The organism is Mycetocola zhujimingii (assembly GCF_003065425.1).
Lineage (GTDB): Bacteria > Actinomycetota > Actinomycetes > Actinomycetales > Microbacteriaceae > Mycetocola_A > Mycetocola_A zhujimingii.
Genome location: NZ_CP026949.1, coordinates 1656263 through 1769625 on the forward strand (window position 1 = coordinate 1656263; position 113363 = coordinate 1769625).

Annotated in this window: 115 protein-coding genes and 4 tRNA genes (2 of these 119 running past the window's edge); 39 read left to right on the forward strand and 80 right to left on the reverse strand. The window is 64.3% G+C overall.

Annotation, left to right across the window (positions count from 1 at the left end):
• From C3E77_RS07835 to C3E77_RS07845, 3 genes are all read right to left on the reverse strand, one after another.
• On the reverse strand, positions 1-281 hold the 5' portion of the coding sequence (locus C3E77_RS07835) for a hypothetical protein (protein WP_162924945.1). 271 nt of this gene lie to the left of the window's left edge; only the first 281 of its 552 coding nucleotides appear in the window; its start codon is at positions 279-281; the stop codon falls past the left edge of the window.
• A 504-nt stretch (positions 282-785) separates the two neighbouring features.
• Positions 786-858 (reverse strand) — tRNA-Val (locus C3E77_RS07840).
• A 67-nt stretch (positions 859-925) separates the two neighbouring features.
• On the reverse strand, positions 926-1399 hold the full coding sequence (locus C3E77_RS07845) for a peroxiredoxin (RefSeq protein WP_108391121.1): 474 nt from the start codon (positions 1397-1399) through the stop codon (positions 926-928).
• A gap of 279 nt (positions 1400-1678) precedes the next feature.
• Between C3E77_RS07845 and aceE the strand changes: the two genes are divergently transcribed.
• The 6 genes from aceE (at position 1679) to C3E77_RS07875 (ending at position 9354) form a co-directional block, all read left to right on the forward strand.
• Positions 1679-4405, forward strand: coding sequence for a pyruvate dehydrogenase (acetyl-transferring), homodimeric type (aceE, locus tag C3E77_RS07850; RefSeq protein WP_108391122.1), 2727 nt, complete (start codon positions 1679-1681; stop codon positions 4403-4405).
• Between the two features lie 18 nt (positions 4406-4423).
• The gene (locus C3E77_RS07855) at positions 4424-5620 is read left to right on the forward strand and encodes a PucR family transcriptional regulator (RefSeq protein ID WP_108391123.1); all 1197 of its coding nucleotides are present in this window, start codon (positions 4424-4426) and stop codon (positions 5618-5620) included.
• 99 nt (positions 5621-5719) lie between these two features.
• The gene (locus C3E77_RS07860; protein ID WP_108391124.1) at positions 5720-6634 is read left to right on the forward strand and encodes an ACP S-malonyltransferase; all 915 of its coding nucleotides are present in this window, start codon (positions 5720-5722) and stop codon (positions 6632-6634) included.
• A gap of 27 nt (positions 6635-6661) precedes the next feature.
• Positions 6662-7666 (forward strand): beta-ketoacyl-ACP synthase III, encoded by a 1005-nt coding sequence (locus tag C3E77_RS07865; RefSeq protein ID WP_108391125.1) that lies wholly within the window; start codon positions 6662-6664, stop codon positions 7664-7666.
• An 83-nt stretch (positions 7667-7749) separates the two neighbouring features.
• Positions 7750-7998, forward strand: a complete 249-nt coding sequence (locus C3E77_RS07870) for an acyl carrier protein (RefSeq protein WP_108391126.1) — start codon at positions 7750-7752, stop codon at positions 7996-7998.
• Positions 7999-8118: 120 nt separating this feature from the next.
• Positions 8119-9354 (forward strand): beta-ketoacyl-[acyl-carrier-protein] synthase family protein, encoded by a 1236-nt coding sequence (locus C3E77_RS07875; protein ID WP_108391127.1) that lies wholly within the window; start codon positions 8119-8121, stop codon positions 9352-9354.
• A 159-nt stretch (positions 9355-9513) separates the two neighbouring features.
• On the opposite strand, the gene C3E77_RS07880 is transcribed toward C3E77_RS07875, so the two are convergent.
• Complete coding sequence (locus C3E77_RS07880) at positions 9514-10017, reverse strand: DUF3145 domain-containing protein (protein ID WP_108391128.1); 504 nt, start codon at positions 10015-10017, stop codon at positions 9514-9516.
• 224 nt (positions 10018-10241) lie between these two features.
• Between C3E77_RS07880 and C3E77_RS07885 the strand changes: the two genes are divergently transcribed.
• The gene (locus C3E77_RS07885; protein ID WP_158270242.1) at positions 10242-10829 is read left to right on the forward strand and encodes a PadR family transcriptional regulator; all 588 of its coding nucleotides are present in this window, start codon (positions 10242-10244) and stop codon (positions 10827-10829) included.
• 25 nt (positions 10830-10854) lie between these two features.
• Positions 10855-13356 (forward strand): ATP-dependent DNA ligase, encoded by a 2502-nt coding sequence (locus C3E77_RS07890; protein WP_108391130.1) that lies wholly within the window; start codon positions 10855-10857, stop codon positions 13354-13356.
• Here C3E77_RS07890 and C3E77_RS15830 read toward each other — a convergent pair.
• From C3E77_RS15830 to C3E77_RS07920, 6 genes are all read right to left on the reverse strand, one after another.
• A complete protein-coding gene (locus tag C3E77_RS15830; protein ID WP_472427813.1) occupies positions 13259-13786 on the reverse strand; it encodes a four-helix bundle copper-binding protein in 528 nt (175 codons plus the stop codon). The two genes, C3E77_RS07890 and C3E77_RS15830, sit on opposite strands and share 98 nt — an antisense overlap.
• Positions 13787-13923: 137 nt before the next feature.
• Complete coding sequence (locus C3E77_RS07900) at positions 13924-15030, reverse strand: Gfo/Idh/MocA family protein (protein WP_108391131.1); 1107 nt, start codon at positions 15028-15030, stop codon at positions 13924-13926.
• Positions 15015-15713 (reverse strand): ThuA domain-containing protein, encoded by a 699-nt coding sequence (locus C3E77_RS07905; protein ID WP_108391132.1) that lies wholly within the window; start codon positions 15711-15713, stop codon positions 15015-15017. The genes C3E77_RS07900 and C3E77_RS07905 overlap by 16 nt, the downstream gene beginning before the upstream one ends.
• A gap of 33 nt (positions 15714-15746) precedes the next feature.
• Positions 15747-16634, reverse strand: a complete 888-nt coding sequence (locus tag C3E77_RS07910) for a carbohydrate ABC transporter permease (RefSeq protein WP_108391133.1) — start codon at positions 16632-16634, stop codon at positions 15747-15749.
• Between the two features lie 4 nt (positions 16635-16638).
• Positions 16639-17568, reverse strand: coding sequence for a carbohydrate ABC transporter permease (locus C3E77_RS07915; RefSeq protein WP_108391134.1), 930 nt, complete (start codon positions 17566-17568; stop codon positions 16639-16641).
• The gene (locus C3E77_RS07920; RefSeq protein ID WP_108391135.1) at positions 17565-18893 is read right to left on the reverse strand and encodes an extracellular solute-binding protein; all 1329 of its coding nucleotides are present in this window, start codon (positions 18891-18893) and stop codon (positions 17565-17567) included. Before C3E77_RS07920 ends, C3E77_RS07915 begins: the two co-directional genes overlap by 4 nt.
• 210 nt (positions 18894-19103) lie before the next feature.
• Between C3E77_RS07920 and C3E77_RS07925 the strand changes: the two genes are divergently transcribed.
• Complete coding sequence (locus C3E77_RS07925) at positions 19104-20144, forward strand: LacI family DNA-binding transcriptional regulator (protein ID WP_108391136.1); 1041 nt, start codon at positions 19104-19106, stop codon at positions 20142-20144.
• An 18-nt stretch (positions 20145-20162) separates the two neighbouring features.
• On the opposite strand, the gene C3E77_RS07930 is transcribed toward C3E77_RS07925, so the two are convergent.
• From C3E77_RS07930 to C3E77_RS07955, 6 genes are all read right to left on the reverse strand, one after another.
• A complete protein-coding gene (locus C3E77_RS07930) occupies positions 20163-20768 on the reverse strand; it encodes a hypothetical protein (RefSeq protein WP_108391137.1) in 606 nt (201 codons plus the stop codon).
• A gap of 58 nt (positions 20769-20826) precedes the next feature.
• Positions 20827-21540, reverse strand: coding sequence for a VOC family protein (locus C3E77_RS15400; protein WP_162924946.1), 714 nt, complete (start codon positions 21538-21540; stop codon positions 20827-20829).
• A 72-nt stretch (positions 21541-21612) separates the two neighbouring features.
• A complete protein-coding gene (locus tag C3E77_RS07940) occupies positions 21613-22692 on the reverse strand; it encodes a DNA polymerase IV (RefSeq protein WP_198412129.1) in 1080 nt (359 codons plus the stop codon).
• A gap of 33 nt (positions 22693-22725) precedes the next feature.
• A complete protein-coding gene (locus C3E77_RS07945) occupies positions 22726-23505 on the reverse strand; it encodes a PspA/IM30 family protein (protein ID WP_108391139.1) in 780 nt (259 codons plus the stop codon).
• On the reverse strand, positions 23502-24125 hold the full coding sequence (locus C3E77_RS07950; RefSeq protein ID WP_108391140.1) for a hypothetical protein: 624 nt from the start codon (positions 24123-24125) through the stop codon (positions 23502-23504). The genes C3E77_RS07945 and C3E77_RS07950 overlap by 4 nt, the downstream gene beginning before the upstream one ends.
• 241 nt (positions 24126-24366) lie before the next feature.
• Positions 24367-24537 (reverse strand): hypothetical protein, encoded by a 171-nt coding sequence (locus C3E77_RS07955; RefSeq protein ID WP_162924859.1) that lies wholly within the window; start codon positions 24535-24537, stop codon positions 24367-24369.
• A 129-nt stretch (positions 24538-24666) separates the two neighbouring features.
• On the opposite strand from C3E77_RS07955, the gene C3E77_RS07960 reads away from it, so the two are divergent.
• Complete coding sequence (locus C3E77_RS07960; protein ID WP_108391142.1) at positions 24667-25611, forward strand: DMT family transporter; 945 nt, start codon at positions 24667-24669, stop codon at positions 25609-25611.
• Positions 25612-25637: 26 nt separating this feature from the next.
• Positions 25638-25871 (forward strand): hypothetical protein, encoded by a 234-nt coding sequence (locus C3E77_RS07965; protein ID WP_108391143.1) that lies wholly within the window; start codon positions 25638-25640, stop codon positions 25869-25871.
• 31 nt (positions 25872-25902) lie between these two features.
• Here C3E77_RS07965 and C3E77_RS07970 read toward each other — a convergent pair whose 3' ends face one another.
• Positions 25903-26403 (reverse strand): hypothetical protein, encoded by a 501-nt coding sequence (locus tag C3E77_RS07970; protein WP_108391144.1) that lies wholly within the window; start codon positions 26401-26403, stop codon positions 25903-25905.
• Between the two features lie 319 nt (positions 26404-26722).
• Between C3E77_RS07970 and C3E77_RS07975 the strand changes: the two genes are divergently transcribed.
• Together C3E77_RS07975 and C3E77_RS07980 are read left to right on the forward strand one after the other, a co-directional pair.
• A complete protein-coding gene (locus C3E77_RS07975; RefSeq protein ID WP_198412130.1) occupies positions 26723-27775 on the forward strand; it encodes a DUF2776 family protein in 1053 nt (350 codons plus the stop codon).
• 178 nt (positions 27776-27953) lie between these two features.
• A complete protein-coding gene (locus C3E77_RS07980) occupies positions 27954-28247 on the forward strand; it encodes a hypothetical protein (RefSeq protein ID WP_108391146.1) in 294 nt (97 codons plus the stop codon).
• Positions 28248-28356: 109 nt separating this feature from the next.
• Here the strand turns inward: C3E77_RS07980 and C3E77_RS07985 are convergent, their stop codons facing one another.
• Complete coding sequence (locus C3E77_RS07985) at positions 28357-28626, reverse strand: hypothetical protein (protein WP_108391147.1); 270 nt, start codon at positions 28624-28626, stop codon at positions 28357-28359.
• A 110-nt stretch (positions 28627-28736) separates the two neighbouring features.
• Here C3E77_RS07985 and C3E77_RS07990 point away from each other — a divergent pair, with 110 nt between their 5' ends.
• The 4 genes from C3E77_RS07990 to C3E77_RS08005 all read left to right on the forward strand — a co-directional run bounded on the left by C3E77_RS07990 (position 28737) and on the right by C3E77_RS08005 (position 30421).
• Positions 28737-29126, forward strand: a complete 390-nt coding sequence (locus C3E77_RS07990) for a hypothetical protein (protein ID WP_108391148.1) — start codon at positions 28737-28739, stop codon at positions 29124-29126.
• A 141-nt stretch (positions 29127-29267) separates the two neighbouring features.
• Entirely contained in the window at positions 29268-29522 is a 255-nt protein-coding gene (locus C3E77_RS07995) for a hypothetical protein (RefSeq protein WP_108391149.1), read from the forward strand.
• A gap of 132 nt (positions 29523-29654) precedes the next feature.
• On the forward strand, positions 29655-30077 hold the full coding sequence (locus tag C3E77_RS15405; protein WP_162924947.1) for a hypothetical protein: 423 nt from the start codon (positions 29655-29657) through the stop codon (positions 30075-30077).
• Between the two features lie 146 nt (positions 30078-30223).
• Positions 30224-30421 carry a hypothetical protein gene (locus C3E77_RS08005; RefSeq protein WP_108391151.1) on the forward strand — a complete coding sequence of 66 codons (198 nt, stop codon included), beginning with the start codon at positions 30224-30226 and terminating at the stop codon, positions 30419-30421.
• Between the two features lie 159 nt (positions 30422-30580).
• Here C3E77_RS08005 and C3E77_RS08010 read toward each other — a convergent pair whose 3' ends face one another.
• The 9 genes from C3E77_RS08010 to C3E77_RS08055 form a co-directional block, all read right to left on the reverse strand.
• Complete coding sequence (locus C3E77_RS08010; protein ID WP_162924948.1) at positions 30581-30940, reverse strand: DUF6980 family protein; 360 nt, start codon at positions 30938-30940, stop codon at positions 30581-30583.
• 89 nt (positions 30941-31029) lie between these two features.
• A complete protein-coding gene (locus C3E77_RS08015) occupies positions 31030-31221 on the reverse strand; it encodes a hypothetical protein (protein ID WP_108391153.1) in 192 nt (63 codons plus the stop codon).
• 50 nt (positions 31222-31271) lie between these two features.
• Complete coding sequence (locus C3E77_RS08020; RefSeq protein WP_162924949.1) at positions 31272-31538, reverse strand: hypothetical protein; 267 nt, start codon at positions 31536-31538, stop codon at positions 31272-31274.
• A 332-nt stretch (positions 31539-31870) separates the two neighbouring features.
• Positions 31871-32488, reverse strand: a complete 618-nt coding sequence (locus tag C3E77_RS08025) for a tyrosine-type recombinase/integrase (protein ID WP_162924950.1) — start codon at positions 32486-32488, stop codon at positions 31871-31873.
• 4 nt (positions 32489-32492) lie between these two features.
• Positions 32493-33185, reverse strand: a complete 693-nt coding sequence (locus tag C3E77_RS08030; RefSeq protein ID WP_162924951.1) for a competence protein CoiA — start codon at positions 33183-33185, stop codon at positions 32493-32495.
• A gap of 132 nt (positions 33186-33317) precedes the next feature.
• Positions 33318-33884 carry a hypothetical protein gene (locus tag C3E77_RS08035; RefSeq protein ID WP_108391157.1) on the reverse strand — a complete coding sequence of 189 codons (567 nt, stop codon included), beginning with the start codon at positions 33882-33884 and terminating at the stop codon, positions 33318-33320.
• Positions 33885-34267: 383 nt separating this feature from the next.
• Entirely contained in the window at positions 34268-34957 is a 690-nt protein-coding gene (locus tag C3E77_RS08040) for an endonuclease NucS domain-containing protein (RefSeq protein WP_234031163.1), read from the reverse strand.
• 299 nt (positions 34958-35256) lie between these two features.
• Complete coding sequence (locus tag C3E77_RS08045) at positions 35257-35457, reverse strand: hypothetical protein (RefSeq protein WP_108391159.1); 201 nt, start codon at positions 35455-35457, stop codon at positions 35257-35259.
• 1338 nt (positions 35458-36795) lie between these two features.
• Positions 36796-39783: a nidogen-like domain-containing protein gene (locus C3E77_RS08055; protein ID WP_162924952.1), complete on the reverse strand. Its 2988-nt coding sequence runs from the start codon at positions 39781-39783 to the stop codon at positions 36796-36798.
• Positions 39784-40264: 481 nt separating this feature from the next.
• Between C3E77_RS08055 and C3E77_RS08060 the strand changes: the two genes are divergently transcribed.
• From C3E77_RS08060 to C3E77_RS08075, 4 genes are all read left to right on the forward strand, one after another.
• Positions 40265-40645, forward strand: a complete 381-nt coding sequence (locus C3E77_RS08060; protein WP_108391162.1) for a hypothetical protein — start codon at positions 40265-40267, stop codon at positions 40643-40645.
• The gene (locus C3E77_RS08065) at positions 40635-40883 is read left to right on the forward strand and encodes a hypothetical protein (RefSeq protein ID WP_162924953.1); all 249 of its coding nucleotides are present in this window, start codon (positions 40635-40637) and stop codon (positions 40881-40883) included. Before C3E77_RS08060 ends, C3E77_RS08065 begins: the two co-directional genes overlap by 11 nt.
• A gap of 114 nt (positions 40884-40997) precedes the next feature.
• The gene (locus tag C3E77_RS08070; RefSeq protein WP_108391164.1) at positions 40998-41417 is read left to right on the forward strand and encodes a prevent-host-death protein; all 420 of its coding nucleotides are present in this window, start codon (positions 40998-41000) and stop codon (positions 41415-41417) included.
• Between the two features lie 4 nt (positions 41418-41421).
• Positions 41422-41865: a cytotoxic translational repressor of toxin-antitoxin stability system gene (locus C3E77_RS08075; RefSeq protein ID WP_108391165.1), complete on the forward strand. Its 444-nt coding sequence runs from the start codon at positions 41422-41424 to the stop codon at positions 41863-41865.
• 39 nt (positions 41866-41904) lie between these two features.
• On the opposite strand, the gene C3E77_RS08080 is transcribed toward C3E77_RS08075, so the two are convergent.
• The 3 genes from C3E77_RS08080 to C3E77_RS08090 form a co-directional block, all read right to left on the reverse strand.
• Positions 41905-42192, reverse strand: a complete 288-nt coding sequence (locus C3E77_RS08080) for a hypothetical protein (protein ID WP_108391166.1) — start codon at positions 42190-42192, stop codon at positions 41905-41907.
• 104 nt (positions 42193-42296) lie between these two features.
• Positions 42297-42584: a hypothetical protein gene (locus C3E77_RS08085; protein ID WP_108391167.1), complete on the reverse strand. Its 288-nt coding sequence runs from the start codon at positions 42582-42584 to the stop codon at positions 42297-42299.
• 40 nt (positions 42585-42624) lie between these two features.
• Positions 42625-43209, reverse strand: coding sequence for a hypothetical protein (locus C3E77_RS08090; RefSeq protein ID WP_108391168.1), 585 nt, complete (start codon positions 43207-43209; stop codon positions 42625-42627).
• 271 nt (positions 43210-43480) lie between these two features.
• Between C3E77_RS08090 and C3E77_RS08095 the strand changes: the two genes are divergently transcribed.
• A complete protein-coding gene (locus C3E77_RS08095; protein WP_162924954.1) occupies positions 43481-44395 on the forward strand; it encodes a hypothetical protein in 915 nt (304 codons plus the stop codon).
• Between the two features lie 641 nt (positions 44396-45036).
• On the opposite strand, the gene C3E77_RS08100 is transcribed toward C3E77_RS08095, so the two are convergent.
• Positions 45037-45110: transfer RNA gene (locus tag C3E77_RS08100), tRNA-Ile, on the reverse strand.
• Positions 45111-45119: 9 nt separating this feature from the next.
• Positions 45120-46382 (reverse strand): glycosyltransferase, encoded by a 1263-nt coding sequence (locus C3E77_RS08105; RefSeq protein WP_234031164.1) that lies wholly within the window; start codon positions 46380-46382, stop codon positions 45120-45122.
• Positions 46383-46635: 253 nt separating this feature from the next.
• Between C3E77_RS08105 and C3E77_RS08110 the strand changes: the two genes are divergently transcribed.
• A complete protein-coding gene (locus tag C3E77_RS08110) occupies positions 46636-47013 on the forward strand; it encodes a YciI family protein (protein ID WP_108391170.1) in 378 nt (125 codons plus the stop codon).
• Positions 46995-48248 carry an RNA polymerase sigma factor gene (locus C3E77_RS08115; protein ID WP_108391171.1) on the forward strand — a complete coding sequence of 418 codons (1254 nt, stop codon included), beginning with the start codon at positions 46995-46997 and terminating at the stop codon, positions 48246-48248. Before C3E77_RS08110 ends, C3E77_RS08115 begins: the two co-directional genes overlap by 19 nt.
• A gap of 7 nt (positions 48249-48255) precedes the next feature.
• On the opposite strand, the gene C3E77_RS08120 is transcribed toward C3E77_RS08115, so the two are convergent.
• Positions 48256-49179 carry a DMT family transporter gene (locus C3E77_RS08120; RefSeq protein WP_108391172.1) on the reverse strand — a complete coding sequence of 308 codons (924 nt, stop codon included), beginning with the start codon at positions 49177-49179 and terminating at the stop codon, positions 48256-48258.
• 45 nt (positions 49180-49224) lie between these two features.
• On the opposite strand from C3E77_RS08120, the gene def reads away from it, so the two are divergent.
• Complete coding sequence (gene def / locus C3E77_RS08125; RefSeq protein WP_108391173.1) at positions 49225-49791, forward strand: peptide deformylase; 567 nt, start codon at positions 49225-49227, stop codon at positions 49789-49791.
• A 152-nt stretch (positions 49792-49943) separates the two neighbouring features.
• Here def and C3E77_RS08130 read toward each other — a convergent pair.
• From C3E77_RS08130 to dusB, 5 genes are all read right to left on the reverse strand, one after another.
• Positions 49944-50016 (reverse strand) — tRNA-Asn (locus tag C3E77_RS08130).
• A gap of 56 nt (positions 50017-50072) precedes the next feature.
• Positions 50073-50921, reverse strand: coding sequence for an ATP-binding cassette domain-containing protein (locus tag C3E77_RS08135; protein WP_108391174.1), 849 nt, complete (start codon positions 50919-50921; stop codon positions 50073-50075).
• A gap of 39 nt (positions 50922-50960) precedes the next feature.
• Entirely contained in the window at positions 50961-52820 is a 1860-nt protein-coding gene (dnaG, locus tag C3E77_RS08140) for a DNA primase (protein WP_108391175.1), read from the reverse strand.
• Between the two features lie 52 nt (positions 52821-52872).
• Positions 52873-54141, reverse strand: coding sequence for a deoxyguanosinetriphosphate triphosphohydrolase (locus C3E77_RS08145; protein WP_198412131.1), 1269 nt, complete (start codon positions 54139-54141; stop codon positions 52873-52875).
• A complete protein-coding gene (gene dusB / locus C3E77_RS08150; protein ID WP_108391177.1) occupies positions 54131-55291 on the reverse strand; it encodes a tRNA dihydrouridine synthase DusB in 1161 nt (386 codons plus the stop codon). The genes C3E77_RS08145 and dusB overlap by 11 nt, the downstream gene beginning before the upstream one ends.
• Before the next feature lie 33 nt (positions 55292-55324).
• Between dusB and C3E77_RS08155 the strand changes: the two genes are divergently transcribed.
• Complete coding sequence (locus C3E77_RS08155) at positions 55325-55810, forward strand: aminoacyl-tRNA deacylase (RefSeq protein WP_108391178.1); 486 nt, start codon at positions 55325-55327, stop codon at positions 55808-55810.
• 27 nt (positions 55811-55837) lie between these two features.
• Here the strand turns inward: C3E77_RS08155 and C3E77_RS15410 are convergent, their stop codons facing one another.
• From C3E77_RS15410 to hrcA, 17 genes are all read right to left on the reverse strand, one after another.
• The gene (locus C3E77_RS15410; protein WP_162924955.1) at positions 55838-55978 is read right to left on the reverse strand and encodes a hypothetical protein; all 141 of its coding nucleotides are present in this window, start codon (positions 55976-55978) and stop codon (positions 55838-55840) included.
• Positions 55975-56664: a DsbA family oxidoreductase gene (locus C3E77_RS08160; protein WP_108391179.1), complete on the reverse strand. Its 690-nt coding sequence runs from the start codon at positions 56662-56664 to the stop codon at positions 55975-55977. Before C3E77_RS08160 ends, C3E77_RS15410 begins: the two co-directional genes overlap by 4 nt.
• A gap of 820 nt (positions 56665-57484) precedes the next feature.
• Positions 57485-58285: an isoprenyl transferase gene (locus tag C3E77_RS08165; RefSeq protein ID WP_108391180.1), complete on the reverse strand. Its 801-nt coding sequence runs from the start codon at positions 58283-58285 to the stop codon at positions 57485-57487.
• Between the two features lie 2 nt (positions 58286-58287).
• Positions 58288-59022 (reverse strand): DNA repair protein RecO, encoded by a 735-nt coding sequence (gene recO / locus C3E77_RS08170; RefSeq protein WP_108391181.1) that lies wholly within the window; start codon positions 59020-59022, stop codon positions 58288-58290.
• Between the two features lie 211 nt (positions 59023-59233).
• Positions 59234-60994: a 2-isopropylmalate synthase gene (gene leuA / locus C3E77_RS08175; RefSeq protein ID WP_108391182.1), complete on the reverse strand. Its 1761-nt coding sequence runs from the start codon at positions 60992-60994 to the stop codon at positions 59234-59236.
• A gap of 201 nt (positions 60995-61195) precedes the next feature.
• Complete coding sequence (locus C3E77_RS08180; RefSeq protein WP_108391183.1) at positions 61196-62587, reverse strand: ABC transporter permease; 1392 nt, start codon at positions 62585-62587, stop codon at positions 61196-61198.
• Positions 62584-63345 carry an ABC transporter ATP-binding protein gene (locus C3E77_RS08185; RefSeq protein ID WP_108391184.1) on the reverse strand — a complete coding sequence of 254 codons (762 nt, stop codon included), beginning with the start codon at positions 63343-63345 and terminating at the stop codon, positions 62584-62586. The genes C3E77_RS08180 and C3E77_RS08185 overlap by 4 nt, the downstream gene beginning before the upstream one ends.
• 79 nt (positions 63346-63424) lie before the next feature.
• Positions 63425-64114 carry a response regulator gene (locus C3E77_RS08190; protein ID WP_108391185.1) on the reverse strand — a complete coding sequence of 230 codons (690 nt, stop codon included), beginning with the start codon at positions 64112-64114 and terminating at the stop codon, positions 63425-63427.
• Positions 64111-65313, reverse strand: coding sequence for a sensor histidine kinase (locus C3E77_RS08195; protein ID WP_108391186.1), 1203 nt, complete (start codon positions 65311-65313; stop codon positions 64111-64113). Before C3E77_RS08195 ends, C3E77_RS08190 begins: the two co-directional genes overlap by 4 nt.
• Positions 65314-65398: 85 nt before the next feature.
• Positions 65399-66424, reverse strand: a complete 1026-nt coding sequence (gene era, locus C3E77_RS08200; protein WP_108391187.1) for a GTPase Era — start codon at positions 66422-66424, stop codon at positions 65399-65401.
• A gap of 2 nt (positions 66425-66426) precedes the next feature.
• Positions 66427-67725: a hemolysin family protein gene (locus C3E77_RS08205; RefSeq protein WP_108391188.1), complete on the reverse strand. Its 1299-nt coding sequence runs from the start codon at positions 67723-67725 to the stop codon at positions 66427-66429.
• Positions 67726-67728: 3 nt separating this feature from the next.
• The gene (gene ybeY / locus C3E77_RS08210; RefSeq protein WP_108391189.1) at positions 67729-68190 is read right to left on the reverse strand and encodes an rRNA maturation RNase YbeY; all 462 of its coding nucleotides are present in this window, start codon (positions 68188-68190) and stop codon (positions 67729-67731) included.
• Complete coding sequence (locus C3E77_RS08215) at positions 68187-69203, reverse strand: PhoH family protein (RefSeq protein ID WP_232528851.1); 1017 nt, start codon at positions 69201-69203, stop codon at positions 68187-68189. The genes ybeY and C3E77_RS08215 overlap by 4 nt, the downstream gene beginning before the upstream one ends.
• Before the next feature lie 124 nt (positions 69204-69327).
• A complete protein-coding gene (locus tag C3E77_RS08220; RefSeq protein ID WP_108391191.1) occupies positions 69328-69678 on the reverse strand; it encodes a histidine triad nucleotide-binding protein in 351 nt (116 codons plus the stop codon).
• A 47-nt stretch (positions 69679-69725) separates the two neighbouring features.
• The gene (locus C3E77_RS08225) at positions 69726-70466 is read right to left on the reverse strand and encodes a 16S rRNA (uracil(1498)-N(3))-methyltransferase (RefSeq protein ID WP_108391192.1); all 741 of its coding nucleotides are present in this window, start codon (positions 70464-70466) and stop codon (positions 69726-69728) included.
• Positions 70467-70469: 3 nt separating this feature from the next.
• A complete protein-coding gene (gene dnaJ / locus C3E77_RS08230) occupies positions 70470-71567 on the reverse strand; it encodes a molecular chaperone DnaJ (RefSeq protein WP_108391193.1) in 1098 nt (365 codons plus the stop codon).
• An 81-nt stretch (positions 71568-71648) separates the two neighbouring features.
• Positions 71649-72671: a heat-inducible transcriptional repressor HrcA gene (gene hrcA / locus C3E77_RS08235; RefSeq protein ID WP_108391194.1), complete on the reverse strand. Its 1023-nt coding sequence runs from the start codon at positions 72669-72671 to the stop codon at positions 71649-71651.
• A gap of 266 nt (positions 72672-72937) precedes the next feature.
• Between hrcA and C3E77_RS08240 the strand changes: the two genes are divergently transcribed.
• Complete coding sequence (locus tag C3E77_RS08240) at positions 72938-73531, forward strand: DUF4870 domain-containing protein (RefSeq protein WP_108391195.1); 594 nt, start codon at positions 72938-72940, stop codon at positions 73529-73531.
• A 10-nt stretch (positions 73532-73541) separates the two neighbouring features.
• On the opposite strand, the gene hemW is transcribed toward C3E77_RS08240, so the two are convergent.
• From hemW to lepA, 3 genes are read right to left on the reverse strand one after another with little or no spacing between them, the layout of a single operon-like run.
• Complete coding sequence (gene hemW / locus C3E77_RS08245) at positions 73542-74765, reverse strand: radical SAM family heme chaperone HemW (protein WP_108391196.1); 1224 nt, start codon at positions 74763-74765, stop codon at positions 73542-73544.
• Between the two features lie 29 nt (positions 74766-74794).
• Complete coding sequence (locus tag C3E77_RS08250) at positions 74795-75448, reverse strand: DUF1990 domain-containing protein (RefSeq protein ID WP_108391197.1); 654 nt, start codon at positions 75446-75448, stop codon at positions 74795-74797.
• A complete protein-coding gene (lepA, locus tag C3E77_RS08255) occupies positions 75449-77302 on the reverse strand; it encodes a translation elongation factor 4 (RefSeq protein ID WP_108391198.1) in 1854 nt (617 codons plus the stop codon).
• Between the two features lie 146 nt (positions 77303-77448).
• On the opposite strand from lepA, the gene C3E77_RS08260 reads away from it, so the two are divergent.
• Both C3E77_RS08260 and rpsT read left to right on the forward strand, forming a co-directional pair.
• Positions 77449-78189 carry an alpha/beta fold hydrolase gene (locus C3E77_RS08260; protein ID WP_108391199.1) on the forward strand — a complete coding sequence of 247 codons (741 nt, stop codon included), beginning with the start codon at positions 77449-77451 and terminating at the stop codon, positions 78187-78189.
• Positions 78190-78306: 117 nt separating this feature from the next.
• Positions 78307-78567, forward strand: coding sequence for a 30S ribosomal protein S20 (rpsT, locus tag C3E77_RS08265; protein WP_108391200.1), 261 nt, complete (start codon positions 78307-78309; stop codon positions 78565-78567).
• A gap of 115 nt (positions 78568-78682) precedes the next feature.
• Here the strand turns inward: rpsT and holA are convergent, their stop codons facing one another.
• The 8 genes from holA to C3E77_RS08305 all read right to left on the reverse strand — a co-directional run bounded on the left by holA (position 78683) and on the right by C3E77_RS08305 (position 89292).
• Positions 78683-79723, reverse strand: coding sequence for a DNA polymerase III subunit delta (holA, locus tag C3E77_RS08270; protein WP_418288075.1), 1041 nt, complete (start codon positions 79721-79723; stop codon positions 78683-78685).
• 46 nt (positions 79724-79769) lie between these two features.
• Positions 79770-82235 carry a ComEC/Rec2 family competence protein gene (locus C3E77_RS08275; RefSeq protein ID WP_108391202.1) on the reverse strand — a complete coding sequence of 822 codons (2466 nt, stop codon included), beginning with the start codon at positions 82233-82235 and terminating at the stop codon, positions 79770-79772.
• A 242-nt stretch (positions 82236-82477) separates the two neighbouring features.
• Positions 82478-82699, reverse strand: coding sequence for a hypothetical protein (locus tag C3E77_RS08280; protein WP_108391203.1), 222 nt, complete (start codon positions 82697-82699; stop codon positions 82478-82480).
• Positions 82700-82803: 104 nt separating this feature from the next.
• A complete protein-coding gene (locus tag C3E77_RS08285; protein ID WP_162924956.1) occupies positions 82804-83172 on the reverse strand; it encodes a hypothetical protein in 369 nt (122 codons plus the stop codon).
• Between the two features lie 98 nt (positions 83173-83270).
• On the reverse strand, positions 83271-84281 hold the full coding sequence (gene adhP, locus C3E77_RS08290) for an alcohol dehydrogenase AdhP (protein ID WP_108391205.1): 1011 nt from the start codon (positions 84279-84281) through the stop codon (positions 83271-83273).
• Between the two features lie 174 nt (positions 84282-84455).
• Complete coding sequence (locus C3E77_RS08295) at positions 84456-85019, reverse strand: helix-hairpin-helix domain-containing protein (RefSeq protein WP_234031165.1); 564 nt, start codon at positions 85017-85019, stop codon at positions 84456-84458.
• Positions 85020-85239: 220 nt separating this feature from the next.
• On the reverse strand, positions 85240-87792 hold the full coding sequence (gene leuS / locus C3E77_RS08300) for a leucine--tRNA ligase (RefSeq protein ID WP_234031166.1): 2553 nt from the start codon (positions 87790-87792) through the stop codon (positions 85240-85242).
• A gap of 69 nt (positions 87793-87861) precedes the next feature.
• A complete protein-coding gene (locus C3E77_RS08305) occupies positions 87862-89292 on the reverse strand; it encodes an anthranilate synthase component I family protein (protein ID WP_108391207.1) in 1431 nt (476 codons plus the stop codon).
• Between the two features lie 132 nt (positions 89293-89424).
• Between C3E77_RS08305 and C3E77_RS08310 the strand changes: the two genes are divergently transcribed.
• Positions 89425-89874: a nitroreductase/quinone reductase family protein gene (locus C3E77_RS08310; protein ID WP_108391208.1), complete on the forward strand. Its 450-nt coding sequence runs from the start codon at positions 89425-89427 to the stop codon at positions 89872-89874.
• Between the two features lie 10 nt (positions 89875-89884).
• Here C3E77_RS08310 and C3E77_RS08315 read toward each other — a convergent pair whose 3' ends face one another.
• The 5 genes from C3E77_RS08315 to C3E77_RS08335 are packed head-to-tail and all read right to left on the reverse strand — an operon-like array spanning position 89885 to position 96326.
• Complete coding sequence (locus tag C3E77_RS08315; RefSeq protein ID WP_108391209.1) at positions 89885-90502, reverse strand: TetR/AcrR family transcriptional regulator; 618 nt, start codon at positions 90500-90502, stop codon at positions 89885-89887.
• A gap of 12 nt (positions 90503-90514) precedes the next feature.
• The gene (cydC, locus tag C3E77_RS08320) at positions 90515-92227 is read right to left on the reverse strand and encodes a thiol reductant ABC exporter subunit CydC (protein ID WP_108391210.1); all 1713 of its coding nucleotides are present in this window, start codon (positions 92225-92227) and stop codon (positions 90515-90517) included.
• The gene (gene cydD / locus C3E77_RS08325) at positions 92224-93870 is read right to left on the reverse strand and encodes a thiol reductant ABC exporter subunit CydD (protein ID WP_234031167.1); all 1647 of its coding nucleotides are present in this window, start codon (positions 93868-93870) and stop codon (positions 92224-92226) included. The genes cydC and cydD overlap by 4 nt, the downstream gene beginning before the upstream one ends.
• 9 nt (positions 93871-93879) lie before the next feature.
• Positions 93880-94905 carry a cytochrome d ubiquinol oxidase subunit II gene (cydB, locus tag C3E77_RS08330; protein WP_108391211.1) on the reverse strand — a complete coding sequence of 342 codons (1026 nt, stop codon included), beginning with the start codon at positions 94903-94905 and terminating at the stop codon, positions 93880-93882.
• Positions 94906-94913: 8 nt separating this feature from the next.
• Positions 94914-96326, reverse strand: coding sequence for a cytochrome ubiquinol oxidase subunit I (locus C3E77_RS08335; RefSeq protein WP_108391212.1), 1413 nt, complete (start codon positions 96324-96326; stop codon positions 94914-94916).
• 129 nt (positions 96327-96455) lie between these two features.
• On the opposite strand from C3E77_RS08335, the gene C3E77_RS08340 reads away from it, so the two are divergent.
• From C3E77_RS08340 to C3E77_RS08355, 4 genes are all read left to right on the forward strand, one after another.
• A complete protein-coding gene (locus C3E77_RS08340; RefSeq protein WP_108391213.1) occupies positions 96456-96824 on the forward strand; it encodes a BlaI/MecI/CopY family transcriptional regulator in 369 nt (122 codons plus the stop codon).
• A 20-nt stretch (positions 96825-96844) separates the two neighbouring features.
• Positions 96845-97783, forward strand: coding sequence for a M56 family metallopeptidase (locus C3E77_RS08345; RefSeq protein WP_108391214.1), 939 nt, complete (start codon positions 96845-96847; stop codon positions 97781-97783).
• Positions 97784-97802: 19 nt separating this feature from the next.
• On the forward strand, positions 97803-98477 hold the full coding sequence (locus C3E77_RS08350; RefSeq protein ID WP_108391215.1) for a DedA family protein: 675 nt from the start codon (positions 97803-97805) through the stop codon (positions 98475-98477).
• 84 nt (positions 98478-98561) lie between these two features.
• Positions 98562-99569: an App1 family protein phosphatidate phosphatase gene (locus C3E77_RS08355; protein ID WP_108391216.1), complete on the forward strand. Its 1008-nt coding sequence runs from the start codon at positions 98562-98564 to the stop codon at positions 99567-99569.
• Positions 99570-99605: 36 nt separating this feature from the next.
• On the opposite strand, the gene C3E77_RS08360 is transcribed toward C3E77_RS08355, so the two are convergent.
• A complete protein-coding gene (locus tag C3E77_RS08360; RefSeq protein ID WP_108391217.1) occupies positions 99606-100319 on the reverse strand; it encodes an SOS response-associated peptidase in 714 nt (237 codons plus the stop codon).
• A gap of 89 nt (positions 100320-100408) precedes the next feature.
• Between C3E77_RS08360 and C3E77_RS08365 the strand changes: the two genes are divergently transcribed.
• Positions 100409-101536 (forward strand): winged helix DNA-binding domain-containing protein, encoded by a 1128-nt coding sequence (locus C3E77_RS08365; RefSeq protein ID WP_108391218.1) that lies wholly within the window; start codon positions 100409-100411, stop codon positions 101534-101536.
• The gene (locus C3E77_RS08370) at positions 101536-102594 is read left to right on the forward strand and encodes an FUSC family protein (RefSeq protein WP_108391219.1); all 1059 of its coding nucleotides are present in this window, start codon (positions 101536-101538) and stop codon (positions 102592-102594) included. The genes C3E77_RS08365 and C3E77_RS08370 overlap by 1 nt, the downstream gene beginning before the upstream one ends.
• A gap of 13 nt (positions 102595-102607) precedes the next feature.
• On the opposite strand, the gene C3E77_RS08375 is transcribed toward C3E77_RS08370, so the two are convergent.
• On the reverse strand, positions 102608-103663 hold the full coding sequence (locus tag C3E77_RS08375; RefSeq protein WP_108391220.1) for a glycoside hydrolase family 3 N-terminal domain-containing protein: 1056 nt from the start codon (positions 103661-103663) through the stop codon (positions 102608-102610).
• On the reverse strand, positions 103660-104706 hold the full coding sequence (locus C3E77_RS08380) for a zinc-binding dehydrogenase (RefSeq protein ID WP_108391221.1): 1047 nt from the start codon (positions 104704-104706) through the stop codon (positions 103660-103662). Before C3E77_RS08380 ends, C3E77_RS08375 begins: the two co-directional genes overlap by 4 nt.
• Before the next feature lie 85 nt (positions 104707-104791).
• Here C3E77_RS08380 and C3E77_RS08385 point away from each other — a divergent pair, with 85 nt between their 5' ends.
• Positions 104792-105562: a trimeric intracellular cation channel family protein gene (locus C3E77_RS08385; protein WP_108391222.1), complete on the forward strand. Its 771-nt coding sequence runs from the start codon at positions 104792-104794 to the stop codon at positions 105560-105562.
• A gap of 65 nt (positions 105563-105627) precedes the next feature.
• On the forward strand, positions 105628-106218 hold the full coding sequence (locus C3E77_RS08390; RefSeq protein ID WP_108391223.1) for an NADPH-dependent FMN reductase: 591 nt from the start codon (positions 105628-105630) through the stop codon (positions 106216-106218).
• Positions 106219-106225: 7 nt separating this feature from the next.
• Here C3E77_RS08390 and C3E77_RS08395 read toward each other — a convergent pair whose 3' ends face one another.
• From C3E77_RS08395 to C3E77_RS08405, 3 genes are all read right to left on the reverse strand, one after another.
• A complete protein-coding gene (locus C3E77_RS08395) occupies positions 106226-106633 on the reverse strand; it encodes a YchJ family protein (protein WP_108391224.1) in 408 nt (135 codons plus the stop codon).
• A gap of 160 nt (positions 106634-106793) precedes the next feature.
• Positions 106794-107402, reverse strand: a complete 609-nt coding sequence (locus C3E77_RS08400) for a class I SAM-dependent methyltransferase (protein WP_108391225.1) — start codon at positions 107400-107402, stop codon at positions 106794-106796.
• Positions 107403-107800: 398 nt separating this feature from the next.
• Positions 107801-108325 (reverse strand): DUF805 domain-containing protein, encoded by a 525-nt coding sequence (locus tag C3E77_RS08405; RefSeq protein WP_108391226.1) that lies wholly within the window; start codon positions 108323-108325, stop codon positions 107801-107803.
• A 458-nt stretch (positions 108326-108783) separates the two neighbouring features.
• Between C3E77_RS08405 and C3E77_RS08410 the strand changes: the two genes are divergently transcribed.
• Complete coding sequence (locus tag C3E77_RS08410; RefSeq protein ID WP_108391227.1) at positions 108784-111945, forward strand: M14 family metallopeptidase; 3162 nt, start codon at positions 108784-108786, stop codon at positions 111943-111945.
• A 67-nt stretch (positions 111946-112012) separates the two neighbouring features.
• On the opposite strand, the gene C3E77_RS08415 is transcribed toward C3E77_RS08410, so the two are convergent.
• The 3 genes from C3E77_RS08415 to C3E77_RS08425 all read right to left on the reverse strand — a co-directional run.
• Positions 112013-112088: transfer RNA gene (locus C3E77_RS08415), tRNA-Ala, on the reverse strand.
• A gap of 85 nt (positions 112089-112173) precedes the next feature.
• A complete protein-coding gene (rsfS, locus tag C3E77_RS08420; RefSeq protein WP_108391228.1) occupies positions 112174-112551 on the reverse strand; it encodes a ribosome silencing factor in 378 nt (125 codons plus the stop codon).
• 22 nt (positions 112552-112573) lie between these two features.
• A protein-coding gene (locus C3E77_RS08425) for a hypothetical protein (protein WP_108391229.1) crosses the window boundary here: on the reverse strand, positions 112574-113363 show its 3' portion. Its footprint extends 497 nt past the window's final position; the window shows 790 of its 1287 coding nt (coding positions 498-1287); its start codon lies off the right edge, out of view — the gene reads right to left on this strand; it ends in the stop codon at positions 112574-112576.

A 113363-nucleotide genomic window follows, 5' to 3' on the forward strand; every position in this document is an offset into this window, starting at 1 on the left:
TCGGTTGCCAACAGCACACCGCGGCTGTACATCTCGATGGAGGGCGTGGCAGGTGCGGACGAACCGTCGACATACGAAGCGCCGCGCGAGAACGCGACGCCGACCGCCTCGTTTCCTTCGGTGGACACCAGTTCCCGCGCCCAGGCCGCCACGCTGGCATAGCGGTGCCGGGCTGCTAAAGCGACACCGAATGGAACCACTAACCCCCAGAAGGCCCAGAAGGCCTTCTCTCCAGGGGCCATTGGCGAAAGGAGCATCGCGACGACGACCGCGTCGATCATGAGGACGCCAGTAACGAGCATCCATCCATTCCAGCGTGACGCTGGGAGGACAGTAATCTTCCACGGCGACCTTGTCATTTACTCGAAACCCCCGGGTTGGTAAAGGAATCGGCGGCGACCAGATGGGCGTCGAAGATGAAACCTGCAGGGTGCCACCTCCATCGCCGGAGATCATTAGGCATGTTCCACCAACGAGAAGAGAAGCTTTGCACTGGCCGTCGACAGCGTACGCGGCACACTCGGGAATCGTTGCCGACACGCCAGTCCAGACGGCGGCTGCCGCCTCATATTGGGCGCGCGCGCACTATGCCCGCCGCAAGCGGATGCGGCGCCACCGACGCCACGATGAGGAATAAGACGGAAGCCGCTACAAGTCCAACCGGTACTAGTGCGTGCGCCGCGACTCGAAGGGGACGCCTGGGGGACGCGGCGTGCATTTCAAACGGAAAACGTTCAAAACTTTGCGCGCCGCCAGCCCCTGGCTCTACACGGGATTTTCAACTGTGGGCCCTACCGGGATCGAACCGATGACATCCACGGTGTAAACGTGGCGCTCTACCAGCTGAGCTAAAGGCCCCTCACTGCCGATGGCAGCGTGATCATGTTACACACTTTCCGGCCACGACCTGAAACCGGATGCCCGCTCAGGCGGGCTGGCGCTGCAGGTTCTCGACAGCTGTGCGATAGGCGTCGAGCGAGCGGGCTTCGCCAGGAGCGGTGATGAAGCTGGCGCGGATGATTCCATCCACGTCGATCACGAACGTCGCCCGATTGGCGAATCCCTTCGAGTCGAGGAACACACCGTATTCCTTGCTGACCTGCCCGTGGGGCCAGAAGTCAGACAGCAGAGTGAACTCGTAACCCTCCTGCTCGGCCCATGCCCTGAGTGCGGACTTGGAGTCAACGGAGATGCCGATGAGTTCGATCCCGGCATCCTGGAACAGCGAGAGGTTGTCGCGGAGTTCACACAACTCGCTCGTGCACCTGCCAGAGAAAGCAAGCGGGAAAAAGACCAGTGCGACGGCCCGTTTTCCACGGAAGCTGCCCAGTTGCACCGTCTCACCAAACTGGTTGACGAGCGCGAAGTCGGGAGCCCTGGTGTCGTTCTCGAGAGCCATCTGTGTGCGTCCTTTCCGGAATGGTCCTGCCTCGGCTGCGCGAGGATCCCGATCCAAACCAGTGACACACACTAGACCCGCGCTTCCCCAACACCAAACGATCGCCCGGGAGTTAGCGCACACCCGCACGCTCACGTCGGCCTTTGCTGTGGAAGTCGCCAGTAGCCCGCGTAAGTCGCTAGGCTGATCTGAGGTGCCTGCGCGCGTCGTAACCCGACCCTGTCTGACATTTGCACCTCGGAAAACCAGGCACGATCTGCCCATACAGAAAGGTCGACGGTGACTGTAAACGACCAGGACCCATACTCGGTTGACAACTTCGATGCTGACCCCGAAGAAACCGCGGAATGGCAAGAGTCGCTCGATCAGCTCGTCGCTACCCACGGTCACGGCCGTGCTCGCGAAATCATGCTGAGCCTGCTGAAGCGCTCCCGTGAACTTCACCTCGGCGTTCCGATGGTGCCGACGACGGACTACATCAACACGATCGCGCCCGAGAACGAGCCTGAATTCCCCGGAAACGAGGACATCGAGCGTCGTTACCGCGCCTGGATCCGCTGGAATGCCGCGATCACCGTGCACCGCGCCCAGCGCCCCGGGATCGGTGTCGGCGGACACATCTCCACCTACGCATCGTCCGCTGCGTTGTACGAGGTCGGATTCAACCACTTCTTCCGCGGCCAGGATCACCCCGGCGGCGGTGACCAGATTTTCATCCAGGGTCACGCCTCCCCCGGCACCTACGCGCGCGCCTTCCTCGAAGGACGACTGTCCACGGACCAGCTCGACGGATTCCGCCAGGAGAAGTCCCGCGCGCCACACGGCATCTCGTCCTACCCGCACCCGCGACTCATGCCGGAGTTCTGGCAGTTCCCGACGGTATCGATGGGTCTCGGCCCGATCAACGCCATCTATCAGGCGCAGGCCAACAAGTACCTGACCAACCGCGGGATCAAGGATGCGAGCGACCAGCAGGTCTGGGCGTTCCTCGGCGACGGTGAAATGGACGAGGTCGAAAGCCGTGGCCAGCTTCAGGTGGCCGCCAACGAGGGACTCGACAACCTCAACTTCGTCATCAACTGCAACCTGCAGCGCCTCGATGGCCCGGTGCGTGGAAACGGCAAGATCATCCAGGAGCTCGAGAGCTTCTTCCGCGGCGCAGGCTGGAACGTCATCAAGGTCGTCTGGGGCCGCGAGTGGGACGACCTGCTCGCGAAGGACTCGAGCGGTGCTCTCCTCAACCTCATGAACGCCACCCCCGACGGTGACTACCAGACCTACAAGGCCGAAAGCGGAGCCTTCGTCCGTGAAAACTTCTTCGGTCGCGACGAGCGCACGCTCAAGCTGGTCGAGGACTACTCCGACGACCAGATCTGGAACCTCAAGCGCGGTGGCCACGACTACCGCAAGGTATACGCCGCCTTCAAGGCCGCGTCGGAGCACAAGGGCCAGCCGACCGTCATCCTCGCCAAGACCGTCAAGGGTTACGGTCTCGGCCCGTCATTTGAGGGGCGCAACGCGACCCACCAGATGAAGAAGATGACGCTCGACAACCTCAAGATGTTCCGCGACGAGATGCGCGTGCCGATCACGGACGCTCAGCTCGAGGAGAACCCGTACCAGCCGCCGTACTACCACCCCGGTGTCGAGGACGAAGCCATCCAGTACCTGCACGAACGCCGCACGGCGCTCGGCGGTTACGTCCCCGAACGCAGGTCGAAGTACACCGACATCAAGCTGCCGGAAGATTCCACCTACGCGATCTCGAAGAAGGGCTCCGGCACGCAGGAGATCGCCACAACCATGGCGTTCGTCCGACTGCTCAAGGACCTGATCCGTTCGAAGGACTTCGGCAACCGGATCGTCCCGATCATCCCGGACGAGGCGCGGACCTTCGGCATCGACGCGTTTTTCCCGACCGCGAAGATCTACAACCCGAACGGACAGCACTACACCTCCGTCGACCGCGAACTCCTCCTCGCATACAAGGAGAGCCCGCAGGGCCAGATCCTGCACGTCGGCATCAACGAGGCGGGTGGCGCTGCCGCGTTCACCAACATCGGAACCACGTACTCGACCCAGGGCGAGCCGCTGATCCCGATTTACGTCTTCTACTCGATGTTCGGGTACCAGCGCACGGGAGACGCACTGTGGGCCGCCGGCGACCAGATGGCCCGAGGCTTCATCATCGGCGCAACGGCTGGCCGCACGACACTCACGGGAGAGGGTCTCCAGCACGCTGACGGCCACTCCCCCCTCCTCGCGTCGACCAACCCGGCCACGGTCACCTACGACCCGGCATACGGCTACGAAATCGGTCACATCGTGCGCGCCGGTCTCGAGCGGATGTACGGCGGCAAGCACGAAGACCCCAACGTGATGTACTACATCACGGTCTACAACGAGCCGATCGTGCAGCCCGCTGAGCCCGAGAACCTCGACGTCGACGGACTGCTCCGCGGCATCTACAAGGTGAAGGGCTCTGAGACCGAAGGACCGAGGGCTCAGCTCCTCGCTTCGGGCGTTTCGGTGCCGTGGGCGATCGAAGCCCAGCAGCTGCTGGCTGAGGACTGGGGAGTATCTGCCGACGTCTGGTCGGTCACCTCCTGGTCGGAGCTGCGTCGCGACGGCATCCGTGCGGAGGAGTACAACTTCCTCAACCCGGACGCTGAGCCGCAGGTGCCGTACGTGACCGAGCGACTGAAGGATGAGCAGGGACCGTTCATCGCGGTTACCGACTACATGCACGCCGTGCCAGACCAGATCCGTCAGTTCGTGCCGGGAGACTTCGCGACACTCGGTGCAGACAACTTCGGTTTCTCCGACACCCGTGCGGCCGCTCGTCGGTACTTCAAGATCGATGGACCATCGATGGTTGTTCGTGCACTGGAGTTGCTTGCCGCCCGCGGCGAGGTCGACGCTTCGCTGCCCGGCCGCGCCATCGACAAGTACAACCTTCTCGACGTCAACGCTGGAACCACCGGCAATGCCGGTGGTGAAAGCTAGACCATCACAACGCCGGCCGTGCCGCGCTCGAAGGCTGAAACGCTCGCCTGGCTTCGACGACTGTCGGGCGAGCTCGCCACCACAACGCTGAAGCAGCTCGAAGACACGCTGCCCTGGTATGCAGAAATGCCGCCAGGGCGGCGGTCGGCGGTCGGGTTGGTTGCCCAGGCGGGCATCACCTCGTTCATCGCCTGGTTCGACGACCCGAAGTCCACTCCGTGGATCGCGGCGGATGTCTTCGGCGCTGCCCCGAGGGAACTCCTGCGTTCGGTGAGCCTGCAGCAGACGCTTCAGCTCATTCGCGTCACGGTCGAAGTCGTTGAAGAACGAATCAAGGACGGCGGCGAGGACCTCCGCGAGGCGATCCTGCTGTACTCCAGGGAGATCGCGTTCGCCGCGGCCGACGTCTACGCCAGGGCAGCCGAGGCACGTGGGCTCTGGGATGCCAGGCTCGAAGCGCTCGTTGTCGACTCCATCCTCTCCGGTGAAGCAGATGACGAACTGCCGAGCCGGATTGCCGCCCTCGGCTGGCACGGACACGGTGAAGTAGCCGTTCTCGTCGGCACGACACCTCCACAGCTCGACGTCGATCAGTTGCGACGAACAGCACGTCACATGGCAGCGGATGTCCTCATCGGCGTGCAGGGCGGCCGACTCGTCCTCGTCATCGGACGCGCCGAGACAAGCCACGGTGTCGACGACGAAGAGATCGGCACAGCCGCATCCCTGAGCTTCGTTGAGATCGCCACGCACCTCGAGCCGGGGTTCGGCCCCGGTTATCTCGTACTCGGTCACGCGGTGCCGACCCTCGTTGAAGCGTCAAGGAGTGCACGCGCCGCCCTCGCCGGATTCGCCGTCGCGCGGGCCTGGCGCCATGCCCCGAGGCCGGTACAGGCGGACGACCTTCTGCCTGAGCGCGCACTGGCCGGCGATTCCCTCGCTCGTACCACGCTCATCGAACGCATCTACAAGCCCCTTCACGCGCACTCGACCGAGCTGGTCACGACGCTGTGGTGCTATCTCGACAACGGCCGGTCGCTCGAGGCCACCGCACGCGAGCTTTTCGTGCACCCCAATACCGTCCGGTACCGCCTCAAGCGCGTGTCCGACGTGATCGGGTGGGACGCGACCGGCGCCAGGGAGGCGCTCATCCTTCAGGCCGCGCTGATCCTCGGCTCGATCGCAGAGCCCGACGGATTCAAACGCCGGCGGTAGGGAGACCCCCATGGCTATGTGGAACATGCACAAGTGATTCGCGGATTCTTGTGACGTGTTCAACACAGCCGCCGCACAGTCTGTTGGCAGACTAGGACCGTGATCGTTCTCGTTTGCCCCGGACAGGGCTCCCAGACCCCCGGCTTCCTCTCCCCCTGGCTTGAAAACACCGACTACCTGCGACTGGTCGAGCAGTACTCGGAAGCCGCAGGACTTGACCTGGTGAAGCACGGCACCGAATCCGACCAGGAGACGATCCGTGACACCGCCGTCGCGCAGCCCCTGATCGTTGCTGCCGGGCTGCTCACCCTGCACGCACTCGCCGAGGTCGGCCACCCCGCCACGGTCCCCGGCATCGCCGGTCACTCCGTTGGGGAGATCACCGCTGCCGTCGGCGCCGGCGTGCTCACCGAGGATGCCGCCATGCGGTTCGTTGCCGCCCGTGCGACGGCGATGGCGGCTGCGGCGAAAGCGACGCCAACGGGAATGAGCGCCGTGATCGGTGGAGACGTCGACGCGTTGCTCGCGCGGCTGACCGACCTCGGGCTCGAGCCAGCGAACTTCAACGGCGGCGGCCAGATCGTGGTTGCCGGTGCTCTTGACGCGCTCGCACAGCTGGCGGCCGATCCGGTCAAAGGCACGCGCGTGATCCCCCTGCAGGTCGCGGGAGCATTCCACACCAGGTACATGGCACCGGCCCGCGACGCGCTCGCGACCGTCGCCGCCGGCCTGACGGCATCCGACCCCGAACTCCGCCTGTGGACGAACCGCGACGGCAGCGTCGTCGACTCCGGTTCGCAATTCGTCGAACTCCTCGTCGGACAGGTGGCGTCGCCGGTACGCTGGGACCTCTGCATGGACGCGTTCGCGGCCGATGGGGTCACCGGCATCGTCGAGGTCGCGCCGGCGGGCGCCCTCACGGGGCTCGCGAAACGCGGGCTGAAGGGAACGCCGTCGGTGGCGATCAAGACACCCGACGACATTCCTGCAGCGCTCGAACTGCTTCACGCTTAGACAATCTCCGCTATCCGAGAGAGACGAATGACCAGACCTACCCTCAACCAGTCCCAGGGACCGGCGTTCACGCGCATCCTGGGCATGGGTGCCGCTCGCGGTGACCTGTCAGTGCCGAACGACGACCTCGTCGGACCGATCAACTCCTCAGACGAGTGGATCCGCCAGCGCACCGGAATCATCGAACGCAAACGTGCGAGTCAGGATGTGCTCGCCGTGGACCTGGCAACTGACGCCGCTCGTGAGGCGATCGAAGCATCGGGAGTGGACCCCGCCGAGGTCGACGCCGTCATCATTGCGACCATCAGCAACATCCAGCAGACGCCTTCCATGGCGGCGGTCGTGGCCGATCGTGTCGGTGCGAACCCCGCAGCAGCGTACGATGTCAACGCCGCGTGCGCCGGGTACCCGTACGCCATCGCGCAGGCCGATTCACTCATCCGCACCGGTGTCGCCAAGTACGCGCTCGTGATCGGCGCCGAGAAGCTGTCGGATGTTGTCGACCCCGAAGACAGGTCGATCTCCTTCCTGCTCGGTGACGGTGCGGGCGCCGCCCTGATCGGGCCGAGCGACTTCCCCGGCATCTCACCCACCGTCTGGGGCTCCGACGGCTCCAAGGCGGGCGCCGTCGGCATGAACGCGACGCTCCAGGAGTACCGCAGGGGCGAAGCGCCGTGGCCCACCCTCCGCCAGGAAGGGCAGACCGTCTTCCGCTGGGCGGTATGGGACATGGCCAAGGTGGCCAAGGAAGCGCTGGAAAAGGCCGGCGTCACCGCCGACCAGCTGTCGGCCTTCATCCCGCACCAGGCCAACATGCGCATCATCGACGAGTTCGCCAAGCAGCTGCGGCTCCCCGAGAGCGTCGTCATCGCCCGTGACATCGCCACAACCGGCAACACCAGCGCCGCTTCGATCCCTCTTGCGACGCACAGGCTGCTGCAGGAACACCCTGAAGTGTCCGGCGGACTCGCACTGCAGATCGGATTCGGGGCCGGACTCGTCTTTGCCGCCCAGGTCGTCGTACTTCCCTAGCCACACCCCTCGCGTGCCAGTACCGGGCGCAACCACCCCCATAGACTGTTTCACGGTCAATCGATACTCAAGGAGATAACACCATGGCACTGTCCACTGAAGAAGTCCTCGCCGGCCTGGCCGAGCTCGTCAACGACGAGACCGGAATTGCTGCAGACACCGTCGAGCTCGACAAGTCCTTCACCGACGACCTCGACATCGACTCGATCTCGATGATGACCATCGTTGTCAACGCAGAAGAGAAGTTCGACGTCAAGATCCCGGACGAGGAAGTCAAGAACCTCAAGACAGTCGGCGACGCCGTCGACTTCATCGTCAAAGCACAGGGCTAACACCCTGCGTCGATGAGGACCGGGTCGCGGCCCACACCGACACCCGGTCCCTCATCACGCCGCACGAGCCATCCCTGAGATCGCTTGAAATCGTGACCAGCACCAAGAGAGTTTCATCGAATGACCAAAAGAATTGTCGTTACAGGGATTGGTGCGACGTCACCGATCGGTGGCACAGCCCAGGAATCCTGGGATAACCTCCTCGCGGGCGCATCGGGAGTTCGCACTCTCGAGCAGGACTGGGTAGCCAAGTATGAGCTCCCCATCACCATCGCCGGCCAGGCCGCCGTGCCTGCCACCGACGTCCTCCCCCGCATGGAGACCAAGCGTCTCGACCCGTCCAGCCAGTTCGCGCTCATCGCTGCGCGCGAGGCGTGGGCGGATGCCGGAACGCCCGGCGTCGATCCTGAGCGACTCGGTGTCGACTGGGCAACCGGAATCGGCGGAGTCTGGACACTGCTCGACGCGTGGGACACCCTGCGCGAGCGCGGGCCACGCCGCGTATTGCCCATGACCGTGCCGATGCTCATGCCCAACGGTCCCGCTGCGGCCATCGGCATGGACCTCGGCGCGCGCGCCGGGGAACGCACCGTCGTATCGGCCTGCGCATCCAGCACCGAGTCCATCGCCAACGCGTTTGAACACCTGCAGGCGGGGCTGGCGGATGTCATCATCGCCGGTGGCTCCGAGGCAGCCATTCACCCGCTGCCCATCGCATCGTTCGCAGCGATGCAGGCGCTCTCGAAGCGCAGCGACAACCCCGCGACCGCGTCACGCCCCTACGACGTCAGCCGTGATGGATTCGTCCTCGGTGAGGGTGCAGCCGCACTGGTCCTGGAAACCCTCGAGCACGCCGAGGCCCGTGGCGCCCGGATCTACGCCGAGGTTCTCGGCGGCGCAGTCACCAGCGACGCGTACCATATCACCGCTCCGGACCCCGAAGGATCAGCAGCGGCCCGTGCGATGATCGCCGCCATCGAGAACGCCGGCCTCGCGCTCACCGATGTTGTCCACGTGAACGCACACGCGACGAGCACTCCCGTTGGCGACATCGCGGAGTACTACGCGCTCAGGCGTGTCTTCGGCGACCACCTCGAGTCGATTGCCGTCAGCGCGACCAAGGCGTCCACCGGGCACCTGCTCGGCGGCGCCGGCGCGATCGAGGCGCTGTTCACGGTGAAGGCGCTGCACGAGCGCGTCGCTCCCCCAACCATCAACCTCGAGAACCAGGACCCGGCGATCCCGCTCGACGTCGTGACGACGCCCCGCGACCTCGGAACCGGCGACCTCCTCGCGATCAGCAACTCCTTCGGGTTCGGCGGCCACAACGCCGTCGCCGCGTTCCGGAGCTTCTGAGTTCGCTGCAGCACGCGAAAACCCCGCACGCCGAACGGCGTGCGGGGTTTTCTTTCGAAGCAGGGCCTGTCGATTTCACTGTCCGCGCCAGCCGGGAGGAGTCACCGACCTGCGCAGCGTGCCACCGATTGTGGCCCTGGGCTTACACGGGCGACGCGCCTACCCGACCTTGTGCAGCCAGATCACACTCGAGTCATCCGACGCGTACCGGAACGGCTCGAGCTCGTCGTCCCAGGCCTGGCCGAGGGCGATCCGGAGTTCGCGCTGCAGTTCGGCCGGGTTCGAACCCGCGGTCTCCATGGCGTAGCGGATGCGGTCCTCCGGCACGACGACGTTGCCCGCAGAATCGGTCTGCGCGTAGAAGATCCCGAGGTCGGGTGTATGCAGCCAGCGTCCACCATCGGCGCCGGGCGATGCGTCTTCGGTCACCTCGAAACGGAGGTGCTCCCACCCGCGAAGCGAGGAAGCGATGGCCGCCCCCATGCCCTGGTGGCCCTCCCAGTAGTACTCAGCGCGCTGGGCGCCCTTCAGCACCGGCTGCTCGACCCAGGCGAAATTCACAGCACGACCAAGAGCGCGACCTGCAGCCCACTCGACATGCGGGCACAGAGCGCGCGGTGAAGAGTGAACCAAAATCACTCCGCGTGCGACAGATGCCACCATTTTCTCCTCCTTGTTCACCGTGGTACGTCTTCCCCAACGACCCGTGAAAAAAAGTGAGATGCAGCATCCGGTATTCAGTTGTCCGGCAGAGCGCCGTCCTCGTCATTATGCCCCAGATAGCACAGGAATCACAACGATGTGATTATGCTGACCCGGCGTGTCGCCGAATCTCTATACTGGGTAGAGATTCGATATGCCGGATCGTCGTTACCGGAGGGAACCCCATGGCGGTGAAGGATGCGATCCTCGCGATCCTCACTCTCGGTTCCGCATACGGGCTCCAGCTCCGCGACGAACTCGCTGCCCGCGCCCCTCACCGTGCCGGCGTGAACGTCGGCCAGATCTACTCAACGCTCGACCGGCTCGTGCGCGACGGCCTGATCAGGTCAGACACCGCAACCGACGACAACCTGCCGCTCTACACGCTCACGCCGACAGGCCACGCCGCCGCAAGCGACTGGCTCGGCGTACCGACAGCACCCGACGTCCGCAACTGGGCCGACATGGCCGACCAGGTTCTCGTCGCATCGAGCCTGCCCGGCTCCGGGTGGCGGAAGGTCATCGCCATGCAGCTCGATTCATGGACAGCGTCGCTGGCGGATGCGGTGCCGAGCGGCGACGACAGCGGTTCGCCCGCTCTGCGGGTCGAGCTTGCCCGCTCCGCCGATGAGCGCATCGCTCGCGCCGCCATCGACTGGCTCGGCGATGTCGATGCCCGCCTCACCGCGGCGGGAGATCCGAGCGTCCCCCTCCGAAGCACCCGCCCGCTCCGCGGCCGCAGGCCGGGACCGATGTTGAACGATCACGCGTGAGCGTGCCGCTCGGAAGGACCGGGTAATGGCGAAGTCAGGCTCCCGCCAGACCGTCGACGTCGATGGCCGGCGAATTACACTCACCAACCTGGACAAGGTGCTCTACCCCGAGACCGGGACGACCAAGGCAGACGTTCTGCGCTACTACGCCGAGATCGCCGATGTCATGGTGCCGTACACGGCGGGCCGACCCGCAACGCGCAAGCGCTGGGTCCACGGCGTCGGCACCCCCGACAAGCCGGGCGAGGTGTTCTATCAGAAGAACCTCGACGACTCGACGCCGGAGTGGGTTGCGCGCCGCTCGATCGAGCACAGCAGCAGGAACAATGACTATCCGCTCGTCAACGACAGGGCGACGCTGGCCTGGCTCGCGCAAATCGCAGCCCTCGAGATTCACGTACCGCAGTGGCAGTTCGAGCGCACCGGTGGCGCACGCAACCCCGACCGCCTGGTGCTCGACCTGGACCCGGGCGAGGGTCTCACCCTGGCGGACTGTGCGGCTGTCGCCTTCCTCGCGCGGGACATCCTCTCCGATATGGGGTTGAATCCCCTGCCGGTGACCAGCGGCAGCAAGGGAATTCACCTCTACGCGGCGCTCGACGGCTCACTGCCGAGCGACACCGTGTCGAGTGTTGCGCACGAACTGGCGCGGGCGCTCGAAGCGGATCATCCGGATCTCATCGTGAGCGACATGAAGAAGTCGCTTCGCGTCGGTAAAGTGCTCATCGACTGGAGCCAGAACAACAGCGCCAAGACCACGATCGCACCCTATTCGCTCAGGGGGCGGTTCACTCCGACGGTGGCGGCACCACGTTCGTGGGAGGAACTGGAGTCCCCGACGCTCGCGCAACTCGATTTTGAGGAGGTTCTCGAGCGTGTCGCTCGCGACGGTGACCTTCTCGCACCGCTGGCATCCGCCCGCACCGGCGGACTTGAGCCGACACCGGATCACATGGCGCGGTTCGAGAGCACGGCGGAGGCCACGGACCGGCTGGCCAAGTACCGCAGCATGCGCGACGGGACGAAAACCCCCGAACCGGTGCCCGAAGCGGTCGCCGCGCTGACCTCGGGCAACTCGTTCGTCATCCAGGAGCATCACGCCCGCCGCCTGCACTACGACTTTCGGCTCGAGCACGACGGAGTCCTCGTGTCGTGGGCTGTGCCGAAGGGCCCGCCGCTCACGAGCGACGAGAATCACCTGGCGGTTCAGACCGAAGACCACCCGCTCGAGTACGGAACGTTCGAGGGGCGCATCCCCAAGGGGGAGTACGGTGCTGGCGAGGTCACCATCTGGGACTCGGGCACATTCGAACTGGAGAAGTGGCGAGAAGACAAGGAAGTCATCGTGACACTCTCCGGTCAGGACGACGGCGGGCTCGGAGGGGTCCCGCGCAAGTACGCGCTGATTCACACCAAACGCCCGGGTGCCGAGAACAACTGGCTCATCCACCTCATGGACCCGGCGGCAAAGAAAAGCGGGAGTGGGCACGCGCCGACGCGGGAACGGGCTCCCGACCCAGCACCGGCAGCGCCAGAGCGCCGCTCGTCGATCACCGCGCCCGCAACCCCGCTTGGGCGCGAGATCATCCGCCCGATGCTCGCCGCCAACGGGAACGCGTCCGACATCGACGATGAGCACGAATGGGCATTCGAGATGAAGTGGGACGGTTATCGTGCCGTCGTGTACATCGACGGCGGCGCCGTTCGCCTCCTGAGCCGCAACGGCAACGACCTCACCGACACGTTCCCCGAACTTGCCGGCCCGCTCGGCAAAGCCATCGGTGCGACCTCTGCTGTACTCGACGGCGAAATCGTCGCGATGGACAAGACGGGCAGGCCGAACTTCCACCTCCTGCAGTCGCGCGCCGGGCTGAGTGACGACGAGGCCGCGGCTCGAACTGCGAACATCGAGCTCATGCTCTTCGACCTGCTCGAACTCGAGGGCCACGACATCACCGGCGAGGAGTATGACGTGCGACGCGCTGCCCTCGACAGGACGGTGACCCCGACCGGGCCGGTGCAGGTGCCACCGGAGTTCGACGGTGACGTCGAGGCAGCGATCGCGTCGAGCCTCGAACTCGGCCTTGAGGGCATCGTCGCGAAGGAACGCGACAGCCCGTACCTCCCCGGTAAGAGGTCGAGGTCATGGATCAAGGTCAAGCACGCGAAGACGCAGGAAGTAATCGTCGTCGGCTGGCGCCCGGGTGCGGGCAGCGCGGCAAACGCCGTCGGTTCGCTCGTGCTCGGGATTCCCGACGCCGACGGCATCCGCTATGCCGGCCGGGTAGGCACAGGATTCACCGACAAAGACCGGCGATCCTTCCTGAAGAAGTTCGCATCGATGGGCGTCGACTCCCCACCGGTGCACGATGCGCCGAGCGACGAACTGACGCACGCGAAGTGGATCCGGCCCGAACTCGTCGGCGAGGTCACATTCCTCCAGTGGACATCGACGGGAGCACTGCGCCATTCGTCGTGGCGTGGCTGGCGGCCGGACAAGTCGCCGGAAGACGTGGTCGTCGAGTAAGACCCGCGCGCTGGGCGTCGCAGAGTCCCGCGCTACATCTCGCGCGCTCGCAGGCCGCCTCAGTGCGCCGACACGCCTCAGCGCACACCCTGCAGTGCCTGTGCGCCTCGGCGAACCGCTCACACTGTTCGGCGCACAAAGCACTCGCGGCACGGCAGGCCGCGAGGAGCGCACGGCGGAGGTTGGCGTCATACCCCGGATGCCGTGACAGCACCTTCGCCGTGGTGCCGGCGACATCCGAGCAGTCGAGCGATGCCCTGATGCACTCGGCGAGCTCCGGCAGATCTGGCTCAGACAGGCAGGCTTCAGCGCAGGCGGTCGCGATCTGGGCCGACTCCATACACGCCTCGATGCACTCGGTGAGCGCGATCCTGTCGACATGCGGGAGCGGCCCGGGGTAGGCGAGAAGCATTGACTCTGCAAAACCCATGTCGCCTACCCCTTAGCTCGCGGTGCGACCGCCGAACTTGCCGGACATCAGGGGTGTCGCACGTGGCCCCGTGACCACCAGAGTAGGTTCCGGATGCCGTGTGCGCCAGTGGCTCGGAGCATGAAGTGCCCCGAGTGTCAGACCGGAACCGTCAGTTCGGTGAGCGGTACCGCCCGCGGTCGTTCGCAGGTGCTCTCGACCGTAACCGCCTGCCCGGTGTGCGCAGAGCGGAGTACCGACTCCATCACCTCGAGGGCGTGGAACGCGAGAGTCGCGCTTGCTCGCGGAGCGGCATCCGTACCGGACATGGCCAGGTCCTGGAGGCCGATCCCCCGGCTCGCGTCGACATAACCCGCCGACACCGGCAGTGTCTCCCACTCCGTCGAAGCCAGCGTACGCAGTTTCACGTCGCCATCGAACCGGTTCGGGTCAGGGACGATCAGCGACCCCGTCTCGCCGTGGATCTCGATGTTCGCCGCTTGCGTCGCGACAGCGTCGAAACTCATCACAAGCGTTGACAGCGCACCGGATTCGTGGACGAGGACGCCGGTGACATGGGTGTCGGTTGAGACGGGAATCGACTCCCCCTGCCGTGTTCCGGAGCCGATCGTGCGCGAGGCACGAGTGTGGCTTGCCGCACCGATCACCGACGCTACCGGACCGAGAAGGGTGATGAGCGCGGAGATGTAGTACGGCCCCATGTCGAGCAGCGGGCCACCGCCCGGCACGTAGTAGAAGTCAGGGTTGGGGTGCCAGCGCTCGTGGCCAGGCGTCATCATCGTGGCCGTCGCGGAGATCGGGGTTCCGATGAGTCCGTCGTCGATGGCCCGGCGAGCGGTTTGCGTGCCCGTACCGAGCACGGTGTCCGGAGCGCAGGCGATCGTCACACCCGCCTCCTTCGCGGCCTCGAGGACGGCGGATGCCTGCTCCGTATTGGCGGCGAGCGGCTTCTCCCCGTACACCTGCTTGCCAGCGGCGATCGCCTGAAGCGCGACCTGTGCGTGAGCAGCGGGGATCGTCAGGTTGAGCACGAGCTCGACCTCATCGTCGGCCATCAACTCGTCGACGCTGAGCGACCGAACGCCGGGGTGAGCGTCCGCGATGGCATCCGCGCGGGAGCGGTCGAGATCGGCCACAGCGACGAGTCGAACCGCGTCGAGCTTGGGGAACGTCTCGAGGTACGCGGCGATGATGTTGCCCGCGCCGACGATACCGACCTTGAGTGGTTCTAGCGGCTTGCCCACAGCATGCCCCTTTCAATGATTGTCCTGACGTTCTCGTCCTGCAGGACGTCAACCGAGTGGCCCGGCGTGGCGACGAAGATCCTGCCTGCACCCCACTGCCTGGTCCAGACCGCCGGCGAGGTGACCGGGCGGTTCCACGCGTCCCACTCGCGCGCGGCGAGTGTCGTCGTGGCGAGAACGTCGATGTAGTCGTCGTTGAGCACCCAGTACTGTTCTGTGGTCAGGTCGAAGTCCGAGATGCCTTCCGTAATCGGGTGCGCGGCAGCGGCATCCGTCATTTCGATCCGGTAATCGATGAAGTTGTCCGATGCGTCGCCGATGCGCTCATCAGGGTGCTTGCCGGGGTGGCACGCGAACTGCCCGCCGATGAGGTGCAGGTAGTCGGAGTTGTTGCGGTACGAGTCAGCGATTCCGCCGTGCCAGCCTGCCATTCCTGTGCCGGACTCGATCGCTGCCCTCAGGCCGGCGAATTCCTCTTTTTCGATGGTATTCATCGTGTTGCACTGGACAATCAGGTCGACCGTCGCCATGTAGTCGGCGTCGGCGTATACCGCCGGGCTCTCGTCGACCCTCACGGTGAAACCGTTGGCTTCGAGGTGAGGGATGAAGAGATTGGTCGCCTCGACGGGCTGATGACCGTCCCAACCTCCACGGACTACGAGAGCGGTGCGGGCATTCGTCATGTGTTACTTCCTTACTGGGTTGTTACGTGGTTCTTATTTACTGAAGCCTGCGGTCAGCCCGGCGAGGAGCTGGCGTCGGCCGATGATATACAGGACAAGAATAGGGAGCGTCGTCAGCACAACGCAGGCGAGAACCGCCGGAATGTTCACGCTGAATTCGCCCTGGAAGTTCCAGAGCGCGAGGGGCAGCACCCGCAGGTCGGGGCTCTGGGTGAGAACCAGCGGCAGCAGGAAGCCGTTCCACACGCCGAGGCCGTTGTAGATGGCGACCGTAACGATCGCGGGTTTGGTGAGCGGGAGCGCCAGACGCCACAGGGTCTGCCACTCGCTGCAACCGTCGAGCCTCATTGATTCGAAGAGTTCTTTAGGGACATCCCGGATGAAGTTCGACAGGATCAGCACGCTGAGTGGGATGGCAAACGCGATCGACGGCAGGATGATGGCGAGCAGGCTGTCGTAGAGGCTCAGCCTGATGATGATGAGGTAGACCGGGATGATCGTCGCCTGCAGCGGGATGGCGAGCCCCATCAGGAACAGTGCGTTGACGCCCTTGAGGAACTTTCCGTTACCCCGCACTATCGCGAATGCCGCCATGAACGACACAGCGAGTGTCGGAACGACCGCTCCGATGGTGATGATCGCGCTATTCAGGAAATAGCGGGCGAAGTCCGCTTCGAGCACCATGACGTAGTTCTCGAGGGTCGGCGACAGTGGCGGCAGCAGTGGATTCTGCCCGAAGTATCCTGCCTGGGTCTTGAGGCTCGTGATCACCACGTAGTAGATCGGGATGATGATGATCGCGAGCCAGATCCAGCCGGCGAGCCCACCGGGGATATTCAGTCGCCGGAACCGGCGTTGTGAGCGAGCGGATGCCTGCGGTTGCGTGGTGACGGGAGCGTCTGCGTCCACGGTGCTGGTCATGTCATCACATCCCTTCGAGCTGTGACGCCGAGTTGTCCTTGCCGCCGAGGCGCTGAAGGAACAGGGCGAGTGCCAGGCCGATGACCACGAGGATGACCGCGATCACGCTCGCCGGACCCATGAGGTTGGCCCGGAACCCGAGCAGGTACATGTCGAGCGGCAGGATCCGGGTCGCGTTGGCCGGGCCGCCGCCGGTGAGCACGAAGATCAGGTCGAAGTACGTGAGCGCCCCAACAGTCATCAGTGTTGACGACGTGATGATCGTGTACTTCAGTTGGGGAATGGTGATCAGGAAGAACTGCTTGACGCGCCCTGCTCCGTCGATCTCCGCCGCCTCGTAGATGGACCGCGGGATCTGCCGCACTCCGCCCTGGTAGATCAGGGTGTGGAACGGGATGAACTGCCAGGCGATGACGAAGATGACGACGCCGAAGGCCAGTTGGGGGTTGCCGAGCCAGTCCTGGGAGAGGAACGGCAGTCCGAGCCCGGCACCGAGTCCGAAGTTCGGGTCGAGCAGCGCTTTGTACGCGACAGCGATGGCAGCTGACGACAAGAGGAGCGGCAGGAAGTACAGCACGGCGAGAACCGTGCGGTACTTCTGGGTTCCGGCGGTGAAGACACCGAGCAGGAGGCTCATCGGCGTCTGCACGAGCCACGAGAGCACCATGACCAGCAGCGTCAACCCAAGCGCGTGCAGCATGTCCGGATCGACAAGCACCGACGCCCAGTTCGCGAAGCCAGCCGGCGTGATGGCGCCGATACCGTCCCAGTTCGTGAAGCTGAGGAGCAGCACCCCGACAAGCGGAACGACGGCGAAGGCGACAAAGAAGACGAGAGCGGGGAGCGCGAGCCACGCGATCCTGCCGGTACTGCCACCGGCGACGGGCGCCGCGTTCTCACGCAGCGCCCGCCGCGCGGGGATCGTTGCAGTCATTTTCCGAGCGTCTCGTTCATGTTCGTTGCGAACTGCTCCGGGGTGATCGAGAGGACGAACAGCTGGTCGATGTTGTTGAGCAATTCCTCAGCGGCGGTCGGGCTCAACGCCTGGTCCCAGGACTGCTGGAACGCGGGAGCGTTGGCGCCGAGTTCGTAGACGTGGCTCAGGAATTCGCTCTCTTCGGTCTCCTGGATCATGTCTTCGATGCCGTTCACCACGGGAACCGCACCCGTTTCGATGAAGGCGGCAACCTCATCGTCGTTGGAGAGCGACTCGGCGAAGTATTTCTTCGCGGTCTCCTTCTCCTCATCGGATGCTTTCGACGAGATGGAGAGGAAGTTGGAGGGGTTCCCGACAGCATTCTTCGGGTCGCCGAGTCCGCCCTCAACGGCCGGGAAAGGCACCCAGCCGAGCTTGCCGTCCTGAACGAAGCTGCCGCCGTCGTTCTTCATGCCGCCGTAGGTCCAGGAGCCATGCAGCATCATCGCCGCCTTGCCGGTATAGAGGAGGGCCTGGTCGGCGTTGCTGTCGGCGGTGATCGAGTTGAAGCCCTTGATGAATCCGTCGGCCTTCACGAGCTCCTGGATCTTGGTGAGCGCATCGATGGCTGCCGGGTGCGACCAGGCGTCCGGCTTGCCCTCGAAGATGTCGGTGAACACCTGAGGCCCACCCACGCGATCGAACATGTACTGAAGCCACATCATTGACGTCCAGCGTGACTGGCCACCGAGCGAGAATGGAGCGATGCCGCGTTCGTTGAACGTCGTGACGAGGCTCATCACATCCGACCAGGTCTGGGGAGGTTCGGCTCCGGCCTGCTCGAAGAGTTCCTTGTTGTAGAAGAAAATAATGGGCTGGACCGTCTGGATCGGAATGGCGTAAATCTTGCCGTCGATCGTTCCCGCACCGAAAGCGCCGGCAAACAGGCGCTCCTTGACCTCGGGGTTCTCCTCGAACCAGCTGGTCAGGTCGTCCACCTGGCCGCCGTCGACGTATGACTTGAGCGTTCCGCCGCCCCAGCCGTAGATCATCGTCGGTGCCTGCCCGGCGCCGATGGCCGTCTTAATCTTGGTTTTGTACGCGTCGTTCTGGAAGAACGTGAGTCCGAGCGGAGTCTTGGGGTTCGCCTTGTTGAAGGCGTCCACCGAGTTCTTGCGGATGGTTTCGTTCGGATCGCCCGAGAGTGCCCAGAGCGATGCACCTCCCGCGGAGCCGCCGCCGGGGCCGGTGGTACCGCACGAGGTGAGACCCCATGTCAGCAGCGGGGCCGCGATCGCGAGCGAGATGAAGGTGCGGCGTGACGGTGTGGCCTTGGTTTCCATTTCTATCTCCATTGATAAATGAGGCAGTACCTGTCGGCGATGCCACGTTCTTTCGACATCTTTCGAAAGAAATCGTGACTGTGCCCCCAAATGTAGCTACCGGCAACAAATAAAGTCAAGTACTCGCCGGCCTGTATTGCCCGGCGGGGCGGGCGTGGTGCAGACTGAACTTCCCGAAACATTTCGGCCCGCCGACGGCAAGGTACAGACATGACTTCACGATCCACGCCCGTTCTCGCGACGGTCGCTGAGCTGGCCGGAGTATCGGCGCCCACGGTGTCCAAAGTGATCAATGGCAGGGACGACGTCGCCGAGGCCACCCGGGTGCGGGTTCAGGCCGCCCTCGATCAGGTCGGATACCGCTCGCCCTCGCAACGCCGCATCCGTTCGACAGGACCGGCAATGGTCGATCTGGTGATCGGTGTGCACGATGGCGCCTATTCCATGGAAGTACTTCGCGGCATCCTCGATTACGCCGTGACGGTCGACGTTGACGTCGTCGTGAGCAGCCACACCCCGAACAAGCTCTCGCGGGTCGACCACGAGGAGTGGGCGCAGCGGATGAAGGAGTCGGGTCGCACCGGCATCATCTTTGTGACCTCGCAGGTGTCCAGCGATCAGGTCCGCGCCTTCAGTCAGAGGGGCATCGCCGTCGTGGTCATCGATCCGCTCAACCCTCCCCCGCCGGGCGGGTATGCGAGCGTCGGCGCCACGAACTGGGCAGGGGGCAAGGCCGCGACCGAGCACCTGCTCTCACTGGGCCACGAACGTGTCGCGTTCCTGGGCGGGCCGGTGGCTGCCGAGTGCAGCATCGCCCGGCTGCACGGTTATCTCGCAGCGCTGATGAGCCGCGGGATCGCCTCGCGCGCCGACTACGTCTTCGACGGTGGGTTCAACAGGGAGACGGGAGTCGCAGCGACGCGTGCTGTCCTCGACCTCGCCGAGCCACCAACAGCGATCTTTGCCGCGAGCGACACGATCGCGCTCGGAGTGCTCGAGGTGGCGCGGGAACGGGGACTGCGGGTACCGGACGACCTCAGCCTCGTCGGCTTCGACAGCACCCCACTCGCTGAGCAGACGCTCCCCCGGCTGACGTCGGTGGCCCAGCCGCTCCAGGAGATGGGTCGTGCTGCTCTTCGCGGTGTTCTGCGGCTCGCACGCGGCGAGCAGCTCGACTCTGCGCACACCGAACTCGCCACCGAACTCGTCGTTCGGGATTCGACGGCCCGCTTGATCAGCACGCGCTCCTGACCAGCGCGATACCCAGGGCTATCGACCCAGGCGCACGCCTGAACTCTTCAGCTCAAGATGGGCGAGTGCGCGCACAACGCCCTCGTCACCGCGTCTCCACGCGCCCATTGCGTCCGGATGAATTTTCGCAAGACTCGACATATCCTGAGTCGCGAGGGCACGCAGGGCGAGAAGATCAATGCCGGTGCCCGACGTCGACACAGCCCTGGCCTGCCTGGCCCTCCATACGAATCGGGCCCGAGGAATCAGCCACAGCATGACGATCACGATGATCGGCAGAGCGGCGACTCCGACACCGAGGCCCGTGGCAAGTTGGCCGACCGCAACCTGCTGGCTCTGCCCCGCCGCCTCGAGAGCTCCGCCGGCTCCGCTCGCGCCGTCAAAGGGCGCTCTGATCTCGCGGCCGATCAGCGGAACGCCTCCCAGAGTGTCGCCGGCTTCGGTCATGGCTTCTTCGAAGCTTGCGCCCGCGTCCTCCATCTGCTCCCCGAAGGAAGCGAGATTTGCGATGACCGCATAAACGGTAGTTCCGAGCCAGACCGAGACAGTTATCAGGACGAGGGCGAGCACATCGCCGATGATTTGGCGTGCCTTGCGGGCACCGAAGTCGGAATACAGAGTCATAACCTCATGATGGCAGCGGCACGACCTCCGGGCTGACTCCGGGGCGCGCTCGAAAAAGCTAATACGCCGAAGTAGGGCGAACTTCGAATTCGTAGCCGTCCGGATCGCGGAGAACCGTCTCACCCGTCCGGCCAACGCTGTGACCCGATGCGCCGAGGTCCAGCAGCCTCCGTACCTCGTGATCGAGCTCATTACCCGGGACGGTAAGCACGAAGTACTGGCGAGCTCGCGCGGCATCCGGCATCACGCTTTCACCGTTCCACGCGATCTTTGTTCCACCGGCAGGCGACTGGATGGCGGTCTCTCCGCCTTCATCCCACACGAGAGGCCAGGCAAGAACGTTGCTCCAAAACAGTCCAACGGTTCGCGTGCCCTCGCACGTCACCTCCGCCAGCGGACCACACCCGGCCAGGTAAGCATTCCGGTCCTCGATCACACAGAATTCGTCTCCAGCAACATCGGCCATCCCCGCGTAGCTGTTCTCCGGTATCCGTCCGCTGCCGAGAAGCCGCGCCCCGAATCCCAGGCACATCGCAATCGTGCCGCTCTGGTCGAGGGGCCCATCGGCCAGATGGAGGTGAAGGCGATTATTTGTGTTTTCCGCATGAGGAGGGCCGGAGGTGAACCGGATACCGACCTGCCCTGCCTCTCCCCTCAGAAAGCTCTCCCCGCCATCGCTCTCAACCGGACGGTTCAAAACAGCGCCCCAGAAGTCTGCATCCCGGTGGGGATTCTCCGACCGGAACGCAACCGACTGCAACGTAATGGGCACACCAGAAGTCAACACCTGTTCCCCGCCAGAAGCCACTAATCCCGCGACGGCACCCGGAGTTAGTCCCGTCGCTTACCAACCGCTCCGCGTCGGCGTGTGGCGTTGCCTCGACTCGAGAGGCATCGGCATCTCGGCTCGGAATCCGAGAAGCCGAATGGGGCGATCAGCTTCGATCCTGCCCACGAGTTCCATCGTGCGGGCCAGGACCACTTCACGATCCGTCGTCTCAGGGATCTTCTTCGTGAAGATTTTCGTCATGAACGGCGCGTATCGAACCTTCAGGGTGATGCCGACGACCGGCCGGCCCTCGGCGTGAACGTCCCGCAGCACGCGATCGACCATCTCCCGCACCCCCGCTTCTACGTCAGCGCGAGACGTGAGGTCCTGCTGATAGGTCGTCTCCCGACTGTGACCACGCGCCACCCAGGGTGTGTCATCGACCTCGCGGGCACCATCACCACGACCGAGCTGCCGATACCAAGGGCCCATCTTCGGGCCGAACTCAGTGATGAGCTCCGCGGGTTCGGCGGCGGCCAACTCGGCAACGGTGGAGATACCCAGCCCGGCGAGGCGACGGGAGACCTTCGAGCCGACACCCCAGAGGTCGATGGTTGGGCGTGCACCCATGACCTCGAGCCAGTTGTCGGCCGTCAGCCGGAAGACGCCGCGGGGTTTGCCGAAGCCGGTGGCAACCTTCGCCCGAACAAGCGTGTCGCCGACGCCAACGCTGCAGTGCAACTGCGTCCGGTCGAGTACGGCACGCTGGATAGTTCTGGCATAGGACTCGGGGTCATCAGTGGCGATCCCGACGAAAGCCTCATCCCAGCCGAGCACCTGCACCACTGCACCCGGTTGCTCCTTCAGGGTCGCCATCACCTCGTGCGATGCGGCGTTATACGTTTCCGCGTCGACGGGCAGGATGACGGCATCCGGCACCTTCCTGGCCGCGATCCGAAGCGGCATCCCCGAACCGACACCGAACTCGCGTGCCTCGTAGGACGCCGTCGAGACGACGGCGCGCTCGGTCGGATCGCCTCGTCCGCCGACGATCACCGGCTTACCGGCCAGCTCGGGATGACGAAGCACTTCAACGGCCGCGATGAACTGGTCGAGGTCGACATGTAACACCCACGGGGTGTCTGCTGCACTCATCCGACCACCCCTGTGCTCGAGCGCGCGCGAGCCTCAGCGCGCGCCCGGCTCGCCGCCGATGCTCAACCAGGCGTCGGGCCCGTCAGCCTGTGGCGAGCCCGCCAGTTCCGCATCGCCGGAACCAGCGCTCTTCATCGAGCGCAGTTGCTGCTCCACCTCCGCGTCGAGCGCGACCGAGGCCAGGGCGCGTTCGAGGTCAGCGTCGGGCGCCGCGGTGAGATCACCGAGCGCGCCGCTCGACAACAGTTCGTCCGTCGCCGCTGCCCGCGCGCGCATCTGGGCGACGCGGTCGCGTGCCCGATCCAGGCTCTCGCCCACGTCGCTCATTTGCGAGCCGACGCCACCCAACGTCTCGTTCACCCTGACCTGGGCCTCGGAGGCGGTGTAGGTGGCCTTGATCGTTTCCTTCTCGATCCGGAAAGCGGCGACGCGCTCCGCGAGCCGTCGCTCCTTGTCTTGCAAGCCCGCCGTCTGTCGCTGCAGCGCGGTGAACTGCGTGCGGATGGACGCGACCTGGCCCTCGAGGAACACTCGCCGTTCCAACGCAATGCGGGCGAGGTCTTCCCGACCATGACCCATCGCCTCCTGCGCCTGGCGCGTCAACCGACTGTGGCGCGTGCCCATCTCCTGCCCCTGGAGCTCGATCCGCTTCTTCGCGGTCGCTACCTCGGCGAGGCCCTGCCGCACCTGTTGCAGCATCCTGACCAGCTGGTCGTAGCTCTCGTCAAGCACATCACGCGGGTCCTCGAGCTTGTCGAGGCCCTTGGAGGCTTTGCTCCGAAGGATGTTGCGTATCCGCGATGTGTTGCTCATGGCTGGTTTCCTCGCTCACCGTTTGAGGTGCGGTTCGTTTGCTGGTGTTCAAGCGTTTCGTACAGCCTGCCCTGCACATTGAGTTCGTGCAGTTCGTCCAGGCCGGCACGCACGGCCGTGATCTCTCGTTCGACGTCGGAGCGCAGTGCCGTCAGGCTGTCGTCTGAGATGCCGCCAAGACCCGATGCGACAGCGGAGCGAAGCCGGCGAACGAGGCCGGTCACGTCGTCGACCCGTGCCTGCGCGGTTGCCAGGGCTTCGTCCAGCACGACGCGGTCGTTCTCGCTCTCGAGGAGGCGCAACTGCGACTCCAGGCCCGCACTCTCAAGCTCGAGACGCCGAAAGAGCCGAGGAAGTTCGCCGCGTGGGCCATCACTGCGCGTCGCCAAATCCATCGCGGCCCGTCCGCTGTCCAGCGTCTCTTTCAGTTGCACACGGAGTTTCAGGACCTCGCGTTGTCTGCCCCGGCTCAGCCGCGACCGCACCCGCAGCGCGGCACCGTTGAGGGCGAGGTTCCGCCTTACCCGGCGGTAAAACGCCCGGATCGCGACGACGACTGCGACATTGGCGGCGACGATGGCGGATGCGAGGCTGATCAGGATCCAGGCGAGCTCGCTCACGACGGCATCCCGACACTCACGGATCCGCCTGAGCCGCAGCCTCCGCGGGTGCACCCGCGCGGGGTCATCGACCTGTCCAGATTCGCGTGTTGACCTTCACCGGATCGCCTTCACCAAGCATCGTCGTGATGCCGGATCACACCACGTATCACCGGCAAGGCTACCCTCCTCTGCCCGCGGCTTCCAGAGCGTCCGCCAAGTAGCGCTGGTGGTGAGGTCCCCGCGGCCCGCGTCGAAAACGCTAAGCGGGGTGTTCGCTGTGATCCTCGACATCGGGTGTCGCCCGGAGCACGTCAGCGATCTCTTCCTCTGGCCGCGGCGCGATGGTCTCATCAGCCTCGAGTTCCGGAATTGCTGACTCGTCGGGCGCGGGAATGTGCTGGTGAGCGGTGTTGTCACTGGGGTCAGTCACGGCGAATCCTTCGGTCGGCATGGCTCACAGTGTACGACAGAGCGGTGACCGACCCCGGCCAGTCCGAGGCTCTCTTCGACCTCTACCGGCCTGACCTTTCGCCCCCTTTCGGCACCATAAAGTGGAACCATGCTGCTCATTCCACGAAGGCGCCTGCTTTCGAAGCCCGAACTGGCGCTTGTCCTGATCACCGTGGTCTGGGGAGCGACGTTCCTGGTGGTGCACATCGCCGTCCAGTACAGCGGGCCGTGGTTCTTCGTCGGGATGCGGTTCCTCGCCGCTGGCATCATCAGCGCGGTCATCTTCGCGAAAGCCCTCTCGGGCTTGACCTGGAAAGAGATCGGCGCGGGGTCGGCGATCGGCGTCATGATCTACCTCGGCTACGGACTGCAGACTGTCGGCCTGCAGTCCATCAGCAGCAGTACCTCCGCCTTCATCACGGCTCTCTACGTGCCGCTCGTTCCGATCCTTCAGTGGATGGTGTTCCGGAAGGCACCTCAACTGCTCACGTGGATCGGCGTCGCACTTGCGTTCATCGGTCTGATCCTGCTGGCTGATCCGGGGAGCGTCGGATTCACGTTTGGTGCCGGTGAGATCGTGACGCTCGTCAGTACATTGCCGATCGCGCTGGAGATAATCCTGATCAGCGTGTTCGCCGGCAAGGTACATCTCGGCCGGGTAACCGTCGTCCAGTTACTCGTCGCCGGGCTTCTCGCGCTCGCCACGATGCCGGTCGTCGGTGAACAGGTGCCGGAGTTCTCCTGGGTCTGGCTCGGGGCCGCTGTGGCGCTGGGGGCCGCGAGTTGCATCATTCAGCTCACCATGAACTGGGCGCAGCGGTCGGTGTCGCCAACCCGCGCGACGATTATTTACGCGGCCGAGCCGGTGTGGGCAGGAATCATCGGCCGGTTAGCGGGCGACCGGCTTCCCGCCATCGCGATTCTCGGCGCTGTGTTTATCGTTGCCGGTGCGGTGGTGAGCGAACTCAACCCGCGTAAGCGGGCCGCCGTCGGCAACACCGAAACCGCGGTCGCTCCCGACGACGAGCCGGAGCCGGCGCTCGAGGACCGGTAGCGCGCCGGATAGAGAAGGACCGTGACGTGAGGAATGCAACGAACCTTTCGGAGAGAAGGAAGCTCGTCCGCAACGCGCAGCTGAGCACCGGGTGGGCACTTCTTCTACTGGCGTTCGCCATCACCGTCTTCTCCCTCCAGCCGAAGTCATACGTGATGCCGATTCTGATCCTGTTGGCCTGGGTCGCCGTTGGAATTGCCTTGGCGATTCAGCGTCGCCGCCTCATCAAAGAACTGAAGACGGTGGATTCAAAGCGATAGGTCACGGTCGAGGCGAACGCCGAACCCGCGGTTAATCTAGACGGCGACGGAAACGAGTGAGCCACCGCACAAAACCACCGAGCGCGTCGATGAGCTTTATCAACAACGGCTCGGTTCTCTCTGGCACAAACTTCAGCCCGGCGATGGACGCTGTGACCAGGCCGCCGAGCGCCCCGAACCCCCACATGAGAATGGGGCCTTCGGGGGTCTCGGTCCAGTCGTCGGGTGTACCGGCAACGATGATGTGGCTGGGGTTCTCGGGATCCTGTACAACGTCCACCATGAGCCCAGGGTGTGGATCCCGAATCAACACCCCGTAGTCAACTTCTGTCTCCTCGCCACGAAAGTCCACGTAATACCTATCGCTCAGCCGACGGCCGCCCGGCACCAGCTCGACGAACGTTGACGGCTCCCGTGGCTGCGTCTCGACGAGTTCCGCGGCGTGCCGGAACTCCGCCTGCCCGCCGAGACCGATGGCCGCGATGAACCCCACCACCAGGGCCACAGTCGCCACTGTGAGGACATCGCGCACGGGCAGAGGCCACGAGCTGACCCGCTCCCAACGAGCGTCTTTGCGGGATTCGTTCCGTGAACGCGCTCGCGCCGTCCGTCCCAACAGACGTTCCCACCAGCTGCAGGGTTCGTGGCGACCAGAGGCGCTGCCTTTGCGACTCACCTGTCTCCTTTTCGGACGCCGTGCGATGACTCAGATCCTATGGTGAAGGCACAGTACGGGTGCGGCCCTTGCCCACCACTGGGGGCGTTCCGACGGCTTTGAAGTCGCTCACTCAGGACACAGGACCCTTACGCCGCCGAGTAGCGCGGTTTACTCTCCCGGCATGAACCACGCAGTGAGTGTAATCTTTCGGGCGATCCCGCTCGCGATGATGGCAGTGTGCCTCGGTTTTGGCCTGTTCGTGGCAACTGCAGGAGCGGCACCGGCGAATTTTGTTGCCGGCCGGGTGGTCATGTCCCTCGGCGTAATCTGCCTGTGCCTCTTTTGCACCGCCGCAACCATCATCCGCCAGCTGATCAACCGCTACACGACGATCGATCGAATCGCGTACCCAACCATCGGCTATCTTGCCGCGGCGGCAACCGTCGCGTATGGCATATCGCTCTTTGTCGGTGAACCGAGTACCGGCGTGAACGAGCGATTCATCGCCGGTCATGTTGTGTTCGGAGTCGGGCTCATCAGCGGCTGTATCGCAACCGTCGCGACGGCATCCACTAAGTTCTCGCTCATCCCGGTGAACTCACATGCGGCAGAAGACAGCACCGACGTTCCGCCGGCCGCGTTCCCGAAAGCCGCGGTCGTGGCGCTCGGCGCCATTCCGATCGTCCTGGCGATAGTCGCATGGATCTTCTCGATCACGAACCTCGTTCTCCCAACCACTCCCAGTCGGTTCACTGTCGGACACGTCGTTGGCGGGCTCGCTTTGGTTTGCACGTGCCTGATCACTTTGGTCCTCAGCATCCTTCGCCAGGTCGAGAACTCGTATGCCCACCGAGAGCGAATCATTTGGCCCTCGATCGTCATAGCCATGGGCTCCGTCAACCTCATCTGGGGAATTGTGTTGGTCGGGCTCCACAGCGAGCCCTACTTCTGGACGCCCGGCTTCGTACTGATCGGCCTTGGCCTCGTCTGTTTCAGCATCCTCAGCAAGGTAGGGCTGCTTGCGCTCGTGTGGCGGCGGACGTTTGCACTCGCCAACCGGGTGCCCTTGATCCCGGTCGTCACGGCGCTGACGTGTCTCTTCCTGGCGGCGTTCCTGTTCCAGGCCGCCCTCGACAACGCGAACGTGTTCATTGCAGCGCACGTCCTCGTCGGTTTGGGAGCAATCTGCTTCTCGCTCTACTCGATCGTCAGTATTTTGGAGAGCGGCACATCGTCCGCCAAGTGAGCCGCAGGAGTCGGTAAGACAGCAAGGACCTCCAGCACGACTCAACCGATTCGTTCCGAGCAACTGCTCAGACGAGGTAGGTGTCGCGGCTGTCGGTCGACGGGACAAATCGCGGCTAACTTTTCCACCGAGTGCGTCTGGCACTCGTACTCTCTTCTTCATAGGAAACGGGTGAATCATGCAGCAGCGGCAACTGAGTAGTTCAGATCTGGACGCGCTGAGAGGCGTGCTGTCGATCGTGGAGCTCCACCTGATGACCGATTCCCTTCCCGTGGCCTTCGTCGACGATCTGAGAACTCACTTTCGTGAAACCGGCGCCGCGAACCGTGTCCCAGATTCCGGAATCGCCCATCGCGACGTCCGCCAAGCGCTCAGTGATTTGGCCCAACAGATTTACTACGTGCAAGGCGAGTATCAAGAGCCGAACCCCAGCTTTCCGGTGTGGAACGGCGAAGTAGCCGAAGAAGACTAGTCTGCTTTCGTTTGTTCTGCGGTGGGCCTCACTCCGAGCGCTCCCGCCTCGGCGTACCCCTACCCGGCCGCGACAACCCGGGGAGCTACTGGGCGCTTCGGTCGTTGCGTCAGGGTCGATCGCGAGGTGGATAGTCGGTCTTCGGGTCGAGACCATCGTCGTCGTACGTCTTGACGCCGTACAACTCCGACTGAACGCGCCCGGTCCTGACGAAAGGCTCAAATGCGTCCTTGATCCCCCGTGGTTTCCGACGAACGAGCGCGATGGCGACCCGGACCATGAGGGCGACGATCACCACAATCAAGAAAGCAGGGACGAGCCAGCCGGCCGCTTCGAGAAGGACGGTGCCGAAACCTTCGGAAATGCTTGCCAGTCGCATGGATGCCTCTCTGCGGTTACGGCGAAGTGTACCCGTTGAGGCAGGTCCGGATCGTTATTGATGCCGAGCTGAAAGCCCAACAACTCACGGTGGGCCGATAACCTTCGACCATGACGACCGATCAGGAGCCGGAGACGGACAAACGCGACATCGCGGCTTGGACCATCGGGGTGGGATTCTCTGTCTGGGCCCTGGTCACCTTCTTCGTGCTGTTCCGCTGGTGGGGAATGGGGAGGAGCGGTATCTACGAAGCGTGTGGTGACCGCTTCTACGCCAGCCAGCCGGGCGTAGATCTCCGTGACAATCCCGGTGGATACAACGTCGACGGGGAGCTGTCGATCATCCCCATTGGAATCAGGTGCACGTTCGAGACACCGGATCCGTCCAATCCTTACGTGGCGTTCTACGACTATGGAACACTGCCGCTGGCCATCGCGTTCGTGGCGTTTCTAGCAGCGCTCGTTGCGGTCGTCATCGTAAGGAGGAGACAATCCCGCTAGGGCTTTCGTCGATGGGTTCGCTGCACGAGTTCGCAGGCGCTGGGAAGATATCCCGCAAGCTACGAAATCTTCGCTAGTCGTCATGGCGTCTGCCCGCTCGTGTGGAGACGTCGTCGACAGAGGTAACAAACGGAGGCGTGCATGACTAGCACCGGTAAACCCGAGGGAATATCGGGCTGGTGGATCGCCCTCGCGGGAGCCGTGTCCCTGATTTTCGGGCTGGTCCTGTTCTGGCTGGACTCCGCGGGAATCATCGACGCGCACTCTCGCCCGAAGGTCGTCTTCGTCTCAGTGACGCTCGGCGTTGTTTTTCTCATCATGGGCGTGGTGACGGGTATCAAAGGAACTCGTGTCACCGACGACGGACGCAACAGGTACGGCAAACGAAAGCGCTAAAGCATCGCACCTGCTCCGTGCCAGTAAAAGGAACACCTGGCCAGCCGCTCACAAGCCCGAACGTACGGCGCCGCTCTTCACCAAGTGATGGCAGCGCCGGAAATTGACTTTCCTCACGACTAGCCTCAAGCCATGAGCCCTCGAGCGACCGGCATCATCACAATGGTTGCGTCGATCGTTCTGGCTGTAGCTGGCGGCTGGATGTTCTCGAACCCCTGGTCCGCGATCCCCGGAGCTCTCCTGATCGTCGCGGCGTCGATCTCGTTTGCGGTTGGTGCCATATGGACGCTGAAGAAGTCCTGGGATGACAGATCCTGGCCACCCGATGTCGCTATTGATGCCGCTAAAGCGCTCAGGAAGCAGCGAAGGATGGCAATCACTTCCTGCGCAGTCGCGCCGCTCATCATCGGTTGCTCGATAGCGCTGATGGTGTTCGACCAAGCGTTCTGGCCGGGCGCGCTCACACTCATCTTGGGGCTTACCAACCTGGGGTCGGGAGTCGGACTCCTGCGGTCGATCGCCCATCCCCCGAAAAACACCGACTGGAGACCGTGAGAGGTTCAGGATCGCCGGAACGTCATGCTGCTGCTGTGAGCGTGAGAGTACTGGTCGACCTCGGGCGATGCGCGAATCGGACAACGGTCCCTCCGCTGAGACTTCGCGCCTGTACACCACGAATCCGCCCTGCCTATCATGGGTCCATGAGGGCCATGCGAAGGACGCGAACGTGGCTCGGCATTGTGATTGCCCTGTTCTTCGTGATCACGGGGACTTGGTTCCTCATCGCCGACATCGCGGACTATCGAGGCTGGGCGCTTCTCGCGATGGCGCTATTGAACGGGATAGTCCTCTGGGGATTCCTCCGAGACGACGACCCCAACCAAACCTGGCGGCTGTGACATCTTCGTGCTGACGGCTCGTCTGCAGGACGGTGCCGGATCCCACTGAAACGCTCGCCTGTTACTGAGTCTCCCGGCCCCACCTGAGAGCCTCGGGCCGGGCGTCCGCTGCGTTTGCGAGTTGTCTGATCGGAGGTGGAGCGCGGAAGCTCCGCCACGTCAACCAGCGGCTAGCTGATTACCGTCCCAATCAAATCTCCCCTGCCACCATTCATCCGACTCGTAGGCTGCTGGAATAGCGCCCTCTACATCCAGCAGCAAGAGAAAGTCTTCGCCGAGCAATGCCCCGAGGTCCTCATGCCACTGATCTCCCAGCTCCATCGGCAGCTTTGCGCCGCACCATGGGCAGTAGAACAACAGTTGAATGGGGTGGGGTCCTTCGCCGTCAGGAGGTCCGTTGAACACCGTGATGGCGTACTGACGTTCAGGAGCGTAGTAGTGAATGGGCACGCGCTCATCCTCAAGGAAGGCAAGCATCAACGGACAACCATGAGGGGGAACATCTCTTTTCACATTCACAAATTTATCCTTCGGCCGGGCGACGCGGGTTTTACATTTCCCTGTGCGGGATGCATCGACCCGAGGTGACGTTCATGGGATCGCGAACACTAACGCGCACCAACGGAAAGGCCAGGTGGAGCGATGTCGGGTATGAGAATGCCGATCAACCGTTCGAAGTCGTCTTGATCCTCAACATTGGCCGCGATACGCCGGTCATCGGCCCATTCGATCAGATACCCGCCTGCCTCCAGCGTGACCGCGATCTCCTGCGGCGAAATCCGGATCGGTGAGACGAACACGTCCGCGGCATGAAGTTCAAAAGTTGAGGCAGTGAGGCCACACGAGTCTGTCAGAGCGGGTGCCCGATCAGGTTCATTACGATCGTCCCTGCCACGACGACAAGCATGAATCCGAGCATCGCCACGCTGATCCAGAAGCCCCAGTACGCTGGCCGGTTCTCGACTCCCTGCTCCTTCGCCCACCTCATTGCACCCCTGGCGATAAACACCGATACGAACGGAATAAAGAACGCCAGGATGATGGAGATCGTCCCGAGAAGCGCGTCTGACTGAGTCGGCTCCATTGCGAGGCGCGAAGTTCTCTCTGAACTGGCCATGGTGCTCACCTTCCCATCGATACGCGGTCAGCATCCCACATGTGAAGGTGTAGCGCGCGTTCGCGCGGGTGTAAGGCGCGACGAGATCGTCAAACATAGCCGTCGCCCGAATCAGCCCCGTGGCCAGGATCGGCTGACGATGAGTGTAGGGCGGACGGGACTTGAACCCGTGACCGACGGATTATCGGGCGAAAGATCCTAATTTCCACGTCATACCCGCATTTCTTGCTGTTAAACAAGCATTCCCGTGCACTGGTGCGGTCCCTAGTGGCCCGGAGCGATCTGAATCTAGCCCGGAGCTAGAGCGGAGGTTTGAACAGAGTCGCTGCACACTAGATGGCTCGAAGCCGGCGGGCTGCCGCAACCATGCTGGACGTATCCGTGAGGTCGGTGTACGAGCCTCGATTGACGGACCCGTCGTGGCCAAAGAAAGCGGCGCGGACCACCTCGGGAACGTCGTTGAGCAGCATTGAGTTCAGCGTGGTCCTCCACACATGCGTCCGGGCAGTGCGCAACAAATCAATATCTAACGCCTCCGCCAGTTCAGCGTAAAGCTTCGCCACCTCTCCCCCGCAGTTACGGCGATCCCACTCGACCATTGGATCTGCCGGTGAGCCGATCACGTGTGCGGCTTGACTCGGGGCGCCGTTCATTCGAGTAAAAACGCGCTCGGCCACACGATCATCCAGGACAGGAACACGACGCTCACGTTTGGTTTTAGAAATGTCTTTGGTCACAGTCACGTGAATCGCGCCATCGTCGCTGGTCTCGACATGTCGGCTCCAAATGATTGCATTGGCCTCCGATACGCGGAGTCCGGTGGTCATTTGCAGAAGAGTGAGGTCGATAGCATTGCGCCGCTTGCTGATTCTGGTGGCGAGCGACCACCGCCCGCGACGAGGCTCGACCTGCCCATCAGCGGGGTCGAGACTAAGGAGATAGCGCAACACAGATTCATGCTGAGGTCTTGTGAGCGCCCTCCTTGCATGCGGGGATCCTGTACTTCTGTCCGCCGGCATAGACGACCTCTTCGGCCGTGGCAACCTGCCCGGTTATCGGATTCAGCCAGAAAACCATCGCGCCCGACGCAGCAATGTGCTGCTGTAGTTCGTTCAGCTTCAATATGCCATCGGCTGTGGCTTTGAATTGTCTCCCGGTATGACCGAACACCCACACGTCGGCGATCTTGTGATCGAGCGAGTACGAGCGGTGTCGCTCTTTCCAGTGTTTGATCGTCAACGACGCGTACTGCACCTCAAATGCCACCCTGTGGCCAGCGCGGCTCTCGATCATCAGGTCTGCAACCCGCTCCCTTGCTGGCGTCGAGGGCTTTTCGATTGTCGTCGTAGACCGCGGATATTCACTCCGTAGCCAGTTTGCGATCTGACCCTTGGCCTGCACGTGAAAGACGCTCTCCGGCTTGTGGTCTCCTCCTCCAGAGGATTTGTGGCGAAATCCGTCTCGCCTCGTCTCACGATGCACCGCCAAGAGGTCAGGGGTCGAGCACCGCGGCACCGGACACATGAGATCGTCGCGCGTTCGCTGCCGCCAGGCGTCAGCTTCGTTGTCCGGCATTTTCAATAGCTCACTCGTTGCCCGAACCATGGCGAAGACCATCCGTGTCTCGCCGCTCTGAAATTCGGCCAATTCGGCCCTGCTATGCGCCATCAGGCGAGAATACCGAAGAGTCCGCACACAGTTCTGCCCCGATGGATCGGAACCCACCGGGGCAGAACTGTGCTCACTGTCAGGTGATGCTGGTCTAGGCCAGCGAGCCGTCTACGCGCTGAGCTTGCCCGCTTCCTGCATCTCTTCGAGGCGCTCCCACGCCCACTCGTAGCCGGCGTCGCGGAGAGTTCCCGGCTTGAACTCCCAGCCCGAGCCGCCGACGAGCGACTCGAGTCCGGTCAGGGTTCCGGAAAGCGCTTGGAGGCGAGCTTCCCAGACCCGGCCGTTGGCGTCGGTGTGACCGACGCTCGCGACCTTGACCATCGCCTGGTGAAGAGTCTGGAACCGGATGATCGGCGCCCAGCCGGCCAGTGTGAAGTCAGCGCTCTCCGGGTCGTGGATCGGATCCGGCCAGCCGCCTTCAGCGACCTTGGCCAGGTACTCCGACGACCACTTTGGGTAGGAGAGCGCCCGCTTGCCCGCGGTGCCTGTCTCGGCGTCACTCTTGCCGATGTAGATGATTCCGCCGCCAGACTCAACGAGCACGTAGACGAAGGGGCCCGTCATCGAACCGTCGGCGAGGTCGCCGAGGTTCTTGAACTCGAGCTCCGGGACCAGCGGGCGAAACGCTGCGAAGGCCGGGACCTTGACCGCAACCGAGGTCGTGAATTTGTTCATGATGCGTCCTAACTTTCGGGTGTCCGTACTCGCCTGATGCGTAGCCGGTCCACCGGTGTTTGGCGAGGCGGGTCGTCCTGAAAGTTCAGGATCGACCGTGCCTCACGAGAAAGCTAGCAGTGATCTCGAGAACCGTGGCTGGCAAAGTGCTGAATCTGATATTTGTCGATTGCTACAACGGGTCAGCTGTTTTTCTTCTCTCCCAAGAGCCGCGTCCCGTGCTTCGCGCTCCGTTACTAGGTTCAGAGGTGCCTAAATGACAAAGGTTCAGACGAAAGTGCCCGATAGCTCCAAGCGCTCCTGCATGACCAGAACACCGACTCGCATATGGCTCACCAACTTGCCGTCCTGTGGCAAGCCCGCACGGGCACCACTGGCAGCGCTCAGCTCAACTCGATGGTCAGGTGGTATGAGACGTACCTGATCGCGCCCTCCCTGGTGAACTTAAGCGTGTCTCGAAGCCGCTGATCGTCCGCCGTGCCCACAATCAAACCCTCTACGAGATGCCCCGGCTCCATCAATGCGCGCTCCGCCCAACCCATGTATCTCAGGACCTGGCCGACAGCCTGATCTCTGGGTTTCCCCCTCTTCAACTCGATTACAAGCCAACGTTTCTTGTCCTTGCTTCGAGCCAAGATGTCGATTGGGCCGCTATCTGTGCGATATTGCTGACCAACTAAGTCATAATCTGCGAAGAACCCGATACGAGACCAGTTGAAAACCAGGAATTCTTCGAGGCGATCCTCGATCCGGAACACGACACGATCCTTGTCCGACTCTCGCTCAACCAACTCGTCGGTGCGCGCGCTCGTAAGGACTCCTGAGTCGTCCATGCTGACAGGCCTTTCCGGGCCTGAAAGGTTGCCAATCTTGAACTGAGTGCGGACTTTATACCTACCGGGCCCGTCGTACGTAACAGCCCCCTCACCTCCGACCGTGAACCTTCGCTCCACTAGCTGTTCTAGGGGCGTTCTCGTCATGACTTTTGACTGTGCGAGTAATCCAATATCTGCGGTTCCCTCATACCAAAATGGGCTGTTCGCGATAAATAGGATGGTCTCGTTGGAGATCATGAGATTCTGCAGCAGCGACAGGGCCGCGCGGCGGCTGATGGGCCGACGCCCGATCGCATCGAGAAGTTCGGGTCCCGCGTCCCTTTGAGCTAACACCTCCATAACCGTGTCGAAGCTGTGCGGAGGGTGCTGCCGTTGCGCGATCTGAAGCAAGGTTTCGGATCTGGTGGCCTCATTGCGCGCGATCTCGAGACTTGGTACGCATGTCGGGCTAATCGCCAGTTCCGCTAGTAGGTCCGACGAATCTGTGCCCTTCGCCAACTCAGATACGACGCCCGGCAGGTCTCCCATCAGGATTCTCAGGAGCTCTGGATTTGGTACGAACTTGGGTTTCGGGTGAGCGCGTAGCGCACGTGAATATCTTCATCCGAACCGAGCAAAAGAAGCACATCGCCATCGGTCCGCTGATTGCTCGCGACGCTGCCGCGCACCATCGACACCTCATCCGTTGCGAGGATGCGGAGCACACGTGGATTCACGGTGTGATGAGCGGTGTGCATCCGAACTTCCCAACGCGCGTCGGTGGCTAGCATTCGGTGTTCCTCGATTCCACCATGTCTCGCCGCGTCAACTTGTTGCATGATCCGTGCGCGAACCGGTGAGCCAGCGGCCTGCCCGTTTTGGAACTCAGGATCCATGCCGACCCCCTCGTGCCTGCTTCGAGACCGCCATGTTGCCTTCCCTTTCCCACGACCAACCGATTAGAGCGACGTTAGAAGGTGCCACCGACATCGCGATGGCATTGGACGACACGGCGCCGGCGGACATCGCGCTGGCGAAGGTCTATCTGATTCCTGTTGGCGTTCGGGATCAGTCAAGGGTTATTGGGCCCGCGAGAGGCCGAACAGCCGACGACAGGAAGCCGCACGCAATCTCGATAAAATGGGACTTGTCTAGCACGGTGTTAGCAAAGGGAACAACCGTTGGTCAGCATACCTCCGTCAATCTCTGGCGCACGGGGCGTCCGGAAGTGAACGCATCGGGATAGGTTAGCGATGCAGCCGGGATGCGAAACCGATTGACGTCTTGCAAGCTCAGCGCGCCAGATGTATAGAAACTATAGAGATTCCGGAACTATAGGGACTATAGACAACTCCCTCAAACCTCGCCGACGACGTGAACTCCGGCTAGATCAGACGGACGAAACCACCGTCATTGCATACCTAGTACGGAGATGTCGCCATAGATAATTCGCCCCGGCCGCGGTCGCGCTGCGGGGTGAGGCATTTCGGGCAGTTTGGTGTCCTGGCGTAGTTGTAGTCGTCGTCATCGGGTTCCATGAGCTCCGATAAACCGCTCTCACCGCTGTGGTACACCCACCGAGAATCAGGCATCTGGACGGAAGAGCATGTAAGCGACTACCGATCCAACGCGTGCACCCGTCAAGTCACGGCCGTCCACGCCAGATGAATCGGTCGCAGGCGCTCAGGTGCCCTACCGCCCCTGTGACGGATGTCGGCCCTGTCTCGATCTGACGACCCAAATGGCCCATCTCGCGGTCCAAACGCCCCACGATATAACGCAAATGAGAACCGTTGGCACGACTGTCGCGCTCCACCCTGAATTGAACCATAGCAACATCGCTATCGAGTGAATGAGAAGCGCACCTGCAATCCACAGGTTTCGCCCAACGAGCGCGACGATGGCTGCAAGCGCGATAAAGGCGATCGCAACCCACATCATTTGGACTCTTCCCTCGATATTCCGGGGCGTAAGTGGACCTCCCAAATTGAGCTGCTTTAGTTGCGCGTCTAAGGCGAAAACCTCGCCAATCAAGAAAAGGACGAACGTGCCCTGAATTGCAACGTGTTGCCGTATTCGCCAGGGGGCCGTCGGTGTCATCTCCACGATGGCGACCCGAACAGTTTGGTGCCATCCGTAAGCCGCACTTCGTTCCCGCCCCCGGCGTCGATTACGTAGACGTCGCTCTTGGCGTTGCGGCTCGATATATATGCAATGCGCGAACCATCGCCGGACCAGACCGGCATGGTGTCCACGCCGATGTTGGTCGTGACTCGCCTCAGTCCGCCGTCCACCAACTTCAGAATGTAGATATCCGTATTGAGAGGTCCTATCGATGTGAAGGCAATGGATTGGCCGTCGGGAGACCAGGACGGCGTTGCGTCTGCTGACGGACTTGAAGTCAAGCGCAGCAGTCCTGTCCCGTCCCGGTTTATTGAGTAGATATCTGAATTCCCCGAGCGGGTGGAGCTAAACGCGATTTTGTCTTCGAGTGGCGACCACGTGGGTGATGCATCGATCGCTGAACCAGTGGTGAGCCGGAAAAGCCCGGTTCCATCTGCGTTCACTAAGTAAATGTCGGAGGTACCGCTGCGTGTAGAGCTAAAGGCGATTTGAGTGCCGTCGGGCGACCAAGCGGGGGTTCCTTCGAGCGCAGAACCCTTCGTGATACGAGTGACGCCGGTCCCATCTGCGTTCATCGTGTAAATGTCGGCGGCGCCGGTGCGAGTCGAAACAAACGCAAGTTTCGAACGATCCGGAGACCACGAGGGCGCGGTGTCGATCGCTGCGTCTGTTGTCAGCCGGGTAACAGCTGTGCCGTCCGAGCCAGTCGAGAATATGTCGGTGTTCCCTTTGCTTCTGGCCGAGTACGCGATTTGCTCCTCCGAGCGAATTGCACGGTCGGCGCTTGCGAAGCTCTTATTGCCGGAATCATCAGTGACGACCAAAGTGATGAGATACTCCCCAGGAGTCTCGTAAGTGTGCTGCGCATCAACTCCTGACGCGAAGGTTCCGTCGCCAAAGTCCCAGAGATACTCGGAGATAACGCCGTCCGAATCCAGACTCGAAGCCGCGCTGACTTCGACGGAGGAACCTGACTGTGTAGTAGTGACCTGCGCCGTCGGGGCCAGATTGACGGCTGGCTCTTGGTACATATTTAGAATCGTCTCTTCGCCCTCTGCCGCGACCTGCGACCCGAAGAGGTGCACCGTCCATGTACCCGGTTCCGGGTCCGTGACCTCATACAACTCCGATGTTGGACCAACCGTGTGGAAAACGTCGCTTGCTGTAGTTGCACGGTCCAGGGTTCGGCCAGATGGGGAGACCAATGTCATGATCACATCGCTTCCGGGCCAGCTCGTTGAGAAAGCTGCCCGGCCGCCGTCATTTGTAACCTCCGTCGTGAAGGAGTATGTCTGACCGGGATAAACGCGCGTGCTCGGCGCGGTTGACCCAAGTGTCTCGCTTACTGCATCGGCGATGGCCCGATGCCCATACGCTGTCGGGTGATACGACTCTGGTAGGGCTTGGAAAAACTCGCCGGCCCGCCACTGGATTGCGTTAAGGAATTGACTGTCAGAGCCCGAGCAAAGCTCATGATCCTTAGAAGCGTCATACACGTTGACGTACTCGACGCCCCTACGCGCCGCTGCGTTGCGAATCTCTTTGTTGACTAAGCGAATCACCTCGTTGATCCACAGCGTGTCTGAGTAGCGAACGTCGGCGCATTCTCTCGTGGACTCCGGAAGATCTGGGTCGTAGAAGCGCGGATACCCAAGCGCAAGAACCCGGGCGAACGGCGCCCGCTCTTTGATGTCATCAAATAGGTTCGTCCATTTTCCGTCGTCAACGAGCGCCTCGAGTCGGTCTTCGACGAGCTTCTTATTGTCTTTGGCGCAACTACGGTCATCACCAATTAATACGTCGTTCCTAATCTTGGCTTCCACGCATTTAGTGAGGATCGGACCGAAGCCCATGTCGTTGCCCCCAATTCCGACCGTAACCAGCCGGGTTTGTGCGCTGATGCGGTCCAATTGGCTTAGCCCCGGGCCTTCGGAAAGAGGAGCCGTATCGTCGTAGTTGACGCGAAACGGGTCGTCCCACACCGGACCGCTCGTGGAAACGTCCGTTTCCGACAGATGAGAGATTACGGCTCCGCTGCACGCCCAGAATGACAGGCGGTCCGATACTGTTCCATCGCTGACAAGGAGTTCGGGATACGCGGAGTCTGACCGGTGACACATATTGACCCCATCTGTGTCAGTTCCGGCCCAATAATCGTGCAGGCCTTCGCCGGACTGGTAAGAATCACCAAGAGCTACGTACTCAGCGACCGGTGCATTCCCACCGCGCACCTTCCACGTCAAGCGACCAGCTACCGAGCCATCGGCAGTTCGCGTGTTGAGGGCGGTCGGACTGCCGTCCAAGAAAGCGCCCGTTTCACCCGACCCAGGCACTTCGAAGGAAGCGTTCTCATTTCCAGATCCATTAGAAAATCCCGCCCGCGCTGGTGATCCACCTAGGCCGCCAAATCCGCCGCTCGCATCTCCGGCTTCCCACTGGATGCTGTTGTAATTGAAAACAATATCGAAGGCACCCGCGTTCGAGTCTTCACGTTCGACAATGAGGAGTTGGAACGAATTGCGCTTGTCGGAGTGACCATCGAAATAGCCGACTTCCAGCCAGCTTGCACAGAACGCGCGATGGCCTTGAAACACCGTCTCGCCCCAGCCATACGTAACCGCACCGCCGCCTCCTCGAGTGTCGACGTCGGCGAAGAAGGGTGCGATGATCGCCGCTTCTGTGCCGACCAGCCCAAATGGCGTGAACGTGCTTAACGGGCCGTCGAACGTGATGTTTCCGTTGTTGTTTACCCAGGCGGTCTGGTAGGTCTTCCCGTAAAAGTTGATTTCGAACGGGAGTGCCGCTTCCGCGGCCGAGTCGTCGTCATTCTCAGGCAGACTGTTCTGCGAGCACGCGGCCGCGTCGACTATCGCGCCTGGGGCAGCTGCCTGTGCAGGCGGCGCGAGGCCGAATCCGAGCGTGGCCAGCGTGACTACTATCACTATTGCAGAGCGGATCATCGGGTTCCCCCATCGAAGTCTTAGCGCTACACGGCCGAGCTCGCGGACGAGACCGGACATTCGTACGCTCGTCGTCGAGCGCGGTTACAAGTTATTGGGCAGCGTCAACGCGGACCTCCCCCAGTTCGGGAATCACCCTGGTTCCATAATCAACTGCCCGGCATGGTCAGGGCACCGTTCTTTGGTGGACGGCATTCATGCCGACACCTCAGAAGCTGCCGATCGATGCGACAGCCGCCGTCTCCACCGTGGACAAGCGCGCCGTTCCACCGGAATGCGCACCGCGTGAAGAACAACCGCCACCATACGTGCGGTGCCGGGCGGTCTCGTCCGATCCTTTGCACCATCGTCCGGTCGCGCCGATAGTCGGGATAAGTGAGATTATCGGGTGTAGAAAACCATACCCTTGAAGTGAGAACAGGCGTCGTATAAAAAGTGCGCGAAGCGACACTTTATTTGCGCCACTGGATATGGTCAGAGCATGAATGCCGAACAGTCGCTGGACGTGCGGCATCTCTGCATGCTCCTGATCGTCGTGGGAGTCGCTGGGATGATCGGGATCCTCGCGGTCGGAGGTTCCGCTGCTCAATACGGAGGCCTCGAGTACCGGTGCATGATCGAGGGACCCTTCCCGTCCTCGCCACCGTTGGCCCTGGTCACGGAGGTCGCACCGGAACGGGCCTACCTGTCTTTGTGGCCGTTCGGGCGCGCCTGCGACTGGGAACGCGCAGACGGACAAGGTGTAGTCACCGCGTTTTCTGACTGGGGCGCCACGGTTGGTTTTCTGATTTGCGCGGCTATGGCCGTTGTCGGGGGGTTCTTTGTCGGCGGTCGCCGAGAGGGGGCGGCTGGTGAACGGTAAACCCAAGGGAATGTCGGGCTGGTGGCTCGCTGTCGTTGGTGCGGTTTTCCTGATTGTCGGGGTGGTTCTCGTCCTGCTGGATTCCGCGGGAGTCATCGACGCACACTCACGCCCGAAGTTCGTCTTCGTCTCGGTGACGCTCGGCATCGTCCTTGTGATCCTGGGCACCGTGCTGGGCATCAAGGGTGAGCGAGTCACAGGCGACGGACGCAACCGATACGGCAAAGGCGAACGTTGAACGCCAGAGGCAATGCCTGGTGCTGAGAATCGTCCAGCCTGGTACACCGAATCCGAGGTACCATGTACACGACGTACATCGCGTACGTCGTGCACACCCCTGAAGGAAGTCACCATGTCGCTGGTCGCGGACTACGGCACATTTACTGCTGCCCGTACTCACCTCAAAGAAGTCTTCGACGCTAACGCCGAGGGGCGGACAGTCACCGTACGCAGAGACGGACAGGTCTCGGCCGTGGTTCCTGCTGACAAACTTCAGGCGCTCCTCGCCCGAACTGTGTCGCCAAGTGTTCGAGTCGACCGCGAAGACGGCCGCACGATCGCCCTGATGGAGGCCCGGCCGTTCGTCTCTGAGGGCATGAACGTCGCCGAGGCGCTCGAGGACCTGATCCTGTCACTCCGCGAGTACAGCGAGGACTGGGAAGCTCGCCTTCGTCACGCACCAAATCACGCAGACAACTGGGACTTGGTCCAGCTCGTCAAGCTCTCCACCGACGAGCAGCTCCTTGAGTGGTTCGAACGCGGCAGTAACTAAGCGCGTGAGTAAGCACCCGGCGCCGACAAGAGAACATCACGACGACTTCTGCACGACCGAACGCTGGCAGCTCGTTCGAGGGGCTGCCGGGAAGCCGGTCGCCCACCATCGCACGTACGAGCTGACACTCTGGGACGGGCGCATTCTGCGCACCCGGATCTCGAAGCCCGTGGACACGTCCACATACGGGGCGAGCATGTGGTCGCACATCCTGCGTGAACAACTCGAGGTCGACGCGGGAACCTTCTGGGACTGCGTGCAGAACGGCACGCTCCCTGACCGCGGTGCACCGGTGACGAAGGTCCACAAGGACGCAGTGCCGTATTTCCTGGTTCACGCTCTGACAGAGATGGGCGTTGACGAGAACGACGTACTCGCCCTCGCACCCGCCGAGGCGGCAGCGTTGCTGGCCGAGAAAATGAAACAGCAGTTTGGCGAGGACGCTTAGCTTCGCGCTGGCGTCTTGGTCATCGTATGGCAGCAGCTCTCAGCCGAGGTCGCCGTATCCGGGCTCTTCGTAGCCACAAACACGGTCTCGATCGGTGCCGTGGACGAGCCCGCAGCCGAAGTCCAATGACCCCAGAAACTGAGCCACGAGAAACAGAACCACGAGGAAGAGTGTCATGCACATCGCTGTCACGACAGTGAACTGCAGCAGCGGACGCCAGGTCGGCTCAGTCTCCACTTCGACGAACGCTGACTGACCAAGGATGCGCTCCTCGCGCGCTTCAGAGCGTTCCCGGGGATGCGGGCGCTTGCTCGGCGGCTCGGCCATGGCGTCACTCTACTGAGGTCCTTGTGCTGCGCCTACAGTGGATCGCCGCGGCGCGCGTCGCCCGGTCGAGTCAGATCGAGAGGACTCGCTGGCATATAAGTGGCTCAGACCGGTTGAGGCGACACAGCAGCCACTGCAGCAGCGGCGGTTGCTTTGCGCGCCTGGCGCAGCTTCTCGCGATACGCGATGACGACCATGCCGGAGGCGGCAAGCACAGCCATACCGAAACCGAACGCCGACAGGGCGAGCTTCGAGTACCCGGCGATCTGCACGTCGAGCTCGCGCGACACTCCCTCGAAGTCGAGCATGCCGCCGTAAACGCTCAACCAGGTGGCGCTGCGGGCGAGGAGAGCTACTCCGAGTACGAGGAGGGTGACTGCTGTGGTCTTCATTCGCTCCCGCGAGTCGCGAGGGGTGTCAGACGGGGATCATCTAGTCGAAGACTACGACCGCGTAGCGAGACGGCGTCTTAGCTGCGAAGGCTTCGGCCGCAGCTGTGGACGCTTCCTTGGACGAGGTGGGCTCAGCAACGGGGCCTGTGGTCAGCCAGCTAGTCCAGACGGTGCAGCCGCAGATTCCATCGAAGACAGGTGCAACGATAACGATCTTGCGACTCAGTCGCTTGCTCTCGTCGTCAACGAACTTCATGAACGCCAGCTCGTCGTCGTTCGAGCCAGCTGCCATTCCCTCGACCATTCCGTCAGCGCGGGTATTGATGTCTGCGGCGATTTCTGCGGGGATCGCTTCACCCTGCTTCGGAGTAGGCACGACAGTGCCGTCGAGGAGCGTGTAGCTCCGCTTGGCGATGAGTTCCTTCTCCCGTTCGGAGAGCTTCCCGTCACCATCCAGGTCGCCGTCGATCGGTTCCGGGGTCGCTGCAGTAGTGGCAGCTGGCTCAGCTTTTGGCTGGCCCGAGAAGACATCGGTGCCGGATCCGGTGCCAGTGCCGGCGCAGCCACTCAGGAACAGAGCAGAGGCAACTAGCGTAGCGAGCACGCCGGGGGTTCGTTTCATCATGGGGTAGGTCCGATCGGTTGGTCTTCGTTGAATCTAACGGGGATGGCAGGCGCATCTCGAGTGGTTCCCCAGCTCTGGGGTGGTGGTCGTGTCGTGGTGCTTAGGTGGCGGTTTACGCCTGCGAAAGCCGTACAGAGTGCGATCGGAGCCATGGCTACCAACTGGGCAGGCTGGCCACCAGAGGTCCGCTGTCAATTAGAGGTCACGTCTTCGGATCTCTGATGGCACGGTGCGCACTGCGAAACGGCCGCGCCGCGTCTAGGCTCGGGACATGGACGAGACAACCTGGTCACTCGGTGCCGTTCGGCGGGATGATCCGGAGCGTCGTGATTCTCGGCTGGTTGAAGCAAGAGAACTCACAGAGATGGAATTCGAACGCCTCACCAGCGACATGAGCTTCTTGAGAGATCTTGGCGGCCATAACCTGATTGCGGCGCTCGTAGACAAGCTGAATACTGTCGCTCAGATTGAGGGCGAGCTTCTCGACCGCCCACACATATATCGAGACGCGCGGTTCGGGTATCGGCTCACCTCTGCGGTCGATGCGTTTCTTGCCGAAGTGACTGCTTTCCGAAATCGTATCGAAACTCTGACCAGACAGTATCTGCCCTCCTATGAGGTCAGAATTACGAGGCTCTTCAAACAGATCCATGACGAGAACGCCAATTACAGGCTCGCCTGGGAACTGCGAAACCTTTCACAGCATGGTGTCGGGGCATCACATTATTTCCATCTCACCGACACGGACACGGGGAAACTTTGGGCCATCGACCTGCCGGCTCTTTTCGGCGACCATGTCGGCGAAAAGAGGTGGGAAGGAGCTGGCGCTCTGTTCGGCACCGCGGAGGATGCCCGTGTGATTGGAGTCTTCCATGGGGCATACAGCTCGTCATCCAAGGTGCTGGCAATAATGCTCGTGGAAAACGAAATGGAGATCGCTGCGGTCGTAGACCGGGTCACCCAGGCGATGGCTGATGGAGTCGAAAATACACGCGGCTTTCCAGTTGCCTGGTCCCTAGGGAAGACCAGCGACAGCACTATTCACATCAACGAGCTGCCGCTTGAGCCGCTCGTGATTGGATGCGCGATCGGCTCGCTGCACGGTGCACGCTCGATTCTTGGACTGCCGCCTTCGACGCGGTTCCCATCTGCTTCAGCGGGAAACGGGAAGCCAGCGGATAGCTAGCCACGTGAAGCCCTTAGACAAACAGCTGGCCGTCCTCTGACATCTGCCCCGTCGGTAATTCACCGCGGTCGATCGCATAGAAATACAAACGCGCGCAGCTCTCGTTTGTGCGGCCTGGACAGCCCGCGAAATCGACGACGCGGTATCGGCTGCACATGAGGGCGTGTGGGGTCGCTAATTCCAATACTTTCGTGACAACGTAACAAACTAGGCAATTGATGGGCACCACGGAGCACACCACCAGCGCCGTAAGTGTAGCGAGATGCGGAACCTAGAAGTGCATGGCAGTCGCTCGCCTGATGTCAGACAAGTCGCGCGACTCGAGTTCACCAGCACGAGACGTAAGTCCGAGCGGTAGGAGGCACAGTGTCCCAGCCTGACGAGCTATACCGCACTTGTCCAGCGTGCGGATCTGACTGCGTACCAGAGCCGCTCGCGACGGGCTCGGGCATGGCGCTCGCACGCGGGCGGGTAGCTGTACGAATACAACGAACGCGAAAGTCCTCGCGCGATACGGGCCCGCCGCAGTAAGCGACAAACTCGACAGCAGACCGGAGTTTAGAACGGAGGCACTAGCGAAGCTCGATGACGCGGTCAGGGTTCGGCGCGAAAAGAATCCCTGACCACAAGGGCTTTAACAGTAGGGCGGACGGGACTTGAACCCGTGACCGACGGATTATGAGTCCGCTGCTCTAACCAGCTGAGCTACCGCCCCTGATGGTGTCTAGTCGTCTGACACCTGGATGGGAATCGCCTCGGTAACCGGGTCGGTCACCGACTGTCCACGATACATGCTCTCGAACGTCGACAACGTGCGCTGGATGTCGTGCGCCTTGATCATGCGCAACGACTCGCGCTTCATCGACATCATCTTCTCGGGTGACGCCGTGAGGACATCCGTCAACCGCTCAGCGAGCTCCGAAACGTTGCCCGGTTCGAACAGGTAGCCGTTGACATCGTTGTGCACGAGGTGCGGCAGGGCCATCGCATTCGCCGCGACGACCGGAAGAGCGGATGCCATGGCTTCCATGGTCACGATGCTCTGGAGTTCCGCGATCGACGGCATCGCGAGCACTGTTGAGCGGGTGTAGGTTTCGCGCAGTTCCTCGTCGCTCACGTAGCCGGTGAAGATGACCCGGCCGCCGAGTTCAAGAGAGGCAGCGAGGGCTTCGAGGTTGCGCTTCTGGTCTCCCCCGCCAACGATCTCGAGCTTCGCGTCGAGTGCAGGGTCGAGCGTCGCGAATGCCTTGATCAGCACGTCGATTTGCTTCTCGCCCGTCACCCGGCCGACAAACACAATGCGGTTCTCGGTGCGCGGTTCGAAGCTCGGCGTGTACATCTGCGCGTCGATCCCGCAGGAGATCGCGTGCACCCCAGTGAGGCCGGTGTACTTCTCCAGGAAGTCAGCGGCACGACGCGTGGGCGTTGTGACGGCCTCAGCCAGGAGAAGGTTCCCGCGGGCAAGCTTCCAGGCCCAGCGCACGAGCGACTCGCGAAAGCGGTGAGGCAACAGCGTGAACTCGAGTGCGTTCTCAGGCATCAAGTGGTTAGTGGCGATGATCCGGATGCCACGTTTGGTGCCCTGGTTCGACAACCCGCGCCCGACGAGAGCGTAAGACTGCGAGTGAATGACGTCAGGCTTCACAGCATCGATGATGCGGGCTGCGTCTTTGTTCAGGCGCCACGGCAGGGCGAACCGCAGCCAGTCGTGCGGATACCAGCGCCAGCTCTTGACCCGGTGAACGACCATCTGCTGGCCCTCGTGGGTTTCGGTCCACGTGCCGTGCTTCCTGGACGCGGCAGGAGCAACGACATGGACCTCGTGCCCGCGCGCAACCATGCCAGCGGCGAGGCGCTCAGAGAAACGGGCAGCGCCATTAACGTCAGGAGCAAACGTGTCCGCGCCGATGATGATCCGGAGCGGACGGCTATCGCCATGGGGCTGGTCGGTTGACCCGGCGCTTGTCGAGTGAACTGATTCTGGCACTGTGGGGATTCCTCCGTCATCGGCCGGAGAAAAAGACCCCGACCATATCCTCTGGCGGGGGCCGCCTGAGATCAATCGCTTTCATACTATCGGGCACCCTTGCGTGCTGCAGGACGTGGCTGGCGAGCCGTGGCGCCGGGCGGGCACAAGCGCGGATGGCGATCCTGTCGATTGACGACCGGCTGGATCGTCATCTCTATAGCGGCGCGCCAGCTACGGCGTTAGCCTGACCACCCTGCAGAAAGGAATCACCATGCGATACGCACTTCTCCTCAACAACCCCGAGCCAGCCGACGTCGGCATCACCGAGACGGACATGGAACCGGCCATGGCCGCATTCGACGCATACGCAAAGTCCCTCTCGGATGCCGGCGTCCTCATTGGCGTCGATATCCTCCAGCCGGTGGCGGCCTCCACGACCGTCACCCTCCGCAACGGCTCCCTGCAGGTGCAGGACGGGCCGTTTGCGGACACCCGGGAAAAGCTCAACGGCGTCTTCGTGATCGATGTCGCCGACCTGGATGCCGCCATCGCCTGGGCGGAAAAGTGCCCGGCGGCCCAGTACGGCGTGATCGAGGTTCGACCGACCGCCCTGTACTTCGAGGACGGGCAGTGGCAGAACGCGGCTTAACCGCTGCTGAGGTTGCCGAGCAGGTCGCCCGTGACTCCCACGGGCGACTGCTCGCGCTCCTCGCGTCACGAAGCGGAGACATCTTCGCCGCGGAAGACGCCATCGCCGACGCACTCGAGCGGGCCCTGCTCAGCTGGCCGGGTTCAGGGGTGCCGACGAATCCCGAGGGCTGGATCTTCCAGGTGGCGCGCAACAAGCTGCGCGACCACTTCCACTCGGCCGCCCAGCGGACGTCTGTCCCGCTCGAACGTGCGCACGCCGAGGAAGACGCGACGGGCGAGGCAGATGTCGACGCGATCCCGGATAAACGACTGGCGCTCCTCTTCACCTGCGCACATCCAGCCATAGACCCCGCCATCCGCACGCCCCTCATGCTCCAGACGGTGCTCGGCCTCGACGCAGAGCGCGTCGCCGCCGCGTACGCGACCCCGCGCCAGACCATGGCTCAGCGCCTCGTTCGCGCCAAACGTCGCATCCGGGATGCCGGAATCCCGTTTCGGGTGCCGGACCGCTCGGGAATGCCAGGCCGGCTCCCCGCGGTGCTCGAGGCCATCTACGGCGCCTATGCCATCGACTGGCAGGTCGTCTCGGGGACCACCATCAGGAGTTCGCTCTCGACCGAGGCGCTGAATCTCGCGGAGATCGTCGCCGAGCTCCTTCCTGACGAGCCGGAGGTGCTCGGCCTCGCAGCCTTGCTCCGGTTGAGCATCTCGCGTACCGGTGCGAGGACCCTCCCGGACGGGACCCTGGTTCCGCTCGATGAACAGGACACCTCGGTGTGGGATGCCACCGCAATCGCCCGCGGGGAGGCATACCTGGCCCGCGCGCATGGTCTCGGCACGATTGGGCGCTTCCAGATCGAAGCGGCGATCCAGTCGGTGCACTGCGCACGAGCCAGCACCGGCACGACGGACCTACGCGCTCTTCGCACCCTCTCCGAAGCCCTCGCGGCCGTCGCCCCGACGCTCGGAGCCCGGGTCGCACTCGCCGCTGTCATCGGCCAGACCGACGGGCCGACGGCGGGCCTGGACGCCCTCAACGCCATCACCGATGCAGGCGCGCCACGGTTCCAGCCGGCGTGGGCTGTGCGGGCCCACCTTCTCAGCCAGGCCGATCGACGGCGGGAAGCGGTTGACGCCTACGAGAGGGCGATTTCACTCACGACCGACGCGCCCACCCGTGCGTGGCTTCGACGCCGCGCTGACGCGGTCCGCGCCGATGACGGCATCCGCTGAATAAGCGCTACGCCTGCACCTGCGGGTGGTGCCTGGCCAGCTGGAAGACTCCCCAGACGGCGATCGCACCGGCAACGGCAAACCCGATAACGGCCCAGAGCGGCGCGCCGCTTGCCTCGTCGAGAACGACGATGCCAATCGCGACGGCAACCATCGGGTCGACGACGGTGAGCCCGGCGATGACGAGGTCCGGCGGCCCCGAGGAGTATGCGGTCTGCACGAAGTACGCACCGAGGCCCGCTGCAACGAGCAAGCCGACGACACACAGAACGGTCAGCCAGTCGAAGTTCTCGTTGACGATGCGATTGATGACCACTTTCGCGAGCGTCGCGACGAAGCCGTAGATGATTCCCGCGGCGAGAATGTAGAACAGTGCCTTTGCCCGCTTGCGGAAGAACAGGAACCCGAGCGTCAGGAGGATGAGCACCACGCCGAGCATGATCAGGATCGTGATGAGGTCGACGTTGGACACCGGCTTCTCACCACCGACGAGCGCCGCGATCGTCACAAACAGAGCGACGCCAGCCACACAGGCGGAGATCGCAATCACACTCGGGCGGTTGAGGCTCATCTTGTAAATGCGCGCGTTGAGAATCGCGGTGATGACGAGGGCGATGGCGCCGAGCGGCTGAACGAGGATCAGCGGCGAAAAGGCCAGAGCGCTGAGCTGGAACGCAATGGCGAACCCCAGCATCAGTGTGCCGAGAACCCATGACGGCCGGGTGAGCAGAAGCTTCAGCTGGCTGAAGTTGAGTCCGGTGGTTGCATCGACACCGCTCGACGATTCAACCTTGGTCACACCGCGGTGCTGGAACTGCGCGCCGAGCGACATGAACACCGCGCCCACGATGGCGAGCGGGATGCCGATGAGCTGGCTCGGGTTGCGAACAAACTCGCTCGTCAGGTCGCTGAAGTCGTTGTTCGCAAACATCACGTTGCGAGCCTACAACGGGCGGCTCTTGGTTAGGCTCAACGAATGGCCATTCTCCCCATCCGTATCACCGGTGATCCCGTCCTGCACTCCCCCGCCGAACCCGTGAGCGTTTTCGATGACTCACTGCGGCAGCTCGTCAGCGACATGTTCGACACGATGGATGCCGCCCCGGGCGTCGGACTTGCGGCGCCGCAGGTCGGTGTTCCCCTGCGGCTCTTCGTGTACGGCTACGACACCGACGAGGTGGGCCCCTGGCGCGGCGTCGTGATCAATCCCGAGTTGTGGATCACTCCCCCTCCAGCGGGAGAGCCAGACGAAGAGGAAGAGTCAGAGGGATGCCTGTCGTTCCCCGGCGAGAGGTTCCCGCTCAGGCGCGGCGAGGAAGCCATCCTCACCGGAGTCGACCTCGAACAGAACCCGGTTGAGCTCAGGGTCAGCGGCTGGCACGCGAGGATCCTGCAGCACGAATACGACCACCTCGACGGATACCTGTACGTCGACCGCCTCGGCCGTCACGATCGCAAAATCGTCGCGAAGGTCACGAAGAAGATGGGCTGGGGCGTACCCGGCGTGAGCTGGATGCCCGGCGTGGACGACCTCGACGCCTGAATTGCGCACTCACGACAAAGGCGCCGTCGGCAGGAACTCCTGCGGACGGCGCCTTTTTTGTGCCCTGAGGATCGCGACCGATACGACAACCGGTCGACCGGCATCCGGGCAAGAAAAAAGGCCACAGGGGTGGAGCCCTTGTGGCCTTTTCGCTCCTCGACTTGGACTCGAACCAAGAACCTACCGGTTAACAGCCGATTGCTCTGCCAATTGAGCTATCGAGGATCATTGCGTTGCGTAGCTACTTTACCAAAGCTTTGCGAAACACAAAATCGAGAGGGTCACCTCGGGCGAGTCTTGTCGACTTCGCGCTGCCCGGTTGCCTCGGCGAAGCCCGCCAGGAAGGGGTGCGCGCCATCGGCCAACAGCTGATCGATGGGCGCGAACCCGACGACTCGACCCGAGTGCAGCGCAACTACCCGCCGTGTGGTGTGCCTGAGCAGGGGCAGATCGTGGCTGACGAGGATCGCGGAGAAACTCCCCTCGACCCGAAGCCGTTCGATGAGTTCGCTGATCGACCCGCGAACAGTCACGTCGATTCCCGCGGTCGGCTCGTCGGCAATCAACACGCGTGGGGCGAGTACGAGTGACCTCGCGATCGCGACCCGCTGCCGCTGGCCGCTGGAAAGTTCGAACGGGTACTTGTCGAGCACAGCGAGCGGCAACTGCACCTGGTCGAGCATCGTGGCGACCCGGAGGCCAACCGCCTTGGCGTTGTACCGGCGGTCGCGAGCCAGAATCGGCTCGCCGACGAGCTCGGCGACGGTCAGCTCCGGTGCAAGCCGCGCTGCGGCATCCTGGGGCAGGTAGGCGACGTTGAACGTCAGCCGAGTCAGCTCCCTGCGACGGATGCCACGAAGCGCGTGACCGAGGACGTGTGCCTCTCCCCCGGAGATCACCGGGGCTGGATCGGTTCCGCGCGCACTGGTCAGGTCGCCGGCGAGCACCCGGGCGAGTGTCGACTTGCCTGAGCCCGACTCGCCGATGATCCCGATGACCTCGTCGGCCGCGACCGCGAGGCTGACCCCATCGACCGCGCGGTGCGCCACGCTTGCCCGGTGGGCCGGATAGTCGACGGTCAGATCGTCGACGGTGACTGCCGCATCGCCTGTGTGTGCCGGGGAGCTCATGGTTACATCCTGCCTTACGGCGTGTGGATCGCGTACCCGTTAGCCCTCGCGGAGGCTCCGGCGTTCGCCCTCGATGGCCATCAGCTGTGCCTGGAGGGCACGATAGCTCTCGCGCTCCTTCGGGTCGACGCGCTGCAGTCGTCCGAGCAGTTCGTGCGATTGCCTGAGGAGTTCCCGATCGATCAGGGCAACCGTGATTTCACGAACGTACGCGGTCAGGTCGCGTTCCGATCGCTCCGGGATCGGAGCGACGGCGAGCTGCTGCACGATGCCCGTCATCGGAGTCGGCGCCATCTCGGTGACGCGCGTGAACCAGGCATCCGTGCCGAAGGCATCCATACTCGCCGCAATCGCATCCCGGACGATCGCGAGCGTCGGGTTCACGAAAGTTGTGAGCATTGCCCGCTGGACGAGTTCGCGCCCGGCGAGGGCCGGATGCTGCAGGATCGCCATCAGCGCATCCCGCTCCAGTCGCGTCGCCGGGTCACGGGGCAGATCGCGGATCGAGGCCGGGCGCTCGGCAACGACTCCGTCGGCACCGGCCTGGCGCGATCCGTTGTCCTGCGACGTGCCGAGGGCGCCACGCGACGCGCGGGACACCGCAGCCTGCACCTCGGGCAGGTCGACGCCGAGGTGCCGGGCGAGCACCCTGGTGTAGCCGGGGCGAAGCGAGGGGTCACGGATGTCGGCGATGACAGGAGCGGATGCCCGCAGCGCGCCGACCCTGCCCTCGACGGTTTCGAGGTCGAAGCTCGCAAGCGTCTGCCGAATCACGAACTCGAACATGGGCTCTTTGTTGTCGACGAGCCGGCGTACAGCGTCGTCGCCGCGGTTGAGCCGCAGGTCGCAGGGGTCGAGCCCGTCGGGGGCGACGGCGACATAGGTCTGGGCGGAGAACCGGCGTTCCTCGGCAAACGCGCGCATGGCGGCCTTCTGGCCGGCGGCATCCGGGTCGAAGGTGAAGATCACTTCACCGTTCGCTGTGTCGTCGCCCATCACGCGCCGGAGCGTCTTGATGTGGTCGACGCCGAACGAGGTGCCGCAGGTCGCGACGGCGGTAGTGATGCCGGCGAGGTGGCACGCCATGACGTCGGTGTAGCCCTCGACAACCACGACGCGGTGGCTGCGGGACACGTCGCGTTTGGCGAGGTCGAGCCCGTAGAGCACCTGGGCCTTGTGGTAGACGGGCGTCTCGGGGGTGTTGAGGTACTTGGGACCCTTATCGTCGTCGAGCAGCTTGCGCGCTCCAAAGCCGACGGTCTGGCCGGTGACATCGCGAATGGGCCAGATCAGCCGACCGCGGAACCTGTCGTACACGCCGCGGTCGCCCTGCGAGACGAGCCCGGCCGTCGTAATCTCCTCGACGCTGAAGCCCTTGGAGCGAAGGTGTTTCGTCAGCGCGTCCCAGCTCTTGGGCGCGAACCCGACACCGAACCGTGCGGCCGCGATGTGGTCGAAGCCACGCTCGCCGAGGAACTTGCGTCCGGGGTCTGCTCCCGGTGTCGTCAGCTGGTCCTGAAAGAACGCCTCAGCCGCCGCGTTTGCGGCCAGCAGCCTGGCGCGGTTCGTTGAGTCGCTCGGTGCGCCGTCGCCGTCTTCGTAGGTGAGCGTGAAGCCGACCCGCTGGGCCAGCCGCTCGACGGCATCCGCGAAGCTGACGTGGTCCATCTTCTGCAGGAACGAGATGGCGTCGCCGGATTCACCGCAGCCGAAGCAGTGGTAGAAACCGAGCTGTGGGCGCACGTGGAAGCTGGGGCTGCGTTCGTCGTGGAACGGGCAGAGGCCTTTGAGCGAGCCGACTCCGGCTGACTTGAGGCTGACGTGATCGCCGACGATATCGGCGATGTTCGTGCGCGACTTGACCTCTTCGATGTCGCTTGAACGAATACGGCCGGCCATCCGTCTATCCTACCGATCGGGTATGACCGGAACGCTCCTCAACAGGCACGGGTCAGTGCCTGCCAACGGTGAGTCGTTCGTGCCACGCGAGGGCGGACTGGTCGGTGAGGCTCGCCACCTGGTCGACGATGACCCGTTTGCGGGCGGCATCGTCGGATGCCGCAGCCCAGTCATCGGCGAAGCCACGGTCGAGCGATTCGGGGCCAGTTGCATAGAGCTGGTCGGCGAGGTCGGTGAGCAGGCTGCGCTGCTTGCGGTAGATCGGCTGGCGCGAGTCGCTCGACATCACGAACGCCGCAACGACACCCTTGAGCACGGCGATCTCGGCCTGCACGTCGTGGGGAACGACGACGGACGCGCTGAACCGGATGAGGCTCTCCTGCGGGTAGGCCTCGCGGGTGGCCTTTGTTGCCGACTGCGCGAAGTGGCCGATCATCTGGCTCGTGAAGTTCTTGAGCTTGCCGAGGTCGCGCCGCGACCCGTCCCAGCTCGACACCCACAGCGGGTGCGCGGCGAGACGGTCAAAGGCCTCGGCCATGTCATCGAGGGTGAAGTCAGCGCCCGCCCACTCCTGCACCGCGGCGATGAGTGAATCGTGACCCGCCCTCGCGCTGAGGAATGCCGGGTCGATGTACTCGTTGACGATCGCGTCTTCGAAATCGTGCACCGAGTAGGCGATGTCATCGGAGAGGTCCATCACTTCGCTCTCGATGCAGCGCTGGCGCGGCGGCGCACCCTGGCGCAACCAGACGAAGGCTTCGCTGTCGTCGTCGAAGAAGCCGTACTTCGCACGCCCGCCCGGGTCGGTGACCGCCTGGGCCGCAGGCCACGGGTACTTGCAGCTCGCGTCGAGGCTCGCCCGGGTGAGGTTGAGTCCGTAGGAGTGCCCGTCGGCGCCGAACACCTTCGGCTCGAGCTTCGTGAGGATCCGGAGGGTCTGCGCGTTGCCCTCGAACCCACCGATGTCTTCGGCCCAGATGTTGAGCGCACGTTCACCGTTGTGACCGAACGGCGGGTGGCCGAGGTCGTGGGCGAGGCACGCCGTGTCGACGACGTCGGGTTCGAGGCCGAGGCTCGTCGCGAGCTCGCGGCCGACCTGGGCGACCTCGAGCGAGTGGGTGAGCCGGTTGCGGGCGAAATCAAGGCCGGCAGCCGGGCTGAGCACCTGGGTCTTCGCGGCGAGGCGCCGGAGTCCGCTCGAGTGCAGCAGCCGTGCGCGGTCGCGCGCGAAGTCGCTGCGCCGTGAGGAGTGCTCTTCGGGCAGTGCCCGTTCGGTGTCGTGTTCCGAGTACTGACCCGGCGTCGGCGCGCTATCCCCCACTGGTGTCACTCTCGGTCTCGGTCAGGGTGCCGCGTCCGACACTGTCGAGCGTCCTGGAGTTGAGCCAGCCGTCTGGCAGCACCGTGCGCTTCGGGGAACCGGCGCGACCGCGCTGGCCCTCGGCATCCGCGCCCGGGTATGGCAGTGTCCAGTCGAGGGTCGCGAGCAATTCGTCGAGCTGCTCGAGCGACTCGACGGTGGCGAGGCGTGCACGGAGGTCGCCGCCAACCGGGTACCCCTTGAAGTACCAGGCAACGTGCTTACGGATGTCACGGCATCCGCGTTCTTCGCTCTCGAAGAACTCGGCGAGCAACTCGGCGTGACGACGGAAGGTGGAGGCCACCTGACCGAGGCTCGGGGTGAACCGCTGGTCGCTGCCGGTGAACGCTGCGGCGAGGTCGCCGAAGAGCCAGGGCCTGCCGAGGCAGCCGCGACCGACGACGACGCCGTCGCAGCCGGTCTCTGACATCATCCGCAGGGCGTCTTCGCCCGACCAGATGTCGCCGTTGCCGAGGACGGGGACGCTCGTCACCGTCTCCTTGAGCTTGGTGATCGCCGACCAGTCGGCGTGGCCGGAGTAGAACTCGCTCGCCGTGCGGGCGTGAAGAGCGATACTCGCAACACCGGCGCCCTCGGCGGCTTTGCCCGCCTCGAGGTAGGTGAGGTGATCGGCGTCGATGCCCTTGCGCATCTTTACCGTAAGCGGGATGTCGCCGGCCGCCTTCACAGCGCCCTCGACGATGTCGCGGAACAGGTCCTGCTTCCACGGCAGCGCGCTTCCGCCGCCCTTGCGGGTGACCTTGGGCACCGGGCAGCCGAAGTTGAGGTCGATGTGGTCGGCGCGGTCTTCAGCGACGAGGATCGTGACGGCCTCGGACACTGTCTTGGGGTCTACGCCGTAGAGCTGGATGCTGCGGGTCGTCTCCGACTCGTGGTGGTTGATCAGCCGCATGGTCTCCTTGTTGCGCTCGACGAGCGCGCGGGAGGTGATCATCTCACTGACGTACAGGCCAGCACCGAACTCGCGGCACAGCCGGCGGAACGCGGTGTTGGTGATCCCGGCCATGGGCGCGAGAACGACCGGCACGTCGAGCTCGAGGGAGCCGATCGACAGTGCCGGGGCGTGGCTTATCGTTGGGGAAACAGACATCTTCTTCAATTCTCCCAGAAAGCTGGCGAATACATGACCGTCGAGCAGTTGCCGTCAGGATCGGATCGGGTGAGGGCGGATGCCGCCGGTCGCGACCTCGAGGTCGAGATCGTCCCCCGCCCTGACGCATCGAGCCTCGAGGAGGCTGCGGCGCTCCTCGGCATCGAACCTCGCGGCATCGTGAAGACGCTCGTCGTGAAGCGCCACGACGGGGATTTCCTGTTTGCGCTGGTCCCGGGCGGGCGGAAGATCTCGTGGCCCAAGCTGCGGGCGCTCGTTGGCGTGAACAAGCTGTCGCTGCCGTCGGCTGACACGGCATTCGACGCGACGGGATACGCCCGCGGCACCATCACGCCGCTCGGCAGCACGACCGCCTGGCCGGTGTTTCTGGACGAGTCCGTCATGGGCACCCGCGTCGCACTCGGCGCCGGAGCGCCCGGGCTGAGTGCGTTCGTGGACGCGGACGCGCTCGCTCGGGCGTTCGACGCCGTTGTGGCAGACATCACCGATCCGGAATAAGCCGAGGGGCGCAACCGCTCGCGGTGGTTAGAGACCCGAGCGAAACGCCTTCTCCACAGCCGAGGTGACCTCGGCGAGTGACGGAATCACGCAGGCGTCGCCCTCGCAGCTGATGGCATCCGTGTCACCAAGCAGAGTCAGTCGTGGACGTATGCTGTTCTCGCTCATGCTGTCGCTCCTTCATCTTCCATCTGTCGTTCCATCCAGACCTGGTCGAGGATCTGGGCGAAGGCCGCAGCCTCTTGGGCTCCCGAGACGCCGTACTTGCCGTCGATGACGAAGAACGGTACGCCCTGGATGCCGTACTCGTGGCCCTGAGCCTGGTCGGCGCGCACGTCGCCGAGGTACTCGTCGGCGGTGAGCGAGCGAACCACATCGTCGCGGTCGAGTCCGATCTCTGCGGCGAGGTCCGCGAGGTCTTCGATCCGGCCGACGTGCCTGCCCTCGGTGAAGTACGCCTTGAGCAGGCGCTCCTTGGTCTCGAGTTGCTTGCCGTGCGCCTTCGCGTAGTGCAACAGCTGGTGGGCCTTGACCGTGTTGGTGTGCTTGAGGATGTCGTAGTTGTAGTCGAGGCCCGTCGCCTTGGCGATGCTACTGACGTTGTCGAGCAGGCCGCGAACCTGCTCGGCTGGCATGCCCTTGTGGCTCGAGAGGAAGTCGACCTCGTCGCCGTCGAAATCGACGGGGGTATCCGGCGCGAGTTCGAAGCTGTGGTACTCGATGGTCACTTCGGGGGCGTTGGCGCCGGCCTGCTCGGCGAAAGCGGCGGCGCCCGTCTCGAACTTGCGCTTGCCGATGTAGCACCAGGGGCACGCGATGTCTGACCAGATGTCGATCTTGATTGATTCACTCACACTCACGGCAACCGGGGTTCTCGCGGTTGTATTCCCGCCGCCGTATGACTCCGTTCGCGGATGCCGTCGCGGTCATCCGTCACGGTCATCCGTCACGGTCATCCGTCACGGTCATCCGTCACGGTCATCCGTCACGGTCATCCGTCACGGATGCACGTTACCCATCCTCCGCAGCCACTCAACTGTCGCAAAAGCACGTTTCGCTTGTCCATAACGTGCATTTGCGACAACTGAAGCGGCGGACCCCCGCCCTTCTGCCACTCAACTGTCGCGAAAGCACGTTACCCGTGGCATTTAGGTGCATTTGTGACAGTTGAAGCCGCGGGGCGTGCTGCGGAAGACGCGAACGCCCAACGGATGCCGTCGCGGCCGCCCCCACGCCGGCATCCGTAACGACACCACTCAACGGTCGCAAATGCACGTCTCCGCGGTTCATAACGTGCGTTTGCGACAGTTGAAGCGGCGGGTCCCGCACCACTGCCACTCAACCGTCGCGAAAGCACGTTTCCGTTAGCCATAACGTGCGTTTGCGACAGTTGAAGCCGCGGCGCGTGCCGCAGGAGACGCGGGTGTGCAGCGGATGCCGTCGCGGTCATCCGTCGCCGACGTCGCCGTCACGTGTTGTGCCGCTTCTCAACTGTCGCAAAAGCACGTTTCCGTGAGACATAACGTGCTTTTGTGACAACCGAAGCCGCGGGCGGTAGGAGACGCGGGCGTGCTGCGGATCCCGGGCTACGGCGCCACTCAACTGTCACGAATGCACGTTATCCGGGGAGCATCACGTGCGTTTGTGACAACTGAAGCGGCGCGCGCCTGGCCGTCAGACGCCGGGCTTATCCACAGCCCCGCCGAACCGCCGGTCGCGGTCCACGTACAACCCGACCGCTTCCCAGAGGTCTTCGCGGGTGAAGTCAGGCCACAGCCTGTCGAGGAACACCATCTCGGCATACGCCGACTGCCACAGCATGAAGTTGCTGGTGCGCTGCTCCCCCGAACTCCGCACAAACAGGTCGACGTCGGGCAGGTCAGGCACGTACAACTGGCGCTGGATCGACTTCTCGGTGATACCGGACGGCTTGAGGGTACCCGCAGCGACCTGCTCTGCCAGCTGGCGCATGGCATCCGTGATCTCGGTCCGGCCTCCGTAGTTGACGCACATGGTCAGCGTCAGCACGTCGTTGTCCTGGGTGAGATTCTCGGCGTACTGCAGCTCGTTGATCACGGATGCCCACAGCCTCGGCTTGCGTCCCGCCCAGCGCACACGAACCCCCCACTCGTTGAGCTGGTCACGACGGCGGTGCAGCACGTCGCGGTTGAAGCCCATGAGGAACCGCACCTCGTCGGGCGACCTGCGCCAGTTCTCGGTGGAGAAGGCATACACGGAGAGGTGTTTCACGCCCATCTGGATGGCGCCGGCGACGACGTCGAGCAGCGCGGCCTCCCCCGCCCGGTGACCCTCCACTCGCGGCAAGCCCTTGCGGTTGGCCCAGCGGCCATTGCCGTCCATGACGATGGCGACGTGCTTTGGCACTGCCGCAGCCGGAACCTGCGGCGGGTAGATGCCCGTCCAGTCGAGGGGACGGAACGGAACGGCATCCTTGTGCGTGAATGGCTTGGGCAAAGTTACTGTGCTCGCTCTCGTGACACGTGGACAAGGGATTTCAGGCCGCGCTCGAGGTGCCACTGCGTGTATGCGGCGACAACACCGCTCGCGCGTGATCGGAGCTGGTCGTCTGAGGCGTCAGCCGCATCCCAGTCGCCGGTGAGCAGTGCGGCCAGGAGGGTGATGGCGTCTTCGTCGAGCCTCGGGCTGCCCGGCGGGCTGCAGTTGTCGCACACGACGCCGCCGAGTTGCACAACCATGTGCCGATGGGGTCCTGGCGCCTGGCACCTGGCGCAGTCGAAGAAGCTCGGCGCCCAGCCGGCAAGCGACAGCGAACGGAGGAGATAAGAATCGAGGATGAGCGTGGCATCGTGGTCGTGGCGCGAGAGGGCGCGCAGCGCGCCGACGAGCAGGAGGTACTGCTGAAGGGAGCCCTCCGACTCGGTGAGCTTGTCGGCCGTCTCGACCATCACGGTCGCTGCGGTGTAGCTGGAGTAATCGGCGGCGATGAGCGCACCGTAGGAGGCGAGGGTCTCGGCCTGGTTGATGACGTCGAGCGTCCTGCCCTCGTAGAGCTGCAGGTCCGCAACCATGAACGGCTCAAGCCGGGCGCCGAACTTGGAGCCGGTGCGGCGAACACCCTTCGCTACCGCGCGAACCTTGCCGCGACCGCGCGTGAGGAGCGTGACGATCCGGTCGGCTTCGCCCAGCTTGTGGGTGCGAAGCACGACTCCTTCTTCACGGTAAACGGGCACAGTCCAGTATCTCGCGTCCCGCTGGGCGCCCGGTCAGTTCACCGGGCGTGGCATCCGCAATTATCACGCTGCCCGCGAACCGTGGCAGGCGGAGCGGACAGCGAAAGGCCCCGCAGGCGCCTCTCGGCGGTGCGGGGCCTTGCTGACCGTGGCGCGTTAAGCCCGCCGAAGCTGGCCGAACCCAGAGAGTCGGCCTAAAAGGCCGCGCGGGTCAGACCCCGGCGAGCTCGCGGTCAGGAGTCGAGGTACGGATGGCGCGGTTCACCGCTGACACGACGGCCTTGAGCGACGCCGTCGAAATGTCAGCGTCGATACCGACGCCCCAGAGCCTGCGGTCGCCGACCTGCAGGTCGACGTAGGCTGCAGCGAGGGCGTCTCCCGACGCGCTCAGCGCGTGCTCGACGTAGTCGTAGAGGGTCACATCGATTCCACGGTCGCGCATCACGGTGAGGAAAGCGGCGATCGGCCCATTGCCCGTCGCGGTCGCTTCGGAGACCGTGTCGCGGTCGCGCAGGTCGATGGTGAGCTCGACGGATCCCGCCATGCGGCTCGACGTACGGGTCGACTGCAGTTCGAACCGGCCCCACTTCTCGGCCTCGGTGTCGCTCGGCAGGTACTCATCCTGGAAGACTCCCCAGATGGCGTCGCTCGTGAACTCGCCACCCTCTTCGTCGGTCTTCGCCTGGACGACACCGGAGAACTCGATCTGCAGCTTGCGCGGCAGGTCGAGCGCGTGGTCCGTCTTGAGCAGGTAGGCAACTCCGCCCTTGCCGGACTGCGAGTTCACCCGGATGACCGCCTCGTAGTTGCGCCCGAGATCCTTGGGATCGACCGGGAGGTACGGCACGGCCCACTTGAGGTCGTTGACGTCCTTGCCCTGCGCCGCAGCGTCGGCGGCCATCGCCTCGAATCCCTTCTTGATGGCATCCTGATGCGATCCGCTGAAAGCGGTGAAGACGAGGTCTCCCGCCCACGGGCTGCGCTCGTGCACCGGAAGCTGGTTGCAGTACTCGGCGGTGCGCTTGACCTCGTCGATGTCACTGAAGTCGATCTGGGGATCGATGCCCTGCGTGAACAGGTTGATCCCGAGGGCGACAAGGTCGACGTTTCCGGTGCGCTCGCCGTTGCCGAAGAGGCAGCCTTCGATGCGGTCAGCCCCGGCGAGGTATCCGAGTTCGGCGGCAGCAACGGCGGTGCCGCGGTCGTTGTGCGGGTGGAGCGAGATGAGGACGTTCTCGCGGTGGTTGAGGTGGCGGCCCATCCACTCGATCGAGTCGGCGTAGACGTTGGGGCTGGCCATCTCGACCGTCGAGGGCAGGTTGATGATCACCTTGCGGTCGGGCGTCGGTTCGAAGACTTCGAGCACCTGGTTGCAGACATCGACGGCGTACTCGAGCTCGGTTCCGGTGTAGCTTTCGGGCGAGTACTCGTAGTAGACGGTGGTCTCCGGGATCGACTTCTCCATCTCGCGGCACTTACGCGCGCCGGCGAGGGCGATGTCGATGATGCCCTGCTTGTCTGTGCGGAAGACGACCTCGCGCTGCAGCACGCTCGTCGAGTTGTAGAGGTGCACGATCGCTTGCTTCGCACCGGCGATCGACTCGTAGGTGCGCTCGATCAGGTGATCGCGCGCCTGGGTCAGCACCTGGATGGTGACGTCGTCGGGGATGGCATTCTCGTCGATGAGACTGCGGACGAAGTCAAAGTCGGTCTGGCTCGCGCTCGGGAAACCGACCTCGATCTCCTTGTAGCCCATCTTGACCAGCAGGTCGAACATGATGCGCTTGCGCTCGGGACTCATCGGATCGATGAGGGCCTGGTTGCCGTCTCGAAGGTCGACAGCACACCAACGCGGTGCTGCAGTGATCCGCTTGTCGGGCCAGGTGCGGTCAGGAAGGCTGACGTCGAAGGTGTCCTGGTACTGGCTGTACTTGTGGATCGGCATACCCGACGGGGTCTGGTTGTTTTGCATAATCTCTTCTCCTCGCGTGAGATGTTCAGCCAACAATGAACTCCGCGACGAGAGGGCTATGAGCTAAGCCTCGCCGCGGCAGCTAAGAAGGAAGGCACCGAACAACACGGAATCAGGCTAACACCGATCCAGACCCGAACGCACCGCTTCTGTGCACTTTGACACCGAAACCTTCCTTTGGGTGCAGAAGTGCTCGAACCATCACTCGACAGCGAGGGCCTCAACGGGCGAGATGCGTGTTGCCCGGCGGGCGGGGACGAGCGACGCGCCCGCGGCGAGTCCAGCCGCGGCAACCGCTGATGCTGCAAGCACCAGCCACGGAACACCGGGAAGCGCGAACCCCCCGCCGAGAATCGACCCGAGCAGCGCCTGTGAACCGGCCCAGCCGTAAACGATGCCGAGGACCAGACCGAAGCCGACCGCGGCCACCGTCATCTGCACGCTCTCCGCGAGGATCATCGCCCGCACCTGTGCCTTCGTGAACCCGAGCGCCCGCAGGAGCCCCAGCTCCCGCCGACGCTGCATCACGCTGAGCGAAAGGTTGTTCACCATACCCACCGCCGCAATGAGGGCTGAGAACCCAAAGAGCACGGCGAAGACGCCAATCGTCAGCATGAGGATTCTGTCGCTGTCGCCATAGTCGGCCGGGTACTGCTCCCGGCTCCTCTCGATGACGTCGAAGTAATTCTGCGCTGCAACGGCAAACATCGTCACGAGGGTGATGCCGATGACGAGGCCGATGGTCGTGCGGGCCGATCGCGCCGGGTTGCGAACCGCATTCGCCGCGGCAATCCGCGCTGTAGGCCTTCGACCGAGCATCCGCCCGACGAGACCGAGAATCGGTGGCATGAACACCGGTGCGGCGAGCACGATTCCCGTGAACGAAAGGATGCCGCCGAGCATGCCAACGAGGACACCGAGCATGCTGACGAGACCGAGAACGATACCCGCCACGAGCAGCAACACGCCCACTCCGATGAGCGCGAAGGCGACGCCGTTGCGCAGCGGGCGGGCGCGCGTCTCTTCCCTCGACGGCTCGACCGACGCAGCGGCAGCCTGGACCGGGGTGACGTCGAGGACCCGACGCGACCCGACCCATGCCGCGAGCCAGGTGACGAGCGCAACAGCGACAACGGGTGCTCCGAGAGCCGGCGAGATCAGGACGTAGTCGAGATCCGGGATGCCGCCGGTCGCGACTCCGATGGCGACACTCACGGCGGTGACCGCAGCTCCGACTATGAAGCCGACGACGGCGCCGATGAACCCCACCACAAGACCGTCGACCGCGATCTGCACCCGGAGTCGAGCCGCGCTCGACCCGATCAACCGGAAGAGCGCGAGCTCCCTCGTCTGACCGGCGATGACCGTGCTCACCGTGTTCGACGTCACGAGTCCACCGACGAAGATGGCAATACCGAAGAAGACGACGGAGACGAGTGCCAGTGCTACCTGGACGGAATTCCGCTCGCCGATGTCGTCACCGGCGATGAGAGCGGTGAGCACCCCGACTCCCTGTACGAGGATCGTGCCGAAGGCACCCGAGAGAGCGGCGACAAGGAAGGTCGAGCCGTACCGTCGTAATCGCCCTCTCACGCCCGCTCCTCCATGGCGAGCATGAAGCCGGAGATCTTCTCCGCACTCTCACGGCCGAGTTCGTGCACAATACGACCGTCGGCGAGGATGAGGGTTCGATCCGCGTAGCTCGCGGCGATCGGATCGTGCGTCACCATCGCGATCGACTGCCCGAACCTGGCGCAGGCGTCCGCCAGGAGCCCAAGCACCTCGCGGCCGGTGCGGGAATCGAGGTTGCCCGTCGGCTCGTCGGCGAAGACAAGATCCGGCCGGGTCACCAGCGCCCGTGCAATCGCCACCCGTTGTTGCTGGCCCCCGCTGAGTTCATGTGGTCGGTGGGTCAGCCGGTCGGTGAGCCCGAGCGAATCGCACAGCGTTGAGATCCACGCCTGCTCGTCGGCGGTCGGAGTGTGCCCGTCGAGGTCGAACGGCAGGAGGATGTTCGCGCGCGCGTCGAGCGTCGGGACCAGGTTGAACGACTGGAACACGAACCCGATCCGGCGCCTCCGCAGTCGGGTAAGCGCGGTGTCATCGAGGTGGGTGATTTCGGTGTCGCCGAGCCACGCAGATCCCCCGGAGGGTTGGTCGAGTCCGGCCATGATGTGCATGAGCGTCGATTTGCCCGAACCGCTCGGACCCATGATGGCGGTGAACTGTCCGCGGCGGATCCCGATGGACACGTTGTCGAGTGCCACGACGGCGCCGTGCCCGTCGCCGAATCGCTTGCTCACGTTGCTCACGCGTGCCGCGAGGCCCATGTCTGTCGTCGTTATTCTCATAACCACAGGCTAGGAACCGGATGCCGGCGGCCGCGTCGGCCTGCGGGCTGATCGCGGTCATCCTCCCGGATGACCGCGATCAGCCCACCGGCGATTCCGGGGTGATGAGTCCGTGCTCGTAAGCAAAGATGACGAGCTGCACCCGGTCCCGCAACCCGAGCTTGCCGAGCACCCGCGAGATGTGGGTTTTCACTGTCGCTTCGCTGAGGAACTCGCCCGCAGCTATCTCGGAGTTGCTCATCCCTCGCGCGGCGAGAGCGAAGATGCCCTTCTCCCTGGCCGTGAGGCTCTCGAATTGATCGGGGACCCGACGGGTCTGCGAACCCCCACCGAAGTGACTGAACAGCGCCTGCGTCGCGCCGGGCGCGATCACCGCGTTTCCGGCGTGCACGGTGCGGATGGCGGCGAGCAGGAACCCGGGCTGGGTGTCTTTGAGCAGAAATCCGCTGGCTCCGTTGCGCAGGGCGTGCGCGGCGCCCTCGTCGAGATCGAACGTCGTGAGAACGATGATGCGGGGCGGCACCGTGCCGGCGGCATCCGCAGCGTCGAGGATCGCGATGGTGGACTGGATGCCGTCCATCACCGGCATCCTGACGTCCATCAGGATGACATCGGGTTGAGTCTCCCGCGCGAGTGCGAGGGCCGCTCTCCCGTCGCCTGCCTCACCGACGAACTCGAAGTCGGGTTGCGAGCTCACCAGCATGCGGATGCCGGCGCGAAAGAGTTCCTGGTCGTCAACGAGGGCGACACGAATGGTCTCACCGGTCATCGGTTTGCTCCCATCTGAGCGAGTTTGGGCACGGGGATATAGGCCGATACGACGAACCGGGAATCCTCGGTGCGCTCCGTGGTAAACCAGCCGCCGACGAGCGCGGCGCGCTCGTGCATTCCCGGTAGCCCGTGGCCCACACCGTCGGACGGCGACGGAATCGGGGCGACGACATTATCGACCCGCACGGCGACACCCGCGTTCTGCCAGTGCAGGTCGACCCGCACCGGTTCGCTTCGATTGCCGTGCCTCAGCGCGTTCGTGAGCGCCTCCTGAAGGATCCGATAGATCGCGATCTGGTGACCGGTCGGCAGCGGAGGCTGGGTGCCCGAGATGTTCACCCGAACGTCGAGCCCCGCACCCCGCATCTGTTCAAACAGAGCGTCGAGATCGGTGAGCAGCGGCTGGGGTCCGTCGCCCTGCCGGTGCCTCAACTCGGCGAGCAGCAACCTCACGTCACCGAGTGCACCCCGTGCCGTCTCGGCGATCGTCTCCAGCGTCGAGTCCATGGCCTCCGGGTCGCCCTTCTGCGCGTACCGCGCGCCATCCGCCTGCGCGATCACGACGGCGAGGGAATGCGCGACGACATCGTGCATATCGCGGGCGATCCGGTTGCGCTCCTGCTCGACGACGACGGTCTGCTCCGCCAGCCGCTGCTCCTCCTGCGCCTGCCGACGGCGCACACTCTCCGCCTTCGCCGCCTGAGAGGTGCGCACGAGCAGGCCGATCGTCCACGCCAGCGTGAAGACGAAGATGGCGGCGATGGAACCGAAGACCGAGGCGATGACGACGCCGGAGAAATCCGCCATCTGCGTCAGGTCGTATCCCGTGGAGAAGAAGATAAACGAGGTGTACGTCGCCGCAATCACTCCGCCGACGATCGCCGAGGCCAGCCCGGCCCACCGGACCCAGGTACCGCCATAGCAACCTGTCGCGTACAGCACGGCGAGGATCGCGAGGTTTGAGGGAACGGGTTGCATGGCGCCGGTGAGCTGAACGGCAACCGCGAGCCAGGCAACGCCAAGCGCGAGCCCGGGCGACAAGCGGCGCAGCGCGAGCGACGCGGTCATGCCGAGTGCGACGATCACGGGTGCCATGCCGTCGCTGAACGGCAGTTCTATCGATGCAACGACAAGTCCGAACAGCGCCGCGACAACGATGTCGACAGTGATTTGCGGCGGCGAGAGACGACGGAACATATCTCCACGCTAGTTCCCGTCGGAGCCGTGACGTGGCTATCCGGCACATCGGGAGGAGAAGATCATCCTCCCGATGTACGAATCGCTAGAACCCGAGGCGCCCGAGGAGCTTGGGGTCCCGCTGCCAGTCCTTCGCGACCTTGACCCGCAGCGACAGGAACACCTGCTTGCCGACGAGCTTCTCGATCGGGATGCGCGCCTGCTGGCCGACATCGCGCAGCCTGGAGCCGCCCTTGCCGATGATGATCGCCTTCTGGCTGTCGCGCTCGACGAAGATGTTGGCGTAAATGTCGAGGATGTCCTTGTCCTCGCGGTCGATCATGTCGTCGATGGTGACGGCGATCGAGTGTGGCAGCTCATCGTGGACGCCCTCGAGGGAGGCCTCACGGATGTACTCGGCGATGCGGTCTTCGATGCTTTCGTCGGTGACGGCATCCTCGGGGTAGAGAGCCTCCGATGTCGGCATAAGTGCGATCAGCTCTCGGACCAGAATGTCAAGCTGGATGCTGCTCGTTGCCGACACAGGAATGATCAGGTCCCAGTCGCGCAGCTCCTGCACCGCGGCAAGCTGCTCCGCGGTCGTGGGCCGTGGCGCCGCGTCGATCTTGGTGACGATGGCCACCTTTTTTGCCCGGGGGTACTGGTCGAGCTGCTCGTTGATGAACTTGTCGCCAGGGCCGATCTTCTCGTTGGCCGGGACGCAGAGGGCGATCACATCGACGTCGCTGAGCGTCGACTGCACGAGGTCGTTGAGGCGCTGCCCGAGAAGCGTCCGCGGGCGGTGGATGCCGGGGGTATCGACGATGATGAGCTGGCCGGATTCGTCGTGCAGGATGCCGCGGATCGCTTTTCTCGTTGTCTGCGGCTTCGAACTGGTGATCGCGACTTTCTGGCCGACGAGGGCGTTGGTCAGCGTGGATTTGCCGACGTTGGGCCTGCCGACGAACGAGACGAAGCCCGCGCGGTATCCGTTGTCAGGAAGAATCTCCCGTTCCGGCTGGACGTGCTCCGGCTGCTCCTGCTGCTGCTGCTGCTGCTGCTCCTGCTCCTGCTCCTGCTCCTGCTCCTGCTGTGCATCGGGCTGGTCATTCTGCTGATCGTCATGGGTCATGACTACTTCTCCTCTGATTGTTCGAAAGATTCCTGCACGTCCTTGAGAGCTTCTGTTCTCTCCACGAGGATCGTGCTGACGCCCTTGCGGCGTCCTTCTGTGCGCTCGGCGGTGAGCACGAGTCCGTCTGTCTCGACCGCGGAACCAGCGACGGGCAAGCGGCCGAGCAGTTTCGCGAGCAACCCGCCGACGGAGTCCACCTCGTCGTCGTCGAGTTCGAGGTCGAACAGCTCACCAAGTTCGTCGACGGGGAGCCTGGCGTTGACGCGATACCTGCCGTCGCCGAGGTCCTCGACATCGCGGCTGTCCGCGTCGTACTCGTCGGAGATATCGCCGACGAGCTCTTCGAGCAGGTCCTCGAGGGTCACCAGGCCGGCGATCCCGCCGTACTCGTCAACGACCATGGCGAGGTGGTTCGACTCGAGCTGCATCTGCTGGAGCAGCGAGTCGGCCTTCTTCGACTCTGGCACGAAGAGTGCCTCACGGGCCAGGCTCCGCACAGTGACACTGTTGGCCTTGGCATCACCCTCGTGAACCAGCCGGACAACGTCCTTGAGGTACAGGACCCCGACCACGTCGTCGACCTCGCCGTCGGTGACGGGCACCCGGGAGACCCCGGTGCGCAGGAAGAGACTCATCGCCTGCTGCACTGTGACCGACGCGTCGACAGTGACCATATCCGTGCGGGGAATCATCACCTCGCGGACTACCGTCTCGTTGAACTCGAAGATGCTGTGGATGAGTTCGCGGTCGTCCTCCTCCAGCACGTCGAGTTCCGTGGCCTCGTCGACCATGCTGAGCAGCTGCTCTTCGCTCGAGAACGACGCGTTCCGAGCTACGCCGGGGGTGACGCGGTTACCGAGCGCGACCAGGGCGTCGGCGAGCGGGCCGAGAAGCACCCGGATGAAGCGCACGAGCGGGCCGGCGAGCCGCAGGATGGTGTCTGCGTGCGTGCGGCCGTAGCTCCGCGGGCTGGCCCCGACGAGCACGAACGACACTGCCGTCATGATCAGCGCGGACAGGAGCAGCACAAGCCACTGCTCCTCGAGGCTGAACGCGAAGGCCAGCGTGACGAGCACCGCCGCCGTGGTTTCGGCGAGGATACGGATGAAGTTGACGGCGTTGAGGTGTGCGTTCGGGTCATCCGCGATGCCCTGCAGTGCCGCTGAGTGTCGTGAGTGGGAAGCGAGTTCCGCGATGTCAGCTCGTGACTTGACGCCGATCGCAGCGTCGACGGATGCCATGAGACCGCCGAATGCGACGAGGACGATCGCGACGGCAATGAACCAGAAAAGTGTCATGGCCTAGGAACGGCGCTCCTCAATACTGAAGCCAAGCAGGATGTCACGCTGGATTCCGAACATCTCCCGCTCCTCGTCCGGTTCGGCGTGATCGAAACCGAGCAGGTGCAGGATGCCGTGCGTTGTGAGCAGCAGCAACTCCTGCATCGTCGAGTGGCCGGCCGTCTCTGCCTGCCCCTCTGCGACCTGCGGGCACAGCACGATGTCGCCCAGTAGTCCAGGCGGAGTCGGCGCATCCTCTGTCCCAGGGCGCAGTTCGTCCATGGGAAAGCTGAGCACGTCGGTTGGACCCGGTTCGTCCATCCACTGCACGTGCAACTGCTCCATGGCCGCTTCGTCGACGAGCACGATGTTGAGGTCGGCCTCGCTCGAGACATGCATGACACCGAGGGCGTAGTCAGCCAACCGGAGAATCACCGACTCATCGACGGGAATCGCTGATTCGTTGTTGATCTCGATACTCACGAGCTGGTTCCTCTTCTCTTGGCACGATCGCGGGGTGTTGTTCCCCTGCGGTCCGCCCGGTTGGCAAATTCCTGAGCCTGGCCACGCTCGAAACGTTCGGCCTGCTTCACCTGGTCGTACTCGCTGTAGGCGTCGACGATCCGGCCGACGAGTGAGTGTCGCACGACGTCATCACTGGTGAGGCGCGCGAAGTGGATGTCGTCGATTCCGTCGAGCACCCGGGTGACCAGGCGGAGCCCCGAGGCGCCGACCGGGAGGTCGACCTGGGTGATGTCACCGGTCACGATCATCTTCGAGCCGAAGCCCAACCGCGTCAGGAACATCTTCATCTGCTCCGGCGTGGTGTTCTGTGCCTCGTCGAGGACGATGAACGCGTTGTTCAGCGTGCGACCGCGCATGTAGGCCAGCGGCGCCACCTCCACCGTGCCTGCGGCGAGAAGCTTCGGGACCAGTTCCGGGTCCATCATCTCGTTGAGCGCGTCATACAGCGGGCGCAGGTACGGATCAATCTTGTCGGTGAGGGTGCCGGGGAGGAAACCGAGCCGCTCCCCCGCCTCGACGGCCGGACGGGTGAGGATGATGCGTTCGACTTCCTTGCGCTGAAGGGCCTGTACGGCCTTCGCCATGGCGAGGTAGGTCTTTCCGGTTCCGGCCGGTCCGATTCCGAACACAATGGTGTTCTCGTCGACCGCGTCGACGTATTCCTTTTGCCCGAGGGTCTTGGGCCTGATCGTCTTGCCGCGCGAGGTCAGTATCGACTGGCCGAGCACTTCGGAAGGCCGGCCTGAAGCGTCGTCGAGAATGCGGGCGGATGACCGCACCTCGAGCGGGTCGAGGTCCTGGCCCTGCTTCACCAGCTCGATGAGTTCCTGGATCAGTGTGTGTGCAGCCTGCACCTGCTGCGGGTCGCCGGACAGGTTGATCTCGTTGCCGCGAACGTGCAGCGACACACCCGGATACTGGGTCTCGATGGTCGTGAGCAAGCGGTCCTGTGCACCAAGGAGCCTGACCATGGCGACTCCGTCGACGTGCAGGCTCGCTTCGGATGTTTCGGATGCCGACGGTGCTGCGGCGTCACGGTCCTGGGTCGCCCGGTTGGGCGTCACCGGCTCGCTCGAACCGGCCAGGTCATCAGAATCAGGCAAGTGTTCCCTCTCCAAGTGTCCCCGCGAGGACGTGTGCGTGCACATGAAAAACTGTTTGACCAGCCGAAGGGCCGGTGTTGAAGACGAGCCGGAATTCCCCGCCGGCGCGCTCGTCCGCGAGTTGCTGGGCGAGAGCCACCATCTCGGCCATCAGGCCGGGGTCGCCCGCGGCGAGTTCTGCCACGTTCCGGTAGCTCTCCGTCTTCGGAACGACGAGCAGGTGGACAGGCGCCTGCGGCGCGATGTCCTCGATGGCGATCAGGGTATCGGTCTCCGCGACGATCGTTGCCGGGATTTCGCGCGCGATGATGCGGCTGAAAATGCTTCGCTCAGTATCGGACATGGTTCTATCCTACGAACCGGGAGCCGGTTGTGGACCGGCTTGACAGGTCACCAGCGCCCGAGGGCAACGTTGAGGACGGCGAGTGCCGCCGGTCCGGCGGACGACGTTCGCAGAACTGTCTCTCCGAGCCGCACAGCCCGGGCGCCCGCGGCGGTCAGCGTCGCGAGTTCTTCCTTGCTGATTCCGCCCTCAGGACCGACGACGAGAACAATGTCCCCGCGAGGTCCATCAGACGCCGGGTCGAAGTCGGAGAGTTTGTCGGTTGCGCTCGGCTCGAGCAGGAGGACGCGGTGCTCAGCCGCCAGCGCGGCCAGTGCGGCCGTGCTGACGATCTCGTCAACGGGCGGAACGAACGAACGGATGCTCTGCTTCGACGCTTCGCGGACGATGGTTTCCCATCGCGCCCTGCCCTTTTCCTTCTTCTGGCCTTCCCACCGGGAGACACTGCGTGCCGCTGCCCACGGGATGATCCGCGAGACTCCCAGCTCTGTCGCGGCCTGGATCGCCAGTTCGTCGCGGTCGCCCTTGGCGAGTGCCTGCACGAGAACCAGGCCAGGGGTCGATGGCGAATCCTCCCGGACGGACGAGACGCGCACTCCGACCCGGCCTGCCTCGATCGTCTCGATGACGCCCCAGGCACGCAGTCCCCTGCCGTTGCCGACAAGAAGGTCGTCACCGACCTTCGCCCGACTCACCGTCGTCACGTGCTTCGCCTCTGGACCGGAGAGCTCGATGAGCTCCCCGGCCCGCGTCTCAGAGAGCGCTTCGTTCAGGTACAGGTTGGCCACGCGCTAACCCAGGAACTTATCGCGCAGCTTCGAGAACAGGCCCTGCTGGAAGTGACCCAGCTGGGTGGCCTGCTGCTTGCGCCCGGCCGCGAATGCCTTGATGAGTTCCTTCTCGCGGTGGTCGAGCTTGGTCGGTGTGACGACCTGGATGCCGATGCGCAGGTCACCCCTGCCGTTGCCGCGCAGTTTCGTCACCCCGCGACCCTTGATGGTGAGAACTTCTGAGCTCTGGATTCCGGGCTTGAGCTCGAGGTCGACATCACCGTCGAGCGCGTGGATCGTGGTCTCGACGCCGAGGATGGCATCCGTCATCTGCACATCGAGCGTGCAAAGCAGGTCATCGCCGTTCCGGCTGAAGATCTCGTGGTTGCGGACCTTGATCTCGAGGTACAGGTCGCCGTGGGGTCCACCGGCCTGGCCGATTTCTCCGCTGCCCGGCATCTGCAACCGCAGCCCGGTGTCGACTCCGGCTGGGATGTCGACGGGCACCGTGCGGCGGGCGCGAACCCGGCCCTGGCCCTGGCAGGTGACGCACGGCGAAACGATGATCGTTCCGTAGCCACGGCAGCTTCCGCAGGGGCTCGACGTCATGACGTTGCCGAGGAGGGACCGAACGGCGCGCTGGATCTGGCCGGAGCCGTGGCAGATGTCACAGGTGATCGGAGAGGTTCCCGGCTGGCAGCACGAGCCCTGGCAGGTCTCACACAGCACTGCGGTGTCGACCTCGAGGTCGCGGTGCGTGCCGAAGATGACCTCGTCGAGGTCGATCTCCACGCGCAGCAGCGCGTCCTGGCCCCGTTCGCGGCGGGACTTGGGCCCACGCTGCTGGGTTTGCCCGCCGAAGAAGGTGTCGAAGATGTCGCCGAATCCACCGAAGCCACCGGCCGCTCCCTGGCCGGATCCACCCATGTCGTACTGCTGGCGCTGCTTGGCGTCGCTGAGCACGTCGTAGGCGTGCGTGACCTGCTTGAACCGCTCGGAGGCATCCGCCCCGGGGTTAACGTCTGGGTGCAGTTCTCGTGCGAGCCTGCGGTAAGCCTTTTTGATCTCGTCGGTTGTCGCCTCGCGGGACACTCCGAGTACTTCGTAGTGGTCAGCCACTCATGGCCTTTCGTTGTCTGGGAAGCACATTTGCTCGACGAGCTTCCTGGGTATTTCGCGCCGAGCCGCGCGGAAGTATGACTAGTTCTCGCCGATCTGGCGCGAGAGGTAGCGGGCCACAGCGCGAACGGCGGCAAGGTTGTTCGAATAGTCCATTCTCGTTGGTCCGAGGACCCCGAGCCTGGCAAGTTCGCCAGCAGAGGAACGATAGTTGCTCGTGATGATTGATGTTTCACCGAGACCGAACGACGCGTTCTCACGGCCAATGCTCGCGGAGACACCGTTGGCATCCGTGTCCATCTCGCTGAACAGCCGCAGCAGAACCACCTGCTGCTCCAGCGCCTCGAGCACCGGGTAGATACTCCCGGAGAAATCGTCTTCGGTTCTGGCGAGGTTCGCGGCGCCGGCCATGATCAGCTTATCGTGGCGGTATTCGCCGAACTGGTCAGCCAGCGCCGACGTGATCCGCGCCATCAGTTCCTTGTCGACCTGCGGGCTCGAGTCGACGAGCGAGTCGAGCGTTGACGTCGCCTCCTCGACCCCGAGTCCGACGAGTGACGCGTTCACACGGGTCTTGATGGCCTCGAGCAGCTCCTGTTCGACAGGACCACGGACCTCCACGACCCTCTGCTCGACGCGACCGGTGTCTGTGATCAGCACGGTCAGCAGCCTGTGGTCGCTCAGGGCCACGATCTCGACGTGCCTGACCGTTGCGCGGGCGAACGACGGGTACTGGACGATAGCGACCTGGTTGGTGATCTGCGACAGCAGTCTGACCGTGCGGACGAGCACATCGTCGAGGTCGACCGACTGGCCGAGGAACGCCTCGATCGCCTGCTTCTGAGCGGCGGACAGCGGCCGTCGCTCGACGAGCTGGTCGACGAAAAGCCGGTAGCCCTTGTCTGTGGGGATACGCCCGGACGACGTGTGCGGCGCGCTAATGAGGTCTTCCTCTTCGAGCTGCGCCATGTCGTTGCGAATCGTGGCGGCGCTCACACCGAACGAGTGACGATCGACGATCCCCTTCGAACCGACGGGCTCACGGCTTGCGACGTAATCCTCGACGATGACGCGAAGCACTTCGAGGCTTCGTTCGGAGACCATGTCCGTCTTCTCCTTACTGGTTTCGGGCGTTGATTCGGGGCGCTGATTGTGAACACTGACACGCGGATGCCGCGCACGGAGTTGGGGTTGGCACTCCATACTCCTGAGTGCTAATTCTAGCGCGGAGACACGCCGCGTCGTAATTGCACTCAGCGTTGCCTGTATGGGGCCAACGGCAGTACCTTGGGTACCACAAGGCGCACACCCCCGCGGACGTTCGTCGACGCGGCTGATACCCAGCGTCTCCCTCATCGAAAGGCCATTCCATGACCGACCCCAACACGCCCTCCCAGCCCGATCCGTCGCAAGGACCTGGCCAGGATGGCGGACAGGTGCCACCCAGCTATCAGGGCGGGCCGGTTCCACCGCAGCAGCCGTATGGCGCGCCGCAGCAGGCCCCGTATGGTGCGCCCCAGCAGCCGCCGTATGGTGCTCCGCAGCAGCCATACGGCCAGCAGCAGTACGGGCAGCAGCAGTACGGCCCGACTCCGCTGACCCAGTCCGATGACAAGCTGTGGGCGTCACTGGCTCACTTCGGTGGCGCACTCGGAGCCTTCCTCGGTGCGGGAACCGCCGGCTGGATCGCTCCGCTGGTGATCTACCTGGTCTTCAAGGACCGCGGACCGTTCGCCCGCCAGGAGGCCAAGGAAGCGCTGAACTTCCAGCTCACGGTGACCATCTTCGTCATCGGCCTGTACATCCTCGGCACCCTGCTCACCGTCGTGCTGATCGGGCTGCTGCTGTTCCCGCTCGCGTGGATCGTCGGCGTTGTCGGCATCATCTTCGGCATCATCGGCGGCGTGAAGGTCAATAACGGTGAGGCGTACCGTTACTTCTTCGCAATCCGCATGGTGAAGTAGCAACCACTCGTCAGGCGGTCAACCGCCGAACGACAACATCGGCCAGGAGCCGCCCCCGCAGGGTCAATTCGACTGTCCCAGCGAGGGCGGCTTTGGCGTTAACCAGGTCATCGGCGATCAGTCCCGCCACGGCGACGCGAGCCTCGCTCGGGAGGGACTTGACGGCGATGCCCTCACGGATCCTGGCGCCGAGGAGAACGCGCTCCAGCTCGCGGGCCTCTGGGTCGAGTGTTTCCCGGCCAACAGCCGGCGACACGCCCTCGGCGATCCGGGCAGCGTAAGCCGCCGGATGCTTGACGTTCCACCAGCGCACCCCGCCGACATGGCTGTGTGCGCCGGGCCCGATTCCCCACCAGTCCTGGCTCTGCCAGTAGGCCAGGTTGTGCCGTGAGCGCGATGAAGCCGATGTCGACCAGTTGCTCACCTCGTACCAGGAGAAACCTGCGTCGGCCAGCCGGGAGTCGATCAGCTCATACATATCCGCCTGGAGATCCTCATCTGGCAGGGCAAGGAGTCCTGACCTGATCTGCCTGGCGAGCTTGGTTCCCTGCTCGACGATCAGTGAGTACGCCGAGATGTGATCGGGCTGCGTTGCGAGCGCGGCGTCCACTGACTCGCTCCAGTCATCGATGGTCTCGCCGGGAGTGCCGTAGATCAGGTCGACGCTCACCTGGAGGCCAGCCTCTTTGGCCCAGTCGACGACGAGGGGCACCCGCGCCGGGTCGTGGGTCCGTTCCAGGGTCGCAAGCACTCGCGGCACCGCTGACTGCATGCCGAACGACACGCGAGTGAAGCCCGCGTCAGCGAGCTGGCGCAGGTAGTCGGCATCGACAGAATCCGGGTTCGCTTCGGTCGTGATCTCCGCACCAGGCGCAATGCCGTGGTGGGTGCGAACGGCATCGAGCATCCGCACGAGGTCGGCTGCGGGGAGCAGGGTCGGTGTTCCACCGCCGAAGAAGACAGTGCTCACCTCACGTCGGGCGACTCCCGACCGGTCGAGCACGTCCGCGGCGAACGCGACCTCGGCGGCCGCCTCGTCGGCGTAATCGGATTGTTTGGCGCCGCGAAGCTCCGTCGCCGTGTAGGTGTTGAAGTCGCAGTAGCCACATCGCACGCGACAGAACGGCACGTGGAGGTAGAACGCGAGTGACCGCGAACCAGCGCCGTCAGCGGCGGATGCCGGAAGGCATCCGTCGGGCGGAGCCGGGTCACCGAGTGGAAGTGGTCCGGCCATTATCGTGCCCCGGGTGTGTGACGAATCACCTAGCTGGCCGGGCCTGTCCACAACGGCGAGAGTGCACGGAGGTACGCGGTCGCCAGTCGCTTATGGCGCCGGACCATCAGCGGCCGGAGGATCCGATAACGCAGTGCGAGCGGCCGTTTGAACGAGCGGACCTGGAACCAGACCGAGTCGTCCTCGCGGCGTTCGATGCGGAACGCGTCTTCACCGCTCACGCGCTTGCCACCGACGGTTCCATACGCGAACGCGACGACGTTGGTCTCCTCGACGAGGTAGACAACCCTGATCTGCTCATCGACCGTGAGCGAGCCGATCCTGCCGTGCAACCGCGCGGTGGTGCCCGACGTGACGTATGGCGTTCCGTCCGCAGCGAATCGTTGTTCGGTGGAGACATGGATCGCTTCGAGCGGCGATCCGTCTTCGGCGTAGCGGATTCCGCCGTAGCTCTCACCCGAGCTGGCCTGGACGTCGTCGACGCGAAGACCGGCGCCACGCTGCACAGCCCAGGTCAACAGCGAGGTGGACGCCGCCTCAAACCGTTCAGCTCCACTGCCCAGGCGAATGGATGCCTCGTAGGGCACGAATCCCTCCGGCGGATACTGCATGAGGTCGTGCGCCTGCGTAGCGCCGACCGCGGCATAGTCGACGGGCTGGTCTTGAAAGTTACTCCGGCGCACTTACTTCTTTTCTTTCGCGACCTCGGTGTCACCGCTCAGTGCGGCGATGAACGCTTCCTGAGGCACTTCGACACGACCGACCATCTTCATCCGCTTCTTGCCCTCTTTCTGCTTCTCGAGGAGCTTGCGCTTGCGGCTGATGTCGCCGCCGTAGCACTTGGCGAGAACATCCTTGCGCATGGCCCGCACCGACTCCCTCGCAATGATACGAGCGCCGATTGCGGCCTGGATAGGCACCTCGAACTGCTGGCGAGGGATGAGCTTCTTCAGCCGTTCCGTCATCAGCAGGCCATAGGCGTATGCCTTGTCGCGGTGCACGATGGCGCTGAACGCGTCGACCTGCTCGCCCTGCAGCAGGATGTCGACCTTCACGAGGTCGGCGGTCTGAGAACCGGACGGCTCGTAGTCCAGTGAGGCGTACCCCTGCGTGCGGCTCTTGAGGTGGTCGAAGAAGTCGAACACGATCTCACCGAGCGGCATGGTGTAGCGCAGCTCGACGCGGTCTTCTCCGAAGTACTCCATGCCGAGGAGCGAACCCCGTCGGCCCTGGCACAGTTCCATGATCGTGCCGACGTAGTCCTTCGGCGCGAGGATGCCGACCTTCACCATCGGTTCCTCAACCGACACGATCTTTCCGCTGGGGAATTCGCTCGGGTTGGTGACGGTCACGGTCTTCTTGTCATCCGTTGTGACCTCGTAGGTCACGCTCGGTGCTGTCGCGATGAGGTCGAGGTTGAACTCACGCTCGAGGCGTTCGGTGACGATCTCGAGGTGAAGCAGTCCGAGGAACCCGCAGCGGAAGCCGAAGCCGAGGGCAACGGATGTCTCTGGCTCGTAGTTGAGTGAGGCGTCGGAGAGCTTGAGTTTGTCGAGTGCGTCGCGGAGCACCGGGTAGTCGCTGCCGTCAATCGGGTACAGACCCGAGAAGACCATCGGCTTCGGGTCGGTGTAACCGGGGAGTGCCTCGGTGGACGGCTTGAGCGCTGTCGTGACCGTGTCACCGACCTTGGACTGGCGCACGTCCTTCACACCGGTGATGAGGTAGCCGACCTCGCCGACCCCGAGTCCCTGGGTGGGAACGGGCTCCGGTGAGCTGACGCCGATCTCCAGGAGTTCGTGGACCGCCCGGGTCGACATCATCTGGATGCGCTCGCGGGGGCTCAGGTGCCCGTCGATCATCCGCACGTAGGTGATGACGCCGCGGTAGGTGTCGTAGACGGAGTCGAAGATCATGGCGCGCGTGGGAGCGTTCGGGTCACCGACGGGGTGCGGGATCCTCGCGACGACACGGTCGAGCAGTTCTTCAACGCCGACGCCGGTCTTGCCAGACACCTTGAGTACGTCGTCGGGTGAGCCGCCGATGAGGTTCGCGATTTCCTTGGCGTACTTGTCGGGGTCAGCGGCCGGAAGGTCGATCTTGTTGAGGACCGGGATGATCTCGAGGTCGTTCTCCATCGCGAGGTACAGGTTCGCAAGCGTCTGCGCTTCGATGCCCTGTGCGGCGTCGACGAGGAGAATGGCACCCTCGCACGCGGCGAGAGAACGGGACACCTCGTAGGTGAAGTCGACGTGGCCGGGAGTGTCGATCATGTTGAGCGCGTAGGCCTGGCCGTCGACTTCCCACGGCATCCGCACCGCCTGGCTCTTGATCGTGATGCCACGCTCGCGCTCGATGTCCATGCGGTCCAGGTACTGGGCGCGCATGTCGCGGTCGCTGACCGCGCCGGTGACCGACAGCATCCGGTCTGCCAGCGTCGACTTGCCGTGGTCGATGTGCGCGATGATGCAGAAGTTGCGGATGAACGACGGGTCGGTAGCGGCAGGCTCAAGTGCCTTCGCAGCTTTGGGGCTCACGCGTTCCTCAGTGTCTCGGTGTGGAGTGGACTAACTCCCTATTGTCCCATGCCCCGGCCTCCCGTCGAGCCGCGACCGCGACGAAGCTGCCCGGCCGAGGTGCCGGCCTCTGGCATCGCCCTTGTCGGAGGGTGCAGGATGTGGGAATGGCCGCGACCCCTCCGATTGTCCTCGTGCACGGCATCCGCACGTCCGGAACCATGTGGCGCGCACAGGTTGAGCAGTTGCGCGCATCAGGGTTCGAGGTGTCTGCGATCGACCTGCCCGGTCACGGCACGCGCATGGCCGAGCCGTTCAGCATCGAGGCTGCCCACGCCGCCATCGACGACGCCATCGACGCCTTTGGCCGGCCGGCACTGCTCGTCGGGTTGTCGCTCGGCGGCTATATCGCCATCGACTACGCGGGGAGCCACCCCGATCGGGTGGCCGGGCTGGTCGCGGCAAGTTGCCTTACCCTCCCCCGCGGGCCGGGTCTCTGGGGCTACCGGGCACTTGCCCGGCTCATCCACCGACTGCCCGACCGCGGCGCGTGGCTCAACGACGCGATGGCACGGGTGTTCCTGCCGCCGACGGGGTTTCACGACATGGCCGCCGGTGGCGTTGCACTCGACGTCATGGATACCGCCCTCGCTGCTGTCGGACGGCTCGACCCGATCGCCAGCCTCGCCCGCTACCCGGGCCCCGTGTGGTTCGTCACGGGCAGCCTCGACCATTTCCGGCTCAACCAGAGGGCGTTCGCCGCCGCCAAGCCGCAGGCATCCGTCGTCGTCATCCGCGGGGCTACCCACCTCGTGAGCCTCGTCAAACCCGGGGATTTCACGCGGGCGATAACGGATGCCGCTGCGACGCTGGGCGCGCAACCGTCGGAGATTTCCGGTAACAGCTGACGACTGGTAGAGTGACGTGTTGACTTGCGTGTGGATTACTCCGCACGATTTTCGTCGGAATGCGCCCTCTCTCGCTGACCGGCACTTCCATTCAGAACACAACGAAAGCGTATAAACGTGGCAAACATTAAGTCGCAGATCAAGCGAATCGGAACCAACAAGAAGGCAACCGAGCGCAACAAGGCGGTCAAGAGCCAGCTCCGTACCGTCGTTCGCCAGGCCCGCGAAGCCATCGTTGCCGGTGACAAGGTCAAGGCTGAGGCAACAGTGAAGGCCGCCGCCAAGAAGCTTGACAAGGCCGTAAGCAAGGGCGTCATCCACAAGAACCAGGCTGCGAACCGCAAGTCGGCTCTCGCCAAGAAGGTCGCGTCGCTCTAAGCGTCCCTCCGCTTCGGTCCAGGGTTTCGACCCCGGTCCAATAGAAAAGGCCCCGCTTCGGCGGGGCCTTTTCTCTTGTCTTCGGTCTTCGTTTACAGGGTCTGCGCCGGTGAGGTCAGCGCGGCATTCGGCCGCGCCCGGCGACGGTATGCACCATGCGCTCGAGAGCGTAGACCGGGTCACGGCCCTCGCCTTTGACGCCGGCGTCAGTATCTGCCAGCACCTGGAGGCACCTGCCGAGGCCTTCGTCGGTCCAGCCGGAGAGATCGCGGCGGGCGCGGTCGACCTGCCAGGGTGCGAGTCCGAATTGACGGGCCAGGTCAGCAGACGAACCCCGCCCGCCCTGAATCTTCGCCATCGTGCGCAGCTTGCTCGCGAAAGCAGCGACGATCGGCACCGGGTCTGCACCGGAGGCGAGTGCGTGACGCAACCCGACGAGCGCTTCGGCGTAGCGGCCAGCGATTGCCGCGTCTGCCACCGCGAATGCGTTGGTTTCAACCCGACCGCCGTAATACCGGGTCACCGTTGCCTCGGTGACCTCCGATCCGCTGTCGGCAATGAGCTGGGCACACGCGCCGGCCAGTTCGGCCAGGTCATCGGAGAACGCGGCGACGATGGCCCGCAGTGCCGCTGGTCGGATGGACTTGCCAGCTGCCTTGAACTCGGCCGCGGCGAAGTCGAATTTGTCGGTGTCTTTCTTGAGTTCGGCACAGACCACCTCGATGGCATTCGCCTTGTTGGCACGAACGGCGTCGAGTAGCTTCTTTCCGCGCACCCCTCCCCCGTGCCTGAGAACGACGTAGGCACCTTCGGCTGGCGCTTCGAGGTACGAGAGCGCATCGAGAAGAAACGCGTCAGAGCACTTCTCGACGTTCGACACCCGAATGAGCCGTGGCTCGCCGAACAGTGACGGACTGGCGAGGGTGATCAGTTCACCGGGCGCATAGCTGTCTGCCTGGATGTCGTTGATCTCAAGGCTCGGATCTTCGGCCTTGAGGAAGTCCCGGAGAAGCCGCGTCGCACGCTCCGCCAGGAAGCCCTGGGTCCCGGACACGAGAACGACCGGCGCCGGGCGCACCTGGCTCCAGCTCAGCTGGGGAATCGCGACCTTCGTCGCCGTTCGAGCGGATGACCCGCCTCGTGCAGCTGCCACAATTCACCGTCCTCAATCACTCCAAGCTTACCCGCGCGCACCGACAGTCTCAGTGGCAGCCTGGCTCCGCGTGCTCGGTCCAGACGGTGAGGCTGTCGCCCGACGGTGCGACGACAACGAGGCCGCACTCATCGGTGCGCACAGGCGCGGTGCCCGCTGCCCGCAACGTGTCCAGGATCGTCGGGGCCGGATGGCCGTAGTCATTATCGGCACCGACGGAGATCAGCCCAACCCGCGCGGCGATCGCCTGATACAGCCGCGCGCTCTGGTCGGCGGAACCGTGGTGGGCAACCTTGACGAGGTCGACGGTGCCGCGAACAGTCCGCGTCGAGAGCAGCGCCTCCTGTGCACTCTCCGACAGGTCGCCGAGAAACAGCGACCGGATGCCGTCACCCTCGAATTCCAGAACCACGCTCCCGTCGTTTCCCAATGGCGGATGCCTGGTTGCGCCCGGAGGCCAGAGCACCTGCCAGCCGAGAGCGCCGAGAGTGCCCGAGTCGCCGGCAGCCACCTCGACGACTGTCGCCCCTCCCGCTTTCAGGTCGCGAAGCATCCGTTCGTCGGCCGCGTTTTCGGGCGGTGGCGTGAGGACCTGGTCGCTGCGGGACACGACGGCCGCGACCCCTCCAACGTGGTCGAGGTCAAAGTGGCTCAACACGAGCAGGTTGATCTGCCCGATGCCGAGCCGGTCGAGGCAGCGCCCCAGCGACGCGGGATCTGGTCCGGTGTCGACGAGAGCCACGGCTCCCCCGCTGCGAATGACGACAGCGTCGCCCTGACCGATATTGCAGGCTGCGTAACTCCACTCCCGCGGAAGCGCCAGCCGCGGGCCGACCCGATCGGCGAGCAGGGCGCCGGCATATGCGCCGCCGATGACGACCAGCAGTGCAGCCATCACGGTGGCGGCGGCCCGTTTCTTCCGCGCCACGGCGATCATCGCCGCGATCAACACAACGGTGATCGCGGCCAGTGCGAGTGCGCCGCCGACCCCGGCCAGCCACGGCACACGTGACGCGGGAAGCGTCGATACCGTCGTTGCGATCCCGGCGACCCATGACGCGGGCACCCAGCCGAGCCAGAGCGCCAGCCAGGACAGTGGCGGCAGCACACCGGCGCACAGGCACGCGAGCAAGCCGAGCAGTGTCGCCAGGGGCGCAGCCGGAGCAGCAAGAAGGTTGGCCGGGACGCCGTAGAGCGGCAGCGACGCGTCGAGGGTAATGACCACCGGCTGGCAGGCGAGCTGCGCGGCGAGCGGTATGGCAATGCCAGCCGCCATGGGTCGGGGCAGCATCGTCGAGAGGAACGCGGCGATCGGCCGCGTGAGCGTCAGGAGTCCTGCGGTTGCGAGCACAGAGAGTACGAACCCGTAGCTCCGTGCGATCCATGGGTCGCTGATCACGATCACCAGCACGACGAGACTGAGCACGGGCAAGCCCGCAGCCGGTCGACCGCTGCCAAGAGACAACAGCACTGCGACGGCCATGAATGCCGCCCTGACCACGCTCGGCTCCGGTGTCACCAGGATTACGAACAGCCCGAGCCCCGCGAGCCCCCCGCCGATTCTGAGCCACCGTGGAGCGCCGACGCTGGCCAGGGCGAGGACGATCACGGCGACGATCACCGCACAGTTCGCGCCGGATACCGCGGTGAGGTGGCTCAGCGAGCTGGTGATCATGTCACTGTCTAGATCATCCGACACCCCCGTAGTATCCCCGATCGCGAGTCCAGGAAGGAGCTCTCCCCCGCGACCGGGCAACTCGCCGGCTTGCTCGGCAAACACCTCGCGCATGCCCGGCGCCCAGCTCAACCAGGCGGGCGGCGGGGACACCGGCGTGACTGCGCCACGGGCAAGAATCAGCGCCGCCGCCTGTTCTCCCGGCTCCGTCCATCTGGCCTGCCCGATCAGCGACACCCGCTCACCGATCGCGGCGAGTCCGTTCGGCCCCGCCTCGGCGAACACGACCACGGGAAGGGATACCGACGCCGTTCGACCTCCCACCGTCAATTCGGTTACCGTGCCCCGGATCCGTTGTTCCGTTCGGCGCTGTTCACCCGTCTCCGTCGACCGATCCCATGGCGTCGCCGAAGTTCGACTCTGCAGTTCCGTCTTGTCGGTCACGGTGAGAGTGACGCTGACTGCCCGACCGGAGTCGATGGCGTCGCCCAACAGGGGCGGTGAGCGTGATGCGTTGCGGACGGCGATCACGGAGGTCACGAGCGCAACACCGAGGAGAGCCACCGCGAGCAACCCCGCCCAGCCCTCGATCGATGAGAGCGAGAGTCCCGACCACCGACGAATCAACGGCGGGCGACCCACACGGGACGCGTCCCGTTGGCGCCCGCCCTGTCGGCGCCCGCCCTGTCGCAGCAGCACGGCAGTGCACAGCAGTGCGAGAAGAAGACCGCCGACTGCGACACCGGCCGCCGCCGTGGGTATTTCGACCAAAACAGAGGCCGCGATCCACGATGCCGCCGCGGGCAGAAGGATCCGGTGCTCAGGTGCCAGCACGGTCATCACGGCTACACGGCAGGGTCATGCTGTCCAGCCAACCCGCTCACGGACCGGCTGGAGGGGGTGCGACATCACTGTGCATAACGGTCGAGCACGCCGCCGTGTGAAGGAAGCCACCTCGAGCGTCCATAGCCCCTCGCCCTTCCGCCGCGGCAGAAGAACCTTCGCCGGTCGGGTGCCGAGGGCAGCTTGTGCGTTCTATGAAGACGTCGACGGCGTGTGCCGTAAAGGACCGTCTCGCAGAATCACCGTTTTGAGGTCGCAGTCACACCATTGGACTGCGATTCCGACACCTCATCGAGATCGTCGAGGGCCATGGCCGTGCGGAGCTTCCGGTCATCCGCGTACGCATTGAGCGCCCGCGTGGCCGCAAGAATCAGTCGGATGAAGACAACCGTGAGCGCGATCAGAATAGCGGTGACGATAACGAAATACGCATTCTGCGAAATGGCAAAATCAATGGGCATGCCCTGAAGCTATCGGACAGCCCACGAATGCGCCACGGATCTACTGCCTTCTTTCTCCCCGTCGGCGACGACGACGGACACCACGTCGCTGCCGTCTCGCCAACCTACTCGCGGATGGGACGACTCGGGGCGAGACGGCGCGATCGCACCAGCCAAACGCAGCCAAGAGCCACTACGGTAATCGTGCCCAACAAGCCAACTACCAGCCAGAGGCCGAAGTTGAGCAGCAGCAACACCGCCCAAACACCCACCGTCACGCCGAAGGCCGTCGCTCGTGTGGCGACCGCCACGAGCGCGCCGGCGGCGAGCAGAATCACGCTCGTCGCGCTGGCGATGACGAGGCCTTCGTCGTGGGCGGGCGACTGGCCCGGCCCGAGCCAGAACATCAGCGACGCCGCCCACAGGTAGACGCCCTGGGCGAGAACGGCGAGCACCATGACGCCGATGACGAGCAACCGGGATATCCGCGTCACCGATCCAGAATTCGGCTCCATTCCGGCAGCGCCTCGCTTCCCTGTCGTCGTCACCCGAACCCCGGCCCGATGAAGAGGCCGAGGTCCTCGGACGAGTCCTAGTATTCGAAGACTAGGCGGGCGGGAACCTTCCCGGCAAGAACCTCGGCGATCGCGTCGTTGACGCCTTCGAGCGGGCGAGTCTCCGCAATTATTCGCGTGTGTCCGGCCGCGTGCAGTGCGAAGACTTCGGCCAGGTCCTGCCTGGTGCCGACAATCGACCCGATGATCGAGAGGCCTTTGATCACCGTATCGAAGATCGACACCGACATTTCCTGGTCAGCGGGCAGGCCGACGCAGATCAGACGTCCGCCGCGGTTGAGCGACGCGAACGCCTGCTCGAACACACGCGGAGACGCGGCGAGAACCAACGCAACATCCGCGCCGCCGATCTCACGGATGGCCTCAACCGGATCGCCTTTCGCGGCGTTCACGACGTGCTCGGCGCCCAGGTCCTTCGCCAGGTCCAGCTTGGCATCCTCGACATCTACGGCGATGACGGATCCGCCCATGATCCTGCCGTACTGCACAGCGAGGTGCCCGAGACCGCCGATCCCGAAGATCGCTACCCGCTCGGTCGGGACGATGTGGGCGACCTTGAGCGCTTTGTAGGTCGTCACGCCCGCGCAGGTGAGCGGTGCTGCCTCGATGGGAGAGATCCCCTCGGGCACCTGAACGACGTATCGAGCCGAGGCGACCGCGTACTCGGCAAATGCCCCGTCGACCGAATAGCCACTGTTGCGCTGGTTCTCGCACAGGGTCTCGCGACCGTCGATGCAGTATCGACACTCCCCGCACGCATAGCCGAGCCACGGGATCGCCACGCGGTCGCCGATGGTCCTGCTGGTTACTCCGTCACCGAGCTTTTCGACAATGCCGACGCCCTCGTGCCCCGGAACGAACGGCGGACTCGGCTTGACCGGCCAGTCGCCGTGGGCGGCGTGGATGTCGGTGTGACACAGCCCACACGTCTCGAGACGGATCAGCACCTCGCCCGGTCCTGGCTCAGGAACATCCCGCTGCTGAATCTCCAGCGGCTCTGTGAATGACGTGACAACTGCAGCTTTCATGACGACTCCTTTGGCGGGGGTAATGAGGGAAGGCGGGGCGCGAGGGTCCTGCTTCCAGGCCACCGTCCACTCCGTGACGACCATCACTCTCGTGGCACATTCCCTGCAGGGGCGAAAGGCCCGACCGAGCCCGAGTCGACCATCGGATCCTGTGCCGGAGCAGCTCCGTCTGCCTCAGACTGTCACCAGCTCCCTCAGCGCCTCGAACGTCTTCTCCCCGATCCCGGTGATACTCGTCAGCTCGTCGACAGCGGTGAACGGGCCGTTCGTGTCGCGCCAGGCGATGATCCGTGACGCCATTTCCGGTCCAACCCTCGGCAGTTCCTCGAGCTCATCAGTTGTCGCCGTGTTGAGATTCACTTTCCCCTGCTCGGTGCCCGGTGCTCCTTGACCGGGCGGGACGGCATCCGCAGAAGGTTCCGCCCCGATCTCCGGCACGTGAATCTGCTCACCGTCGACCACGAACCGAGCGAGGTTGACGCCGCGCTGGTCTGCGGTCGGGGTGAATCCTCCCGCAGACGCGACGGCATCAAGCACCCGGTCGCCCTCCCGCAGCCGGTAGACGCCCGGCGAAGCAACCGCGCCGAGGATATGGACGTAAGCGACAGTGCCGGCACCGTCCGGTTGTGCGGTCGCTCGCTCGGTCGCCGGCACCGCGAGTGTCGACGTCGTTCCTGCCGATCCGATGAGCGAGACAACCACGGCGACCGCGAGTCCCGCAATCAGCAGCACGATCACAGCACCTGCTCCGAGCCGAACGTGAGCCGGTTTCCTCGGTTGAAGCTCCGCGTGCCTTCTCCTGTTGGGCCCGCGCTCAGAACTCCCCTCCGACTGCATGGCCATGCCCAGAAGCCAACCAGCTACCGCGCTTGACCCTGCTCCCGGCAGGCATCACGGGGAAAAGAACGAGCCCGCCGCCCCTGTGAAGGGACGGCGGGCTCGTGTGACGCTTGAGCGCCTACTTCCGGGTGGCGATGCTCACCACGCGCGGTGCACGAACGACGACGTTGACGATCTCGCGATCACCGATCGCACGAACGACGGCAGCGGATGCCCGCGCCTGCCTCTCGAGGACGTCCGAGTCGATCTGCGGCGAGACCTCGAGGCGGTCGCGCACTTTACCGTCCACCTGGACGACACACGTGACGCTGTCTTCAACAAGCAGCGATGCGTCGGGCTTGCGCCAGAGCACCTGCGCGACGGTGGGCTGATAACCGAGCTGCTCCCACATGTCTTCGGCCGTGTACGGCGCGAACAGGTTGAGGGCGACAGCGGTGACTTCCGCTGCTTCACGCACCGCGGCATCCGCTGGTCCCTTGCCGGTGTCGATGACCTTGCGGGTCGCGTTGACGAGTTCCATCAGGCGGGCGATCACGACATTGAACTTGAATGACTCGACGAGTCCCGGCGCGTCAGCGAGGAACTTGTGCGTCTGGCGCCGCAGAGCAGCGTCACCCGTCTTCCACACGACATCGGGGGCACTTGTGACGTCCTGCGCGACGCGCCAGGCGCGGGCGAGGAACTTCGCTGAGCCGGCTGGTGAGACATCCGCCCAGTCGATGTCGTCTTCGGGCGGGCTCGCGAACGCGAGGGTCACGCGAAGCGCGTCTGCGCCGTAGAGCGACAGTTCACTGGCGAATTCGACCAGGTTGCCGCGGCTCTTCGACATCTTCGCGCCGTCCATGAGCACCATGCCCTGGTTGAGCAGCGAGGTGAACGGTTCGGTGAAGGTCAGGTAGTCGAGGTCATAGAGCACCTTGGTCATGAACCGCGAGTAGAGCAGGTGCAGGATCGCGTGCTCGACGCCACCGACGTACTGGTCGACGGGCGCCCACTTCTCGGCTTCGGCCGGGTCGAATGCCACGGTGTCGGATGTCGCGTTAAGATAGCGCAGGTAGTACCAGGAGCTGTCGACGAACGTGTCCATCGTGTCCGAGTCTCGCTGGGCCGGTCCCCCACACGTCGGGCAGGCAACGTTGATCCAGTCCTCAGCGGCACCGAGAGGGCTCGTGCCCTTCGGCTGCAGGTCGAGGCCTTCCGCCGGGGGAAGCTCGATCGGCAGCTGGTCCTCGGGAACCGGGACTTCGCCACACTTCTCGCAGTGGATGATCGGGATCGGGGTGCCCCAGTAACGCTGACGAGAGATCAGCCAGTCGCGCAGGCGGTAGTTCTTGGCGGTGTGGCCGAGCCCTGACGAGGTGAGCGCCTCGGTGACCTTCGCCATGGCCGCGTTCTTCGACAGCCCGTTGAACGGACCTGAGTTGATCAGTCGCCCAGGACCGGTGAGGGCCTCACCCGTGGTCGTGGGGTCGGTCGGAGGAAGATCGTCCGGCAGCTCACCGTCGATGAGCACCGGGATCGCTCCGGTGACGGGCTGGTTCGTGTCAACGACGACGCGGACGGGCAGGTCGAAGGCACGGGCGAAGTCGAGGTCGCGCTGGTCGTGGGCGGGAACGGCCATGATCGCGCCGTGCCCGTAGTCCGCGAGTACGTAGTCCGATGCCCAGATCGGGATGCGCTCCCCGTTGATCGGGTTGACGGCGTAACGCTCGAGGAAGACACCGGTCTTCTCGCGCTCGGTGCTGAGGCGGTCGATGTCGCTTTCGCCCTTGACACGGTCGAGGTACTCGGCGAACGCCTGCTGTGTCTCGGCGGGAGCATCAGCAACGAGCTCGGCAGCGAGTTCGGAATCCACGGCGACAACCATGAATGTAACGCCGAACAGGGTGTCAGGGCGGGTGGTGTAGACGGGAACCGTGGCATCCCTGCCCTCAATCGTGAACTCGACGTCGGCGCCGGTCGACCTGCCGACCCAGTTGCGCTGCATGCTGAGCACCTTGGCCGGCCACGCACCCTCGAGCTGCTTCAGGTCGTCAACGAGCCGGTCGGCGTAGTCGGTGATACGGAAGTACCACTGGTTGAGCTTCTTCTTGGTGACGAGGTTGCCACAGCGCTCGCACCGTCCGTCGACGACCTGCTCGTTCGCGAGCACGGTCTGGTCGAACGGGCACCAGTTGACCGCGCTGTCCTTGCGGTATGCGAGCCCCTTCTTGTACAGCTGGAGGAACAGCCACTGCGTCCAGCGGTAGTACTCGGGGTCGGAGGTGTGCAGTTCGCGGTCCCAGTCAAAGGACGGCGCGTAGGTGCGGAAGCTCTTCTTCTGCTGGGCGATGTTCTCGTAGGTCCAGCCGCGCGGGTCGACGCCCCGCTTGATGGCCGCGTTCTCCGCCGGCAGGCCGAACGAGTCCCAGCCGATCGGGTGCAGAACGTTGAAGCCCTGCTGGCGCCAGTACCGGGCAACGATGTCGCCGAAACCGAATGCCTCGGCGTGCCCCATGTGCAGGTCGCCGGAGGGGTAGGGGAACATGTCGAGCACGTACTTGCGCGGGCGACGATCGGTGGCGTCATTCGTCGCAAACGGCTTCATCTCGTCCCAGACCGGAAGCCACTTCTTCTGGATCGCGGCAAAGTCGTACCTGTTGCTGGCCTGATTCAGTTCGTCGTGTGACACGTGGCTCTCATTCATAAGCGGGAAATGACCGTTGCAGGAGCAGGGCGGGCTCACTCACGGTCCAGCCAACTAGCCTACTTCCTGTTGGCTTGCGCCGAGCGCATCGAGAAGTGCGGCCGCCTTCAGCCTGATCTCCTCGACCTCATCGTCTGCGACAGAGAGCGCCGTGATGCCACCACCGGTTCCGATGGTCGCTCCGTCAGCATCGATCAGGATGCTCCGGATCACCATGGCGAGGTCGACGGCGCCATCGGCCCCGAAGTAACCGAACGCTCCCGAGTAGACACCTCTCGGGCCCTGTTCAAGGTCATCGAGCAGACCCATCGCCGAGAGCTTCGGGGCGCCGGTCATGGACCCGGCCGGGAACGCAGCGGCGACGGCCGCTACCGGCGTTACGCCCTCCGCCATCCGGGCGGTCACCGTACTGACGAGCTGGTGAACCTGGGCGTAGCTCTCGACGGTCAACAGATCGCTCACCCGCACACTCCCGAGTGCCGCGATCCGGCCGAGGTCGTTGCGCATGAGGTCGACGATCATGAGATTTTCGGCGCGTTCCTTGACGCTCGCCAGCAGATCGTCGCGCTGGGCGGCATCCGTCACGTGTCCATCGCCGCGAGGACGCGTTCCCTTGATCGGTCGCGTGGTGATCGTTCGCTCTGGAGTGATCCGGAGGAACTGCTCCGGCGACGAGCTGACGAGCGCAACGCCACCGATCCGGATGAGCCCGCCGTGGTGGCTCGGACTCGACCGTCTGAGCCGCCGGTAGACGGTGGTCGCGTCGAAGCTGCCGTCGATGCGCAACTCGTTGGTGAGGCAGAGGAGGTAGGCATCGCCCGCACGGATGTGGTCCTGCGCGCGGGCAATGAGCGCGCGGTATTCGCCGGGATCGTGGCGCCAGCGGACCGGTCCGGCCGGGTCCGGATCGGCCGGCTCTGCGGACTCCGCCCTTTCCCCCGTGACGCCGCGCTGCTTCAGTGGGTCGAGCCAGGAGAAGTCGGGCTCGCTGCCCGGCTCCCCCGCATCCACCTGATCGGCAGCAACGACAGCGGTTACAGTGCGCGCCGCGTGATCGAAGACGAGCACGCGCTCGGCACGCACCAGGGCAGCATCCGGATAACGCGACTGGTGATGTCGGGTTCCGACGTGAGCCGCCCCCGCCTCGTACCCCAGCCAGCCGACCCAGCCGGGCGAGAACTCGCCGACCGTGACGTCGTGGCGATCCCGGGCCGCGTCCTGAGCCAGGACATCGGCCAGGGCATCGAAAACCGTGGCGGAGCGAACCCGCGGCGTTTCGCCGTCACCGTCGCTGTAGGTAACGGTGCCGTCGGCGACCGAGGCGGTGAGTGTTGTGGATCCGTCGCCGAGATAGCTGAACCCGGTCGAGGCGGACCTGCCGCTGTCGAGCCAGAACGCGTGCTCCGATTCCGAGAACACGGCGAGGAACGCCTCCTCCGGGTCGACCCAGATGTCCAGCGCTCGAGTCGTCGTTCCGGATTGCACAGTTCATACCCTAGATGGCCGCGGGAGGTGTCGGTCGCTGGGCGTCCGGGCAGCAGACATCCGGATACCAGCCACCCGCGCTGCGGTCAACCGCACCGGGAGTCCGGACCGCTGCAACGTACACTCGCGACCATGAGCCTCAAAGCCACCATCACCGACGCGGGAATGCGCGCCATGAACACCCTCCACCGGGGCGTACTCGCCGCAACGGGTGGGCGGCTCGGTTCGCGGCTCGGGACGATGGATGTGGTTGAACTTCACACGATCGGCAGATCATCCGGACGTCGTCGGACGACGATGCTGACAACGCCGATCTCCGACGCCGAGAAGCTTGTCCTCGTCGCGTCGAAGGGCGGGAGCGATTCCCACCCCGCGTGGTACCTCAACCTGCGCAGTAATCCCGAGGTAGAGGTGACCGTGTCGGGTGAGACACGAAAGATGCGCGCTCGCACAGCCTCTCCGGAAGAGAAGGACGAGCTCTGGCCACGAATCGTCGGTGCGTATCCCGGCTACGCCCGCTACCAGCGCAAGACCGGCCGCGACATCCCCGTGGTGATCTGCGAGCCCCGCGACGCGGACTAGCCGCTCGGCGTCACTCGGCGGCGATACGCCTGATCAGGGCGGATGCCTGCGTGAGAATGGCCTCCACCGACTCGGCGCCGGGACCGACGAAGAGCTTCTGCAGCGTGTAGCGCAGCACCGTGAACGCGAGGGCCACCACCATCGCCGCCTCATCCTGGAGATCGTCACCGGTTCGGCCCATGGCCCGAAAGCGAGCGAGCACCAGGCCCACCAGTTCGTTCTCCTGGGTGACCATCCACTCCATCTGCCTGCCGAGAAGCTCCGGCGTTGCGGTAATGATGGACAACCGTGACCGGAGAAGTTCGGCATCGACCGATTCGTCGGTGAGGGCGGATGCCATGATCCGGACGAGGTCGTGCACGATGTCGTTACCGGGCTCCGAGATGAACCGCTTGCCGTCGAGGTCGTCGAGTGTCGGCGCCGGGCCGAGAATCACGCCCTCCTTGGAACCGAAGTAGTTGAAGAACGTGCGCTGCGACACCTCGCTGGCCGCGCAAATCATCTCGACGGTGACGTGGTCGTATCCGTGCTCGAGGACGAGTGCGATCGCCGCGTGTTCGATCACTGACCTGGTCTTCGCTCGCTTCCGAGCCCGCAGCCCGACGGCCGGTGCAACATCGTCATTCATGGTCCATCATTTCTACAGCACGGAAGACAGGACGCCCGACTCGATCCGGAATCGCCGGTGAACGAGTCCTTCCGGCAGGTCGGCGTGGGAGATCAGGATGATGGTCCTGTCGTCTCCCTGGCCCGCGCGCAGCAGGTCGACGAGAAGCGATTCGGCAAGGTCTGCCTCCACATTCGCCGTCGGTTCGTCGAAAACGATGACGGGGAAGTCCCGGAGCAGGGCTCGCGCGAGGGCGATCCGCTGCGCCTGTCCGCCTGAAACGAGCGCGCCGCGCTCACCGACCCTGGCGTCAAGACCCCCTCGGGCGACGAGCCATTCGCCGAGACCGACGCGCTCGAGCACGTCGATGAGGTCAGCATCCGTTGCGGTGTCCTTCGCGAACAGGAGATTCTGTCTGATGCTCTCGTCGAACAGGTAAGGAACCTGCTCGCAGAGCCCGACAACACCGCGCACGGCGTCGAAAGGGAGGTCGCGCACCTGCTGCCCCGCGAGCTGGTAGCTCCCCTCGTAGTCGAGGAATCGAACGAGCACGTGAGCCAGCGTTGTCTTCCCTGCACCGCTCGGCCCCTCGATGAGCACTCGCTCCCCGCGCTGGATCGCGAGCGAGTCAATGCTGAGGGTCGGTGCGGTTGCCCCTGGCCAGCGAGCGGTCACATTGGAGAGGGCGATGACGGGCGCCGTGGGGTCAGGATTCGCTTCGGCCGTGCCGACATCCGAGGGGAGTTCGCCGGGCGCGTCGGTGGGTGCTAGCCGGGCGATCCGCTCAGCGCTCGCTCGCACCTGCCTCCACGCACTTGCCGCGAGGGGAACGCTCGCCACGATCTCGAAGACCGCGAGCGGAACGAGGACGATGACCGCGAGTGCAGGCCCGGTGAGACCGTCTTCAGCCGACAGCCCGGGAATCCCCGCTACCAACGACCACGCGACGGCAAGTCCAGCGCACAGTGACAGTGCGGCGGCTGCGATCCCCACGCCCGCTGAGCGCGCGGTAAGGGCTCGGGTCAGAGCGCTGTCGGCGGCTTCGACCTTGCGACGACCCTCGGCCTCGGCACCGTACGCGATGAGAACGTCGAGGCTGCCGAGGTAGTCGAGGATCGCGTCGACGAGCGCAGCGCGGCGCGGCGCGAGTGACCGTTCGGCGGATGCCGCGACACGGCCGGAGACGACGGTTCCGATGACAAATGCGGCGACGAGGGCCAGTGCGAGTCCCGCAGCGGCAGCTGGCGAGATGAGTGCGACGACCCAGACGGCAATGGCGGCGACACCGAGGGACGTGACCAGGGGCTGGAGCACCCGGAGCGGCAGGTTCTGAAGTTCGTCGACGTCGGAGACCAGCGAGGACAGCAGCGAACCACGGCGGGTCCGGCCGAGCCCATCGGGTGCCAGCGGGATGAGTCTGCGCAGAAGATCCACGCGAACGCTCTCCAGCTGACGGAAAGCGGCGTCGTGGCTGGCGAGGCGCTCGAGGTAGCGGAAGAACGCGCGCCCGAGGGCGAATGCGCGCACGCCGACGACAGCCATCGACAGGTAGAGAATGGGCGGCTGCTCCGCAGCGCGCGTGATCAGGTATGCGCTCGTTGCGAGGAGCGCCACGGTGCACAGGGCCGCGAGGATGCCGAACAGGACGCCGAGGATCGCTCCCTTGGTCCTGGGCAGTGCGGTCGCGAGTACCGCGCGCACCTGACCGGCACTCACGGGGTTTGAATCGCGGGAAGCTGCACTCATGATGCCGACACCCCCGCGAGTGAGTTGACGTGAAGCAGAGCGTCAGCGCGTTCGATGACGGCGGCCCGGTGGCTCACGACGACCACAGCGGTTCCCGAGCGCGCGATGCTCGCGAGGCCGTCGAGCAGCCGGTTCTCGGTCTCGTGGTCGAGTGCAGAGCTCGGCTCGTCAAGCAGAAGAACGGAGCACGAGTTTTCCAGCGTGCGATAGATCGCCCGGGCAACACCGACACGCTGCGCCTGGCCGCCGGAGAGGCCGGAGCCCGCGACACCGACGGCGAGGTCCGGCGAGATTTCAGCGGCCGCGGCGAGTGTGAGTGCGGTCCGGACCCGTTCGGGGTCTGGATGCCCGGACCCAAGTGCCACGTTGTCGGCAACGGTCCCGAGGAAGAGTGACGGTCGCTGCCCGGTCCAGGCCAGCCACGGTCGGTCAGCTGCTCCGGCGAGCACGGGCTCTCCGCCAAGAGAGATGTCACCGGAGCGCGGAACGAATCCGAGAATGGCGGCGACGAGGCTGGACTTGCCCGATCCGCTGGGCCCGGCGATGACCGTCAGCCGTCCCGGGGCGAATTCGGTCGACACGGGTGCGAACACCGGACCCGACCCGTAGTCGACGCTGACGCTTCGCAGCTGGAGGACGCCGGAACTGCGCTCCTCACCCGCTGGCACCGCTGCATCCGGACGCACCTGGCGCGCCTCATCGAGGATGACAAACGCGTCTTCGGCGGCCGCGACGCCCTCGGCAGCAGCGTGGAAGTTCGCGCCGACCTGTCGAAGAGGCAGGAATGCCTCCGGCGCGAGGAGGAGGACGAACAAGCCGATACCGAGCACAAGCGACCCGTCGACGAGGCGAAGCCCGATCGAGACGGCGACGAGAGCGACCGAGAGACTGGCTGCGAGCTCCAGCGCAAAGCTCGACAGGAAGGAGACGCGAAGGACCTTCATCGTCTGCACGCGATAGTCCGTCGTGATGGCGCGCATCCGTGTGACCTGCCGCGATTCCCGGCCAAAGATCTTGAGCGTCGCCAGGCCGCCGAGCGTGTCGACGAAACCGGACGACAGGGTCCCGAGCACCGACCACTGCCGTCGCTGCACCGCCTGGGTCGCCCAGCCGATCAGAACCATGAAGAGCGGAATGAGCGGCAGCGTCACGAGGATAAAGAGTGCGGATACCGGATCCTGAAACAGAATCACGACGACAATCACCGGTGTGACAATCACCGTCAGGATCAGCTGGGGCAGGTATTTCGAGAAGTAGTCATCGAGCGCGTCCATCCCCCTGCCGAGCAGGGTCGCAACTCGGGCCGTGTTGTGTTCGGCAAGCCACGCCGGACCAAGCAGCCGAACAGCGTCAAGAACCCGGAGCCGGAGCTCACTCTTGACCCTCGCGGCACCCCTCGCAGCGATGAAATCCTGCGCGTACACGAGCGAAGCACGGATGACCGCGACCCCGGCGAGTGCGCCGATGTACGGCATCAGTTCATCGAGACCGCGCCCCTCGATTGCGCCGGTGACGCACTCGGTGATGAGCCAGGCAAAAGCGACGATGCAGGCAGTCGTGGCGACACCCATGATGGCGCCCGAGAGCAGGAACCACCGTGCACTGACCGCGTATCGAAGGAGCCGGGGATCAAGGGGACGCACAGTCAAAGGCTAGTCTGCGGCGGGGACGTCGGAGTGCTCGACGGCCTCGATGTGGCCGCGAGTGACCCGCTTACGGAACACCCAGTAGGTCCAGGCCTGGTAGGCGAGGATGAGCGGAAGTGCGATGAGCGCGGTCCAGCTCATGACCTGGAGCGTGTACGGGCTCGACGACGCGTTCTCGATGGTCAGGCTGTTGGCCGGGTCGTTGCTGGCCGGCATCACGTCGGGGAACAGCGATGCAAAGAGCGTGAGCACGGCGAAGGTGATCGTGAGCGCCATAAGCGTGAACGCCTGCCCCTCCCTGCCCTTGATGTTCGCGATCACCGAGGCGATCAGGGTGAGTGCTGCGGCAGCGGCGAGGACGAATGCCGGCAGGGTGCCGTAGGAGAGCACGGTCCAGACCAGGAACGACGCGGCGACGAGAACCGTGAGGATGCCAGCACGGATGGCGAGGGCGCGGGACCTGACCCGGAGTTCGCCCTCGGTCTTGAGCGTGAGGAACACCGCGCCGTGGGTGAAGAACAGGAGGAGCGTGGTGACGCCGCCGAGCAACGCGTACGGGTTCAACAGGTCGAAGACCGTTCCCGTGTAGTTGTGGCCGGAGTCCAGCGGCACGCCGCGGACGATGTTGGCGAAGGCGACACCCCAGAGGAAGGCGGGAATCGCGCTGCCGGTGATGATCATCCGGTCGAAGCGACGTTTCCACTCCTTCTCGGGCCGCTGGTGGCGGTATTCAAACGACACTCCGCGGATGATGAGCGCGATGAGGATGATCAGCAGCGGGAGGTAGAACCCGCTGAACAGCGTTGCGTACCACTCGGGGAACGCGGCGAAGAGCGACGCACCGGCAACGATGAGCCACGTCTCGTTGAGGTCCCACACGGGGCCGATGGTGTTGATGACGACGCGACGGTCGGTGTCGTCCTTCGAGACGAACGGAAGGCTCATCCCCACCCCGAAGTCGAACCCCTCGAGTACGAAATACCCGACGAAGAGGAAGGCGATGATGCCGAACCAGAGAACTGTGAGATCCATTTGTCTTCCTAGTAGACCGTGGTGTGGATGAGTGGTTTTCCGGGTTCTTCCTCTGACTCGCCGATGGCCGCAGGGCCCTCCTGGGCAGTCTTTTTGATCAACCGGAACTCGACGACGGCGAGCGAACCATAGACGAGGGTGAACGCAACGAGCGAGATGAGCACCTCGATGCCCGTTACCCCCGGAGAAACGCCGTCGGCGGTCTCCAGCAGGCCGAACACGAGCCAGGGTTGCCGTCCCATCTCGGTGAACACCCAGCCGACGATCATCGCGCCGAGTGACAACGGGAACGACCAGACCGCAGCCTTCCACACCCACTTGTTGGTTGGCATCCGTCCCTTGCGGGTGAGCCACAGGCCGACGACGGCAACGATGACGTGCAGGATGCCCATGCCGATCATCCAGCGGAACGACCAGTAGGTAACCCAGATGATCGGCGTGTAGTCGCCAGGTCCGTAGAGGGTCTGGTACTGCTCCTGCAGGTTGTTGATGCCCTCGACGGTGCCGTCGAACGTGTGGGTCGACAGGAACGAGAGCAGGTACGGGATCCGGATGGAGAAGAGTTCGCTGACGCCGTCGGGGGTGCCGAGCGTGAAGATCGAGAAGGATGCCGCTGCGCCGGTCGAGGTCTCGTACATCGCTTCTGCTGCTGCCATCTTCATGGGCTGCGTTGCCACCATGGCGAGGCTGAGCTGGTCGCCGGCGAGGGTGGTGAGGGCACCGGAGATGACCATTCCCCAGAGACCGAACTTGAGCGCCGGTCGCATCGTCTCGAGATGCTGGTTCTTGGAGAGGTGCCAGGCCGCGACCGTGATGATGAGGCCGGCCGAGACCATGAAGCAGGCAAAAATGGTGTGCGGGAACGCCGCGAGAGCGACCGGGTTGGTGAGCAGCTCCCAGATACTGGTGAGTTCCGCCCTGCCCTTTTCTTCGTTGATCGTGAACGCGACAGGGTTCTGCATGAACGCGTTGGCGGCGATGATGAAGTACGCCGAGAGGATGCTGGCTATCGACACCAGCCAGATGGTTGCGAGGTGCAGCTTGGCCGGCAGCTTGTCCCAGCCGAAGATCCACAGGCCGATGAACGTGGCCTCGAGGAAGAACGCGAGGAGACCCTCGAACGCGAGTGGTGCGCCGAAGACGTCACCGACGAAGCGGGAGTAGTCGGACCAGTTCATGCCGAACTGGAACTCCTGGACAATTCCAGTCACGACGCCCATGGCGAAGTTGATGAGGAAGATCTTTCCGAAGAACTGGGTGATCTGGAGGTAGTGGACCTTGCCGGTTCGTACCCACGCTGTCTGGAAGATCGCGACGGTCAGTGCCATGCCGATCGTGAGCGGCACGAAGAGGAAATGGTAGATCGTCGTGAGTCCGAACTGCCAGCGCGACAGTAGTAGCGGATCGAGCAGGTCGTTCACGTCACCTCCACAGAGTTTTCTACACCGCGTAGAAAAGCTTTCGCTCTGAGCCTAGACCCATTTCTACGAGCCGTAGAACTGTTTTCTACGAAATGTAGAAATTCACGCGAACTGGGGTATTCTTGAACAATGGCAACCCTCGGTGAACTCGAACGATCGGTGATGGACGTGCTGTGGAGCACAGACGGTTCACTCAGCGCGAACGACCTTCGCGACAGCCTCGACTCCGGTCTAGGCGCACGGGAAGTCGCGGTCACGACGGTACTGACCGTGCTGTCGCGACTTGAGAACAAGGGCTTTGTCGAGCGGGACCGTTCAACCAGACCCCACCTTTACCGATCGGTCACCTCGAGGGCCGAACACACCGCCGACCTCATGCACGAGGTCCTCGGAACAGCCAACGACCGCGAGGCAGCGCTCGCCCGCTTCGTCGGTCAGGTCAGCCCGCAAGAAGCGGAGACCCTGCGCGCGCTTCTCGGTGGGACTCCCACGTCCTGACAGTAAACTCGGTCGACGTGATGCTCACCGCCTCCGTCGTGCTCGCCGCACTGGCCCTCACTCTCGCGTGGCCGGTACCCCTGGCGCTCTCACGGGCGCGATGGACAGCCCGAGCCCCCGGCACCGCCCTCGTGCTCTGGCAATCGATCGCACTGGCCGGTGGCCTGTCCATGATCGGTTCGCTGGTCACATACGGCCTCATCCCGTTTGGCGACAATCTCATCGATGGCGGCATCCGCCTCATCAATCATCTGTTTGCGGGGACCCTGCCGACCGGCGCGACGCTCCCCCAGATGTTCGCACTGTGCCTTGCCGTGCTTCTGACCGGGCACCTGCTCCTGAACCTCGTGCTCACCGCGGTTCGGAGCGAGCGTCAGCGCAAGCGCCACCTCTCTCTCGTGAACCTGCTGAGCGCTCCGTTGGAGGGAAACCCCGGCACTCGGGTGATCGATCACCCGTCTCCCGTCGCGTACTGCCTGGCCGGGACGAGCAGCTCCGTCACCGTGCTGTCCGAGGGCCTGCTTGCCCTGCTCGATCACGACCAGCTTCGGGCTGTCATCGCGCACGAACGCGCTCACCTCGCGCAACAGCACCACCTGGTCCTCATCGCCTTCAAGTCGTGGCACAGCGCCCTCCCGTGGTTCCCCATCGCCAATCGTGCGGAGAACGCCGTCGCGCTTCTCGTTGAGATGCTCGCCGACGACCAGGCTCGCAGGGCGACGGATGACCGCACACTGGCGACAGCCATCGCGCTCGTCGGATCAGGGGCGCGGAGCGATCCGCTTGCTCCTGAGCTCGCCTGGGCGAACCGCGGCGAGATCGAACCCGGCCTCGTTGGCCCGCGGGTCGCGAGACTCGTGAACCCGCAGCCACCGTTGCCGCTCGGCGCGCGGGTGTGCGTCCTCATCGGGGCTATCGCTCTGCTCGTGATTCCGACCGTGCTGCTCGCACTCATCTAGGTCCCATAGGCTCGGCATCGTGAATGAGTTCCTCACCTGGCTGCTCGACCTCGTGCAAAGCGTTGACCCCGTCCTTCGCACGGTTCTCGCGGGCACCGCGATCCTGCTCGAAACCAGCGTGCTCGTCGGTCTCATTGTTCCCGGCGACACCGTCGTCATTGTGTCGAGCACGGCGGTCGAGAGCCCTGCCCAGTTCGTTGGGCTGATCGCCGCCGTACTGATCGGCTCGATCGTCGGCGAGTCCATCGGCTTCGCACTCGGACGATTCTTCGGACCCCGGATCCGGGCGAGCCGCCTCGGCAGGAAGATCGGCGATCGCCACTGGGTCCGGGCGGAAAACTATCTCGACAGGCGAGGGGGCATCGCCGTCTTTATTTCACGATTCCTTCCTGTACTGCACTCGCTCATCCCCCTCACGGTCGGGATGAGTTCCATGTCGTATCGCCGATTCATCAGCTGGACCATCCCCGCCTGCCTGTTGTGGTCGATCGCCTACGTCTCGGTCGGTTCGGCGGCGGCCGGCACCTACAGGCAACTCGCTGACCAGCTGCACTACGCCGGCTACATCTTCGTGGCGATTATCGGGGCGTTCCTGGTCGTGGCATACCTCGTCAAGCGAGTTCTGAAACGCTCGGAAGAGCGCCACATGAACCGCCCGGGTGACGGTGACCCAGCAACACCCGAAAGCGACTGAACCGGTATGCGCACCAATGATCGCGGCCGGGCATGCCAGACTGATCGGGTGCACTCACTCAAAGAGCCCGGCAGGGCCACCCCCATGTCGGCTCTGAGGCTGCACCGGGCAGCGCGAATCGACGACGCGTTCCTGGACTGGAGGGCCCGCAGGGGCCGCCGTAACGGGCTGCAGGCCACGGTGATTCCATACACCGGCTACGGCTCAACCACCTGGGTCCGGGTTCTCGGGCGCGTCCTGCTGACCAAGCCTGAACTCGCGCAGACTGCGGCACCCGCTCAGCGCGTGCGCGGATGGCGGAGCTTCACGAGCATTCCGGTGGTCGCGGCACAGGTCACGGTCACCGTCGGCGACCAGACACACGTCGTACAGGCAGACCGGGGCGGTGTCGTCGACGCGAGGATCCCCGTCGACCTCGAGCCGGGATGGCAGCAGATCACACTGCAGACCGAGGACTCCCGACCGGTTGTCGAAAACGTCTTTGTGGTTGCGCCGACTGTACGGTTCGGGGTCATCTCCGACATCGATGACACGGTCATGGTCACCGCGCTCCCCCGCCCGTTCGTCGCGGCCTGGAACACCTTTGTCCTCGACGAGCACGCGCGTACACCCGTACCCGGCATGGCCGTGCTCTTCGAACGCCTGTTACGTGACCATCAGGGTGCCCCCGTCATCTACCTGTCGACCGGCGCGTGGAACGTGGCTCCGACGCTCTCCCGCTTCCTGACCAGGCACCTGTACCCGACCGGAGCATTGCTCCTCACCGACTGGGGTCCGACAGCCGACCGCATCTTCAGGAGCGGGCAGGCGCACAAGGCGGACAATCTCCGCCGGCTCGCCAAGGAATTCCCCGACATCAAGTGGCTCCTCGTCGGAGACGACGGACAGCACGACGAAGTTATCTACGGTGACTTCTCCAGCGAGCACCCGGAGAGCGTCGCTGCCGTCGCCATCCGCCAGCTGTCACCAAGCCAGGCTGTTCTCGCCGGTGGTCGTTCCAAGCCAGAGGAACACGAGTCACGTGCCCCCTGGGTGTACTCACCGGATGGCGCGGGGCTCCTTGGTCAGCTCGAGGAACGCGGCCTGGCCTAACTGGCCCAGCTCTCCGACAGCCTCAGCTCAGCGGGACTACAGTTCGACAGAATCGAGTTCGATGGGCTCGACGAGCTCCGGACCGTCGTTCCTGACACTGTTGACCGCCTTCGAGACCGGGTGATATCCCAGCTCGTGCGCCACGTCGAACGATGATTCGTCGAGAAGCGTGAGCAGCTCGCCCGGCGCGAGTTCGCTTCCGAGCCAGGCGTCGAATCGGTCGGGTGTCAGGCACGCGGGCATCCGATCGTGCACCTCACCGGGAGCGACGTGGGCGTCGCGGGTAATGATCGCCATCGACAACCGCCAGTAATCGGGGTCGCCCTGGTCTTTCGACCGGTCGGGCCACGCACGGATGATGCCGGCCATCGCGAGGTCGGATTTCTCGCCCGAGATGAAGTACGGCTGTTTGCCACCGTTCTGAAGCTGCCATTCGTAGTATCCGGATGCCGGCACGATGCATCGGTGAGACGCGAACGCACTCTTGAAGAGGCCGTTGGTGGCGACCGTTTCGATGCGAGCGTTGATGATCGGCTTTCCGCCTCCAAAGGTCGGAGACGACGGCGACACGATTCCCCACCTGACGAGGTCGAGTTCTCGCTCGCCGCTCCGCTCGCGGACGACGGGAACCGAATCGGTGGGAGCGACGTTCCAGGAGGGCCGCCACTCGGGCGCAGGCCTGCCCGTCGTTGTCATGAACTCACGAATGAGATCGTCGGTGTCTTTGTTCATCGCAAATCGTCCGCACATGATCCCATTGTGACCCAGGCGACCGACAGCATGGTTATGTCCGGGCAGGGCCGGTCCCCGGTATCGCCGAGGTAGGCGAGAATCGGAGTATGGGACGTTCGTGGAAGCAGTCGGATATCGCGCGGCTGCGTCTGCACGCCCAGGAGATCCTCACAGCGGCCGAACGGGATCCCGCCGCCGCTGTCGACGCCATGACGGCGATGCAGGGGCAGGACCTGCCCGGCACTCTCTGGGCGATCGGCCTTCGCACCGGCGCACGCACAGAGGCGGATGTGCGCGATGCCTTTGACACGGGCGCCATCGTCCGGAGCTGGCCCATGCGCGGCACCCTCCACGCACTCACCCCCGGCACCCTCCGGATGATCCTCCCCCTGTCTCGTGACCGGCTGGTGACCTCGCTCCGTGCCCGCCACCGCGAACTCGGTATCACTGCCTCCGACATCGCGGACGCCGCGCGGGCAGCGGAGGCCGGACTGTCCACCGGGTCCGGCCGGCTTTCCCGCACCGAGCTGTTCGCCGTGTTCGAAGCTGCCGGCCAGCCGACCGCCGGCCAGCGCGGCAGCCACGTCGCGTTCATGCTCGCGCAGTCCGGACTGCTCTGTCTTGGCCCGTTCATCGGTAAGGAACAGGCGTTCGTCCTGCTCGACGATTGGGCGCCCATGACCACAACAGTCCCGGACCGCGACGAGGCACTCGCTACCGTGGCTCTCCGCTACTTCCGGTCGCACGGACCGGCGACCGTCGCCGATTTTGCGTGGTGGGCCCGCCTCACCCTGACCGATGCACGTTCATCCGCTGCAGCCATCAGCGACCAGCTCAGCGTCATCGATGTTGACGGCACCGACTATTTCGTGGCGCCCGAGGTCATCGAGAACACACCGCTTGCGAAGCCTTCGGTACGCGTGCTCCCCGGCTTCGATGAACTCCTGCTCGGCTACACCGATCGTTCCGCGGTCCTGGATCCTCGCCACTCCGCGCTCATCGTTCCCGGCAACAACGGTGTCTTCAAGGCCACCGTTGTCGTCAACGGTCACGTCGTCGGCACCTGGCTGCGTCGCGACAGGGCGAAGGCGGTCGATGTCACAGCGCAGCTCTTCCAGCAGCTGTCACCGACCCAGGAGCGCGACCTGGTCGCTGCCTTCGAGCAGTACGGAACCTTCCGTGGCAAACCTGTCGAACTGAAAGTGGTCTCGCTCGAGACCAGCGGTGCCCACTGATGCGATTCTTCCGCCTGCCAGCGGCTCTCTCCTCGAGCCGATTGCGCACCGCAAGCCGGGTTCCGCTGCTGCAGGTCGTGAAGACCTCGGTGGCAACGGTGGCCGCGTGGTTCGTGGCCATCCTGGTACTGCCGTCCGAATTGCCGATCTTCGCGGCGATTGCTGCATTGCTCGTCGTGCAGCCGAGCGTCAACCAGTCGTTCGGTAAAGCGATCGAGCGCAGCGTCGGCGTGATCGCCGGCGTCATCATCGCCTCGCTCATCGGCCTGCTCTTCAGTGGCCAGACCTGGGTGATCCTCATCGCCATCGTGGTCTCCATCTTGTTCGGCTGGGTCTTCCGCCTCACCCCGGGCTCGGCGAACCAGATTCCGATCAGCGCGATGCTTGTCCTCGCGATTGGCGCAGCCACCCCGGGGTACGCCATCGACCGGATCATCGAAACGCTCATCGGGGCAGCCCTCGGCGTCATCATCAACGTCCTCATCGTTCCTCCGGTCGCGCTCGGGCCAGCCGAACGCGATGTGACGCTCCTCACCGGTGAACTGGCGTCGAGTCTTGAGCGCCTCGCCGCAGCCCTCGGCACGCCGCAGACGCAGCAGCAACTCGACGCGCTCATGATCCAGGCCAGGCTCCTGCGTCCGATGCGGGAATCCGCTGAGGCATCCGTTCGCCAGGGTGAAGAGTCGCTCACGCTCAACCCGCGGCAGACTGCGCACCGCACCCGCCTCGAAGACATTCATCGACTGCTCGACAGGCTCTCGCCGATCGTGACGCGCGTCATCGGGATGACGCGGGCCTTCCACGATCACTATGACGCGTCGCTCGTCGAAGAGCCGTCACTGCAGTCAATCGCCATCCAGCTCCGCAGGGCGGCACACGATCTCCGACTCCTCACGCGAACCACTGAAGCGCCGGATGCCGAACCGTCGGTGGACGAGGTCCCCGCACTGACAGCGCCGCTTCGTCTCATCCGCCCTGAACCTGAGCACTGGATGCTGTTCGGCTCGCTGATGGAGGACCTGCGTCGGATCCGCGAGGAGATCGTCGGCAGCGAGTAGGACGCGCTCTGGCTTAGCTGATACCCCGAGGCTCCGCGAGCCGAGCCCGCAGGGTGAGCAGCGTGAGCGCCGCAGCGTCGACGTGCTCCATCGAGAGCCTTCCGGCGTCAACGGCGTCGCTGACCGCCTCCACCAGGCGCGCGGCATCGGTGCGGACTTGCTCAGGGTCCCCGCGGAGCACGTAGAGCAGCATTGTCGCCCCGGCAGCGAGGGCGCGAACGGCGTTCTCGGCGGCGTCCCGGTACTCAGGCACTCCGCTATCCCCCAGCATGAGCATGTCGTCGGTGATGATGACCCCCTCGAAGCCCAGCCGCTCGCGGAGTATCACGTGGCACGCGCGGGACAGTGTGGCGGGCTGGTCGTCCACCGTCGAATACCTGAGGTGACCCATCATCACGAAGTCGGCACCGGCGAGGATGCCGGAACGGAACGGAGCGGCATCCGTCTCCTCCCACGTCGCGAGATCGACGGCGGTCTCGGGGATCGAGGAGTGCGAGTCACCCGGCGTTCTGCCGTGGCCGGGGAAATGCTTGAGCGTGGAGAACACGCGCCCGCTCTCCCCCGTGACCGCCGCGCTCACACGCTCAGCGGCCTCGGCGGCGGTTGTTCCGAGCACCCTGTCATTCATGAACGATCCGGGATCGTCGGTGACGTCGGCGACGACGCCGAAGTTGACGGAGATACCGGCTTCGGCGAGCAGTGCTGAGCGGGCAGCGAAGGCCTCCCTCGTCTCCTCAGGATCGCGGTGCCTGAGGGTGACCGCAGAGGCAAAGCGGTCGTCAGCAATGCGCCGAACCCGACCACCTTCCTGGTCGATTCCGATGAGCGGAGGAAGGTCCTCGTCCCCTCCCGCGTGGCGGGCGAGCGAGGCAACGTCCGCCAGGCCCGCGCCGATGTTGTCCGGCATGAAGATCATGCCGCCCGGCTGGGTGTCGGCGACGAACGAGCGCAGTGCGCCCTCGTCCGTCCCAGGCAGGTGCAGCATGAACAGGCTCGCGATCCTGCGGGCTCGCGACATCCCGGCCAGCCGCTCTTCCGCGGCTTTCACCGGGCCGGCATCCGCACTCATCGGGCGTCAGGCCTGATGATGGTCACACCGGCGGGACTCTGCCCCTGACTCATCGCGAGCATCGCCGCAGGCACCTCGTCGAGGCCGATGGTCCGCGTGACGAGATCCTGGGGCCGGAGCCGACCTGACGCGACCAGCTCGAGCATCCCGGGGTACTCCGCCGCGCTCATCCCGTGGCTGCCCATGATCGTGAGCTCACCGGCGATCACGTCGGCCATCGGGATCCGGGGCGGCTGTGCGAACAGCCCCACCTGCACGTGCCGACCACGCCGCGCGAGCGACCGGATCGCAATGCCCGTTGTGTGTTCGCGGCCGATGGCCTCGAGCGACACCTGCGCGCCGTCGCCCGTCAGTTCCTTCACTCGAGCAATCACCTCCGTGTCGCTGAGCCCGGTGCTGTTCACCGCGTCTTCGGCGCCCGCTGCCTCCGCGACGTCGAGAGCAGCACCGGAGATGTCGACGGCCACCACCCGAGCGCCCAGGGCGGCGCCGATCATCACGGCGCTGAGGCCGACACCGCCGCAACCGACAACAATGACCCACTCGCCCTCACGCACGGCGGCCTGCGTCGCGAGGGCGCGATACGACGTCGCAAAACGGCAGCCCAGGATCGCGGCAGCGCCGACGTCGAGTGACTCGGGGACCTCGATCAGGTTGACGTCGGCCGACGTGATGGCGACGCGTTCGGCATACGAGCCCCAGTGGGTGAATCCCGGCTGGGTCTGATTCCGGCACACCTGCGCGTGGCCTGCACGGCATTCTGCGCAGGTGCCGCACGCGCAGACAAACGGAACGGTGACGCGCTGTCCCGGCCTGAACCGCGAGACGGCACTCCCAACACTGACGATCCTGCCCACGAACTCGTGACCGGGCACATGCGGAAGCGAGACGCCGTCATCGTGCCCCTCCCACGCGTGGATGTCGCTCCGACACAGCCCGGTCGCCTCAACGGCAATAACAGCTCCGTCCGGGGTGGGCACCGGGTCCGGCACCTCCTCGACCGTAGGTTCGCGAAGAAAGGAGTCGTAGTACACGGCGCGCATGTGGCAAGTATCCCCCACCCGTGCTCGGCTACGCTTGAACGAGCCGGATCAGGAGAGCCGGTTGCGGCTTGGCCGGAAGGACGGCATGGACACGACGACCGAGACCGTCACTGAAATTATGCGATTCGTCGACCTGGGCGGCGTGCTCGCCAACGCGATCCTCGGTGGAATCGCCGCACGATCGGCCCGGCTCGATATCGTCGGCTTCGTCATCCTCGCGGTGATGAGCGGGCTCGGTGGCGGAATCATTCGCGACACGCTGCTGCAGCAAGGACCGCCGGTAGCTCTGACCGACCCGGCCTACCTGGTCATCGCCATCGCCGGTGCGGTCATCGCCTTCTTCGTCCCCTTCCGCGGGCAATGGTCCAATCGAACGCTCGTGTTGGTCGACGCACTCGCCGTCGGATTCTGGGCCGCCGCCGGCGCCCAGAAAACGCTCGACGCAGGACTCGGCTGGCTGCCCGCGATCGTGATGGGCATCATCACAGCGGTCGGCGGCGGTGCCGTTCGCGACATCCTGCTGCTCCGCATCCCTCGGATCTTCGGCGGGAACACCCTGTACGCGACCAGCGCGCTTGTGTCGAGCGTCGAAATGGTCGTGCTCTCAAAGCTCGGCATGCCGACCCTCGGTTCCGCGGTTGCGCTCACCAGCGGAGCCGTGCTCTCCCTCCTCGCCAGACGATTTGGCTGGACGCTTCCCACCGAGGCCCGCATACCGACCCCACGACTGGTGACCGAGTTCCGTCGGCGCCGGCGCACCGCCCGAGAGCGGCACAACCCGGATGCCACAGGCGCCGGCGCAGACCACGGGCAGGACGGCGAAGGGACTCTGGACAGCCCACCGGCCCGGTCATAGCCTGAGACGGTCCGGGCGGGTGCCGCGAGACACGCGCCAGAGAAACCCCGGGAAAGAGTTTCAGCATGGCCACGATTCACGAGCACGAACCGCCCTATTCAGTGGGCTATCTCATCGGAAGCCTGGCGACGGCATCCATCAACAGGAAGCTCGCCGGTGCGCTTGTCGCTCTCGCTCCCCCCGAGCTTGAGATGCGGGAGATCCCGATCGGAAATCTGCCGCTGTACAGCTATGACTACGATGCGGATTACCCACAGGTGGGGCTCGACTTCAAAGCCGCCATCGCGAGTGTCGATGCCGTGCTCTTCGTCACGCCCGAATACAACCGGTCGATTCCTGGAGCGCTCAAGAATGCGATCGACTGGGCAAGCCGGCCGTGGGGTGACAACTCGTTCACGCACAAGCCCTCAGCGGTGATCGGAGGTTCGATCGGTGCGATCGGCACCGCCGTCGCGCAACAGCATCTCCGAAGCGTGCTCAGCTTCTGCAACTCGCCGCAGATGAACGCGCCCGAAGCGTACCTCCAGATCACTCCGGGGCTCATCGCTGAGGACGGCTCGATCACCAACGATGGCACCACTCAGTTCCTGACCGAGTGGATGCACGACTTCTACGAGTTCATCACCCGGGTGCTGACCGTCGTTCCGCGGAGCTGAACCTCGATCAGTTGATTGCGTCCACGTAGAACCAGAGCCGGTTGTCCCGAACGAAGCGACTCACCTCGTGTTGCTCACTCCGGCCGTCGGCTCCCTTGGAGAAGGCCCGGAATTCGACGGTGCCTTCCGTGTCGAGGGGCCCGCCACGACGCCGATCCAGAATGTCGAGCCGATACCAGGTCAGGCCGGGATCGAGGTCGAGTTCGGCGGGCCGGGTCGACGGATGCCACGTCTCGAGCAAGTAGCCGGCGTCGCCGACCGCGAAGGCCGAGAACCGGGAGCGCATGAGTGCCTCGGCCGTCGGTGCGAGGGCGGCACCAGAGTGGTACCGGCCGCAGCACGCGCCGTAGGTCTCACCGCTCAGGCAGGGACAGCGGTCATCGGCGGCAAGAGGGCTGGTTCCGGAAGAAGTCACCCCACAATTATCCGGCCACAGCCTGCAGACCGCCGACGGGGTGCTCGGCCGAGCCCGGCTTAGATCGCGAAGCGAATCCAACGTTGCGACCGCAAAGACGCGATCCGGGAGCCTCCGGAGCGCCCGCACGCGTTCCGGTCTGCGTTATCGCATTCCGCATCTAGCGGATCCAGCTGCGGCGGCGTGCGATGATCGCCGCGTGCGGGCGCTGGCCAGGATCGACTCGTGTATGCGTCTCGACAATCTCGAAACCCGCCGCTGCAAGCTCATCCTGCATCAGCGGGACCGGCCAGTAGTAGGCCGTCACGACGGCGTGGCCGAACGCTTCGATCTGCCCAGCTTCGAAGAACCCGAGGAGCAGCGTTCCCTCCGACCGGATGCAGCGCGCGAACTCGGTGAGCAGCGCAGGTACATCAGCCGGCGGTGTGTGAATGAGCGAGTACCAGGAGAGAATCCCGGCCAGTGCAGCGTCATCGGCTGGTAGCGCTTCGAGCGTTGCGACTCGAAATGGAACCTCGGGAAAGCGGGCGGCGGCGCCATCGATGAACTCACTCACCATGTCGATACCTTCTACCGCAACCCCGTGGTCGTGCAGAAACTTTGTCCAGTGGCCGGGGCCGCATCCGGCATCGATCGTCGGGCCGTCGACATCACGCGCCCAACCAGCGATGAGGTTTCGATCTCCTTCCGCCATTGCGGACAGCGAACCGAGTGCCTCCGTGTACTCCCCAGCTCTTTCCCGGTAAGCACTTCGCACTGCATCCGTCATGCAACCAACCTATCTGTGCGTCAGTGCCTGACGCCGCTGACAGTCGATTCCGGGAACCGTCTCCCCAGCAACTCTGAACCGCGACGCGTACTCCCCGACGAGCGCCCGCTTCGGCCTTGAGGAACCGCACGTCGGTGTGGTCAGCATCGACGCGCACTACGTGATCGCTCGAAGGAACGGCGGTCGGCTTCGCCAACAACAATCTGAATGAGGGAGCACGACACGCCTGCCCACGGCGGGACGCGGCGTTCCCCCGAAACACGAAAAAGGCCCGACAATCCGGAGATTGTCGGGCATCGTTGGTAGATCTGAGGGGATGCGAAGCCCTGCCATCTGTCGATCAAAAAGCACCCAAAAAGGCCCCAACAACCATGTCGGAGCGAGTAAAGCACCGCCGGTCAGGATGCAATTTGCTCCATCTGTGGCAGCGCGCGTTGCGAGTCGAATCGGATGCCGGCTGCATCAGACTCCAGCGCCCCGAAGACATAGATGGCGTACCCGCCGAACGGGATGAGCGAGATCAGGTACCACCATCCTGAACGGTTTGTGTCGTGCAATCGGCGCACTGTAACCGCGATCGACGGCAGGAGCACCGGCAGAGTAACCAACGCAAGCCCGATAACCATGACCAAGGTCGACGCCACAATTGCATTGATCATCGTGGTGGCCCCGTCCTCCTGCTCCGCGCCCACAACGACCCAGACCACCACAGCAACCATCACGATCGAGAGCACTACTCCAGCGATCGAACCCACAATGCACTGGAAGAGCATCGCCCACCAGAATTCACTTCGACTGGCACGTCCAGTAAACACGGCGTACTTGCGGAAGAACCGGCGCACCGATGCGTCGAACGACGCACCGTAGAACGGCAGGTCGAGCGAGGTCGGTTCAGGGGCAGGCGCGTCGTAGACGGCGTGCATCGGACTCCAAACGATCAAAATGAAGCTGGGCGGGTCGGAACGTCGTCGCGGAGTCGCGTAGATCGGCAGCCGACGTTTATGTGCGAGCCTATTGACGCTCGAGCGACCCGTCTGTACCTCGTTCGGGCTCAGCCGCCCGGCACGGTTCAGAGCGGTGTCGCATGTCCGCCTGATCTGAGGGGATTCGACCCCCTGACCCCCTGACCCCCTGACAAACGTTGAAGTGTGGGCCCGCGCCGTCCTAAACCTCTCAGCCTGCTACAGAGACGGCGGCGACCCTCTACTTTCAGGGGCGCTGATGGAAGAGACGCGCGCCGTCTTCGACTCGATCGAGTTCACACCTCCCTTGACGAGCACGCGTCGGAGGGAGAAGATGAGGATCATTCGCGCCGCGCCACCCCCGGGAAGGATCGCTCGAAGACCCCGGAACCCCGGCACCGCGCCACAAAGGAGTGCGCATGTTCCGCAAGCTTGCCATCGCCACCAGCGTCGCATTGGTCGTCACGATGCTCGTCTCCACGCCAAGCATGGCGAGCCCTCCGCCTCCGCAGGTAGACCAGGATCGCCTCGCGGTGTACACCGGCACGGTGAGCGTTGAGGATCTGGCCGCCATCGTCGAGCTGGGTGTCGACCGTCAGGAGCTGGTGACGACGCCCAACGGCGAGGCATCCGGCCAAGTGGACGTGCAGGTCATCCTGAGCGGCGATCAGGCCGCGCAGCTTGCCGAGGGAGGCACGACGCTCGAGGTCAAGACGCCGTCGGCGCAGCGTCGATCCTTGGATGCAGCCGACGGTGTGTTCCGCACCTACAGCGGCGAGGGCGGCATCCTCGAGGAGCTCATGACACTGGCGGCATCCAACCCGAAGATCGCCGAGTTCCGTGTGATCGGGCAGACCGTGAATGGCCAGGACATCGGCGCGGTGCGCCTCACGAAGAACGTCGCGAAGACCAAGGACGGCAAGCGCCCCGCCACGGTGTACGTCGGCGCGCAGCATGCGCGCGAATGGATCACGCCCGAGATGGTCCGGCGATTGCTCAACTACTATGTCGATTCCTACGGGAGCGACCCGCGCATCAAGGGCATCGTCGACGACACAGAGCTGTGGTTCGTGCCCGTCGCCAACCCCGACGGCTACGACTTCACCTTCACCGAGGGCCAGCGACTCTGGCGCAAGAACCTTCGCGATAACGACGGAGACGGCCAGATCACGGTCGGCGATGGGGTGGACCTCAACCGCAACTACCCCACCCGCTGGGGTTACGACAACGAGGGCTCCTCACCCGCCCCGGCAAGCGAGACCTACCGTGGGACCGCGCCCGCATCGGAACCCGAGACGCAGGCGCTCGACGCGCTGTTCGCGAAGCTCACACCGCAGTTCCTCGTGAATTACCACTCGGCCGCGGAGCTGCTGTTGCACGGTATCGGCTGGCAGGTCTCGACGCCGTCGCCGGACGACGTGATCTACGAAGCGATGGTGGGCGACGACGCGACACCCGCGATCGCCGGCTACGACCCCGACATCTCGGCAGAGCTGTACACGACCAACGGCGATACCGATTCGCACGCCCAGGAGGCGTACGGAGTTCTCGGCTTCACACCCGAGATGGGCACTTGTGAGTCCGTGTCCGACTTGTACGACGATGACGAGTGGAACTCCGAAGACTGCGAGAGCGGCTTCAACTTCCCCGACGACGAGGGGCTCATCCAGGCCGAATTCGAGAAGAACATCCCCTTCGCACTGGCCGTGGCGGAATCTGCCAAGGACCCGAACGACCCTGTCTCGGTTGTAGGCCGGGATGCTGAGGACTTCCGCGTCGACAGCTTCTCGGTCTCTTACGGCGACCCGCAGACCGTGGCTGTCTGGGCAAAACGGGACTTGCTCGCGAAGGTGATGAGCTACCGCATAAACGGCGGACCCCTGCGGATCTCGACGGTGGAGGAGTGGAACGGCGGCGAGCGGTACGGCGACGAGAACGTCGACTACTACGGCGAGTATCGCGGAACCGTGCGGGGTGCGAAGGCGGGCGACAGCGTCGAGGTCTGGTTCTCGGGACTGCCGTCGGCGCGCGACATCATCAAGAACCGCTCGCTGAAGAAGATCAGCAGTGAGCGCTTCACCTACCAGGTGGCGCACGACACCGGCAATTCGGTGCTCATCATCGCCAACGAGGACTACACGGGTGTGAACCCCGAATCCACTCCCAGCGGTGTCGGCCCGAAATACCTCGACGCACATATCGCGGCATTCGAGGCGAACGGCGTCACGCCGGATGTCTGGGACGTCGACGCGAACGGCGTGCCGCACGACCTCGGTGTGCTGAGCCACTACGACGCGGTGCTCTGGTACCTCGGCGACAACCGGCTCACCCAGGATCCGGAGGACGAGATCACACAGACGTACTTCGGAGACCTCGAGGATGCCTCCGTGGCGGAGCGGCAGCAATACCTGACGCTCGCTGTGCGGGACTACCTCAACGAAGGGGGCAAGCTCGCTCTGGCGGGTGAGACGGCCGCCTACTACGGGCAGTTCGGGGCAGCGCTGGGCGGGATCTACTACGGTCTGGACGGTGCGCCGGATCAGGATTGCGTCGTCACGGCGGACCCGTACTCGGATTGCCTGCTGCTGGCCGACGACTTCACCCAGTATTGGCTGGGAGCGTACAACCGCACTCCCGTCGGTGCCGACGGCATGACGGGGACGGCTGCACCGCTCGATGGGATCGAGGCACTCTTCGGGGGACCGGCGACGGAGGACAATCCGGTCGATGAGGCCGGCGCGTTCACCGTGACGAGCGACGTGCTCCCCGTTGAGCAGTTCCCGCAGTTCGAGAGCTGGGCGGTGGCGCAGTACGAGAACCCATCGGGGCCGTTCATCCCCATCGAAGGACTCTGGTCCATGTTCGCCGCGCACATCGATGACGGCTATCAGCGACTGAGCCGGACGTTCTCAGTGCCGGAACTGGGGGTCGGTGACACGGCGACCTTCGATGCGCAGTTCTCGTACGCGACGGAGTTCGGCTACGACAACGTCATCGTCGAGGCTCGACCGGCAGGCACCGAGGAATGGACCACGCTTCCCGACCTGGGCGGCGCCACCACCACCGATGTTCCGGCGGAGTGCGAGGCGGGGTTCTACGTCGAAGAGCACCCGCAGCTGGAGCACTACCTCACCGTTGGGAACCCGTGCGAGGCGACCGGAACCACCGGCGAATGGAACGCCTTCACCGGTTCGTCCGGCGGCTGGATCCCGGTGTCCTTCGACCTCAGCGCATACGCGGGGCAGGACGTCGAGGTCGTGATCAGCTACGTCACCGACGGCTTCACTGGCGACACGGGGCTCATGGTGGACGACACGAAGTTCGTCCTGAACGGCGAGGCGACGGAACCGGAAGGCTTCGAAGAGGAGGACGTCTCACCCTGGAGTGTTCTCGCCGCCCCGGAGGGGAGTCCCGACAACAGCGGCCAGTTCGAACGGTATTCGGCAGAGGGTCCGTTCCTCAGCTCGACAGCCACGTCGGACACGCTGCTGCTCGGATTCGGCCTCGAACAGCTGGAGTCGGACACCGCCCGATCGGAGGTCGTCGCGCGGGTGCTCACGCACCTGGGCCGTGTTGAATAAAAAAGAAACACTCTAAAGCCCACGCCAACGAAAAGAACCCCTGAGAACTTATCGTTCTCAGGGGTTTTGGTGGATCTGAGGGGATTCGAACCCCTGACCCCCTGCATGCCATGCAGGTGCGCTACCAGCTGCGCCACAGACCCATTTCGGCCGCTTCGATCGCTCGAAGCAACCTGTTTAGATTACTACACAATCCGAAATGTTCCGAATCGAGCGGCAACCCGGGGGCTACTCAGCCGAGGCTCGCGCCGGCTCAGCGATGGGAATGACCGGGCAGTCCTTCCAGAGGCGCTCGAGCGAGTAGTACAGTCGCTCTTCCTCGTGGAATACGTGCACGACGAGGTCGCCGAAGTCGATGAGGACCCAGCGGCCTTCGGATCGGCCTTCACGCCGAAGCGTCTTGTGACCCGCTGCGTTGAGCTGGTCTTCGATCTCGCCGGCGACGGCCATGACGTTGCGCTCGTTGCGACCCGTCGCGATAAAGAAAATGTCGACAAACGGCAACGGCTCGGAGACGTCAAGAGCGACGAGGTCTTCGGCACCCTTGTCCTGCGCTGCCGCAACGGCGATGTTCAGTTGTTCGATGGTTGATTCACGTGCTGTCACTGGGAAGTGGCCTTTCTGGGGGCTATCGCGACTGGAAAGCGCCGGCCGCGATACCGACGATGATGACCGACAGCACGGCGACGGCCAGCACACCGGCGGTGATCGCCAGGATGAGGAGGAGTCGGTTGCTGCGGGCAGGAGCTGGAGGGGTAATCACATCGCGCGTAGCGGTGTGTGTCGACACAGCGCGGCTGGCGGAGACCGGTGTCCCCGCGGTTGCCGGCCGTGCTTCGTCTTCTTCGTCGAACATCGAATCGATGTCGGACCTGTCAAAGCCACTCGGGTGTTTACCCGTTGAGCCTGTGCCGGTCGAGATGTCGATCGAGCCGGTGATAACGACGCCGCCCTGTGCCGTGAGCGGTCCGGTGAACGGGTCGCCCGTCGGCATGGATGGAAGGATCAGCGAGCTGGTTCCGACACCGTTGCCGGCTTCCTCGAGGCCGCGGGCGATGATCTGGTCGAAGGGCTCCTCGAGCTCGGTGTCGATCTCGCTGAGTACCGGGGCGGGGCGTTCACTGACCGCTGCGCCGAAGTTACTGGCCAGCTGCGGCTCTTCGTCGTCATCGGTGTGGGGCGCGGAGGTGTCGCTTTCGTCATCGTCGACGACCGGAAGGCCGAACGACGTGCGCTTCTTCGCCGGGGCCTCATCGTCACTCTCACTGACGACGACAAGTCCCGGAGTCTCGTGGTCGACGGCACCGGCTCGGGCAGCGGATGCCGGAACAAACGACGGCAGGCGCGACGACTTGGGCGCCCCCGCGGTCTCCTCGACCGGTGGGGCCTTGCGAGCCCGAGGTTTCCGGTCGGGCCTG

What these genes read in the sequence shown, in the direction of transcription:
- C3E77_RS08055 (WP_162924952.1), bottom strand. Translation starts at nt 39,783, where the DNA reads ATGATCCGCTCTGCAATAGTGATAGTAGTCACGCTGGCCACGCTCGGA.
- C3E77_RS08070 (WP_108391164.1), top strand. Translation starts at nt 40,998, where the DNA reads ATGTCGCTGGTCGCGGACTACGGCACATTTACTGCTGCCCGTACTCAC.
- C3E77_RS07890 (WP_108391130.1), top strand. Translation starts at nt 10,855, where the DNA reads ATGGCGAAGTCAGGCTCCCGCCAGACCGTCGACGTCGATGGCCGGCGA.
- C3E77_RS08095 (WP_162924954.1), top strand. Translation starts at nt 43,481, where the DNA reads ATGGACGAGACAACCTGGTCACTCGGTGCCGTTCGGCGGGATGATCCG.
- C3E77_RS08375 (WP_108391220.1), bottom strand. Translation starts at nt 103,663, where the DNA reads ATGAGTGCGGATGCCGGCCCGGTGAAAGCCGCGGAAGAGCGGCTGGCC.
- C3E77_RS08045 (WP_108391159.1), bottom strand. Translation starts at nt 35,457, where the DNA reads ATGCACACCGCTCATCACACCGTGAATCCACGTGTGCTCCGCATCCTC.
- C3E77_RS08120 (WP_108391172.1), bottom strand. Translation starts at nt 49,179, where the DNA reads ATGTTTGCGAACAACGACTTCAGCGACCTGACGAGCGAGTTTGTTCGC.
- C3E77_RS07870 (WP_108391126.1), top strand. Translation starts at nt 7,750, where the DNA reads ATGGCACTGTCCACTGAAGAAGTCCTCGCCGGCCTGGCCGAGCTCGTC.
- C3E77_RS08085 (WP_108391167.1), bottom strand. Translation starts at nt 42,584, where the DNA reads ATGAAGACCACAGCAGTCACCCTCCTCGTACTCGGAGTAGCTCTCCTC.
- C3E77_RS07910 (WP_108391133.1), bottom strand. Translation starts at nt 16,634, where the DNA reads ATGACCAGCACCGTGGACGCAGACGCTCCCGTCACCACGCAACCGCAG.
- C3E77_RS08215 (WP_232528851.1), bottom strand. Translation starts at nt 69,203, where the DNA reads ATGGTCAGGCTCCTTGGTGCACAGGACCGCTTGCTCACGACCATCGAG.
- C3E77_RS08310 (WP_108391208.1), top strand. Translation starts at nt 89,425, where the DNA reads ATGAGCCTCAAAGCCACCATCACCGACGCGGGAATGCGCGCCATGAAC.
- C3E77_RS08400 (WP_108391225.1), bottom strand. Translation starts at nt 107,402, where the DNA reads ATGACGGATGCAGTGCGAAGTGCTTACCGGGAAAGAGCTGGGGAGTAC.
- C3E77_RS08005 (WP_108391151.1), top strand. Translation starts at nt 30,224, where the DNA reads ATGAGGGCCATGCGAAGGACGCGAACGTGGCTCGGCATTGTGATTGCC.
- C3E77_RS08220 (WP_108391191.1), bottom strand. Translation starts at nt 69,678, where the DNA reads ATGTCCGATACTGAGCGAAGCATTTTCAGCCGCATCATCGCGCGCGAA.
- C3E77_RS07905 (WP_108391132.1), bottom strand. Translation starts at nt 15,713, where the DNA reads ATGACGAATGCCCGCACCGCTCTCGTAGTCCGTGGAGGTTGGGACGGT.
- era (WP_108391187.1), bottom strand. Translation starts at nt 66,424, where the DNA reads ATGACCCATGACGATCAGCAGAATGACCAGCCCGATGCACAGCAGGAG.
- C3E77_RS08260 (WP_108391199.1), top strand. Translation starts at nt 77,449, where the DNA reads ATGGCCGCGACCCCTCCGATTGTCCTCGTGCACGGCATCCGCACGTCC.
- C3E77_RS08040 (WP_234031163.1), bottom strand. Translation starts at nt 34,957, where the DNA reads ATGATCTCCAACGAGACCATCCTATTTATCGCGAACAGCCCATTTTGG.
- C3E77_RS07945 (WP_108391139.1), bottom strand. Translation starts at nt 23,505, where the DNA reads ATGAGCAACACATCGCGGATACGCAACATCCTTCGGAGCAAAGCCTCC.
- C3E77_RS07930 (WP_108391137.1), bottom strand. Translation starts at nt 20,768, where the DNA reads ATGACTCTGTATTCCGACTTCGGTGCCCGCAAGGCACGCCAAATCATC.
- C3E77_RS08195 (WP_108391186.1), bottom strand. Translation starts at nt 65,313, where the DNA reads ATGTTCCGTCGTCTCTCGCCGCCGCAAATCACTGTCGACATCGTTGTC.
- C3E77_RS08365 (WP_108391218.1), top strand. Translation starts at nt 100,409, where the DNA reads ATGGGACGTTCGTGGAAGCAGTCGGATATCGCGCGGCTGCGTCTGCAC.
- C3E77_RS08405 (WP_108391226.1), bottom strand. Translation starts at nt 108,325, where the DNA reads ATGCACGCCGTCTACGACGCGCCTGCCCCTGAACCGACCTCGCTCGAC.
- def (WP_108391173.1), top strand. Translation starts at nt 49,225, where the DNA reads ATGGCCATTCTCCCCATCCGTATCACCGGTGATCCCGTCCTGCACTCC.
- C3E77_RS08410 (WP_108391227.1), top strand. Translation starts at nt 108,784, where the DNA reads ATGTTCCGCAAGCTTGCCATCGCCACCAGCGTCGCATTGGTCGTCACG.
- C3E77_RS07920 (WP_108391135.1), bottom strand. Translation starts at nt 18,893, where the DNA reads ATGGAAACCAAGGCCACACCGTCACGCCGCACCTTCATCTCGCTCGCG.
- C3E77_RS08190 (WP_108391185.1), bottom strand. Translation starts at nt 64,114, where the DNA reads ATGACCGGTGAGACCATTCGTGTCGCCCTCGTTGACGACCAGGAACTC.
- C3E77_RS08340 (WP_108391213.1), top strand. Translation starts at nt 96,456, where the DNA reads ATGGCAACCCTCGGTGAACTCGAACGATCGGTGATGGACGTGCTGTGG.
- C3E77_RS08355 (WP_108391216.1), top strand. Translation starts at nt 98,562, where the DNA reads ATGTCGGCTCTGAGGCTGCACCGGGCAGCGCGAATCGACGACGCGTTC.
- C3E77_RS07875 (WP_108391127.1), top strand. Translation starts at nt 8,119, where the DNA reads ATGACCAAAAGAATTGTCGTTACAGGGATTGGTGCGACGTCACCGATC.
- dnaG (WP_108391175.1), bottom strand. Translation starts at nt 52,820, where the DNA reads ATGGCCGGCCGTATTCGTTCAAGCGACATCGAAGAGGTCAAGTCGCGC.
- C3E77_RS08275 (WP_108391202.1), bottom strand. Translation starts at nt 82,235, where the DNA reads ATGACCGTGCTGGCACCTGAGCACCGGATCCTTCTGCCCGCGGCGGCA.
- leuA (WP_108391182.1), bottom strand. Translation starts at nt 60,994, where the DNA reads ATGCAAAACAACCAGACCCCGTCGGGTATGCCGATCCACAAGTACAGC.
- C3E77_RS08185 (WP_108391184.1), bottom strand. Translation starts at nt 63,345, where the DNA reads ATGAGAATAACGACGACAGACATGGGCCTCGCGGCACGCGTGAGCAAC.
- C3E77_RS07940 (WP_198412129.1), bottom strand. Translation starts at nt 22,692, where the DNA reads ATGAGTGCAGCAGACACCCCGTGGGTGTTACATGTCGACCTCGACCAG.
- C3E77_RS08090 (WP_108391168.1), bottom strand. Translation starts at nt 43,209, where the DNA reads ATGATGAAACGAACCCCCGGCGTGCTCGCTACGCTAGTTGCCTCTGCT.
- C3E77_RS15410 (WP_162924955.1), bottom strand. Translation starts at nt 55,978, where the DNA reads ATGAGCGAGAACAGCATACGTCCACGACTGACTCTGCTTGGTGACACG.
- C3E77_RS07990 (WP_108391148.1), top strand. Translation starts at nt 28,737, where the DNA reads ATGACGACCGATCAGGAGCCGGAGACGGACAAACGCGACATCGCGGCT.
- cydC (WP_108391210.1), bottom strand. Translation starts at nt 92,227, where the DNA reads ATGAGTGCAGCTTCCCGCGATTCAAACCCCGTGAGTGCCGGTCAGGTG.
- dusB (WP_108391177.1), bottom strand. Translation starts at nt 55,291, where the DNA reads ATGTCTGTTTCCCCAACGATAAGCCACGCCCCGGCACTGTCGATCGGC.
- C3E77_RS07985 (WP_108391147.1), bottom strand. Translation starts at nt 28,626, where the DNA reads ATGCGACTGGCAAGCATTTCCGAAGGTTTCGGCACCGTCCTTCTCGAA.
- C3E77_RS08240 (WP_108391195.1), top strand. Translation starts at nt 72,938, where the DNA reads ATGACCGACCCCAACACGCCCTCCCAGCCCGATCCGTCGCAAGGACCT.
- C3E77_RS07925 (WP_108391136.1), top strand. Translation starts at nt 19,104, where the DNA reads ATGACTTCACGATCCACGCCCGTTCTCGCGACGGTCGCTGAGCTGGCC.
- C3E77_RS08035 (WP_108391157.1), bottom strand. Translation starts at nt 33,884, where the DNA reads ATGAACAAATTCACGACCTCGGTTGCGGTCAAGGTCCCGGCCTTCGCA.
- C3E77_RS08155 (WP_108391178.1), top strand. Translation starts at nt 55,325, where the DNA reads ATGACCGTCGAGCAGTTGCCGTCAGGATCGGATCGGGTGAGGGCGGAT.
- C3E77_RS08390 (WP_108391223.1), top strand. Translation starts at nt 105,628, where the DNA reads ATGGCCACGATTCACGAGCACGAACCGCCCTATTCAGTGGGCTATCTC.
- C3E77_RS07915 (WP_108391134.1), bottom strand. Translation starts at nt 17,568, where the DNA reads ATGACTGCAACGATCCCCGCGCGGCGGGCGCTGCGTGAGAACGCGGCG.
- C3E77_RS07995 (WP_108391149.1), top strand. Translation starts at nt 29,268, where the DNA reads ATGACTAGCACCGGTAAACCCGAGGGAATATCGGGCTGGTGGATCGCC.
- cydB (WP_108391211.1), bottom strand. Translation starts at nt 94,905, where the DNA reads ATGGATCTCACAGTTCTCTGGTTCGGCATCATCGCCTTCCTCTTCGTC.
- C3E77_RS08385 (WP_108391222.1), top strand. Translation starts at nt 104,792, where the DNA reads ATGGACACGACGACCGAGACCGTCACTGAAATTATGCGATTCGTCGAC.
- C3E77_RS08205 (WP_108391188.1), bottom strand. Translation starts at nt 67,725, where the DNA reads ATGACACTTTTCTGGTTCATTGCCGTCGCGATCGTCCTCGTCGCATTC.
- C3E77_RS08345 (WP_108391214.1), top strand. Translation starts at nt 96,845, where the DNA reads ATGCTCACCGCCTCCGTCGTGCTCGCCGCACTGGCCCTCACTCTCGCG.
- C3E77_RS08380 (WP_108391221.1), bottom strand. Translation starts at nt 104,706, where the DNA reads ATGCGCGCCGTGTACTACGACTCCTTTCTTCGCGAACCTACGGTCGAG.
- adhP (WP_108391205.1), bottom strand. Translation starts at nt 84,281, where the DNA reads ATGAAAGCTGCAGTTGTCACGTCATTCACAGAGCCGCTGGAGATTCAG.
- C3E77_RS08060 (WP_108391162.1), top strand. Translation starts at nt 40,265, where the DNA reads ATGAATGCCGAACAGTCGCTGGACGTGCGGCATCTCTGCATGCTCCTG.
- C3E77_RS08135 (WP_108391174.1), bottom strand. Translation starts at nt 50,921, where the DNA reads ATGAGCTCCCCGGCACACACAGGCGATGCGGCAGTCACCGTCGACGAT.
- C3E77_RS07845 (WP_108391121.1), bottom strand. Translation starts at nt 1,399, where the DNA reads ATGGCTCTCGAGAACGACACCAGGGCTCCCGACTTCGCGCTCGTCAAC.
- hrcA (WP_108391194.1), bottom strand. Translation starts at nt 72,671, where the DNA reads ATGGTCTCCGAACGAAGCCTCGAAGTGCTTCGCGTCATCGTCGAGGAT.
- C3E77_RS07865 (WP_108391125.1), top strand. Translation starts at nt 6,662, where the DNA reads ATGACCAGACCTACCCTCAACCAGTCCCAGGGACCGGCGTTCACGCGC.
- C3E77_RS07980 (WP_108391146.1), top strand. Translation starts at nt 27,954, where the DNA reads ATGCAGCAGCGGCAACTGAGTAGTTCAGATCTGGACGCGCTGAGAGGC.
- C3E77_RS07885 (WP_158270242.1), top strand. Translation starts at nt 10,242, where the DNA reads ATGGCGGTGAAGGATGCGATCCTCGCGATCCTCACTCTCGGTTCCGCA.
- C3E77_RS07880 (WP_108391128.1), bottom strand. Translation starts at nt 10,017, where the DNA reads ATGGTGGCATCTGTCGCACGCGGAGTGATTTTGGTTCACTCTTCACCG.
- C3E77_RS08020 (WP_162924949.1), bottom strand. Translation starts at nt 31,538, where the DNA reads ATGGCCAGTTCAGAGAGAACTTCGCGCCTCGCAATGGAGCCGACTCAG.
- C3E77_RS08280 (WP_108391203.1), bottom strand. Translation starts at nt 82,699, where the DNA reads ATGCCCATTGATTTTGCCATTTCGCAGAATGCGTATTTCGTTATCGTC.
- C3E77_RS08315 (WP_108391209.1), bottom strand. Translation starts at nt 90,502, where the DNA reads ATGAATGACGATGTTGCACCGGCCGTCGGGCTGCGGGCTCGGAAGCGA.
- hemW (WP_108391196.1), bottom strand. Translation starts at nt 74,765, where the DNA reads ATGGCCGGACCACTTCCACTCGGTGACCCGGCTCCGCCCGACGGATGC.
- C3E77_RS15405 (WP_162924947.1), top strand. Translation starts at nt 29,655, where the DNA reads ATGAGCCCTCGAGCGACCGGCATCATCACAATGGTTGCGTCGATCGTT.
- C3E77_RS08110 (WP_108391170.1), top strand. Translation starts at nt 46,636, where the DNA reads ATGCGATACGCACTTCTCCTCAACAACCCCGAGCCAGCCGACGTCGGC.
- C3E77_RS08080 (WP_108391166.1), bottom strand. Translation starts at nt 42,192, where the DNA reads ATGGCCGAGCCGCCGAGCAAGCGCCCGCATCCCCGGGAACGCTCTGAA.
- C3E77_RS15830 (WP_472427813.1), bottom strand. Translation starts at nt 13,786, where the DNA reads ATGGGTTTTGCAGAGTCAATGCTTCTCGCCTACCCCGGGCCGCTCCCG.
- C3E77_RS08360 (WP_108391217.1), bottom strand. Translation starts at nt 100,319, where the DNA reads ATGTGCGGACGATTTGCGATGAACAAAGACACCGACGATCTCATTCGT.
- C3E77_RS07960 (WP_108391142.1), top strand. Translation starts at nt 24,667, where the DNA reads ATGCTGCTCATTCCACGAAGGCGCCTGCTTTCGAAGCCCGAACTGGCG.
- C3E77_RS08370 (WP_108391219.1), top strand. Translation starts at nt 101,536, where the DNA reads ATGCGATTCTTCCGCCTGCCAGCGGCTCTCTCCTCGAGCCGATTGCGC.